General features: G+C 71.6%; 100 protein-coding genes, 2 tRNA genes and 1 riboswitch. Of the genes, 45 read left to right on the top strand and 57 right to left on the bottom strand.

The annotated features are described in order from the left end of the window. The first annotated feature begins 178 nt into the window (after positions 1 to 178). On the top strand, positions 179 to 1,321 hold the full coding sequence (locus tag ACFYO5_RS20090; protein ID WP_388710212.1) for an NlpC/P60 family protein: 1,143 nt from the start codon (positions 179 to 181) through the stop codon (positions 1,319 to 1,321). Positions 1,322 to 1,346: 25 nt separating this feature from the next. Here the strand turns inward: ACFYO5_RS20090 and ACFYO5_RS20085 are convergent, their stop codons facing one another. From ACFYO5_RS20085 to ACFYO5_RS20060, 6 genes are all read right to left on the bottom strand, one after another. Continuing rightward, a complete protein-coding gene (locus ACFYO5_RS20085) occupies positions 1,347 to 2,816 on the bottom strand; it encodes a hypothetical protein (RefSeq protein WP_388710210.1) in 1,470 nt (489 codons plus the stop codon). Between the two features lie 101 nt (positions 2,817 to 2,917). Further along, positions 2,918 to 4,171, bottom strand: coding sequence for a styrene monooxygenase/indole monooxygenase family protein (locus ACFYO5_RS20080; RefSeq protein WP_388710208.1), 1,254 nt, complete (start codon positions 4,169 to 4,171; stop codon positions 2,918 to 2,920). Between the two features lie 13 nt (positions 4,172 to 4,184). Further along, positions 4,185 to 4,832, bottom strand: a complete 648-nt coding sequence (locus ACFYO5_RS20075) for an ATP/GTP-binding protein (protein WP_388710206.1) — start codon at positions 4,830 to 4,832, stop codon at positions 4,185 to 4,187. Further along, on the bottom strand, positions 4,813 to 5,244 hold the full coding sequence (locus ACFYO5_RS20070) for a DUF742 domain-containing protein (protein ID WP_388710204.1): 432 nt from the start codon (positions 5,242 to 5,244) through the stop codon (positions 4,813 to 4,815). The genes ACFYO5_RS20075 and ACFYO5_RS20070 overlap by 20 nt, the downstream gene beginning before the upstream one ends. After that, positions 5,241 to 5,744, bottom strand: coding sequence for a roadblock/LC7 domain-containing protein (locus ACFYO5_RS20065; RefSeq protein ID WP_388710202.1), 504 nt, complete (start codon positions 5,742 to 5,744; stop codon positions 5,241 to 5,243). Before ACFYO5_RS20065 ends, ACFYO5_RS20070 begins: the two co-directional genes overlap by 4 nt. After that, positions 5,741 to 8,620: a nitrate- and nitrite sensing domain-containing protein gene (locus ACFYO5_RS20060; RefSeq protein ID WP_388710200.1), complete on the bottom strand. Its 2,880-nt coding sequence runs from the start codon at positions 8,618 to 8,620 to the stop codon at positions 5,741 to 5,743. The genes ACFYO5_RS20065 and ACFYO5_RS20060 overlap by 4 nt, the downstream gene beginning before the upstream one ends. Before the next feature lie 368 nt (positions 8,621 to 8,988). On the opposite strand from ACFYO5_RS20060, the gene ACFYO5_RS20055 reads away from it, so the two are divergent. Continuing rightward, entirely contained in the window at positions 8,989 to 9,774 is a 786-nt protein-coding gene (locus tag ACFYO5_RS20055) for a protein phosphatase 2C domain-containing protein (protein WP_388710198.1), read from the top strand. 70 nt (positions 9,775 to 9,844) lie between these two features. Here the strand turns inward: ACFYO5_RS20055 and ACFYO5_RS20050 are convergent, their stop codons facing one another. Together ACFYO5_RS20050 and lon are read right to left on the bottom strand one after the other, a co-directional pair. Beyond that, entirely contained in the window at positions 9,845 to 10,336 is a 492-nt protein-coding gene (locus ACFYO5_RS20050; RefSeq protein ID WP_388710196.1) for a MarR family winged helix-turn-helix transcriptional regulator, read from the bottom strand. 455 nt (positions 10,337 to 10,791) lie between these two features. Then, positions 10,792 to 13,215 carry an endopeptidase La gene (gene lon, locus ACFYO5_RS20045; RefSeq protein ID WP_388710194.1) on the bottom strand — a complete coding sequence of 808 codons (2,424 nt, stop codon included), beginning with the start codon at positions 13,213 to 13,215 and terminating at the stop codon, positions 10,792 to 10,794. 175 nt (positions 13,216 to 13,390) lie between these two features. On the opposite strand from lon, the gene ACFYO5_RS20040 reads away from it, so the two are divergent. Next, on the top strand, positions 13,391 to 14,047 hold the full coding sequence (locus ACFYO5_RS20040) for a GNAT family N-acetyltransferase (RefSeq protein WP_388710192.1): 657 nt from the start codon (positions 13,391 to 13,393) through the stop codon (positions 14,045 to 14,047). Here the strand turns inward: ACFYO5_RS20040 and ACFYO5_RS20035 are convergent. Next, positions 14,025 to 14,864, bottom strand: coding sequence for a rhomboid-like protein (locus ACFYO5_RS20035; protein WP_388710190.1), 840 nt, complete (start codon positions 14,862 to 14,864; stop codon positions 14,025 to 14,027). The genes ACFYO5_RS20040 and ACFYO5_RS20035 overlap by 23 nt on opposite strands. Positions 14,865 to 15,074: 210 nt before the next feature. On the opposite strand from ACFYO5_RS20035, the gene ACFYO5_RS20030 reads away from it, so the two are divergent. The 7 genes from ACFYO5_RS20030 (at position 15,075) to ACFYO5_RS20000 (ending at position 24,398) form a co-directional block, all read left to right on the top strand. Beyond that, positions 15,075 to 15,752: a spermidine synthase gene (locus tag ACFYO5_RS20030; protein WP_356567718.1), complete on the top strand. Its 678-nt coding sequence runs from the start codon at positions 15,075 to 15,077 to the stop codon at positions 15,750 to 15,752. 122 nt (positions 15,753 to 15,874) lie between these two features. Continuing rightward, the gene (locus ACFYO5_RS20025; RefSeq protein ID WP_073491368.1) at positions 15,875 to 16,615 is read left to right on the top strand and encodes a response regulator transcription factor; all 741 of its coding nucleotides are present in this window, start codon (positions 15,875 to 15,877) and stop codon (positions 16,613 to 16,615) included. Beyond that, on the top strand, positions 16,612 to 17,715 hold the full coding sequence (locus tag ACFYO5_RS20020) for an ATP-binding protein (protein ID WP_356567720.1): 1,104 nt from the start codon (positions 16,612 to 16,614) through the stop codon (positions 17,713 to 17,715). Before ACFYO5_RS20025 ends, ACFYO5_RS20020 begins: the two co-directional genes overlap by 4 nt. 301 nt (positions 17,716 to 18,016) lie before the next feature. Further along, positions 18,017 to 21,817, top strand: coding sequence for a multifunctional oxoglutarate decarboxylase/oxoglutarate dehydrogenase thiamine pyrophosphate-binding subunit/dihydrolipoyllysine-residue succinyltransferase subunit (locus tag ACFYO5_RS20015; RefSeq protein WP_388710186.1), 3,801 nt, complete (start codon positions 18,017 to 18,019; stop codon positions 21,815 to 21,817). Between the two features lie 84 nt (positions 21,818 to 21,901). After that, on the top strand, positions 21,902 to 22,081 hold the full coding sequence (locus ACFYO5_RS20010; RefSeq protein ID WP_073491365.1) for a DUF6104 family protein: 180 nt from the start codon (positions 21,902 to 21,904) through the stop codon (positions 22,079 to 22,081). A gap of 231 nt (positions 22,082 to 22,312) precedes the next feature. Beyond that, entirely contained in the window at positions 22,313 to 23,266 is a 954-nt protein-coding gene (locus ACFYO5_RS20005) for a DUF4097 domain-containing protein (RefSeq protein ID WP_388710185.1), read from the top strand. A gap of 1 nt (position 23,267) precedes the next feature. Beyond that, positions 23,268 to 24,398, top strand: a complete 1,131-nt coding sequence (locus ACFYO5_RS20000; protein WP_388710183.1) for a helix-turn-helix transcriptional regulator — start codon at positions 23,268 to 23,270, stop codon at positions 24,396 to 24,398. A gap of 134 nt (positions 24,399 to 24,532) precedes the next feature. Here the strand turns inward: ACFYO5_RS20000 and ACFYO5_RS19995 are convergent, their stop codons facing one another. The 4 genes from ACFYO5_RS19995 to ACFYO5_RS19980 form a co-directional block, all read right to left on the bottom strand. Further along, a complete protein-coding gene (locus ACFYO5_RS19995) occupies positions 24,533 to 25,114 on the bottom strand; it encodes a Clp protease N-terminal domain-containing protein (RefSeq protein WP_388710181.1) in 582 nt (193 codons plus the stop codon). Continuing rightward, entirely contained in the window at positions 25,114 to 25,323 is a 210-nt protein-coding gene (locus ACFYO5_RS19990) for a helix-turn-helix domain-containing protein (protein ID WP_356566392.1), read from the bottom strand. The genes ACFYO5_RS19995 and ACFYO5_RS19990 overlap by 1 nt, the downstream gene beginning before the upstream one ends. Before the next feature lie 177 nt (positions 25,324 to 25,500). Further along, complete coding sequence (locus tag ACFYO5_RS19985; RefSeq protein WP_388710179.1) at positions 25,501 to 26,466, bottom strand: zinc-binding dehydrogenase; 966 nt, start codon at positions 26,464 to 26,466, stop codon at positions 25,501 to 25,503. A gap of 542 nt (positions 26,467 to 27,008) precedes the next feature. Continuing rightward, complete coding sequence (locus ACFYO5_RS19980) at positions 27,009 to 28,241, bottom strand: NADP-dependent malic enzyme (protein ID WP_356566389.1); 1,233 nt, start codon at positions 28,239 to 28,241, stop codon at positions 27,009 to 27,011. Between the two features lie 608 nt (positions 28,242 to 28,849). On the opposite strand from ACFYO5_RS19980, the gene ACFYO5_RS19975 reads away from it, so the two are divergent. Genes ACFYO5_RS19975 through ACFYO5_RS19965 form a run of 3 tightly spaced genes read left to right on the top strand, consistent with a single transcriptional unit; the run spans position 28,850 to position 31,565 of the window. Beyond that, positions 28,850 to 29,818 (top strand): ABC transporter substrate-binding protein, encoded by a 969-nt coding sequence (locus ACFYO5_RS19975; RefSeq protein WP_356566387.1) that lies wholly within the window; start codon positions 28,850 to 28,852, stop codon positions 29,816 to 29,818. Positions 29,819 to 29,856: 38 nt separating this feature from the next. Then, positions 29,857 to 30,795, top strand: a complete 939-nt coding sequence (locus ACFYO5_RS19970; protein ID WP_388710176.1) for an amino acid ABC transporter permease — start codon at positions 29,857 to 29,859, stop codon at positions 30,793 to 30,795. Continuing rightward, positions 30,792 to 31,565: an amino acid ABC transporter ATP-binding protein gene (locus tag ACFYO5_RS19965; RefSeq protein WP_356566383.1), complete on the top strand. Its 774-nt coding sequence runs from the start codon at positions 30,792 to 30,794 to the stop codon at positions 31,563 to 31,565. The genes ACFYO5_RS19970 and ACFYO5_RS19965 overlap by 4 nt, the downstream gene beginning before the upstream one ends. Before the next feature lie 58 nt (positions 31,566 to 31,623). On the opposite strand, the gene ACFYO5_RS19960 is transcribed toward ACFYO5_RS19965, so the two are convergent. Further along, entirely contained in the window at positions 31,624 to 32,385 is a 762-nt protein-coding gene (locus ACFYO5_RS19960) for a class I SAM-dependent methyltransferase (RefSeq protein WP_388710173.1), read from the bottom strand. Positions 32,386 to 32,485: 100 nt separating this feature from the next. On the opposite strand from ACFYO5_RS19960, the gene ACFYO5_RS19955 reads away from it, so the two are divergent. Beyond that, the gene (locus ACFYO5_RS19955; RefSeq protein WP_388710171.1) at positions 32,486 to 33,115 is read left to right on the top strand and encodes a CGNR zinc finger domain-containing protein; all 630 of its coding nucleotides are present in this window, start codon (positions 32,486 to 32,488) and stop codon (positions 33,113 to 33,115) included. On the opposite strand, the gene sodX is transcribed toward ACFYO5_RS19955, so the two are convergent. After that, positions 33,019 to 33,453: a nickel-type superoxide dismutase maturation protease gene (sodX, locus tag ACFYO5_RS19950; RefSeq protein WP_356566378.1), complete on the bottom strand. Its 435-nt coding sequence runs from the start codon at positions 33,451 to 33,453 to the stop codon at positions 33,019 to 33,021. The two genes, ACFYO5_RS19955 and sodX, sit on opposite strands and share 97 nt — an antisense overlap. 146 nt (positions 33,454 to 33,599) lie before the next feature. On the opposite strand from sodX, the gene sodN reads away from it, so the two are divergent. The 4 genes from sodN (at position 33,600) to ACFYO5_RS19930 (ending at position 35,873) form a co-directional block, all read left to right on the top strand. Then, positions 33,600 to 33,995, top strand: coding sequence for a superoxide dismutase, Ni (gene sodN / locus ACFYO5_RS19945; RefSeq protein WP_388710169.1), 396 nt, complete (start codon positions 33,600 to 33,602; stop codon positions 33,993 to 33,995). 170 nt (positions 33,996 to 34,165) lie between these two features. Next, positions 34,166 to 34,558 (top strand): helix-turn-helix transcriptional regulator, encoded by a 393-nt coding sequence (locus ACFYO5_RS19940; RefSeq protein WP_356566374.1) that lies wholly within the window; start codon positions 34,166 to 34,168, stop codon positions 34,556 to 34,558. 10 nt (positions 34,559 to 34,568) lie between these two features. Continuing rightward, positions 34,569 to 34,997 carry a VOC family protein gene (locus ACFYO5_RS19935; RefSeq protein ID WP_388710166.1) on the top strand — a complete coding sequence of 143 codons (429 nt, stop codon included), beginning with the start codon at positions 34,569 to 34,571 and terminating at the stop codon, positions 34,995 to 34,997. A 42-nt stretch (positions 34,998 to 35,039) separates the two neighbouring features. Continuing rightward, positions 35,040 to 35,873, top strand: a complete 834-nt coding sequence (locus tag ACFYO5_RS19930; RefSeq protein ID WP_388710164.1) for a VOC family protein — start codon at positions 35,040 to 35,042, stop codon at positions 35,871 to 35,873. A 253-nt stretch (positions 35,874 to 36,126) separates the two neighbouring features. On the opposite strand, the gene ACFYO5_RS19925 is transcribed toward ACFYO5_RS19930, so the two are convergent. The 3 genes from ACFYO5_RS19925 to ACFYO5_RS19915 form a co-directional block, all read right to left on the bottom strand. After that, a complete protein-coding gene (locus ACFYO5_RS19925) occupies positions 36,127 to 36,435 on the bottom strand; it encodes a hypothetical protein (protein WP_388710162.1) in 309 nt (102 codons plus the stop codon). A gap of 144 nt (positions 36,436 to 36,579) precedes the next feature. Then, on the bottom strand, positions 36,580 to 37,704 hold the full coding sequence (locus tag ACFYO5_RS19920) for a family 2 encapsulin nanocompartment cargo protein polyprenyl transferase (RefSeq protein ID WP_388710160.1): 1,125 nt from the start codon (positions 37,702 to 37,704) through the stop codon (positions 36,580 to 36,582). A 111-nt stretch (positions 37,705 to 37,815) separates the two neighbouring features. After that, positions 37,816 to 39,222: a family 2B encapsulin nanocompartment shell protein gene (locus ACFYO5_RS19915; RefSeq protein ID WP_388710158.1), complete on the bottom strand. Its 1,407-nt coding sequence runs from the start codon at positions 39,220 to 39,222 to the stop codon at positions 37,816 to 37,818. A 174-nt stretch (positions 39,223 to 39,396) separates the two neighbouring features. On the opposite strand from ACFYO5_RS19915, the gene ACFYO5_RS19910 reads away from it, so the two are divergent. Beyond that, positions 39,397 to 40,308: a 1-aminocyclopropane-1-carboxylate deaminase/D-cysteine desulfhydrase gene (locus tag ACFYO5_RS19910; protein ID WP_388710156.1), complete on the top strand. Its 912-nt coding sequence runs from the start codon at positions 39,397 to 39,399 to the stop codon at positions 40,306 to 40,308. Positions 40,309 to 40,485: 177 nt separating this feature from the next. On the opposite strand, the gene ACFYO5_RS19905 is transcribed toward ACFYO5_RS19910, so the two are convergent. Next, on the bottom strand, positions 40,486 to 42,084 hold the full coding sequence (locus ACFYO5_RS19905) for a Na+/H+ antiporter (protein WP_388710154.1): 1,599 nt from the start codon (positions 42,082 to 42,084) through the stop codon (positions 40,486 to 40,488). Between the two features lie 60 nt (positions 42,085 to 42,144). On the opposite strand from ACFYO5_RS19905, the gene ACFYO5_RS19900 reads away from it, so the two are divergent. From ACFYO5_RS19900 to ACFYO5_RS19890, 3 genes are all read left to right on the top strand, one after another. Beyond that, positions 42,145 to 42,405, top strand: coding sequence for a UBP-type zinc finger domain-containing protein (locus ACFYO5_RS19900; protein ID WP_356566360.1), 261 nt, complete (start codon positions 42,145 to 42,147; stop codon positions 42,403 to 42,405). A 269-nt stretch (positions 42,406 to 42,674) separates the two neighbouring features. Then, on the top strand, positions 42,675 to 43,088 hold the full coding sequence (locus tag ACFYO5_RS19895; protein ID WP_019058277.1) for an anti-sigma regulatory factor: 414 nt from the start codon (positions 42,675 to 42,677) through the stop codon (positions 43,086 to 43,088). A 17-nt stretch (positions 43,089 to 43,105) separates the two neighbouring features. Continuing rightward, positions 43,106 to 44,236 (top strand): SigB/SigF/SigG family RNA polymerase sigma factor, encoded by a 1,131-nt coding sequence (locus ACFYO5_RS19890; RefSeq protein ID WP_388710151.1) that lies wholly within the window; start codon positions 43,106 to 43,108, stop codon positions 44,234 to 44,236. A gap of 32 nt (positions 44,237 to 44,268) precedes the next feature. Here ACFYO5_RS19890 and ACFYO5_RS19885 read toward each other — a convergent pair whose 3' ends face one another. After that, complete coding sequence (locus ACFYO5_RS19885; protein ID WP_388710149.1) at positions 44,269 to 44,757, bottom strand: hypothetical protein; 489 nt, start codon at positions 44,755 to 44,757, stop codon at positions 44,269 to 44,271. A 147-nt stretch (positions 44,758 to 44,904) separates the two neighbouring features. On the opposite strand from ACFYO5_RS19885, the gene ACFYO5_RS19880 reads away from it, so the two are divergent. Together ACFYO5_RS19880 and ACFYO5_RS19875 are read left to right on the top strand one after the other, a co-directional pair. Next, positions 44,905 to 45,873 (top strand): diacylglycerol kinase family protein, encoded by a 969-nt coding sequence (locus ACFYO5_RS19880; protein ID WP_086771710.1) that lies wholly within the window; start codon positions 44,905 to 44,907, stop codon positions 45,871 to 45,873. Between the two features lie 320 nt (positions 45,874 to 46,193). Then, a complete protein-coding gene (locus ACFYO5_RS19875) occupies positions 46,194 to 46,451 on the top strand; it encodes a WhiB family transcriptional regulator (RefSeq protein WP_006142322.1) in 258 nt (85 codons plus the stop codon). A gap of 172 nt (positions 46,452 to 46,623) precedes the next feature. Here ACFYO5_RS19875 and ACFYO5_RS19870 read toward each other — a convergent pair whose 3' ends face one another. Both ACFYO5_RS19870 and ACFYO5_RS19865 read right to left on the bottom strand, forming a co-directional pair. Next, positions 46,624 to 48,090 (bottom strand): PAS domain-containing sensor histidine kinase, encoded by a 1,467-nt coding sequence (locus ACFYO5_RS19870; protein WP_356566420.1) that lies wholly within the window; start codon positions 48,088 to 48,090, stop codon positions 46,624 to 46,626. A gap of 389 nt (positions 48,091 to 48,479) precedes the next feature. Next, positions 48,480 to 49,136 (bottom strand): TetR/AcrR family transcriptional regulator, encoded by a 657-nt coding sequence (locus ACFYO5_RS19865; RefSeq protein ID WP_388710146.1) that lies wholly within the window; start codon positions 49,134 to 49,136, stop codon positions 48,480 to 48,482. 86 nt (positions 49,137 to 49,222) lie between these two features. Here ACFYO5_RS19865 and ACFYO5_RS19860 point away from each other — a divergent pair, with 86 nt between their 5' ends. Then, complete coding sequence (locus tag ACFYO5_RS19860; RefSeq protein ID WP_388710144.1) at positions 49,223 to 49,975, top strand: SDR family oxidoreductase; 753 nt, start codon at positions 49,223 to 49,225, stop codon at positions 49,973 to 49,975. Between the two features lie 148 nt (positions 49,976 to 50,123). Next, positions 50,124 to 50,909 (top strand): glucosamine-6-phosphate deaminase, encoded by a 786-nt coding sequence (gene nagB, locus ACFYO5_RS19855; RefSeq protein WP_388710142.1) that lies wholly within the window; start codon positions 50,124 to 50,126, stop codon positions 50,907 to 50,909. 85 nt (positions 50,910 to 50,994) lie between these two features. Here nagB and ACFYO5_RS19850 read toward each other — a convergent pair whose 3' ends face one another. The 4 genes from ACFYO5_RS19850 to ACFYO5_RS19835 all read right to left on the bottom strand — a co-directional run bounded on the left by ACFYO5_RS19850 (position 50,995) and on the right by ACFYO5_RS19835 (position 55,869). Beyond that, positions 50,995 to 52,482: a glycoside hydrolase family 3 protein gene (locus ACFYO5_RS19850; RefSeq protein WP_388710140.1), complete on the bottom strand. Its 1,488-nt coding sequence runs from the start codon at positions 52,480 to 52,482 to the stop codon at positions 50,995 to 50,997. A gap of 7 nt (positions 52,483 to 52,489) precedes the next feature. After that, on the bottom strand, positions 52,490 to 53,356 hold the full coding sequence (locus tag ACFYO5_RS19845) for a carbohydrate ABC transporter permease (RefSeq protein WP_356566346.1): 867 nt from the start codon (positions 53,354 to 53,356) through the stop codon (positions 52,490 to 52,492). Next, positions 53,353 to 54,342 carry a carbohydrate ABC transporter permease gene (locus tag ACFYO5_RS19840; RefSeq protein ID WP_388710137.1) on the bottom strand — a complete coding sequence of 330 codons (990 nt, stop codon included), beginning with the start codon at positions 54,340 to 54,342 and terminating at the stop codon, positions 53,353 to 53,355. The genes ACFYO5_RS19845 and ACFYO5_RS19840 overlap by 4 nt, the downstream gene beginning before the upstream one ends. Before the next feature lie 243 nt (positions 54,343 to 54,585). Continuing rightward, entirely contained in the window at positions 54,586 to 55,869 is a 1,284-nt protein-coding gene (locus tag ACFYO5_RS19835; RefSeq protein ID WP_356566343.1) for an extracellular solute-binding protein, read from the bottom strand. Positions 55,870 to 56,291: 422 nt separating this feature from the next. Between ACFYO5_RS19835 and ACFYO5_RS19830 the strand changes: the two genes are divergently transcribed. The 6 genes from ACFYO5_RS19830 (at position 56,292) to ACFYO5_RS19805 (ending at position 64,443) form a co-directional block, all read left to right on the top strand. After that, positions 56,292 to 57,056 (top strand): GntR family transcriptional regulator, encoded by a 765-nt coding sequence (locus ACFYO5_RS19830; protein ID WP_356566341.1) that lies wholly within the window; start codon positions 56,292 to 56,294, stop codon positions 57,054 to 57,056. A 483-nt stretch (positions 57,057 to 57,539) separates the two neighbouring features. Beyond that, entirely contained in the window at positions 57,540 to 57,806 is a 267-nt protein-coding gene (locus ACFYO5_RS19825) for a DUF3311 domain-containing protein (protein WP_388710135.1), read from the top strand. Beyond that, on the top strand, positions 57,803 to 59,431 hold the full coding sequence (gene mctP / locus ACFYO5_RS19820) for a monocarboxylate uptake permease MctP (protein WP_356566337.1): 1,629 nt from the start codon (positions 57,803 to 57,805) through the stop codon (positions 59,429 to 59,431). Before ACFYO5_RS19825 ends, mctP begins: the two co-directional genes overlap by 4 nt. Positions 59,432 to 59,614: 183 nt before the next feature. Continuing rightward, positions 59,615 to 59,758, top strand: a riboswitch (cobalamin riboswitch). Between the two features lie 122 nt (positions 59,759 to 59,880). Then, positions 59,881 to 62,241, top strand: coding sequence for a ribonucleoside-diphosphate reductase subunit alpha (locus ACFYO5_RS19815; protein WP_388710132.1), 2,361 nt, complete (start codon positions 59,881 to 59,883; stop codon positions 62,239 to 62,241). After that, complete coding sequence (locus tag ACFYO5_RS19810; RefSeq protein WP_356566418.1) at positions 62,241 to 63,266, top strand: ribonucleotide-diphosphate reductase subunit beta; 1,026 nt, start codon at positions 62,241 to 62,243, stop codon at positions 63,264 to 63,266. The genes ACFYO5_RS19815 and ACFYO5_RS19810 overlap by 1 nt, the downstream gene beginning before the upstream one ends. A 211-nt stretch (positions 63,267 to 63,477) precedes the next feature. Continuing rightward, positions 63,478 to 64,443 carry a helix-turn-helix domain-containing protein gene (locus ACFYO5_RS19805; protein ID WP_356566333.1) on the top strand — a complete coding sequence of 322 codons (966 nt, stop codon included), beginning with the start codon at positions 63,478 to 63,480 and terminating at the stop codon, positions 64,441 to 64,443. A gap of 25 nt (positions 64,444 to 64,468) precedes the next feature. Here ACFYO5_RS19805 and ACFYO5_RS19800 read toward each other — a convergent pair whose 3' ends face one another. From ACFYO5_RS19800 to ACFYO5_RS19755, 10 genes are all read right to left on the bottom strand, one after another. Next, a complete protein-coding gene (locus ACFYO5_RS19800) occupies positions 64,469 to 65,839 on the bottom strand; it encodes a cytochrome P450 (RefSeq protein ID WP_388710129.1) in 1,371 nt (456 codons plus the stop codon). Next, complete coding sequence (gene cyc1 / locus ACFYO5_RS19795) at positions 65,836 to 66,933, bottom strand: epi-isozizaene synthase (protein ID WP_388710127.1); 1,098 nt, start codon at positions 66,931 to 66,933, stop codon at positions 65,836 to 65,838. The genes ACFYO5_RS19800 and cyc1 overlap by 4 nt, the downstream gene beginning before the upstream one ends. A gap of 274 nt (positions 66,934 to 67,207) precedes the next feature. After that, complete coding sequence (def, locus tag ACFYO5_RS19790; RefSeq protein ID WP_356566328.1) at positions 67,208 to 67,858, bottom strand: peptide deformylase; 651 nt, start codon at positions 67,856 to 67,858, stop codon at positions 67,208 to 67,210. A gap of 83 nt (positions 67,859 to 67,941) precedes the next feature. Further along, positions 67,942 to 68,922: a tetratricopeptide repeat protein gene (locus ACFYO5_RS19785; protein ID WP_388710125.1), complete on the bottom strand. Its 981-nt coding sequence runs from the start codon at positions 68,920 to 68,922 to the stop codon at positions 67,942 to 67,944. 105 nt (positions 68,923 to 69,027) lie between these two features. Continuing rightward, positions 69,028 to 70,248 carry an HD-GYP domain-containing protein gene (locus ACFYO5_RS19780; protein ID WP_388710444.1) on the bottom strand — a complete coding sequence of 407 codons (1,221 nt, stop codon included), beginning with the start codon at positions 70,246 to 70,248 and terminating at the stop codon, positions 69,028 to 69,030. A gap of 420 nt (positions 70,249 to 70,668) precedes the next feature. Beyond that, positions 70,669 to 71,988: an HD-GYP domain-containing protein gene (locus ACFYO5_RS19775; RefSeq protein WP_388710123.1), complete on the bottom strand. Its 1,320-nt coding sequence runs from the start codon at positions 71,986 to 71,988 to the stop codon at positions 70,669 to 70,671. Between the two features lie 155 nt (positions 71,989 to 72,143). Beyond that, the gene (rsrA, locus tag ACFYO5_RS19770) at positions 72,144 to 72,446 is read right to left on the bottom strand and encodes a mycothiol system anti-sigma-R factor (RefSeq protein WP_388710121.1); all 303 of its coding nucleotides are present in this window, start codon (positions 72,444 to 72,446) and stop codon (positions 72,144 to 72,146) included. Then, complete coding sequence (locus ACFYO5_RS19765) at positions 72,443 to 73,138, bottom strand: sigma-70 family RNA polymerase sigma factor (RefSeq protein WP_356566413.1); 696 nt, start codon at positions 73,136 to 73,138, stop codon at positions 72,443 to 72,445. Before ACFYO5_RS19765 ends, rsrA begins: the two co-directional genes overlap by 4 nt. A gap of 248 nt (positions 73,139 to 73,386) precedes the next feature. Next, positions 73,387 to 74,052, bottom strand: coding sequence for an alpha/beta family hydrolase (locus ACFYO5_RS19760; RefSeq protein WP_388710119.1), 666 nt, complete (start codon positions 74,050 to 74,052; stop codon positions 73,387 to 73,389). A gap of 42 nt (positions 74,053 to 74,094) precedes the next feature. Beyond that, positions 74,095 to 74,910, bottom strand: coding sequence for an SOS response-associated peptidase (locus ACFYO5_RS19755; RefSeq protein WP_388710117.1), 816 nt, complete (start codon positions 74,908 to 74,910; stop codon positions 74,095 to 74,097). Between the two features lie 349 nt (positions 74,911 to 75,259). Here ACFYO5_RS19755 and ACFYO5_RS19750 point away from each other — a divergent pair, with 349 nt between their 5' ends. The 4 genes from ACFYO5_RS19750 to ACFYO5_RS19735 all read left to right on the top strand — a co-directional run bounded on the left by ACFYO5_RS19750 (position 75,260) and on the right by ACFYO5_RS19735 (position 79,237). Then, complete coding sequence (locus tag ACFYO5_RS19750) at positions 75,260 to 75,982, top strand: M50 family metallopeptidase (RefSeq protein WP_388710115.1); 723 nt, start codon at positions 75,260 to 75,262, stop codon at positions 75,980 to 75,982. Positions 75,983 to 76,490: 508 nt separating this feature from the next. Beyond that, on the top strand, positions 76,491 to 77,816 hold the full coding sequence (aroA, locus tag ACFYO5_RS19745; RefSeq protein ID WP_388710113.1) for a 3-phosphoshikimate 1-carboxyvinyltransferase: 1,326 nt from the start codon (positions 76,491 to 76,493) through the stop codon (positions 77,814 to 77,816). Positions 77,817 to 77,827: 11 nt separating this feature from the next. Next, on the top strand, positions 77,828 to 78,838 hold the full coding sequence (gene rsgA / locus ACFYO5_RS19740) for a ribosome small subunit-dependent GTPase A (protein WP_388710111.1): 1,011 nt from the start codon (positions 77,828 to 77,830) through the stop codon (positions 78,836 to 78,838). Positions 78,839 to 78,913: 75 nt separating this feature from the next. Further along, positions 78,914 to 79,237, top strand: a complete 324-nt coding sequence (locus tag ACFYO5_RS19735; RefSeq protein ID WP_356566314.1) for a multidrug efflux SMR transporter — start codon at positions 78,914 to 78,916, stop codon at positions 79,235 to 79,237. A gap of 166 nt (positions 79,238 to 79,403) precedes the next feature. Here the strand turns inward: ACFYO5_RS19735 and ACFYO5_RS19730 are convergent, their stop codons facing one another. Then, positions 79,404 to 80,012, bottom strand: coding sequence for a TetR/AcrR family transcriptional regulator (locus ACFYO5_RS19730; protein ID WP_388710108.1), 609 nt, complete (start codon positions 80,010 to 80,012; stop codon positions 79,404 to 79,406). A 224-nt stretch (positions 80,013 to 80,236) separates the two neighbouring features. Here ACFYO5_RS19730 and hisN point away from each other — a divergent pair, with 224 nt between their 5' ends. After that, on the top strand, positions 80,237 to 81,037 hold the full coding sequence (hisN, locus tag ACFYO5_RS19725) for a histidinol-phosphatase (RefSeq protein WP_388710106.1): 801 nt from the start codon (positions 80,237 to 80,239) through the stop codon (positions 81,035 to 81,037). Between the two features lie 142 nt (positions 81,038 to 81,179). After that, the gene (locus ACFYO5_RS19720) at positions 81,180 to 81,575 is read left to right on the top strand and encodes a cyclic nucleotide-binding/CBS domain-containing protein (RefSeq protein ID WP_388710104.1); all 396 of its coding nucleotides are present in this window, start codon (positions 81,180 to 81,182) and stop codon (positions 81,573 to 81,575) included. Between the two features lie 72 nt (positions 81,576 to 81,647). On the opposite strand, the gene ACFYO5_RS19715 is transcribed toward ACFYO5_RS19720, so the two are convergent. Next, entirely contained in the window at positions 81,648 to 83,099 is a 1,452-nt protein-coding gene (locus tag ACFYO5_RS19715) for a catalase (protein ID WP_388710442.1), read from the bottom strand. Positions 83,100 to 83,244: 145 nt separating this feature from the next. Here ACFYO5_RS19715 and ACFYO5_RS19710 point away from each other — a divergent pair, with 145 nt between their 5' ends. Further along, positions 83,245 to 83,661, top strand: a complete 417-nt coding sequence (locus ACFYO5_RS19710) for a Fur family transcriptional regulator (protein WP_086771645.1) — start codon at positions 83,245 to 83,247, stop codon at positions 83,659 to 83,661. Positions 83,662 to 83,781: 120 nt separating this feature from the next. Here ACFYO5_RS19710 and ACFYO5_RS19705 read toward each other — a convergent pair. From ACFYO5_RS19705 to ACFYO5_RS19690, 4 genes are all read right to left on the bottom strand, one after another. After that, positions 83,782 to 83,855, bottom strand: a tRNA-Met gene (locus tag ACFYO5_RS19705). A gap of 292 nt (positions 83,856 to 84,147) precedes the next feature. Then, positions 84,148 to 86,019, bottom strand: coding sequence for a tetratricopeptide repeat protein (locus ACFYO5_RS19700; protein ID WP_388710101.1), 1,872 nt, complete (start codon positions 86,017 to 86,019; stop codon positions 84,148 to 84,150). 206 nt (positions 86,020 to 86,225) lie between these two features. Next, a tRNA-Met gene (locus tag ACFYO5_RS19695) sits at positions 86,226 to 86,299 on the bottom strand. Positions 86,300 to 86,340: 41 nt separating this feature from the next. Next, on the bottom strand, positions 86,341 to 89,331 hold the full coding sequence (locus ACFYO5_RS19690; protein ID WP_388710440.1) for a UPF0182 family protein: 2,991 nt from the start codon (positions 89,329 to 89,331) through the stop codon (positions 86,341 to 86,343). A 164-nt stretch (positions 89,332 to 89,495) separates the two neighbouring features. Between ACFYO5_RS19690 and ACFYO5_RS19685 the strand changes: the two genes are divergently transcribed. Continuing rightward, positions 89,496 to 90,038: a PPA1309 family protein gene (locus tag ACFYO5_RS19685; RefSeq protein ID WP_388710099.1), complete on the top strand. Its 543-nt coding sequence runs from the start codon at positions 89,496 to 89,498 to the stop codon at positions 90,036 to 90,038. A 19-nt stretch (positions 90,039 to 90,057) separates the two neighbouring features. Here ACFYO5_RS19685 and ACFYO5_RS19680 read toward each other — a convergent pair whose 3' ends face one another. The 4 genes from ACFYO5_RS19680 to ACFYO5_RS19665 all read right to left on the bottom strand — a co-directional run bounded on the left by ACFYO5_RS19680 (position 90,058) and on the right by ACFYO5_RS19665 (position 93,744). After that, entirely contained in the window at positions 90,058 to 91,152 is a 1,095-nt protein-coding gene (locus tag ACFYO5_RS19680; RefSeq protein WP_388710097.1) for a PDZ domain-containing protein, read from the bottom strand. 63 nt (positions 91,153 to 91,215) lie between these two features. Beyond that, entirely contained in the window at positions 91,216 to 91,380 is a 165-nt protein-coding gene (locus ACFYO5_RS19675; RefSeq protein ID WP_388710095.1) for a hypothetical protein, read from the bottom strand. Between the two features lie 113 nt (positions 91,381 to 91,493). Beyond that, a complete protein-coding gene (locus ACFYO5_RS19670; RefSeq protein ID WP_388710093.1) occupies positions 91,494 to 91,955 on the bottom strand; it encodes a molybdenum cofactor biosynthesis protein MoaE in 462 nt (153 codons plus the stop codon). A 679-nt stretch (positions 91,956 to 92,634) separates the two neighbouring features. Further along, positions 92,635 to 93,744: an SDR family oxidoreductase gene (locus ACFYO5_RS19665; protein WP_356566298.1), complete on the bottom strand. Its 1,110-nt coding sequence runs from the start codon at positions 93,742 to 93,744 to the stop codon at positions 92,635 to 92,637. A gap of 193 nt (positions 93,745 to 93,937) precedes the next feature. Between ACFYO5_RS19665 and ACFYO5_RS19660 the strand changes: the two genes are divergently transcribed. Together ACFYO5_RS19660 and ACFYO5_RS19655 are read left to right on the top strand one after the other, a co-directional pair. Next, positions 93,938 to 95,461: a zinc-dependent metalloprotease gene (locus ACFYO5_RS19660; protein WP_388710090.1), complete on the top strand. Its 1,524-nt coding sequence runs from the start codon at positions 93,938 to 93,940 to the stop codon at positions 95,459 to 95,461. Then, positions 95,458 to 95,979 carry an NUDIX hydrolase gene (locus ACFYO5_RS19655; protein ID WP_388710088.1) on the top strand — a complete coding sequence of 174 codons (522 nt, stop codon included), beginning with the start codon at positions 95,458 to 95,460 and terminating at the stop codon, positions 95,977 to 95,979. Before ACFYO5_RS19660 ends, ACFYO5_RS19655 begins: the two co-directional genes overlap by 4 nt. Positions 95,980 to 96,040: 61 nt before the next feature. Here ACFYO5_RS19655 and ACFYO5_RS19650 read toward each other — a convergent pair whose 3' ends face one another. From ACFYO5_RS19650 to ACFYO5_RS19635, 4 genes are all read right to left on the bottom strand, one after another. After that, positions 96,041 to 96,796 (bottom strand): AIM24 family protein, encoded by a 756-nt coding sequence (locus ACFYO5_RS19650; protein ID WP_388710086.1) that lies wholly within the window; start codon positions 96,794 to 96,796, stop codon positions 96,041 to 96,043. An 18-nt stretch (positions 96,797 to 96,814) separates the two neighbouring features. Further along, positions 96,815 to 97,495: an AIM24 family protein gene (locus tag ACFYO5_RS19645; protein WP_073499354.1), complete on the bottom strand. Its 681-nt coding sequence runs from the start codon at positions 97,493 to 97,495 to the stop codon at positions 96,815 to 96,817. Between the two features lie 11 nt (positions 97,496 to 97,506). Continuing rightward, positions 97,507 to 99,198, bottom strand: coding sequence for a TerD family protein (locus ACFYO5_RS19640; RefSeq protein ID WP_388710084.1), 1,692 nt, complete (start codon positions 99,196 to 99,198; stop codon positions 97,507 to 97,509). A gap of 135 nt (positions 99,199 to 99,333) precedes the next feature. Then, complete coding sequence (locus ACFYO5_RS19635) at positions 99,334 to 99,936, bottom strand: M48 family metallopeptidase (protein ID WP_356566288.1); 603 nt, start codon at positions 99,934 to 99,936, stop codon at positions 99,334 to 99,336. A gap of 240 nt (positions 99,937 to 100,176) precedes the next feature. On the opposite strand from ACFYO5_RS19635, the gene ACFYO5_RS19630 reads away from it, so the two are divergent. Then, positions 100,177 to 101,394 carry a TOMM precursor leader peptide-binding protein gene (locus tag ACFYO5_RS19630; RefSeq protein WP_388710082.1) on the top strand — a complete coding sequence of 406 codons (1,218 nt, stop codon included), beginning with the start codon at positions 100,177 to 100,179 and terminating at the stop codon, positions 101,392 to 101,394. After that, positions 101,387 to 102,757 (top strand): ABC1 kinase family protein, encoded by a 1,371-nt coding sequence (locus ACFYO5_RS19625; RefSeq protein WP_388710080.1) that lies wholly within the window; start codon positions 101,387 to 101,389, stop codon positions 102,755 to 102,757. Before ACFYO5_RS19630 ends, ACFYO5_RS19625 begins: the two co-directional genes overlap by 8 nt. Before the next feature lie 175 nt (positions 102,758 to 102,932). Here the strand turns inward: ACFYO5_RS19625 and ACFYO5_RS19620 are convergent, their stop codons facing one another. The 4 genes from ACFYO5_RS19620 to ACFYO5_RS19605 form a co-directional block, all read right to left on the bottom strand. Continuing rightward, on the bottom strand, positions 102,933 to 103,259 hold the full coding sequence (locus ACFYO5_RS19620; protein WP_356566282.1) for a hypothetical protein: 327 nt from the start codon (positions 103,257 to 103,259) through the stop codon (positions 102,933 to 102,935). After that, positions 103,256 to 103,624 (bottom strand): WhiB family transcriptional regulator, encoded by a 369-nt coding sequence (locus tag ACFYO5_RS19615; RefSeq protein ID WP_030038270.1) that lies wholly within the window; start codon positions 103,622 to 103,624, stop codon positions 103,256 to 103,258. Before ACFYO5_RS19615 ends, ACFYO5_RS19620 begins: the two co-directional genes overlap by 4 nt. Before the next feature lie 179 nt (positions 103,625 to 103,803). Continuing rightward, a complete protein-coding gene (locus tag ACFYO5_RS19610; RefSeq protein WP_388710077.1) occupies positions 103,804 to 104,130 on the bottom strand; it encodes a hypothetical protein in 327 nt (108 codons plus the stop codon). Positions 104,131 to 104,297: 167 nt separating this feature from the next. Next, entirely contained in the window at positions 104,298 to 106,502 is a 2,205-nt protein-coding gene (locus tag ACFYO5_RS19605) for an ATP-dependent DNA helicase UvrD2 (RefSeq protein ID WP_388710075.1), read from the bottom strand. Positions 106,503 to 106,686: 184 nt separating this feature from the next. Between ACFYO5_RS19605 and ACFYO5_RS19600 the strand changes: the two genes are divergently transcribed. Next, complete coding sequence (locus ACFYO5_RS19600) at positions 106,687 to 106,929, top strand: mycoredoxin (RefSeq protein WP_351094991.1); 243 nt, start codon at positions 106,687 to 106,689, stop codon at positions 106,927 to 106,929. Positions 106,930 to 107,021: 92 nt separating this feature from the next. Here the strand turns inward: ACFYO5_RS19600 and nudC are convergent, their stop codons facing one another. The 3 genes from nudC to ACFYO5_RS19585 all read right to left on the bottom strand — a co-directional run bounded on the left by nudC (position 107,022) and on the right by ACFYO5_RS19585 (position 113,111). Further along, positions 107,022 to 107,966 (bottom strand): NAD(+) diphosphatase, encoded by a 945-nt coding sequence (gene nudC, locus ACFYO5_RS19595; RefSeq protein WP_388710072.1) that lies wholly within the window; start codon positions 107,964 to 107,966, stop codon positions 107,022 to 107,024. Between the two features lie 155 nt (positions 107,967 to 108,121). Beyond that, positions 108,122 to 109,525, bottom strand: a complete 1,404-nt coding sequence (locus tag ACFYO5_RS19590; protein WP_388710070.1) for a dipeptidase — start codon at positions 109,523 to 109,525, stop codon at positions 108,122 to 108,124. 43 nt (positions 109,526 to 109,568) lie between these two features. After that, complete coding sequence (locus ACFYO5_RS19585) at positions 109,569 to 113,111, bottom strand: UvrD-helicase domain-containing protein (protein WP_388710068.1); 3,543 nt, start codon at positions 113,109 to 113,111, stop codon at positions 109,569 to 109,571. Positions 113,112 to 113,330 lie beyond the last annotated feature (219 nt).

The following is a 113,330-nucleotide window of genomic DNA, read 5'->3' as shown; positions in this document are numbered from 1 at the left end:
CGAAGCCGCACGCCCACCGGACCCGTCGAAGCCGCACGCCACGCCGATGGGCAGGCGGGACGACGCCGACGGGTGACTCCGTTGGGCCGAACCGCGCACCCGGCGCGCGGAGTCCGCTCGCGCCCCTGATGCTCGCCGTGCGGGGCGGAGGGGCCGCCCCAGCGGCGGAGGTGATGGTGTGTCAGGAAGGCTGCTGGGCTTGCTGGGCATGGTCTGCACGACGGCGCTGGCCGCGCAGGCGCTGCTGATCCCGGGGGTCGCCGCGGCCCTACCGGAACCGCCGGGGCCCGGCGAGCGGTCGGTGGCCGAGCTGCTGACGGATCTTCAGAAGCTGTACCGGGAGGCCGAGCAGGCCACCGAGACCTACAACGCCACCGAGGAGCGGCTCAAGGAGCGACGGGCCGAGGCCGATCGCCTCACCGCGGCCCTGGCCAGAACCCGTCTGTCCCTCCAGGAGAGCCGGGGCGCGGCCGGCCGGCTGGCCCGTCAGCAGTACCAGACCAGCACCGACGTCTCCCCCTACGTACGGCTGTTGCTGGCCCGCGACCCTCAGCACGCCCTCGACCAGGGCCATGTGATCGACCGGTTGGCGCGGGAGCGCGTGGAGACGGTGGGCCGGCTGGAGGGGACCGAACGCCGGGCCGACAGCCTGGCCCGCCGTGCCCGCGCCGCCCTCGACGAGCAGCTCACCCTCACCGAGCGCCGGAAGAAGGAACGCGACGCGGTACGCCGCCGGCTGGCCGACGTGGAGGAACTCCTCGCCTCCCTCACCGCAGAGCAGCTCACCGCCCTGGCCCGCCTCGAACGCGACGGCGTCGCCGAGGCGCAGGCGAAGATCATGACCTCGGGGACGCTGAGCGACGACCGCAACCCGTCGGAGGAGGGCGACCGCGCGGTGCGCTACGCCGTGCGCCAGCTGGGCAAGCCGTACGAGTGGGGCGCGGAGGGCCCGAGGTCCTACGACTGCTCGGGCCTGACCTCCGAGGCCTGGCGGGCCGCCGGCTCCCCCATCCCCCGCACCAGCCAGGAGCAGTGGGCCCAACTCCCCCACATCCCGCTGGCCGAACTGCGCCCCGGCGACCTGGTCGTCTACTTCCCCGAGGCCACCCACGTGGCGATCTACCTGGGCGAGGGGAGGGTGGTCCAGGCGCCGCGGCCGGGGGCGGCGGTGAAGGTGTCCCCGATCGCGGCCAACCCGGTGCTGGGCGCCGTACGCCCGGATCCGCGGGAGCGGCCCCGGTCCTCGTACGAGCCGCCCGCCCTCCCGGAGACCGCGACGGACGGTTCGGACGCGGGCAACGACCGTCCGACCGCCCTCTAGGGGCGACGGCGAGGACCTTCCCGGCTCAGGAGGCCAGGAGGGCGGCGCAGTAGGTGTCCACGCCCATCAGGGGCAGCGGCGGGGCGGGCGGCCGGACGGCGCGGACGAGCCCCGGCACCTCGCGGGACCAGCGGCGCAGCGGGAGCCAGGCCGCGACGTAGGCCTGCTCGCGGTCGGTGCCGCGGCGGCCCTTGCCGCCGACGTCGTGGCGCAACCGCCGGGCGCGGCCACGGTGCTCGACCGCGTGCTGGCTGAAGGTGTTCGCCACGGCGCGCATGTCGGCCGGGGTGAACACCTCGGGCAGACCGGGGGCGTCGTGGTACAGGCAGAGGAAGTCGAGGTCGATGAGGGCGTGCGTGACGTCCTCGGGGACCGTGACCGGGCGGTAGGAGGGGCGGACGTCGGAACCGTCCGTCTTCGGGGAACCGGTCGCCTGCCACCCCTGGTACACGCGGCCGAAGCCGGGCCAGTACGGCCAGACCGCCACGCCGTCGGTGACGGCGAGGTCGCCGCGCAGGGCACGGGCCATGGCGGCGGCGCGCTCGTGCCAGCGGGCGTCACCGGTGACCACGGCAAGCTGGACGGCGGTGCGCCCCATCGCGAGGAACTCGTTGGTCGGCAGCTCGGCGCCCGCGAAGGACACCGGCTCGTCGGGCAGCCAGCGGTAGAAACCCCGCCCGTCCTCCGTCGTCCCCCACTGCTCGTCGTGGACGCGGAGCGCCCGGTCCACCGCGTCGAGGTAGCCGTCGACGCGGCGCCGCACCGACGCGGGCACGGCGTCCGGGCGTTCGCGGGCGAGCCGGGCCAGTCCCGCCATCGGGTAGGTGATCATGCCGGTCTGAGCGGCGAGCGAGACCATGGCGGGCCGCAGCGCGAAGGTGCCGGGACGGAGGCGGCGGGGTCCCGGTGCCGGCCGGTCGGAGGGGATGAGCCGGGCGGTGACCGCGGTGCGCTGCTCGTACGCGTCGTACAGGACCCGGTCCGCCCGGCGTTCGTCCAGCGGGTCGAGGGTCAGGCCCGGTAGGTCGACGTCCGCCCGCTGGGGGCCGGTCACGGTGACGCGGAAGTGCCGGTCGCCGTCCGCCTCGACGGTGATCGTGGCGGTCCTGGCGTGCGGCGGGCAGACCGTGATCTCCAGGGCCGGCCGGTCGTCCGTGTCGGACAGGACGGCGGAGGCGGCGGTGAACTTGTGGGCGCTGCTCCACACCGGCAGGCTGCGGCCGCGGAAGTCGCGCACGCCGCGCACGTCGTCGCGGGCCTGGAGAACCTGGTCGATCAGCTCCGCGAGCCGTTCGGAGTAGGCCGGTCGGCCGGTGCGCTCGGCCATCAGCAGATAGCCCTGCATCCGCCAGGAGGTGCCCCAGCCGATCACGCCGGTCTCGTTGTGGGGCAGCACCTCCGGGCCGTTCACTCCCACGAGATCGCGCTCCGTCTCGTGGAAGGAACGTATCCCGTGGCGGCGCAGGCTGGTTAACCGGTCTCTGAGATGAGGCATCGCGCGAGTATGCCACCGGCCCCAACTGCCGTGCCAGGTACGGCGGTACGGCACCCGCCAGGCCCCGGCGACCGACTCCAGGTACGGCGGTACGGCACCCGTCAGGCCCCGGCGACCGACTCCAGGTACGCCGCCGTCTTCTCCGGCTCGTAGAAGAAGTTCTCGAAGTCCGCCGGGTTGTCGAAGCCGTTGGCGAACCGGTCGGCGACGGGCGGCAGTTGGCCGGCGGCGCCGATGAGGCCGAGGATGTGCTCCGGCGGCGGGGCCAGCATCGCGTTCGTCCACTTGGTGACGTGCTGGGCCGTGTCCCAGTCGCGGTCGAACGTCGCCCGCATCCACGCCTCGTCGAACTCCTTCTCGCCGTGGGCGAGGATCGAGTCCAGGTAGGAGGCCGCGCACTTGGACGCGGAGTTGGAGCCCTGCCCGGTGATCGGGTCGTTGGCGACGACGACGTCGGCGACGCCCAGCACCAGGCCCCCGCCGGGCAGGCGGCCGACCGGGTTGCGGACGGTCGGGGCGTAACGCCCCGCGAGCGTACCGCCGGCGTCGGTCAGTTCGACCTTGGTGGCGCGCGCGTACTCCCAGGGGAGGAACTTCTCCATCAGTTCGAGGGTCAGGGCCAGGTGCTCCGACGGGTCCTTGACGCCGTTGAAGACGTCCAGCGGGCCGCCGGGTATGCCCTCCCAGAACAGGATGTCGGCGCGGCCCGAGGTGGTGAGCGTCGGCATGATGAACATCTCGCCGACGCCGGGCACCAGGTTGCAGCGGACGGCCTCCATGTCCGGGTGCTCCGGGCGCGGGCCGAGGCCGTGCACGTAGGCCACCGCCAGCGCGCGCTGCGGCTCGCTGTACGGGGAGCGGGAGGCGTCGCGGTCGAACATCCGCACCAGCTCGCCCTTGCCCGCGGAGACGAGGACGAGGTCGTAGGCGCGGGAGAAGTAGTCGAGGTCGGAGACCGCTGCCCCGTGGATCACCAGCTGGCCGCCGCGCTGCGCGAACGTCTCCATCCAGCCGGCCATCTTCACGCGCTGGTCGACGGACTGCGCGTGGCCGTCGAGCCGTCCCACCCAGTCGATGGCGCGCTGGGTCGGGCCGGGGTCGTGCGAGCCGGGGGCCGCCACCGAGACCCCGAGGCCCTCGATCCTCGGGGCCTGCTGCTCCCAGAAGTTCAGCTGGAGGTCGCGCTCGTGCTGAAGGGCCGTGTGGAACATGCACTGCGTCGACATCACCCGGCCGGCGCGGATCTCGTCCGCGGTCCGGTTGGACATCAGGGTGACCTCGTACCCGTGCGACTGGAGGCCGAGGGCGAGCTGGAGACCGGACTGGCCGGCTCCGACGACGAGTATCTTCCGCATGCGGGGCTGTCTCCTACTCGGGGGTTTCGTCGAGCGCGTGGCCCACCAGGGCCAGGAGGGTCTCGATCACGGAGATCCGGCGACGCGCATCCATGATCATGACAGGTATGTGCTGGGGGACGGTCAGCGCCTCCCGTACGTCCTCCGGCTCGAACCGCTCGCTGTCGTCGAAGTGGTTGACGGCCACGACGTAGGGCAGCCCGCAGCTCTCAAAGTAGTCGAGCGCGGGGAAGCAGTCCTTCAGCCGGCGGGTGTCGGCGAGGACGACGGCGCCGATCGCGCCGCGCACCAGGTCGTCCCACATGAACCAGAACCGCTGCTGGCCCGGCGTGCCGAACAGGTAGAGCACCAGGTCGTCGTCGAGGGTGAGGCGGCCGTAGTCCATGGCGACCGTGGTGGTGACCTTGTCCGGGGTGCCGGTGAGGTCGTCGGTCTCCTCGCTGGCCTCGGTCATCAGCGCCTCCGTCTGGAGGGGCGTGATCTCCGAGACGGTGCCGACGAGGGTGGTCTTGCCGACGCCGAAGCCTCCGGCGACCACGATCTTCGTGGCGACGGGGGCCCGGGTGCGGTCCGTCTGCCAGGACTTCAGCTCCTCGTCCGGCTCGTCGAGGAGTGGGGAGACACCGAACGGGGTGTCGGCGTCAGAGACGACGGAGTCCACTCAGCACCCTTTCCAGCAGAGCGCGGTCGGGACGGCCCGTGCCGTGACCGGTCCCGGTGCCGTACACACGGATCTTTCCCTGGTCCGCGAGGTCGCTGAGGAGGACCCGGACCACACCGAGCGGCATCTTCAGCAGCGCGGCGATCTCGGCCACCGTGCGCATCCGGCGGCACAGTTCGACGATGGCCCGCATCTCCGGCATCACCCGGGTGGTGAGGGATCCGTTCGTCAGTTCCTTGCGCTCCTCGGGCGCCTCGAGTTCGGCCGTGGTCGCCACGAACGTCTCGACGAGGAGGACGTGACCGAAGCGGGTGCAGCCGCCCGTCAGCGAGTAGGGGCGGACGCGGGCCGGCCTGCGGTCGCCGCCCCGCACGGGGAGCTTCTGCCCGCGGTTCTTCGGCGCCGTGCTCATCGGCTGCTCCCCGTCGTCTCCGACTCCAGGGATCTGCGCAGCTCGCTGCGGAGTTCGGGGGTAAGGACGTGTCCGGCCCGGCCCACGAACAGGGCCATGTGGTACGCCACCACGTTCATGTCGCAGTCCGCGGAGCCGTGCACACCCAGCAGCGAGCCGTCGCTGATCGACATCACGAAGAGGCTGCCCGCGTCCATGGCGATCATCGTGTGCTTCACACCGCCGAACTCCATGAGCTTGGCGGCGCCGATGGTGAGGCTGCCGATACCGGACACGATGGTGGCCAGGTCGGCGGCGGAACCGCGCGGACCGGTGGGTTTCGCTTCCACGGAATGGCGCGCCGCGTCGTTGCGGCCCGGGTCCGAGGAGAGCAGGAGGAGCCCGTCGGAGGAGACGACGGCGACGGACTGGATACCTGGCACTTCCTCCACGAGGTTCGTCAACAGCCAGTGCAGGTTACGGGCCTCACTGCTCAGTCCGAAGGTACTGGGCGCGGTCAACTGCTTGCCTCCTCGACTGTGCCCCCCGTGTCTTCTGCGGCGTGTGCGTGTGCTTCCTGAGGTGACGGGACCTTGTTCTGGGCCGTCTGCTCGGCGATCTCCGCCTCCACGTCGCGGTATCCGGCCTCCGCCCCCCGGCGGAAGCCACCGAGGCGGCGGCGGAGGGCGTCGGCGTCCACGGATCCGCTCCGCTGGCGGGGGGCCGGGGTGGGGGACGTCAGTTTGGGGGTGCGCTTGGGCAGACCCTTGTCGGTGACCACGTCCTGTGAGGCGTCGGGGGTCCGGGCGTGCTCGGACTCGTCCTCACCGCCGGCGGCCCGGCGTCCGAGCGCGGGCTGGGATGCGCGGGCGGGCTCCGGATCGTGGGCGCCCTCATGGTCCCGAGCAGGCTCGGGCTCGGGATCACGGAGGGGCTCAGGCTCGCGGACGGGCTCAGGCCCGCGGACGCCCGCACGTTCGCGAGCGGGCTCGGGGGCGGCCGGTGGTTCGGCGGCGGCCGCCGTCTCCTGCTCCGCATCCGCATTCGCGTGCCTGTCCGCGTCCGTGCCGGCATCGGTGGCGGTGTCCGCGTTCGCTTCCGCTCCTGGTTCCGCGGGGATCAGGAGTTCCATCGTCGTCTCGGCCGGCGTCTCCGGTTCCGCCGCCTGTACGGCCCGCTCGGCGGCCTCGACCAGCGGGTCGGCGCCGGGCTTCGCGCGACCCGGCAGGACGTTGGAGTTGGCCTCCGCGTCCGCGCCGGGAAGGGAGAAGGTGTGCGTGCCGGAGCCCGGTGCGGACGCGGGGACCGCGGCGGCCGGCGCGGTGGCGAGCAGGGACGTCGGCAGGACGACCACGGCCGCGACCCCGCCCTGCTTCTGCTCGCGCAGCCGCACCCGCACCCCGTGCCGGTGGGCGAGCCGCGCCACGACGTACAGACCGAGACCGAGGCCCTCCTCGCCCTCCTGTTCGTACGGCGTGTCCGGGGAGAACTCGGTGAGGCGGGCGTTGAGGCGGGCCAGGCGCTCCTCGGTCATGCCGATGCCCTCGTCCTGGACGGAGAGCATGACCTCGCCGTTCTCCAGGAGCCAGCCGGAGACCTCGACGGGCAGGTCCGGCGGGGAGAACGAGGTGGCGTTCTCCATGAGTTCGGCCAGGAGGTGGCTCAGGTCGTCCGCGGCGAAGCCGGCCACGTGCCCGTGCGGCGGCAGCGCGGAGATGCGTACGCGTTCGTAGCGCTCGATCTCGCTGACGGCGGCGCGGACGACGTCCACCAGCGGGATGGGGCCGGCGTGCTGTTGGACGTGTTCGGTGCCGGCGAGGACCAGGAGGTTCTCGCTGTGCCGGCGCATGACGGTGGCGAAGTGGTCGAGCTTGAAGAGGGTGGCCAGCCGGTCGGGGTCCTGCTCGCGCTCCTCCAGGCTCTCGATCACCGCGAGTTGGCGCTCGACGAGGCCGAGGGTGCGCAGCGAGAGGTTGACGAAGGTGCCGCCGATGCTGCCTCGCAACCGCTCCAGCTGGGCGGCGGACTCGGCGAGTTCGGCACGCAGTTCCTCGCGGGCGTCCGCCATTCGCTGGCGTTGTCCGACGAGGTGCTTGCGGTCGGACTCCAGGGTGGTGACGCGCTCGTGGAGGGCGGCGGCGTGCTCGTGCAGGGCGTTGACGGAGCGGACGACCTGGGCGAACTCGTCGTTGCGTCCGGTGAACCGCAGGGGCTCCTCGGCCGCCGGGTTCTCCGCGCCGGCCAGCCGGGCGGAGCCGATGCGCAGGACGGCCAGCGGGCGGGTGAGGCTGCGGGCCATGGCGGTGGCGACACCGATGGCCAGCAGGATCAGCGCGCCCAGCAGGGCGACGCGGATCTCCAGCGCGGTGACGTCGTCGTCGCGCAGCTGGGCGAGGTCCTTGGTGCGGCGGTCGTAGAGAGCGGACTCGGTGCCGCGCATCAGCTCGACGCGGGCGGCGAGCGCGGCGTCGAGCTTCTTGGTGCTGGTGCCGAGGTCGTCGTCGCTCAGTTCCGGCTGGTCGGTGAGGGACGTCAGGTACTTCTCGGCGGTCTCGACGTCTCCGCCGGTGACCGTGGAGTCGTAGGAGTCGACGGCCTCTTCCGGTGCGCTCTCCCGGAAGGCGCCGAGGGACGCGTCGGAGCGCAGGCGGGCCTGCTGGGCGGCGGCCGTCAACGCGTCGCGCCGCCCGGTGTCGGCGGAGGAGACCTTCTCGGTCGAGGTCCGGCCGGTGACGGGGTCGTAGACGCTCTCGGTGGACGTCGGCACGTTCAGCGCGGCGAGCAGCAGCCCGCGGGTCGCGGCGGCCTGCTGGACGGCGGTGTCCAGCTCGGCGAGGGCGTACGCGCCGGAGCCCGCGCGGGGCGGCATCTGCTCGGCGAGCAGCTCGGCCAGGCCGTGCAGGGCGGTGATGGCCTCCGAGTAGGCCTGGTGGGCCTGGAGCGCGGTGCTGCGGCCGGTGAGGGCCTCCTGGCGCACGGTCGCGATGCCGTCGAGGTCCTTGCGGAGCGCGGCGGGCGTGTCGGTGTCGGCGGTCAGCTCGCGCACCTGCCGGTCCACGCGGGCGCTGCCCTCCGGGGAGGGCGCCCTGGACTTGGTCCGGCCGGCCGCGACGTAGACGGTGACCTCGTCGCGTTCGTCGGCGAGCGCCTGGGCGAGCGCCAGCGCGTCCTGGGTCTGCTCGGCCAGGGTGACCAGGTCCTGGGAGTCCTTCAACTGCCCGGAGGCGTCCAGGACGGAGGGCGCGCCCGCTGCCGCGATGGTGGCGGCGACGACCGCGACGGCGACGATCAGCCGGTTGCGTACGTGGGTCGGGCGGCCCTTGCCGACAGGGGCGCGCTCCGCGCCCCCCTCGGAGGCCGTCCTGCTGCCTGGGCGCCGAGGCCGCGTCTTCTGCACCGGTGCTCGCATTCCTGACTCGTTTACCCATGGGCCGGATGACACCCCGTCAACTGGCGTGTCCTGTCCGGTACGGTTCCCGACCCTCCCAGTGCCGGTGGGCAGGGGTCGCGCATCGCATGCCCCGCCACCCGAAGGAGTGAACATCGGAGGGGAGTTGGCGGGCAAGTTCCTCCGGCGCGTGCGACGGCCCTGCCCGGCGGGCCGGTTGGACGTGAGCGGCAGCCTTTGGCAGGATTCGCCGCCACGCCTTCCCGGAGTGCTTCATTCCCGCCCAAAACAGGCGTCTGACCTGCGCGGGTACGTCGACCCGGCGCATGTCGCCGGTCTTTCGCGGGGGGCGTGAAGGGGTCGTGCAGACTGACTGGATGCGTACGGAACTTGTGTCGGAGCCCGGTGATCACGGCCGGCCCAACGAGGACTTCGCGAGTGTCGGACTTCCCGCTTCCGGACAGGGCGGTTCGCTGGTCCTCCTGGACGGGGTGACGCCGCCCTCGGGAGGGTCGGGCTGTCTGCATTCGGTTCCCTGGTTCACGGCGCGGCTCGGCGGCGCGCTGGGCGAACTGACCGTTTCCCTCCCGGATGTCCCCCTGGCCGAGGCGCTGAGCCGGGCCCTCACGCGTACCGCCGAGGCGCACGCCGACTCCTGTGACCTTTCTCACCCCCGCACCCCGCAGGCAACCGTGGTGGTGGCCCGCTGGTCGCCGGAGACGATCGACTACCTCGTGCTGTCCGACTCGGCGCTTCTGCTGGCTTCTCCCGACGGTACGGTCACGGCCGTCCGCGACGACCGTCTCGACCGGGTGCCGCGGGCCCTGCTGGCCAGCGCGGAGATCTGCGACGCACGCGCCCGCAACAGGGAGGGCGGCTTCTTCACGGCGGCCGCCGACCCGTCGGTGGCCGCCCGCGCGGTGACCGGCTCCGTCCCGCGCGAGGGCGTGGCGGCGCTGGCCGCCCTGAGCGACGGGGTGACCCGCTGGGTGGAGACGTTCCGCCAGGGTGACTGGTCGGACCTGTTCTCCTTCGTCGCGGGGCAGGGCGCGCGGGCGGTGGTGGAGCGGGTGCGGGAGCTGGAACGGGCGGACGCCGGGCGGGTGTTCCTGGGGCGGGCCAAGACGCACGACGACGCCACGGCCGTGTACGTGGAGCTGTGAGCCTTCCGTCCGCCCCGCGGTGGGCGCCCGTTGAGCCTGCGTCGAGCCCCGTCAAGTCCCCTGAAGGGGTCTACTTGGCCATGCCCTGGTTCAACTCGTGGAGCAGCCGCGCCAGTTCGGCCACCGCGCCGCGGTCCCAGTGGGCGAGCTGGCTGACGTACCGCGCCCGGCGCGCCTCGCGGACCCGGCCGACCCTGGTACGGCCCTCCTCGGTCAGTTCGACCAGCCAGGCCCGCCCGTCGGCCGGGTCGGGGGCACGGGCGATCAGTCCCAGCTGCTCCAGGGCGCGCAGCTGGCGGGACATGGTCGCCTTGCCGACGCCGATGTAGGCGGCCAGTTCGGTGGCACGCTGGCGGCCCAGCTCCTCCAGCCGGACGAGGAGGCCGTAGGCGGCGGACTCCAGGTCGGGGTGGACCTCACGGGCCATCTCTCCCTGGTTGGCGCGGGCCCGGCGCAGCAGCACCGTCAGTTCCCGCTCCAGGGAGAGGAACTCCTGGTCCACACCGCTCGGCGACGTCTGGTACGCGCTTCCGCGTCCGTCGCCGTTTCCGTCCTCGTGCACGCCAGCACTCCCGATCCGGTTTCCCGCACTGAAGGGTTCTCGCCCGTTTCCGCCATTGCCGCAGCTCCTCAAGTATTTCGCAGGCGCGGGCCTTCGGCCGCTTCCGGCCTCCTTTCCGCGTCCCGGCCCTCCGTGCGCGGGGGCTTCCACCGCCGGTCCGGTGCGGGCGGACCGCGCCACGATCACGTTCGGGGAGCCGGAACCCCTGTCGCCGGACCGGGAAGGGCGACGGCCCGCACAGGGCGAAGCCGCCGCACGGCGAAGGCAGGCGCACCGCGAAGGCGGGCGCACCGCGAAGGCGGGCGCACCGCGAAGCCGGGCGCACCGCGAAGGCAGGGCGAAGGCGGGCGCACCGCGAAGGCCCGCACTCAGCGAGGGCCCGCACACGGCGAAGGCACAGCGAAGGCCCGGACCCCGCACGGGGGCCCAGGCCTTCCCTCAACCGGCGGCGTCCGTCACGCCGCCACCGGAACCTCCGGCGCGGCCCCGTTCGTCGCCGGGGTCAGTGCCAGCTCCAGGACCTGGCGGACATCCGTGACGGCGCGGACGTCGAGCTTGTCCAGCACCTCCGCGGGGACGTCGTCCAGGTCGGGCTCGTTGCGCTTGGGGATGACGACGGTGGTCACGCCCGCTCGGTGCGCGGCGAGCAGCTTCTGCTTCACCCCGCCGATGGGCAGGACACGACCGGTGAGGGAGACCTCGCCGGTCATCGCCACGTCGGTGCGGACGAGCCGCCCGCTCAGCAGCGACGCCAGGGCCGTCGTCATCGTGACGCCCGCGCTGGGGCCGTCCTTGGGCACCGCGCCCGCCGGGAAGTGGATGTGCACCCCCCGGTCCTTCAGGTCGGCTACCGGCAGTTCCAGTTCGGCGCCGTGGGAGCGCAGGAAGCTCAGCGCGATCTGCGCGGACTCCTTCATCACGTCGCCGAGCTGACCGGTCAGGGTCAGACCCGCGGCGCCCGTCTCCGGGTCGGCCAGGGACGCCTCGACGAAGAGGACGTCACCGCCGGCGCCGGTGACCGCGAGCCCGGTCGCGACCCCCGGAACCGCCGTGCGCCGCTCGGCCGGGTCCTGGGCGGACTCGGGCACGTGGTGCGGCCGGCCGATCAGGTCGCGCAAATCCTCCTCGCGGACGGTGAACGGCAGCTTCCGCTCGCCCAGTTCGTGCTGGGCGGCGACCTTGCGCAGCAGCCGGGCGATGGACCGCTCCAGGGTGCGTACACCGGCCTCGCGCGTGTACTCGCCGGCCAGCTTGCGCAGCGCGCTCTCGTCGAGGGTCACCTCGGCCTTGGCGAGCCCCGCCCGCTCCAGCTGGCGCGGCAGCAGGTGGTCACGGGCGATGACGACCTTCTCGTCCTCGGTGTAGCCGTCGAGGCGGACCAGCTCCATGCGGTCCAGCAGGGCCTCCGGGATCGCTTCCAGGACATTGGCGGTGGCGAGGAAGACGACGTCGCTCAGGTCCAGCTCGACCTCCAGGTAGTGGTCCCGGAAGGTGTGGTTCTGCGCCGGGTCCAGCACCTCGAGCAGGGCCGCCGCCGGGTCGCCCCGGAAGTCCGAGCCCACCTTGTCGATCTCGTCGAGCAGGACCACCGGGTTCATGGACCCGGCCTCCTTGATCGCCCGCACGATCCGGCCGGGCAGCGCGCCGACGTACGTACGGCGGTGACCGCGGATCTCGGCCTCGTCGCGCACGCCGCCGAGGGCGACGCGGACGAACTTGCGGCCCATGGCGTGGGCGACGGACTCGCCGAGGCTGGTCTTGCCGACGCCGGGCGGGCCGACGAGCGCGAGCACGGCGCCGCCGCGCCGCCCGCCGACGACGCCGAGACCCCGGTCGCTGCGGCGCTTGCGCACCGCGAGGTACTCGGTGATCCGCTCCTTCACGTCCTCCAGGCCGGCGTGCTCGGCGTCCAGGACCGCCTTGGCGCCCCGGATGTCGTAGACGTCGTCGGTCCGCTCGTTCCACGGCAGTTCGAGGACGGTGTCCAGCCAGGTGCGGATCCAGGAGCCCTCGGGGGACTGGTCGCTGGACCGCTCCAGCTTGTCGACCTCCTTGAGGGCGGCCTCACGGACCTTCTCGGGCAGGTCGGCGGCCTCGACGCGCGCGCGGTAGTCGTCGGACTCCTCGCCCTCCTGCTCGCCGTTCAGCTCGCGCAGTTCCTTGCGGACGGCCTCCAGCTGGCGGCGGAGCAGGAACTCGCGCTGCTGCTTGTCGACGCCTTCCTGGACGTCCTTGGCGATGGTCTCGGCGACGTCCTGTTCGGCGAGGTGGTCGCGCAGCTGGCGGGTGGCGGCCTTGAGCCGGGCGACCGGGTCGGCGGTCTCCAGCAGTTCCACCTTCTGCTCTGTGGTCAGGAAGGGTGAGTAGCCGGAGTTGTCGGCGAGGGCGGAGACGTCCTCGATGGCCTGGACCCGGTCGACGACCTGCCAGGCGCCGCGCTTGCGCAGCCAGGCGGTGGCGAGCGCCTTGTACTCCTTGACCAGTTCGGTGACGTGGCCGGGCAGGGGGTCGGGGACGCTCTCGTCGATCCCGGTCCCCTCGACCCACAGCGCCGCGCCGGGGCCGGTGGTGCCGGCGCCGATCTTCACGCGGCCGCGGCCGCGGATCAGGGCACCGGGGTCGCCGTCGGCCAGCCGGCCGACCTGCTCGACCGTGCCCAGCACGCCGGTGCTCGCGTACGACCCGTCGATGCGCGGCACCAGGAGGACCCGGGGCTTGCCGGGCTCGGACCGGGCGGCGGCCTGGGCGGCCTCGACCGCGGCGCGTACGTCGTTGTCGTTGAGGTCGAGCGGAACCACCATCCCGGGCAGCACGACCTCGTCGTCGAGCGGCAGCACGGGCAGGGTGAGCGGTGTGAACGCCGCGGACTCAGCAGCCATGATCTCCCCTTAGGCAGTCAAGTTGAGTTATGCCGACTCAATGCACGTGAGCCTCCGATTGTTCCCGCCCCGCCCGCCGTTCGCTGTCAGCGATCACGCCTGCCGCCGCCCAGCTGCGACCGCGTAAAGTCGTCGTAATAGCCACAGCCTGTCAGGGACCATTACGGGGGAGTTCGTGGACGGCGTCGTGAGGGCATGGGTGGACGGCTGGGTCGTGTCCCGCGGGGCGGCCCCGCCGGTACCGGAGCCCTGGGGGTTCACCGTGGACGTGGGGCACCCCGCCCACGTGTCGCGGCACGTGCTCTCGGCGGTCGGCGACGCCGTCGAGGAGCGGACCGTGCGCGAGGTCGTGGACGGTGTGCGGGGAACCGGCGTGTGGCTCAAGGTCTTCCAGAGCCCGGCGCTGGTCGGGGACTGGCTCGGGGAGGGCTGGTGGGTGGACCCCGAGCCTGGCTGGCTCATGACGGTGCCGCTGCCGACCGGGAAGGGGCACACGCGCGTGCCCGACGGCTACGGCCTGCGCCGCTGGACGCGCGGTGGCGTCACCCGCGTCCTGGTCACCGCACCCGACGGCTCCTTCGCGGCCCGCGGCCAGGTCGCGCCGACCGGGGCGACCGCCGTGGTCGACCAGATCGAGACCGCGCCCGAGCACCGGCGCCGCGGCCTGGGCGGCCTGGTCGTGCGCGTCCTCGCGGAGACCGCGGCCGCGGAGGGCGCGGAGACGGGCGTCCTGGCGGGAACCCCGCAGGGCCGGGCCCTGTACGCGTCACTGGGGTGGACCGTGACGGCGCCGCTGACCAGCGCGAGGTTCACGGGAGACGAGAGGCGCTGACCGCGCCGGACCGCTCGCGGGGGTGCGGCACCCGCTCGCGCACACCGACGCTCCCCCGGCGCCGTACCCACGGCCAGGTCGCGACGCCGACCGCCAGAGCCATCAGGTGGCCCCAGTTGCTCAAGGGATCCGTGAGGGCGAGCAGGTCGTGGAGGAGCATTCCGCCGAACACCGCGAGCACCGGCCAGCGCAACCAGGGCGTCAGCAGGCCGGCCAGGGCACCGACGCTCGCCGCGACGCCGAAGCTGATGCCGTAGTCGAGGCGGTGCAGCGAGCTGTCCGGGAGATGGCCCACGAGGACGGCCAGACCGACGGGGACCTCGGTTCCCAGGGTCGCCAGCACGTGCCCGAGGACGAAGACACCCGCCGTGCGGGCCCCGCCGACGCGCCGCTCCAGCGCGGTGAGGACCAGCAGGAAGCCGAGCACGAACGGCGACGTGATCCCGCCGGCCACCCACAGCGCGCTGGCCGCCATCACCGGCACCGGGGCGCGCAGCAGATGGGCGACGTCGGTGCTGGAGTTCTCGTGCAGGAGCTGCACGACGGCCGTGCCCGCGTGCGCGGTGACGTAGGAGGTGACGGCGAGGACGGCGGCGTAGAAGAAGGTGAAGGGGGTGCCGGTGGGCGTGGGCAGCAGGTGCCACGGGCGCGGGCGGGGCCGGTCGCGCGGCGGGCTGTGGGGCTCGGGTGCGGCCGGGCCGCCCGGGTCGGGGGCGGGGCCGCGCTGGCGGGGGACGCCGTCCAGGAGGCCGTGGGCCTCGGGCGGGGGCGAGCCGGTCGGGCCGGATGCCGCCGTACCGGTCAGCGTGCGTTCCACCGTGCGGCGCTCCTTCCGTTTCGCTCCACCCTTCGCCCCTGCGACGCCCCTGTCTGTGACCGACGCCACGCGACAGCCGATTCACAGCAACCTCTCAGACGCCGGCAGTACCGCTGGGCGTCAGCCGCGCCTACCCCGATCGCCCCCGTTCGAACTCCCCACCACCGATATTCCTCAACGAACGGTCGGGGCCGGTGCCAAAATGGTCCGATGCGCGTCTCCTACGACACCCCCGAGGTCCTGGACCGTCGTGAGGGCCCCTACGGCGAGGTGGTCCTGCGCCGGCACGGGGAGTTGCTCCAGATCATCGCCAACGGCTGCTTCCTGATGGACACCTCCGACGGCCGCTCGGAACGCCTGCTGGTGGACGCCGCGCTCGGCGCGCTGGACGGCCGCCCCGCGCCGGAGGTGCTGATCGGCGGCCTGGGCGTCGGGTTCTCGCTGGCGCACGCCGCCGCCGACCCACGCTGGGGCCGCATCACCGTCGTCGAGCGCGAACGGGCCGTCATCGACTGGCATCTCGACGGCCCGCTGGCCGCCGTTTCCCGCGCCGCGATCGCCGATCCCCGCACCGCGATCGTGGAAGCGGATCTGGTCGACTACGTCAATGAGACATCCGACACGTTCGACGCGCTGTGCCTGGACATCGACAACGGGCCCGCCTGGACCGTCACGGAGGGCAACGACAGCCTCTATTCGCGGACCGGACTCGCAAGCTGCGCAAGGGTGTTGAGGCCCGGTGGGGTACTGGCGGTATGGTCCGCCCAGCCGTCTCCCAAATTCGAGGGAACCTTGGGGAATGCCGGGTTCCAGCAGGTGCGTACCGAAGAGATCCCGGTTGCCCGAGGCGTGCCGGACGTCGTGCATCTCGCCGTCCGACCTGGATAGCAAAGCCGTGGTGACTGCCCGTACGCTGCTGCCCTGGCGCCGATGATTAAGGCGTCAACCGCAGTCATGCGCAGAACAGGGGCCACCCCACTGGTTCCGGAAAGCACACTCAGGGGCGGGCGATGGAGCAGACACACACCGCACACAACGGCACGGCGACGGCGACACCCGGTGCACAGCGCCGGGTGCTGGTGGTCGAGGACGACCCCACGATCGTCGACGCCATCGCGGCCCGCCTGCGCGCCGAGGGATTCCTCGTGCAAACGGCGGGTGACGGCCCGGCGGCCGTCGACACCGCGGAGGCCTGGCAGCCCGATCTGCTGATCCTCGACATCATGCTGCCCGGCTTCGACGGCCTGGAGGTCTGCCGTCGGGTGCAGGCCGCCCGCCCGGTGCCGGTGCTGATGCTCACCGCGCGCGACGACGAGACCGACATGCTGGTCGGACTCGGCGTGGGCGCCGACGACTACATGACCAAGCCGTTCTCGATGCGGGAACTGGCCGCGCGCGTGCACGTCCTGCTGCGCCGCGTGGAGCGCGCCGCGATCGCGGCCTCGACGCCGCGCAGCGGGATACTGCGGCTCGGCGAGCTGGAGATCGACCACGCGCAGCGCCGGGTCCGGGTGCGCTCGGACGACGTGCACCTCACGCCCACCGAGTTCGACCTGCTGGTGTGCCTGGCGAACACCCCGCGCGCGGTGCTCTCCCGTGAGCAGTTGCTGGCGGAGGTGTGGGACTGGGCGGACGCCTCCGGCACCCGCACCGTCGACAGCCACATCAAGGCGCTGCGGCGGAAGATCGGAGCCGAGCGGATCCGCACGGTGCACGGCGTGGGCTACGCGCTGGAGACCCCGACGCCATGAGCCGCGGGCCGGACGGACCGAGAAGCCCCGGAGAGCCCTGGGGCGGCGTACGCCCGTTCTCGATCAAGACCAAGCTGGGGACGCTGGTCGTCATCTCGGTGCTGATCACCACCGGCCTGATGGTGATCGCCATGCGCACCGAGACCGAGCTGCGCTTCATCACGGTCTTCTCGATGATCGCGACCCTGCTGATCACCCAGTTCGTGGCGCATTCGCTGACCTCGCCGCTGGACGAGATGAACACCGTGGCCCGGTCCATCTCGCACGGTGACTACACCCGCCGGGTCAGCGAGAACCGCCGCGACGAGCTGGGCGACCTGGCCCAGACGATCAATGTCATGGCGGACGAGCTGGAGGCGCAGGACCGGCAGCGCAAGGAGCTGGTGGCCAACGTCTCGCACGAGCTGCGCACCCCTATCGCGGGTCTGCGCGCCGTCCTGGAGAACGTCGTCGACGGCATTGCCGAGGCCGACCCCGAGACCATGCGGACGGCGCTGAAGCAGACCGAACGGCTCGGTCGGCTGGTGGAGACCCTGCTGGACCTGTCCCGCCTCGACAGCGGCGTCGTACCGCTGCGCAGGCGGCGCTTCGAGGTGTGGCCGTACCTGTCCGGTGTGCTGAAGGAGGCCAACATGGTCGCCTCCGCGCGCGCCACGATGGGCTCGGGCGGCAGCCACACGCGCACGGACGTCCATCTGCATCTGGACGTGACCCCGCCGGAGCTGACCGCGCACGCGGACCCGGAGCGCATCCACCAGGTGGTCGCGAACCTCATAGACAACGCGGTCAAACACAGCCCGCCGCACGGACGGGTGACGGTCAAGGCGCGGCGCGGGCCGCTGCCGGAGTCGCTGGAGCTGGAGGTCCTGGACGAGGGCCCCGGCATTCCGCGTTCGGAGTGGCACCGCGTCTTCGAGCGGTTCAACCGGGGAGCCGTACGCCGGCCGCACGGTCCGGGCAGCGACGGCGGCACGGGACTGGGACTGGCGATCGCCCGCTGGGCGGTCGATCTGCACGGCGGCCGGATCGGAGTGGCTGAATCCGAGCGGGGTTGCCGGATTCTTATCACTCTTCCGGGAGACCCTTCCGTCCCAAGTTGACGTAAAGTTCGAAGCGGAGCCGGAAGATCCGCGGGTGTTCGCACCGTCGGACACGTGTGATCAGGCAGCCCGCCGACCCAGGTCGGCCCAGGTCCGCACGCTGAGCGTGCGCGACCTGCGTCAACGACCCGTTTCCCCACGCAACCGCGTTTGTTTCCCGCCATTTCCACCCCCGAAACAGCGCTTTCGATGTGACTTACACGACGATGCGGCGGCCCGGCCTGACCTTCACCCGCTGGGAGGCGTAGCCTTTATTCCCGCTGTCCATCACCTTGTGAAGCGGAAGAGGGCGGTTGCCGCCGTGTCGCCACAGTCCCCCAGTAACTCGAGCATCTCGACCGACGCAGACCAAGCGGGCAAGAACCCCGCGGCCGCGTTCGGACCGAACGAGTGGCTCGTCGACGAGATCTATCAGCAGTACCTCCAGGACCCCAACTCGGTAGACCGTGCCTGGTGGGACTTCTTCGCCGACTACAAGCCGGGCGCTGCCGCGCCTTCGGCTCCGGCGGGTACTGCGGCCGCGGGGGCCGCAGCGACCACCACCACGCCCGCGGCTCCCGCCGCACCGGCGGCGCCACCTGCTCCGGCCGCTCCGGCCCAGGCCGCGCCCGCCGTCCCGGCTCCCGCACCGGCGCCGGCCGCCCCCAAGCCCGCCGCCGCGGCTCCGGCTCCCGCGAAGGCCGCGGCCCCGGCCGCGAAGCCGGCCGCCAAGGCCGAGCCCGCCGCCTCCCCCGAGGGCCCCGAGTTCGTGACGCTGCGCGGCCCGTCCGCCGCGGTCGCCAAGAACATGAACGCCTCGCTGGAGCTGCCCACGGCCACGTCCGTGCGCGCGGTCCCGGTGAAGCTGCTGTTCGACAACCGCATCGTCATCAACAACCACCTCAAGCGCGCCCGGGGCGGGAAGATCTCCTTCACGCACCTGATCGGCTTCGCGATGGTGCAGGCCATCAAGGCCATGCCGTCGATGAACTGGCACTACGCGGAGAAGGACGGGAAGCCCACCCTCGTCAAGCCGCCGCACGTCAACTTCGGCCTGGCCATCGACCTGGTGAAGGCCAACGGCGACCGCCAGCTCGTCGTCGCCGGCATCAAGAAGGCCGAGACGCTGAACTTCTTCGAGTTCTGGCAGGCCTACGAGGACATCGTCCGCCGCGCCCGCGACGGCAAGCTGACGATGGACGACTTCACCGGCGTCACGGTCTCCCTGACCAACCCCGGCGGCCTCGGCACCGTCCACTCCGTGCCGCGTCTGATGCCCGGTCAGTCGGTCATCATGGGCGTCGGCTCGATGGACTACCCGGCGGAGTTCCAGGGCACCAGCCAGGACACCCTGAACAAGCTCGGCATCTCGAAGGTCATGACGCTCACGTCGACCTACGACCACCGGGTCATCCAGGGCGCCGCGTCCGGCGAGTTCCTGCGGATCGTCGCCAACCTCCTCCTCGGCGAGCAGGGCTTCTACGACGACATCTTCGAGGCGCTGCGCATCCCCTACGAGCCGGTCCGCTGGCTCAAGGACATCGACGCCAGCCACGACGACGACGTCACCAAGGCCGCCCGCGTCTTCGAGCTGATCCACTCCTACCGGGTCCGCGGCCACGTCATGGCCGACACCGACCCGCTGGAGTACCGCCAGCGCAAGCACCCCGACCTCGACATCACCGAGCACGGGCTCACCCTGTGGGACCTGGAGCGCGAGTTCGCCGTCGGCGGCTTCGCGGGCAAGTCCCTGATGAAGCTGCGCGACATCCTCGGCGTGCTGCGCGACTCGTACTGCCGCACCACCGGCGTCGAGTTCATGCACATCCAGGACCCCAAGCAGCGCAGGTGGATCCAGGACCGCATCGAGCGCTCGCACACCAAGCCGGAGCGCGAGGAGCAGCTGCGCATCCTGCGCCGCCTGAACGCGGCCGAGGCCTTCGAGACCTTCCTCCAGACCAAGTACGTCGGCCAGAAGCGCTTCTCGCTGGAGGGCGGCGAGTCCGTCATCCCGCTGCTCGACGCGGTGCTGGACTCGGCCGCCGAGTCGCGCCTGGACGAGGTCGTCATCGGCATGGCCCACCGCGGCCGGCTGAACGTGCTGGCGAACATCGTCGGCAAGTCGTACGCGCAGATCTTCCGCGAGTTCGAGGGCAACCTCGACCCGAAGTCGATGCACGGCTCCGGCGACGTGAAGTACCACCTGGGCGCCGAGGGCACCTTCACCGGCCTCGACGGCGAGCAGATCAAGGTCTCGCTGGTCGCCAACCCCTCGCACCTGGAGGCGGTGGACCCGGTCCTGGAGGGCGTCGCGCGCGCCAAGCAGGACATCATCAACAAGGGCGGCACGGACTTCACCGTCCTGCCGGTGGCCCTGCACGGCGACGCGGCCTTCGCGGGCCAGGGCGTGGTGGCCGAGACCCTGAACATGTCGCAGCTGCGCGGCTACCGCACCGGCGGCACGGTCCACATCGTCATCAACAACCAGGTCGGCTTCACCGCCGCCCCGGAGTCCTCGCGTTCGTCCATGTACGCGACGGACGTGGCCCGCATGATCGAGGCCCCGATCTTCCACGTGAACGGCGACGACCCGGAGGCCGTGGTCCGCGTCGCGCGGCTCGCCTTCGAGTTCCGCCAGGCGTTCAACAAGGACGTGGTGATCGACCTCATCTGCTACCGCCGCCGCGGTCACAACGAGTCGGACAACCCGGCCTTCACCCAGCCGCTGATGTACGACCTGATCGACAAGAAGCGCTCGGTGCGCAAGCTCTACACCGAGTCCCTCATCGGTCGCGGCGACATCACCCTGGAAGAGGCCGAGCAGGCGCTCCAGGACTACCAGGGCCAGCTGGAGAAGGTCTTCACGGAGGTCCGCGAGGCCACCGCGCAGCCCGCCCCCGGCAGCTCCCCCGACCCGCAGGACGGCTTCCCGGTCGCGGTCGACACCGCGATCTCGGCGGAGGTCGTCAAGCGCATCGCCGAGTCCCAGGTCAACATCCCCGACCACATCACCGCCCACCCGCGCCTGCTGCCGCAGCTCCAGCGCCGGGCCGCGATGGTCGAGGACGGCACGATCGACTGGGGCATGGGCGAGACGCTGGCCGTCGGCTCCCTCCTCCTGGAGGGCGTCCCGGTCCGCCTGGCCGGCCAGGACTCCCAGCGCGGTACGTTCGGCCAGCGGCACGCCGTGATCATCGACCGGGAGACCGGCGAGGAGTTCACGCCGCTGATGTACCTCTCGGACGAGCAGGCGCGCCTGAACGTCTACAACTCGCTCCTGTCCGAGTACGCGGCGATGGGCTTCGAGTACGGCTACTCGCTGGCCCGCCCCGACGCGCTCGTGCTGTGGGAGGCGCAGTTCGGCGACTTCGTCAACGGCGCCCAGACGGTCGTGGACGAGTTCATCTCGTCGGCCGAGCAGAAGTGGGCCCAGACCTCGGGCGTCACCCTGCTCCTCCCGCACGGCTACGAGGGCCAGGGCCCGGACCACTCGTCCGCCCGCCCGGAGCGCTTCCTCCAGATGTGCGCCCAGAACAACATGACGGTCGCGATGCCGACCCTGCCGTCGAACTACTTCCACCTCCTGCGGTGGCAGGTGCACAACCCGCACCACAAGCCGCTGGTCGTCTTCACCCCGAAGTCGATGCTGCGCCTCAAGGCCGCCGCGTCGAAGGCGGAGGAGTTCACGACGGGCCAGTTCCGCCCGGTCATCGGCGACGCGTCGGTCGACCCGGCCGCCGTCAAGAAGGTCGTCTTCTGCGCCGGCAAGGTCTACTACGACCTGGAGTCCGAGCGTCAGAAGCGCGGCACCACGGACACGGCCATCATCCGCATCGAGCGCCTGTACCCGCTGCCGGGTGCCGAGCTCCAGGCGGAGATCGCCAAGTACCCGAACGCCGAGAAGTACCTGTGGACCCAGGAGGAGCCGGCCAACCAGGGTGCCTGGCCGTTCATCGCCCTGAACCTGATCGACCACCTGGACCTGGCCGTCGGCGCGGACGTGCCGCACGGCGAGCGCCTGCGCCGCATCTCGCGGCCGCACGGCTCGTCCCCGGCGGTCGGCTCGGCCAAGCGCCACCAGGCCGAGCAGGAGCAGCTGGTGCGTGAGGTGTTCGAGGCGTAGGCGTCCTCGACGATCGCGAGCGGCCGGGCCGCACCCCTTCCACGGGGTGCGGCCCGGCCGCTTGCGCCCACCTATCCTTGACCCATGTACTTCACGGACCGTGGCATCGAAGAGCTGGAGAAGAGGCGCGGCGCGGAGGAGGTCACCTTCGAGTGGCTCGCCGAGCAGCTGCGGACCTTCGTCGACCTGAACCCGGACTTCGAGGTCCCGGTGGAGCGGCTGGCGACGTGGCTCGCCCGGCTGGACGACGAGGACGACGAGTAACGAGCAGGTCCCGTAGCGAGCAGGTCCGAGCGGGTCCGAGCAGGTTCACCGACGTCACGCCGTTCGCGTGCTGGGGGGCGCCCACGAGGCGCCCCTTTTCCGTGCTCCGACGGCGGAGGGGCGGCCGGTCACCGGTCACCGGAAGGAGTGCTTGACTTTCGACGCCCGCGATATATCGTGAATCACGTAAGACGCGATATTGCGTGTCGTGTCGTCGAGGAGGTCATTTCCATGTCCGAGTGGTCCGTCGCCGAGCCGAGGAAACTCTCCTTCGACGAGCCGGTCAGCGAGCTGCACGTCCGCATCGTCGACGGGACGGTCAACGTGGTGGGCACCGACGAGGGTTCCGCCCGCCTGGAGGTCTCCCGGATCGAGGGCCCCCCTCTCGTCATCACCCACCGGGACGGAGCGCTGACGGTGGCGTACGAGGACCTGCCCTGGAAGGGCTTCCTCAAGTGGCTCGACCGCAAGGGCTGGCGGCGCAGCGCCGTGGTCTCGGTCGCCGTTCCCGCCGGCACCCGTGTGGAGGTGGGCGTGGTGAGCGCCGGAGCGGTGGTCTCCGGCATCGACGGGCGCGCCGAGGTGAAGGGCGTCTCCGGCGACACGACCCTCGTGGGCCTGGCGGGACCGGTCCGCACGGACACCGTCTCGGGAAACGTGGAGGCGCAGGCGCTCACCGGCGATCTGCGCTTCAACTCCGTCTCCGGTGACCTGACCGTGGTCGAGGCGGGTTCCTCCGTGAGGGCCGACTCCGTGAGCGGCTCCATGATCGTCGACCTCGACCCGGCGGGCCGGCCCACCGACATCAGCCTGACCAGCGTCTCGGGCGAGATCGCCATCCGCCTGCCCCATCCGGCGGACGCACAGGTGGAGGCGAACACGGCGAGCGGCTCGGTCTCCAGCGCCTTCGAGGACCTCCGGGTCAGCGGCCAGTGGGGCGCCAAGCGGATCACCGGCCGTCTCGGCACCGGCAGCGGCCGCCTCAAGGCCACGACGGTCTCCGGCTCCATCGCCCTGTTGCGCCGGCCTCCGCTGGAGGACGGGCCGTGGGAGGCGGAGACGGCACCGACCGACGGCGAGCCCGCGGGCCCGGGAGACACTTCCCCGCCCGGGAACGGTTCCGCGTCCGGGAACGGTTCCGCGTCCGGCCCGGACGACAGCACGACCGACAAGAAGGTGCTCTGACATGCCTCCCGTCTTCGCCCACGGCCGCCTCCGCCTGTATCTGCTGAAGCTCCTGGACGAGGCCCCACGCCACGGCTACGAGGTGATCCGCCTTCTGGAGGAGCGTTTCCAAGGGCTGTACGCGCCATCGGCGGGCACCGTGTACCCCCGGCTGGCCAAGCTGGAGACCGAGGGCCTGGTCACCCACACCAGCGAGGGCGGCCGCAAGGTGTACGCCATCACCGACGCGGGCCGGGCCGAGCTGGCCGACCGCAGTGGTGAACTCGCCGACCTGGAGCTGGAGATCCGCGAGTCCGTCGCCGAACTGGCGGCGGAGATCCGGGCCGATGTACGGGGAGCGGCGGGCGAACTGCGGCGCGAGATGCGGGCGGCGGCCTCCGAGGCCCGCCAGGGCACCGGGCCCAGCGGTGCCGGCACCGGCTCCGGCGCCGGGGATCACGGCGAGTACGGCGACCGGGAGTCGTGGCGGGTCGCCAAGGAGGAGATGCGGCGCGTCAAGCATGAGTGGAAGGAGCAGGCCCGCCGGGCCAAGGACGAGAGCCGCCGGGCACGCGAGGAGGCCCAGCGGGCCCGCAGCCAGGCCAAGGAGGCCCAGGAGCGGGCCGTGGCCCAGGCCCAGGAGGAGGTCCAGCGCATAGCACGACGGGTCCAGGAGCAGGTCCAGGACCACTTCGCGCGGGGCGACTGGCCGACGGGCGTCCGCGAGGGCCTGACCGAACTGGCCAAGGAGTTCGGCGAGTTCGGCAAGGACTTCGGGAAGGAGTTCGGCAAGGACTTCGGCTTCGGCCGAGGCGGCGCCGGGAGCCCGGAAGGAGCAGGGGAAGCGGAGGGTCCGAAGTCGGGTGCGGGATCTGCGGGGCCGAAGGGCCGCGCGGGTGGCACGGCCGAGAGCCCGGTCTACACCGAGACCCCCGCGGACTTCCCGGCCGATTTCGAGCCGTCCTGGGCCCATGAGGCGCCCGGCGACGACCCGGCCCGCGACCTGGACCGGCTGCTGGACCGCTTCCGCGACGACATCCGTGACGCGGCCCGCGACCACGGCGTCGACGCCGACCAGCTCCGCGAGACCCGCCGCCATCTGTCGACGGCGGCGGCCCACATCGGGGCGATCCTGCGGACGGGCAAGGGCTGAGCGGAAGCACCCGGTGCGTCCGCCACCGCCCGCACCAGGCGGTGTCAGCGGCCGCCCGCAGGCCGCCGCCCGCCCGCCGTGCGTCGGGGCCCGCTCCCCGATCCGACCCCGACCTTGACCCGCCGTCCGCGGTCTCAGCCCGCTTGAGCCTCTCCCCCGGCGTACAGGACCCGGGTCAGGGAGGTGTGGGTGACACCGTGGTCGGCGAGGACCTCGGCAGGTGGGCCGGGACGGGCGGTCAGGGCGAGCAGGATGTGCTCGTCGCCGATGTGCCGGTCACGGTGGGCCAGGGCCATGCGCAGGGACTTCTCCAGGACGTCCCTGGCGTCCCGGCCGAAACCGGGCCGGCCGAAGCCGGCACGGCCGCTCCGTCGGCCCGCGGGCCGACGGTCGCCGGACATCGCGCCGACCCCGTGCGCCTCCTCGACGCGGGAGACGATCTCGGAGACGTCGATGCCGAGATCGGCGAGGGCTTCGGCGTCCGCCCGGGAGAGCCCCGCCCGCCGACGCGCCTCCTCCAGGGCCTCACGGACCGGCTCCCGGCCCTCCACCGGGAGGCCGAGGGCGGCCAGCGCGAAGGAGCCGCGGCTCGCCTCGCGCTCCAGCAGGGCGAGCAGCAGATGCTCGGGGCCCACGGTCCCCCCGCCCGTGTTCTGGCAGCGCGCGACCGCGTCGCGCACCACCTCCCGGGCGTCCTTCGTGAACCGCTCGAACATCACTGCCTCCCGTACTTCTTGTGCACGGCCTGCCTGCTGACCCCGAGTTCCGCGGCGATCTCCTGCCACGACCACCCCTGATGGCGCGCATTGCGCACCTGCACCGCCTCCAGTTGCTCCAGCAGCCGGCGCAGAGCGGCGACGGCGCGCAGTCCGACCCGTGGATCACGGTCACCCGCGCGCTCGGCGAGATCCGTTGCTTCGGTCATGACGTCAACCTACGTTGACATCCCCGAGGTGTCAACTCTGGTTGACACCTCGGGTGCGCGAAAGGCGGGCCCGGAATCCGGACCCGCCGCCAGGGACGCGAGAAGCGCGAGGAAGCATCAGGGGTTCCTGCGGACCGTCGGAAGTTCCTGCGGACCGTCAGGGGTTCGTGAGGACCGTCAGGGGTTCGTGAGGACGATCTTTCCGAACTGGTCGCCGGATGCGAGCCGTTCGAAGCCCTCCCGGGCACGGTCCATGGGAAGCACCTCGTCGATGACGGGTCGGACGCCGGTCGCGGCGCAGAAGGCGAGCAGGTCCTCCAACTCGTCCTTGGTGCCCATCGTGGAACCGACGACCTTCAGCTCGAGGAAGAAGATGCGGGTCAGTTCGGCATGGGAGGGACGGTCGCCGCTGGTCGCGCCGGAGATGACCAGCGTGCCGCCCGGCCGCAGCGACTTCACCGAGTGGGACCAGGTGGCGGCACCGACGGTCTCGATGACGGCGTCCACGCGCTGGGGCAGCCGGGCCCCCGGTTCGACGGCCTCCACGGCCCCGAGTTCCAGAGCCCTCTTCCGCTTGGCCTCGTCCCGGCTGGTGGCGAAGACCCGCAGCCCGGCCGCTTTGCCGAGCACGATCGCGGCCGTGGCGACACCGCCTCCGGCGCCCTGCACGAGCACCGAGTCACCGGGGCGCACCCCCGCGTTGGTGAACAGCATGCGGTAGGCCGTCAGCCAGGCGGTCGGCAGACAGGCCGCCTCCTCGAAGGACAGTTCCCTCGGCTTGGGCAGGATGTTCCAGGTCGGCACGGCGACCTGCTCGGCGAAGGTGCCCTGGTAGTGCTCGGTGAGGATGGACCGGGGCTCACGGGGGCCCACCCCGTGGCCGGTCTGGCCGATGACGGAGTGCAGCACGACCTCGTTGCCATCCTCGTCGACGCCGGCGGCGTCACAGCCGAGGATCATCGGCAGCTTGTCCTCCGGGAGGCCGACGCCTCGCAGGGACCAGAGGTCGTGATGGTTCAGGGAGGCGGCCCGGACGGTGACGGTGCTCCAGCCGGGGCGGGCGTCGGGGGCCGGGCGCTCCCCCAACTCCAGTCCGGAAAGCGGCTGGTCGCGGTCGATTCGAGCGGCGTAGACGGCGAACATGTCCCCGACGATAGGGTTCCCCGGCCCCGGACGAAACCGGAGGGCACTGTGAGACATGCCCTCTTGCGCGACCGGACGACACCGGATGTCACCGGATGAGGGCGTGAGCGCAGGGCGCCGGAGCGGCCCGCGGAACCGCGCGCCCGGCCCGAGACCCCCACGGCCACCGCACAACCGCTCCTCCGGCAGGCCGGGCCACAGCCACGCACAACCACCACCCCGGCAGGCCCGGCCCGCAACCGCCGCCCCGGCTGGTTAGGCCCACAACCACCCCACGACCGTCACGCCAGCGAGCCGGACCACGGCCACCGCACAACCGCCACCCCAACCGGCCGGACCACGGCCACCCACCACCACCCCCAGCCAGCCGGACCACGGCCACCCCACCACCGCCACCCCCAGCCAGCCGGGTCCACGGCCAAGACACAACCGCCCCGCCCCCGGCGAGGCGAGGCCCATCCCTGGATACACCCGAACGGACGGGCGGGTGGGTAAAAAAGCGGCCCCGCCCGAGAACCGGGCGGGGCCGTCTCAGCCGCACGTCAGCGACGGGCGACCCCTTCGGCACGGGCAGCCGCGGCCACCGCCGCGGTGACCGCGGGAGCGACCCGCTCGTCGAACGGCGAGGGGATGACGTAGTCCGCCGCGAGATCGTCGCCCACGACGCCCGCCAGCGCCTCCGCCGCCGCGATCTTCATGCCCTCGGTGATCCTGGACGCCCGCACCTGGAGCGCGCCGGCGAAGATGCCCGGGAAGGCCAGCACGTTGTTGATCTGGTTGGGGAAGTCCGACCGCCCGGTCGCGACGACCGCCGCGTACTTGTGGGCGACCTCGGGGTGGATCTCCGGGTCGGGGTTGGCCATCGCGAACACGAAGGCGCCCTTCGCCATCGAGGCGACCGCGGCCTCCGGGACCGTACCGCCGGAGACGCCGATGAAGACGTCCGCGCCGGACAGCGCGTCCTCGAGGGAGCCGGTGAGGCCGGCCTTGTTGGTGAAGCCGGCCAGCTCCCGCTTGACGTCGGTCAGGTCCTCGCGGTCAGCGGAGACGACGCCCTTGCGGTCACTGACCGCGACGTCTCCGATGCCGGCCTCGATCAGCATCCTGGCGATGGCGACGCCGGCCGCGCCGGCGCCCGAGATGACGGCCCGCAGGTCCGCGATCGAGCGCCCGCTCAGCCGGGCCGCGTTGCGCAGCGCCGCCAGCGTCACGACCGCCGTACCGTGCTGGTCGTCGTGGAAGACGGGGATGGAGAGCCGCTCCTGGAGCCGGCGCTCGATCTCGAAGCACCGCGGCGCCGAGATGTCCTCCAGGTTCACACCGCCGAACGAGGGCGCGAGGCGCACCACGGTCTCGATGATCTCGTCCACGTCCGTGCAGGCGAGCGCGATCGGCACCGCGTCGACCCCGCCGAACTGCTTGAAGAGGATGGCCTTGCCCTCCATCACCGGGAGGGATGCCTCCGGCCCGATGTCCCCCAGGCCGAGGACGGCCGTGCCGTCGGTGACGACGGCGACGACGGACGACTTCCAGGTGTAGTCGTTCACCAGGTCCGGCTGTTCCGCGATCGCGGTGCACACCCGCGCGACGCCGGGCGTGTAGGCGAGGGACAGGTCGTCCTTGTCGCGGATCGGAACGGTGGCCTGCACGGCCATCTTTCCGCCCCGGTGCAGCGCGAACGCCGGATCGAACGAGTCGAGGGGCTCCGCACCGCCCTCCTGGCCCGTATGGTCCGCTTCGCTCTCGCTGCGAGGATTGACGATCTCCGCTGCCACTGTGTGTTACCCCTTAGGTGATCATGGATGAGGGTGGCCACTCCTGGTTGAGAAGTGGGCGGGCGCCGCGCAGGACCCAGCGGTGATACGTACGGGCACCTGCGCGTCGGGCGCGCCGCACACGCGCCCTGAGCCCCGGGTGAGGGGTGTAGAGAACCTTCTTACCGGACGGACACCATCGACGACGAGTCCATTCGGTGCAAGGTCACATGCCGCCGTTCGCAGGACTCCCCCACCTCACCTGCGCCGTCGTGCCCCCGTGAGATGACTCATGCGCCGGGCACGGAGGAGCCGTGGGCAAACCCTTGACAAATCGTGGGAGCGGACGGCATGACGGAGCGTGTTCGTCCACATGGCGAGATGGACCGCAGATCTTTCGGCCGGAAGCAGGGATTCCCGCAGATGGTCCGGCCTGGTCCGGTCGTGATGTACCGGACTGATGGGATTCGGGTGTCGCCCGTTATCCGATTTTGACATGGCTGGCCCCCTGAATGGCGTAGTCCGAATGGCAAGATGCCGTCATCACACGAGGTCGCGACACCCGAAGGTGTGTGTTCTCGTCGACCCATCGGCATCGCATCTCCATCCATCCGCCGGAGGCACTCACCATGACCGCACGCTCCATCCGCTGTACCACCGCCGCGCGCACCCGGCTCGCCGCGGTCGGAACCCTCGCGGTCACGGGCGCCCTGCTGCTCACCGCCTGCGGTGACCAGACCAAGGACAAGGACGCCGGGAGCAACGACACCGCCTCGACGAGCACGGCCCCGCTGGCCGGCAAGCTGCCCCAGGCCATCCGTGACAAGGGCGTCATCAGGGTCGGTTCCGACATCGCGTACGCGCCGGTCGAGTTCAAGGACAGCTCCGGCAAGGTCGCCGGTATCGACCCCGACATCGCGGCCGCCATGGGCGAGCAGCTCGGCGTGAAGTTCGAGTTCCAGAACGCCACGTTCGACACCCTCGTCGGTGGTCTGGCGTCCAAGCGCTACGACATCGCCATGTCGGCCATGACCGACACCAAGGACCGCCAGGAAGGCATCGACGGCGACACCGGCAAGAAGGTCGGCGCGGGCGTCGACTTCGTCGACTACTTCACGGCGGGCGTCTCCCTCTACACCAACGCCGGCGACACTCAGGGCATCAAGACCTGGGACGACCTGTGCGGCAAGACGATGGCCGTGCAGCGCAACACCTTCTCCCACGACCTCGCCAAGGACCAGGCGGCGAAGTGCAAGAAGGACGGCAAGGGAGCCCTCAAGATCGAGGACTTCGCCACCAACCCGGAGGCGGAGACCCGGATGCGGTCCAAGGGCGCCGACGTCGTCTCCGCGGACTTCCCGATCGCCGCGTACTCCGTGAAGAACGCCGGGGGCGGCAAGTACTTCGAGATCGTCGGCGACCAGGTCGAGGCCGGCCCCTACGGAATCGCCGTCGCCAAGGACAACACCGAGCTGCGTGACGCCCTCCAGGCGGCCGTCCAGGCGATCATCGACAACGGCCAGTACAAGAAGATCGTCGAGAAGTGGGGTGTCGCGGACGGCGCGATCACCGAGTCCAAGATCAACGGCGGTTCCTGAACCGCGATGGTTCGACTCGGCTCTGAAAGGCTCCATCCGTGACTGTTGACGTCAACAAGACGGACGGTCCCGACGCGACGCCCCCCGCCGGGCCGGAGGCCATCAAGGCCATTCCGGTCCGGCACCCGGGGCGATACGTTTCGGCGGTCGTCGCGCTGGCCCTGCTGGGCTCGGTCGTCTACGCCTTCGCGCAAGGCAACATCAACTGGGGCGCGATCCCCGACTACTTCTTCGACGACCGGATCCTCCACGGCGTCTGGAACACCCTGCTGCTCACCGTGCTCTCCATGGTGATCGGCATCGCCGGCGGCATCCTGCTCGCCGTGATGCGCCTGTCGAAGAACCCCGTGACCTCGTCGATCGCGTGGTTCTACATCTGGTTCTTCCGCGGCACCCCGGTCCTGGTCCAGTTGTTCGTCTGGTTCAACCTGGGCCTGGTCTTCGAGTACATCAACCTGGGTCCGATCTACAAGGACTACTGGTCCTCGTTCATGACGCCGCTGCTGACGGCGCTGCTCGGCCTGGGCCTGAACGAGGCCGCGTACATGGCCGAGATCTGCCGCGCCGGTCTGCTCTCGGTCGACGAGGGGCAGACCGAGGCGTCGCACGCGCTCGGCATGAGCCACACCAAGACGCTCCGCCGGATCGTCATCCCGCAGGCGATGCGGGTGATCGTGCCGCCGACGGGCAACGAGGTCATCAACATGCTGAAGACGACCTCGCTCGTCTCGGCCGTGCAGTTCGCCGACCTCTTCAAGGAGGCCCAGGACATCGGTCAGAACGCGGGCTCCACGGTGGAGATGTACTTCCTCGCCGCCGCCTGGTACCTGATCATGACCTCGATCCTGAGCGTCGGGCAGTACTACGTCGAGCGGTACTACGCCCGCGGCTCGAGCCGCAGCCTGCCGCCGACGCCGCTCCAGCGCGTGAAGGCCGTCGTCCTGCCCGCACGCCGCCCGAAGGGAGTCTCGGCATGACGCAGCCCTCCCAGCCCATGGTGAAGGCCGAGGGCGTCCACAAGTCCTTCGGCCCGGTGGAAGTCCTCAAGGGCATCGACCTTCAGGTGGACTCCGGCGAGGTGTTCTGCCTGATCGGGCCCTCCGGTTCGGGCAAGTCGACCTTCCTGAGGTGCATCAACCACCTGGAGAAGGTCAACGCCGGTCGGCTGTACGTCGACGGCGAACTCGTGGGCTACCGCCAGAAGGGCGACAAGCTGTACGAGCTGAAGGACAGCGAGGTGGCGCTGAAGCGCCGAGACATCGGCATGGTGTTCCAGCGGTTCAACCTCTTCCCGCACATGACCGCGGTCGAGAACGTCATGGAGGCCCCGGTCCAGGTCAAGGGCCAGAACAGGGGCCAGGCCAGGGAGCGTGCCATGCAGCTCCTGGAGCGGGTCGGCCTCGGTGACAAGGCGGGCAGCTACCCCTCGCAGCTCTCCGGCGGTCAGCAGCAGCGCGTCGCCATCGCCCGCGCCCTGGCCATGGACCCGAAGCTGATGCTGTTCGACGAGCCGACCTCGGCGCTCGACCCCGAGCTGGTCGGCGACGTCCTGGACGTCATGCGCGACCTGGCGGAGTCCGGCATGACGATGGTCGTCGTCACGCACGAGATGGGCTTCGCGCGCGAGGTCGGCGACAGCCTGGTCTTCATGGACGGCGGTGTGGTCGTCGAGTCCGGCAACCCGCGTGACGTCCTGACCGACCCGCAGCACGAGCGGACCCAGGCGTTCCTGTCCAAGGTCCTCTGACGGGACGCGGCGCACCACGGCGAGGGGCGGTACGGAGATCTCCGTACCGCCCCTCCCGTCATTTCCGTGCGAGCAGCAGCGTGTCCGAGGGGGAGCACCACACCGGCCTCGCCTCCCCGAAGCCCTTCTCGCGCAGCACGCGCGCGTGCCAGGCCGGGGACGGCATGTCGCCGTCGGCGTGGTCGCCGTAGATCTCGAAGCGGCGGGCGGTCGGACCGGCGAGGACGGGGTCCTGGGCGGCGAGCCGCCACCACTCGGCCCAGTCGAGGGCGCCGTCGGCCCTGGCCCGGTCCATGCGGGCGTGGCGCAGGGCGCGCTCGGCCGCGTTGATCCGGGGCGTGGAGTCGTCGATCATGTGGTCCGCGTTCATGAAGACACCGCCGTCGGGGACCAGCTCCGCGACCTGGCCGTAGAGGGCCGCGAGGGGCTCGCTGTGCAGCCAGTGCAGGGCGGTGGCGGTCAGGACGGCGTCGTAGGAGTCGTACGGCAGCCGGGCCGGCCAGTCGGGATCCTTGAGGTCGGCGGTCACGAGGGTGACCCGTTCGTCGCCGGCGAAGGTGCCCGCGGCGATGGTGAGGAGCGCCGGGTCGAGGTCGACGCCGGTGCTGGTGGCGCCGGGGAGGCGGGCGAGCAGCCGGGCGGTGATGGTGCCGGTGCCGCAGGCGAGGTCGAGGACGCGGGGTGTGGTGCCGACGAGCGCCTCCACCATGTCGAGCATGATCCGGAACCGTTCCTCCCGGTCGGGCATGTACCACTCCTGCTGCCGGTCCCAGCTCCGCTGCCAGGCCTGCCAGTCGGTTCCGCTGCTCGTCGTGGTCATGGGAACCCTCTCCTCCGCCGCCCGCGTAATACCCTGGAAGCACGCTCAGCCGTTACCCGACCGCATCGACGACCATAGAGCCCCTCCGTAAGGACTACAAGTGGAACTGGCCTATTACTCGGACTATGCCGTCCGCCTCGTCAACAGCGAGGAACCGGCCCGGGGCAAGGACTCGCTGACCTCGGTCGAGGCCGTCCGCGACCTGTTCGGCGGCAACTCCTCGGCGGCCCGCCGCGCCACCGAGGCGGACGTCACCCGGTTCCGTTCGGTCCGGGCCCGTCTGCGCGCGGTCTTCGAGGCGGCCGACGGCGACAACGAGACCCTCGCCGTCGACCTGCTGAACTCGCTCCTGCTGGAGTTCCCGGTCAGCCCGCAGATCTCCGGCCACGACCACCGTGACGACGACGGCCGTCCGCTGTGGCACATGCACCTCGCCGACCACCCGTCGAACGCGACCGCCGGCTATGCGGCCATCGCCGCGATGGGCCTGGCCTTCCATCTGACCGAGTACGGCGTCGACCGGCTGGGCCTGTGCGAGGCGAGCCCGTGCCGCAACGCCTACCTGGACACCTCCACGAACCGCTCCCGGCGCTACTGCTCCGACCGCTGCGCCACCCGCGCCAACGTGGCCGCCTACCGCGCCCGCAAGCGCCTGGAGGCCGACCGGTCGGCCGGCACGGGCCTGGCCGCGGAGAGCGCCCAGCGCAGCGCGGCCAGCGGCGAACGCTGATCGCGCCTCGGGGGGCGGTAGCGGAACCACACCTTCCCGAGGATCAGCTCGTCGGGCACGGTGCCGTAGTCGGTGCTGTCGCCGCCGGCGAACGCGTTGTCGCCGAGCACCCACCAGCCGCCCTCACGCCGCTCCACGGCCCGCTTGACGACCAGCAGGTCCTGCTGGAAGGGGTGGCGCAGCACGACCACGTCCCCCGGCCGCACCCTGGCCCCGTACCGCACCACCAGCTGATCGCCGTGGCGCAGTGTGGGCACCATGGACGGACCGGTCACCTCCGCCAGCCCGAACGGCGCGGTGGCGCTTCCGCGCTCGGCGTCCTGCGACGGCTCCGGCATCGCCGCCACCTCCCCTGGTCCGTTCCTCCACCAGTCTCAGTGTGACCCCGGACTTTTGTCCTAAGCCCATGGGGGCACCCGCGAAAACCGTTGCCCCAGGGAGTAATGTCCCACCTGAGAAGACGATCACGAGGAAGGAACGCTCCATGCTTTCCCGCCTGTTTGCCCCCAAGGTCACGGTCAGCGCGCACTGCGACCTGCCCTGCGGTGTGTACGACCCGGCCCAGGCCCGCATCGAGGCGGAGTCGGTGAAGGCCGTGCAGGAGAAGATGGCCGCCAACGACGACCCGCACTTCCAGGCGCGGGCCACCGTCATCAAGGAGCAGCGCGCCGAACTCGCGAAGCACCACGTCTCCGTGCTGTGGAGCGACTACTTCAAGCCGCCGCACTTCGAGAAGTACCCCCAGCTGCACCAGCTGGTCAACGACACCCTCAAGGCCCTCTCGGCCGCGAAGGCGTCGACCGACCCGAAGACCGGCCAGAAGGCGCTGGAACTCATCGCCGAGATCGACCGGATCTTCTGGGAGACGAAGAAGGCCTGACACCCGGGCCGTTCCCGACACCGGCGGTCGGTGCATCACCGCGGGACGAGGGACTTCCCGTTAGGGGCCCGGTCGGTACACGACCGGGCCCCTTCGGCATGCCCGTCCGGGTCCCCACGGTCTCGCGGGACCACCGCCCGCTCGGCGGCACACCGTGCGATCCTGGCCCTGTGACCCTTGAGGACCTGGTCCGGCTGCGGCAGGCGCGGGACCGGATGGACCGGGAGTACGCCGAGCGCCTCGACATCGCCGCGCTCGCCCACACCGCCCTGATGTCCCCCGGCCACTTCCAGCGCAGCTTTCGCGAGGCCTACGGCGAGACGCCGTACGGCTACCTCATGACCCGCCGGATCGAGCGGGCCAAGACCCTGCTGCGGCGCGGCGACCTCACGGTCACGCAGGTCTGCATGGAGGTCGGCTGCACGTCGCTCGGATCGTTCAGCGCCCGGTTCACCGAGCTGGTCGGCGAGACTCCGAGTGCCTACCGGGCTCGTTCGCACGAGGCGGGCGCGGCCGTCCCGCCGTGCGTCGCGAGGACGTACACGCGCCCCCGACGTACGTAGGGTGATCGCCATGGATCTGAAACTCCGCCAGTGCTTCCTCGCCGTCGACGACCACGACAAGGCCCTGCACTTCTACCGGGACATCCTCGGCCTGGAGGTCCGCAACGACGTCTCCTTCGAGGGGATGCGGTGGCTGACGGTCGGCTCACCGCTCCAGCCGGACGTGGAGATCGTGCTGGAGCCGCCGGGCGCGAGCCCGGACGCCTCCCCCGCCGACCGGGAAGCGATGGCCCGGCTGCTGGCCAAGGGCATGCTGCGCGGGGTCATCTTCACCACGGCCGACTGCGACGCGCTGCACGAGCGTGTGCTGGAGGCCGGCGCCGAGGTCCTCCAGGAGCCGACGGACCAGCCGTACGGCGTGCGGGACTGCGCGTTCCGGGATCCGGCGGGGAACCTGCTGAGGTTCATGGAGCGCTCGGACGGCACCGCGGGCGCCTGAGAACGAGGGCGCCCGCGCTGGTCACCGGCCTACGATCGCCGCATGAGCCCCCGCACCCGCGTCCGCTGGACGTACGCGTTCGTCGACCGGCCCGCCGAGCACTTCGAGCGGGCCCGCTGCTTCTGGGCCGCCGTCACGCAGACCACGGCGTCCCCGCCGAGGGGAGACGGGGGAGAGTTCGTCACCCTGCTGCCGGAGGGGGCCGACGCCTGCGTGAAGGTGCAGGGAGTGGGCGACGGCGTGGGCGGGGCCCATCTCGACCTCTGCGTACGGGACGTCGAGGGGTTCGTCGGGGCGGCCCTGGACGTGGGCGCGCGCACGGTCACCGCCCACGACGGGTGGGCGGTACTGCGCTCCCCCGCCGGTCAGCTGTTCTGCGCGGTGCCCTGGCACGGCGAGTCCGCCCGCCCGCCCGTGGTGGCCGGCAGCCGCCTGGACCAGGTCGCCATCGACATCCCGCCGTCCGCGTACGAGGCCGAAGTCGCCTTATGGAGCGGCCTCCTGCCCGACTGGACGTCCCGGCCGGGCTCACTGCCGGAGTTCCACGTGGTGGCGCCGCCGCCCGGACTGCCCCTGCGGATCCTGCTCCAGCGCCTCGACGACGAACAGCCCGTCTCCGCCCACCTCGACCTCGCGTGCGGCCCGGACATCGACGTGGTGCGCGCCCGGCACGAGCGGCTCGGAGCACGGTTCGTGGCCGGCCACCCCCACTGGACGGTGCTGCGCGACCCGGCGGGCGGCGTGTACTGCCTGACCGGCCGCGACGCGGAGACGGGCGGGCTGCCTCGGGATCAGGGCACCAGGGCTTCGGTGGACACGCACGCGACGTCCGTGAAGCCGTCGGGAGGCCCCACCGGCGTCGGACACCCCGAGTAGTCGTCCACGTCCAGCTCCAGGAGCGGCGCGGGTTCCTCGGTCCTGTGCCAGGTGGGCGGCTGCGACACTTCGGACGCGTCCCGCAACCACAGGGTCGTCCCGCCCCCGACGACAGCCGTCAGCGCCCATAGGGCGACGGCCCACCGCCAGCCCCTACGACGGCGCCCCGGGTCATCCGTCAGGCCCGCCCCTCCCCGTCCGGTCATGGGACCACGCTAGCCCGGCCCGGCCGGGCCGGGGTCAGGGGGCGGGATCAGGGGGCGGGGGCGGTCGGGACGGTGGGCGCGCCGGATCCGTCGGCCAGCTCCGGCGACTCGGCGCGACCGTCCTGTTCGCTGTGTCCGGGACCTTCGGTGCCGTGCTGTCCGGTGTGTTCGGTGTGTTCCGTAGGGCCGGTGTGGCCGTGTTGTTCGGTGCCGGGCTCGACGTACGCCGTGCAGTCCGGGTTGTGGCACGGGCCCGCGACCCAGCGCGGGACCCACGCACCCAGCGTCTTGTGGCGCCGGACCACCGTGTCCACGGTCTGCCCGCAACCGGGACAGACGTGCTGTTCCCTGTCCATGTCCTCAGGGTAGGCCGGTCACCGCTTCCGTGCGTAGGTGTGTGCGGGTGCGGGAGGCGGGGAGGCGGGTCCCGCACACCGTGGGGATGCGCGGGCCCGCCGGACCGGGCCCGCGCACGAGGGCGGGCCCGGTGGTGCCCCTCCTCACGTGCTGCGGCGGGTCACGAACTCCGCCAGGGACAGCAGGCCGCCCGCCGCCTCCGGATCCGGGACGGCGCGGGCCAACTCGGACATCGCCCGGGCCATGCGGTCGGCCGCCTGTTCCTGAGCCCATTCCCGGCCACCGGCCCGCTCCACCGCCAGTGTCATGCGCTCCAGGTCGTCCCCCTGCTGGTGGGGGAGGGCGTACAGCTCGGCCAGTTCCGTGGCGGCCGGGGTGCCGGAGCCCAGCGCGGCGACCACCGGCAGGGACTTCTTGCGGGCGACCAGGTCGGCACCGGCGGGCTTTCCGGTGTGCCGGGGGTCCCCCCATATGCCGATCACGTCGTCGATCAGCTGGAAGGCGAGCCCGGCCTCACGGCCGAACGCGTCCAGCGCCCGGACGTCGTCCGCCGCCGCCCCCGCGTACAGCCCGCCGAGGGCGCAGGCGCAGCCGAGCAGCGCGCCGGTCTTGGCCTCGGCCATGATGAGGACCTCGTCGAGGGTGACCTCGGCCGGGCCCCGTTTCTCCATGGCGGTGTCCGAGTGCTGGCCGGCGCACAGCTCGACGACGCAGTCCGCGAGCCGGGCCGCGGCGGCCGAGGACGCCGGATGCGGGTCCGCGGCGAGCATCCCGAGGGCGAGCGCCTGGAGCGCGTCCCCGGCGAGGATGGCGTCGGCGTCGCCGAACACCGTCCAGGCCGTCGGGCGGTGCCGACGGGTGGTGTCCCGGTCCATCACGTCGTCGTGCAACAGCGTGAAGTTGTGGATCAGTTCGACCGCGGCGGCCGCCGGGAGCGCCGCTGCCCGGGCCGCCGGGCCGCCGAGCGCCGAGGCGGCGGCGAGCACCAGCGCGGGCCGGATCGCCTTGCCCGCGTTGCCCGCGGCCGGTGTGCCGTCCGCGTGCTCCCAGCCGAAGTGGTAGAGCGAGATCCGCCGCAGCGAACCGGGGAGCGAGTCGAGTGCCGCGCGGAGCGCGGGGTCGACGGATCCCCGGGTCTCCTCCAGGATCGCCGCCGCCTCGTGCCCGTCGAGCGGCCCCGGACCGCCGTCGGTCTGACTCGGGATGGCCCTTCCCCTCTCCCGCGCCTCGCCGGGGTACGGCCTGGTCGGCGTCACGTACTCGGTCATCGAACCCCCTCGCCGGGTCCGCGCCCGGCGGCGGCTGCGCCGCCCTGGGGCGCGGACCGCCCGGGCGCCCCCGCCCGGACGGGCGGGGACACGGCGTCCCCACGGGCGAGGTCACCGCCAGCGGCCGATCTCGACGTTCTCCAGGACACCGAGCGCGTCCGGTACCAGCACCGCCGCCGAGTAGTAGGCCGTGACCAGGTACTTGATGATGGCTTGTTCGTTGATGCCCATGAAGCGCACGGACAGGCTCGGCTCGATCTCGTCCGGGATGCCGGACTGGCGCAGGCCGATGACGCCCTGGTCCTCCTGGCCGAGACGCATCGCGATGATCGAGCTGGTACGGGCCTCGGTCACCGGGATCTTGTTGCACGGGTAGATCGGAACCCCCCGCCAGGTGGGGATCCGGTTGCCGGCGACGTCGATCGTCTCGGGGACCAGCCCCCGCCTGTTGAGTTCGCGGCCGATCGCGGCGATCGCGCGCGGGTGGGCGAGGAGCATCTTGGTGCCGCGCCGGCGGCTGAGCAGCTCGTCCAGGTCGTCCGGGCCGGGGACGCCGTCGTGCGGCTGGATCCGCTGCTCGTACTCGCAGTTGTGGAGCAGGCCGAACTCTCGGTTGTTGACCAGCTCGTGCTCCTGGCGCTCCTTCAGCGCCTCGACGGTCAGCCGCAACTGCTGCTCGGTCTGGTTCATCGGCTGGTTGTACAGGTCGGCCACGCGCGAGTGGATGCGCAGGACGGTCTGGGCGATGCTCAGTTCGTACTCGCGCGGCCGGGCGTCGTAGTCCACGAAGGTGTGCGGGATGTCCGGCTCGCCCGCGTGGCCCGCGGCCAGGTCGACGGCCTTCTCGCCGTAGCGGTTGGTCGACTGGGCCGGGATCGAGCGCAGGCCCCGCAGGTGCTCGGTCAGTGAGCCGGCCCGCTCGGCGACCTGCTCGAAGTCCTGGCGGGACAGGACCAGCACGGTGCAGGCGGTGTCCGCGCGGGCGGTGTACTCCCAGATGGCGTCCGGGTCGAGCAGGGCCTGGTCGCCGAAGTAGGCGCCGTCGGCCAGGACTCCGAGCACCTGGTCGTCGCCGTAGGGGCCGGTGCCGACCTTCTCGACCCTGCCGTGCGCGAGGAGGTAGACCTCGTCGGCCTGGCTGCCGAAGGAGGCGACGACCTCGCCCGGCGCGTACTCCTGCTGACGGCAGCGGGAGGCCAGCTCCGAGAGCACCTCCTCGTCCTCGTACGACCGCAGTGCGGGCAGTTCGCCCAGCTCGGCTGGGATGACCTCGACGCGGTCGCCGGTCTTGACGAAGGTGACCCGGCCGTCGCCGACGGCGTACGTCAGACGCCGGTTCACTCGGTACGTGCCGCCCTGGACGTCGATCCAGGGCAGATTCCGCAGCAGCCAGCGGGAGCTGATCTCCTGCATCTGCGGTACGGACTTGGTGGTGGTGGCCAGGTTCCGCGCGGCCGCGGTGCCAAGGCTCTGCTGCGGCTTGCCCTGCTCAGCGCGGACTTCTTCGCCTACCGACATAGAGAATTGCCCTCCCAGTGATGCACCGGCGCCGTGCTGCGCCGCCGCACTGTTCTCGCGGACAAGCCTTCCATCACTCAGTGTGTTCGTGCCATTACCCGAAAGAGCGGGAATGGATCAACGCCCGCATGGGCACCGCGAGTTTTCGCACGAACGGTGTTCGACAATGACGGGGTGACTGCGCCCGTTCCGTTCGACTCCGCCGCCCTGCGGCCGAGGCTGCCCTCGCCCCTGGAGGAGGTGGCCGACGAGCGGTTCACGCGGCACGGCGTACGGCTGCTGCTCAAGCGGGACGACCTGATCCATCCGCAGCTGATCGGCAACAAGTGGCGCAAGCTCGTGCCGAATCTGGAGGCGGCGGCCGGGCGGCCGGTCCTGACGTTCGGGGGCGCGTACTCCAACCATCTGCGGGCCACGGCCGCCGCGGGCCGTCTGCTGGGGCTCACCACGGTCGGGGTGGTGCGCGGCGACGAGCTGGCGGACCGCCCGCTCAACCCCTCCTTGGCCCGCTGCGCGGCCGACGGGATGCGGCTGCACTTCGTCGACCGGGCAACCTACCGCCGCAAGACCGAACCCGGCACCCTCGCGGCGGTCCTGCGCGCGGCGGACGCCGAGGACGCCTACGTCGTGCCCGAGGGCGGCAGCAACGCGGCGGCCGTCCGCGGCTGCCGGGCGCTGGGCGAGGAGCTGCGCGACCACGCCGACGTCGTGGCCCTCGCCTGTGGCACCGGCGGCACCCTCGCGGGCCTCGCGGCCGGCCTGGGAGCAGGCCGCGGGGTGCTCGGCATACCGGTCCTCAAGGGCGGCTTCCTCGGCGACGGGATACGGGCCCTGCAGTCGGAGGCCTTCGGCGGCCCGGCGGGCGACTGGCGGCTCGACGAGCGCTTCCACTTCGGCGGGTACGCCCGCACCACGCCCGCGCTCGACGCCTTCGCCGAGGACTTCGAGCAACGGCACGGCCTGCCGGTCGAGCGTCTCTATGTCGCCAAGTCGCTGTATGCGCTCGTCGTCCTCGTCGGGGAGGGCGCGTTCCCGCCCGGGACGCGGCTCGCCGCGGTGGTGACGGGGGCGCCGTTCGTCTCCTGAGCCGGCCGTCGCCAGGTGCTGCGGAGCGGCCGCGAAGGTGCCGCGGGGTCCTGTCGTCGCCTTCCGTCGTCCGCCCGCAGGGCCACCCGCCACCCCGCCGCTCGGCCGCTCGGCCGCCCCGCGGCGAGTCCTCGGGGACGAGCGTCGTCCCGGCGGGCGTGAGTGCGACGACAGGTCCTAGCCGGCCTCCCGGTAGGCCGCGGCCTCCTCCAGGTCCAGTCTGCGCAGCAGCGTCCGCAGCATCTCGTCGTCGATGTGGCGGCCGTCGCGCAGGCGCACGAAGACCTCGCGCTCGGCACTGATCACCTCGCGGGACAGGCGGCGGTAGGTGTCGTCCACGGTTTCGCCGGTGACCGGGTTGACCTGGCCGAGGCGTTCCCAGACGGCGTTGCGGCGGCGTTCGAGGACGTTGCGCAGGCGGTCGGCGAGGGGCGCCGGCAGGGTGTTGCGCTCGTCGGACAGCATTTCCTCCAGCCGCTGCTCGGCGATCCGGGAGGCCTGTGCCTGCGCGTTGGCCTCGGCGAGGGTCGCGGCCTGCGGGGCGGGGGCGGGGAACTTCAGCAGGCGGATCAGCGGGGGAAGGGTCAGTCCCTGTACGACCAGGGTGCCGATGACCGTGGTGAAGGTCAGGAAGAGGATCAGGTTGCGGTGCGGGAAGGGCCCCTCGCCGTGGTCCACGGTGACGGGGATGGAGAAGGCGATGGCGAGCGAGACGACACCGCGCATGCCGGCCCAGCCGATGACGATGGGCCCGCGCCAGGTCGGGTTCTCCTCGCGCGCGCGGATGCGTGCCGACAGCAGCCGGGGCAGGAAGGTCGCCGGATACACCCACAGGAAGCGGACCGCGACGACCACGAGGAAGAGGGCGACGGCGTACCAGGCGGCGTCCAGACCCTCGTAGTCGCCGAGACCCCTGAGGACGATCTGGAGCTGCAGGCCGATGAGGGCGAAGACCGCCGACTCCAGGACGAAGGCGACCATCTTCCACACGGCCTCCTCCTGGAGCCGGGTGGCGAAGTCGACCTCCCACGCGCGGTGGCCGAGGTACAGGGCGACGACGACCACGGCGATGACCCCGGAGGCGTGGAACTGTTCGGCGGACGCGTAGGCGGCGAACGGGATGAGGAGGGAGAGCGTGTTCTGCAGGAGCGGCTCCTTCAGGTGGGTGCGCAGCCAGTGCAGCGGCGCCATCAGGATCAGGCCGACGGCGGTGCCGCCGACCGCCGCCACCAGGAACTCCTCGATCCCGCCGGCCCAGGACGCGCCCTCTCCGACGACGACCGCGAGGGCCACCTTGTAGGCGGTGATCGCGGTGGCGTCGTTCAGCAGCGACTCGCCCTGGAGGATCGTGGTCACCTTCGACGGCAGACCCACCTTGCGCGCCACCGCCGTCGCCGCCACGGCGTCGGGCGGCGCCACCACCGCGCCCAGCACCAGCGCCGCGGTCAGCGGCAGTCCGGGGACGATGAGATAGGCGGCCCAGCCGACGGCGAGCGTGGCGAAGAGGACGTATCCGACCGACAGCAGCGCCACGGGCCGCAACTGGGCCCTCAGGTCGAGATAGGAGCTGTCGGTGGCCGAGGTGTACAGCAGCGGGGGCAGCAGGAGCGGCAGGACGACCTCGGGGTCGAGGGTGTAGTCCGGGACCCCGGGTACGTACGACACGGCCAGGCCGACGGCGACCAGCAGCAGCGGTGCCGGTACCGCTGTGCGCCGTGCCCCCGCCGCGATCGCCGCACTGCCCGCCACCAGCAGCAGCAGTGGCATCACGTCCATGTCTCGCCCGCCCTCGTCTTTCCGCGCGGTCGTCCGTACGACCGTCGTAATCTGGCAATCATGAAACAGTGCACGCACGCCGACGCGCTGCCGCACCCCGAACCCGTCCCGCTCGGCGAGACGTGTGCGGAGTGCCTGCGGGACGGCACCCACCCGGTGCAACTACGGCTGTGTCTGACGTGCGGCCACGTGGGCTGCTGCGACTCGTCGCCCGGCCGGCACGCCACGGACCACCATGAGAACTCGGGCCATCCGATCATGCGGACCTTCGAACCCGGTGAGAACTGGCGCTGGTGCTTCGTCGACCACGTTCTCGTGTGAGCCGCTCCGAGGACGGTCCGTCCGTCGACCGGGTACGGTTCGAGCATCTGACGCCTGGGTACGTCAACCCGGCGCGCCCTCTTCCCTTTTGGGCCGGCAGACCCCTAGACACGGAGCGTGTTCACAGCTTTACTGTGAGTGACGACAGGGGGTTGGGGTCCCGGGGACAGGACGGATGACGGCGCGGTAGCGTCACCGCTGCACCACACACGCGTTACCCGGGGGGCGACCCTCGGCCCCGAGAAGCTTGTACCACCTTGGAGGTGAGGGTGTCCCAGATCGCAGGCGAGCCCGCGACCCAGGACTTCGTGGAAGTCCGGCTGCCGGCTGCGGGTGCCTACCTGTCGGTGCTGCGGACGGCCACGGCCGGCCTCGCGGCCCGTTTGGACTTCACCCTGGACGAGATCGAGGACCTGCGCATCGCGGTGGACGAGGCCTGCGCGATCCTGCTCCAGCAGGCCGTGCCCGGTTCGGTGCTCAGTTGCGTCTTCCGCCTGGTCGACGACTCACTGGAGGTCACCGTCTCGGCACCGACCACGGACGGGCACGCGCCCGCGCGCGACACCTTCGCCTGGACCGTGCTGTCCGCCCTCGCGGGCAAGGTCTCCTCCGCGGTGGACGAGGACAAAACCGTTTCGATCAGCCTCTACAAACAACGCGGCGCGGGACCCGGGCCGGCGTGAGGACGGGGGACGGGCCGGTGCGGGACGAAGAGCGCGGCAGACGGGAACTGCGGGCCGAGGTCGCCGGGACGGCGGTCTCTCCGGGCGGTTCCCGACGCATGGCGGACGGCATCGACGGCATTCCCGAGCAGGCCCGGCCGCATCCGGAGGACGAGCCGGTCTCCCCGGAGACCGGCTTGCCGGAGAGTACCGAGCAGGAGTCGCCTCGGGAGAGGCGGATCGGGGGTACCCCCGGCCGGGCCGAGGAAGAGGCTCGACAGAGGGCGACGGGCGGGACGATGAGCGAGCACGAGCGAGACGACGAACACGGCGTGCCGGGCACGCGGCACGAGCCCCAGCAGCCCGCGGTCCAGCAGTCCGCGCCCCGGCAGCCGGTGCCGCAGACTCGCGGACCCCAGGACCGCAGCGGGGCACGCGCGAAGTTCGTCGAACTGCGGGCACTGGCGGAGGGCAGCCCGGAGTACGCGGAGCTGCGCAACCAGCTGGTCCGCATGCACCTGCCGCTCGTCGAGCACCTCGCGCGCCGCTTCCGCAACCGCGGAGAGCCGCTGGACGACCTGACCCAGGTCGCCACCATCGGCCTGATCAAGTCGGTCGACCGCTTCGACCCGGACCGCGGCGTGGAGTTCTCGACGTACGCGACACCGACGGTCGTCGGTGAGATCAAGCGGCACTTCCGTGACAAGGGCTGGGCGGTGCGGGTGCCGCGCAGACTCCAGGAGCTGCGCCTGTCGCTCACGACCGCCACGGCCGAGCTGTCCCAGTTGCACGGCCGCTCGCCGACCGTCCACGAGCTGGCCGAGAGGCTGGCCATCTCGGAGGAGGAGGTCCTGGAGGGCCTGGAGTCGGCCAACGCCTACTCCACGCTGTCCCTGGACGTCCCCGACACCGACGACGAGTCCCCGGCGGTCGCCGACACCCTCGGCGCCGAGGACGAGGCGCTGGAGGGCGTCGAGTACCGCGAGTCGCTCAAGCCGCTCCTGGAGGACCTCCCGCCGCGTGAGAAGCGGATTCTGCTGCTGCGTTTCTTCGGCAACATGACGCAGTCGCAGATCGCTCAGGAGGTCGGCATCTCCCAGATGCACGTCTCCCGTCTGCTGGCACGCACGCTGGCCCAGCTGCGGGAGAAGCTGCTCGTCGAGGAGTGACCCTCCTGCGGCTCCCGCACCCGGAGCCGCGGTTACTTCTCCGCGCCGCTGTCGGCGTTGCCGGGCCCGCGGATCCCGAGGGCCCGGGTCGTCTCGCCGTTGACGATCAGGACCAGCGCGGCGACGGCGACGGCCGCGAGCGCGATGCCCGCCGGGATCGCCATGCTGTCGGCCTGGAGCAGGTTGTAGGCGACGGGCAGCGCCATGATCTGGGTGATGACGGCAGGTCCGCGGCTCCAGCTCCGGCGGCCCAGCAGTCCGCGGGCGGCGAGCAGGGGCAACAGCGCGAGGACCATCAGCGTCACCCCGCCGGTGACGGCCTGCCCGCGGTCGTCGGGGTCGCCGGTGATGCCGAGGACGAGGATCCAGAGCCCGCCGACGACGAGCGCCAGCCCCTCCGCGGCGACGAGCGCCGCGGCGTACGTCAGGCGGCGCGGGCGCGGGCCCGCGGGTTCGGTGCCTGCCGCGTCGCCGGCGTTCTCCGTGCTTTTCGGGGTGACGGGGTTCCGCTCGCTGCTCACCCCAGCAGGGTAGCCGCCGCTCCCGTGCCCACCCCTGTCCCCCCGCGGCCCACCCGTCCCGCCGTGTCACGGCTCACCCCGAGGGGTCCGGGCCGATCCCCGTTCGGCCTTGTGCCCCGGTACCACCCAGTAGGTACGCTGCCATCCATGCGTGCACTTCTCGTGGTCAATCCGGCAGCAACCACTACCAGTGCACGGACGCGCGACGTTCTCATCCACGCGCTCGCCAGTGAGATGAAGCTGGAGGCGGTCACCACCGAGTACCGCGGGCACGCGCGGGATCTGGGACGGCAGGCCGCGCAGAGCGAGGACATAGACATGGTCGTCGCCCTCGGTGGCGACGGCACCATCAACGAGGTGGTGAACGGGCTGCTGCACGCCGGCCCCGATCCCGAGAACCTGCCCGGCATCGCCGTGGTTCCCGGTGGCTCCACCAATGTCTTCGCCCGCGCCCTGGGCCTGCCCAACGACCCCGTCGAGGCGACCGGCGCCCTGTTGGACGCCCTGCGCGAGGGCCGGGAGCGCACCGTCGGCCTGGGGCTGACGTCGGGAACGCCGGGCACGGAGGACGAGGCGGTGCCGGCGCGCTGGTTCACCTTCAACGCCGGGCTCGGGTTCGACGCCGGGGTGGTCGGCCGGGTCGAACAGCAGCGTGAGCGCGGCAGGAGATCCACCCACGCGCTCTACGTCCGCCAGGCCGTGCGCCAGCTCCTCGGCGAGCCGCAGCGCCGGCACGGTTCGATCACCCTGGAGCGGCCGGGCGCGGACCCGGTGACCGATTTGGTGCTGTCCATCGTCTGCAACACCGCTCCGTGGACCTATCTGGGCAATCGCCCGGTGTACGCCTCACCTAAGGCCTCGTTCGATACCGGGCTCGACGTCCTCGGTCTGAGCCGTCTGTCCACGGCCTCGGTTGTCCGGTATGGGACCCAGTTGCTCACTTCGTCCCCCGAGCGGGGACCCCATGGCAAGCACGCCGTGTCCTTGCACGATCTGGACCAGTTCACCTTGCATTCGAAGGTCCCACTACCCCTCCAGATGGACGGTGACCACCTAGGGCTGCGTACCAGCGTGACGTTCACAGGCGTACGCCGTGCACTGCGTGTGATTGTGTGAGCAGAAAGGGCTGAACTCCTTTCACTCGAACGTTTAGACCAGGGTCCACCCCATGGAAGTACGGCTGTGACCTAGTCGACACCGAGGAATCAAAAAAAACTTTCCGGAAGGGGTTGTATCCGTCGCCGAGGTTTGCGAGTCTCTACATGGCGATCGGGACGGCCCGCAGGACCAGCCTCCACTGATCACCAGAACCCCTCACCAATCCACAGGACCACGCCAGGCAACCTGGCTGGTGGCCCTTCACTTGTTGAGGGATTCGTGAAAGCGTTCACATTCACAAGCAACCTTGCATGTCATACCAAGGAGAGGTAGCAGCCATGGACTGGCGTCACAACGCCGTTTGCCGCGAGGAAGACCCCGAGCTCTTCTTCCCCATCGGCAACACCGGTCCTGCGCTGCTGCAGATCGAGGAAGCCAAGGCCGTCTGCCGTCGCTGTCCCGTTATGGACCAGTGTCTGCAGTGGGCGCTCGAGTCCGGCCAGGACTCCGGCGTCTGGGGTGGCCTCAGCGAGGACGAGCGCCGCGCGATGAAGCGCCGCGCCGCCCGCAACCGGGCCCGTCAGGCCTCCGCCTGACAACACCCGCCCCGCGAGCCTGAGCTTGGCGGCGCGTACAGCGCGTACGCATCTCCCGCCCCCGAGCCGCAGCGCGCAGTACCCCCGATGCCCAGCACACCACGCTGGCAACGAGCATTCGAGCCCCGGACCCCTGAACGGTCCGGGGCTTCTTGCTGTCCCCGGGCCGCCGTCACTTCTGCGCCCGCACCGGGATGTCCAGGATCACCTGCGTGCCCCGCTCCGGCGCCGGAACCATGTCGAAGGATCCCCCCAACTCCCCCTCCACCAGCGTCCGTACGATCTGGAGGCCGAGGTTGCCCGAGGTGTGCGGGTCGAAGCCCGCGGGCAGGCCGACGCCGTCGTCCTGGACGGTGACCAGCAGTCGGGCCTCCTTGGTGGTGCCGCCGCGGACCGCCGAGACCTCGACCGTGCCGGTCTCGCCCTCGCGGAAGCCGTGTTCCAGGGCGTTCTGGAGGATCTCGGTGAGCACCATGGACAGCGGGGTGGCGACCTCCGCGTCCAGGATGCCGAAGCGTCCGGTGCGCCGGCCGGCGACCTTGCCCGGCGAGATCTCCGCGACCATCGCCAGGACCCGGTCGGCGATCTCGTCGAACTCGACGCGCTCGTCCAGGTTCTGGGACAGCGTCTCGTGGACGATGGCGATGGAGCCGACCCGCCGGACCGCCTCCTCGAGGGCCTCCCTGCCCCGCTCGGACTCGATCCGGCGGGCCTGGAGCCGCAACAGGGCGGCCACGGTCTGGAGGTTGTTCTTCACCCGGTGGTGGATCTCCCGGATGGTCGCGTCCTTGGTGATCAACTCACGTTCGCGGCGCCGTAGTTCGGTGACGTCCCGGAGCAGGACGAGCGAACCGATGCGGGTCCCCTTGGGCTTGAGCGGGATGGCGCGGAACTGGATGACGCCGTCGTGCGCCTCGACCTCGAACTCGCGGGGTGCCCAGCCGCTGGCGACCTTGGCGAGCGCCTCGTCCACCGGACCCCGGGTCGGCGCGAGTTCGGCGGTGGTCAGGCCCAGGTTCTGGCCGACCAGGTCGGAGGCGAGGCCCATGCGGTGGTAGGCGGACAGGGCGTTCGGGGAGGCGTACTGGACGACGCCGTCGGCGTCGAGTCGGATCAGGCCGTCCCCGACACGCGGGGCCGCGTCCATGTCCATCTGCTGGTCGGGGAAGGGGAAGGAACCGGCCGCGATCATCTGCGCGAGGTCGGAGGCGCTCTGCAGGTAGGTCAGCTCCAGGCGGCTCGGGGTCCGCACGGTGAGGAGATTGGTGTTGCGGGCGATCACGCCGAGGACCCTGCCCTCGCGCCGGACGGGGATCGACTCGACCCGCACGGGGACCTCCTCGCGCCACTCCGGGTCGCCCTCGCGCACGATCCGGCCCTCGTCGAGGGCGGCGTCCAGCAGGGGGCGGCGGCCGCGCGGGACGAGGTGGCCGATCATGTCGTCCTGGTAGGAGGTGGGGCCGGTGTTGGGGCGCATCTGGGCGACGGAGACATAGCGGGTGCCGTCGCGTGTGGGGACCCACAGGACCAGGTCGGCGAAGGAGAGGTCGGAGAGCAGCTGCCACTCCGAGACCAGCAGGTGCAGCCACTCGAGGTCGGAGTCGCCGAGTGCGGTGTGCTGGCGTACGAGTTCGTTCATGGAGGGCACGTCTGCGAGCGTACCTGGGGGTATGTGCGGGGCCTAAATGCCGTCGGCGGCGACCGCCCCGGAAGACACCCGCGGGCCGCGGCGCCTGGGAGGGACCCTCAGCCCTCCCGGCACCGCAGCCCGGAGCAATATCGGCCGCGGGGTGTGCGGTCCCGTCGGCCGAGGGTGAGGATCCGGGGCAGTCAGGGCAGAGAGCACCGGGTCCTCGGTCCGCCTTCCTGTGCGGGGAAGGCGGAAGTGCGCGGTTCTCCTCGCGGAGTACTCCTGACGCATTGTGGACTAGACCACTCGGTGTGTCCATGCGGGGGAGCTTGTTCGTTGTTGTGACCGTGGTACGAGCCGGCCGGACTGTTCGGACGCCCTAGCATCCACAACGCAGCCTAGCTTGTGTGGGTTCCTGTGCGGGGCCAGATGGACAGGGCAATTTCCGCGACCGCCTCCAGCTCCTCCCGGCTCGCGCCGTCGCGCGCCTGTTGCGACATTCCCTGGAAGACCGCGCCGACCACGCGGGCGAGTGCGCCGGCATCGGTGTCCGGGGGCAGCTCGCGGGCCGCGACGTCTCCCGCGATGCGGCGCTCGATGGCGGCGAGGTTGGCGTTGCGCCGCCGGCGCAGGGCGTCCTCCACGTCCGGGGTGGTGCAGTTGGTGGCGGCGTGGATCACCAGGCAGCCGTACGGATGGTCCGGGTCGGTGAACTCGGCGGCGGCCTCGCGCAGCAGCCGCTCGACGGCGGCACGAGCGGTCGGCTCCTCCTCCAGGGCATGCTGCGGGAAGGCGCCGTACTTGCTGCCGTAGACGGTCACGACCTCGTCGAACAGCGACCGCTTGTCGCCGAAGGCCGCGTAGAGACTGGGGGCGCCGATGCCCATGATCCGGGTGAGGTCGGAGACGGAGGTCGCCTCGTAGCCGTGTTCCCAGAACGCCATGACCGCCTTCTCCAACGCGGTCGCGCGGTCGAAGGAGCGGGGGCGGCCACGGGGGCGGAGCTCGCTGCGTGCCGGTCGGGGGCGGGCGTCCTCGTTCACCATGGAGTGCATTTTATAGCGGGCGCTAGAAAATCGTCCGCGGGCTGTTGTACGGTTTTTCTGTAGCGACCGCTAGAAAAAGGGGAGGGAGCTTCGCCATGGGCGTGCTCACGGGCAGGACGGCACTCGTCACAGGGGCCGGCAGGGGAATCGGGCGGGCGATCGCCGAGCGGCTGGCCCGCGACGGGGCGCGGGTCGCGGTGCACTACGGCACCGGTGAGGCCGCGGCCGAGGAGACGGTGGCGGCGATCGAGTCGGCCGGCGGCACCGCGTTCCCCGTCGGCGTCGAGTTGGGCACACCGGGGGACGCGGAGCGGCTGTGGGCGGAGTTCGACCGCCACGCGGACGGTCTGGACATCCTGGTGAACAACGCCGGGATCGGCACGTCACCACCGTTCGAGGAGATCGACGAGGCGGAGTTCGACCGGCTCTTCGCGGTGAACGTGAAGGCGCCGCACTTCGTCACCCGGCTCGGGGCGCGCCGACTGCGGGACGGCGGCCGGGTGGTGAACATATCGTCCGGGCTCGCCCGGCGTGCCGCGATGCCCGAGATCATGGCCTACGCGATGACGAAGGCGGCGCTCGACGTCTTCACCCGGGACCTGTCGAAGGTGCTCGGCCCTCGGGGGATCACGGTGAACTCCGTGGCGCCGGGCATCGTCGACACGGACGTCAACGCGGCGTGGCTGCGGGCGAGCGACGAGGCCTGGCAGCGGGCGGCCGGGTACTCGGCGCTCGGCCGGGTCGGCATGCCGGCGGACATCGCGGACGCGGTCGCCTTCCTGGCCTCGGAGGACGGGCGCTGGGTGACGGGGCACTGGATGGACGTGACGGGGGGTTCACTGACGTAGCGGTGAGGGGAGGGGGACGGAACCGGGAATTCCGGGACGGGACAGGCGGCTTCGCCGGGCCGATTCTGTTAGATTGGCCCTGACGGATTGGTCTAAACCACATAGCCCTTCCGGGCCCCCGAGCCCCTCTTCAGAACGGCAGGCCAGCGTGGAAGTTGTCATCGTTCCGGACGCCAGGTCGGGCGGCGAACTCATCGCCGAGGCCATCGCCCAGCTCCTGCGGCGCAAGGGCGACGCCCTGCTCGGCGTGGCCACCGGTTCCACCCCGCTGCCGGTCTACCAGGCGTTGACGGCCCAGGTGCGCTCCGGTGCCGTGGACACCTCCCGGGCGCGGATCGCCCAGCTCGACGAGTACGTGGGCCTGCCCGCGGAGCACCCCGAGTCCTACCGCTCGGTGCTGCGCCGGGAGGTGCTGGAGCCGCTCGGCATCGGCATGGACGCCTTCCTGGGGCCGGACGGCACGGCCGAGGACGTCCAGGCCGCCTGCGAGGCCTACGACCGGGCGCTGGCCGCGGCCGGCGGCGTGGACCTCCAGTTGCTCGGGATCGGGACCGACGGGCACATCGGGTTCAACGAACCGTGCTCCTCACTGGCCTCCCGCACACGCATCAAGACACTCACCGAGCAGACCCGGATCGACAACGCGCGGTTCTTCGACGGCGACATCGAGCAGGTCCCGCACCACGTCATCACGCAGGGCATCGGCACCATCCTGGAGGCGCGGCATCTGGTGCTGCTCGCCACCGGTGAGGGCAAGGCGGACGCCGTCGCCGCGACCGTCGAAGGTCCGGTGGCGGCCGTCTGCCCCGCCTCGGCGCTCCAGCTGCACCCGCACGCGACGGTCGTCGTCGACGAGGGGGCCGCGTCCAAGCTGAAGCTCGCCGACTACTTCCGGCAGACCTACGCCGCCAAGCCGGAGTGGCAGGGCATCTGAGGGGCGTCCCGCAGCGCCGGTCCACGACGTCACAGGCGCCGGTCCCCCTCGCGGGGAGCCGGCGCCTGTCCTGTCGCAGGGGTCGCTACCTGCCCGCGATGGCCTCCGCCGCCGCTCGTCCGCAGACCCGGGCCGCGCCGTGGGTGGCGAGGTGGAGGGCGCCGCGGGGCGGGGCCTGGGGGACGCCCATCTCCACGACGAGTGTGTCGGGGCGGGCGGCGAGGAGAATGTCCAGGGCCGCCGTCATCCAGGGGTGGCGGTGCTCGTCGCGGACCACGGCGACGATCCGCCGCTCCCCCGCCGCGATCAGTGCCGCGTGCCCCGCGTCCTCACCGGCGAAGCTGCCCGTCTCGGTGCCGGGCAGGAACCGGGCGAGTTCCGCGGCCACTCCCCAGGGTGTCTCGTCGCCGACGGCGATGTTGGCGACCGGGGTGAGGGCGGCGACGTAGGGGGCGTCGGTGAGCGGGGGGCAGGGGGCTGCGGCGGTGCGGCGCAGCGCGCGGCGGGCCGCGACGAGGCCGATGTCGGGGTGCGCGCCGCCCCGGTCGGCGGACGTGGCGGCCGAGGCCGTCCAGCGAGCCAGGGCGCGGACCCGCCGCGCGGCGTCGGCGAGGCGTTCTTCCGGGAGGTCGCCGGTGCGGACGGCGGCGACGAGGGCGTCACGCAGCCGCCGTACCGTCTCGTCGTCGGCGAGGCCGCCGCCCACGCAGATGGCGTCGGCGCCGGCCGCGATGGCGAGGACGCTGCCGCGCTCGATGCCGTAGGTGCCGGCGATCGCCCGCATCTCCATGCCGTCGGTGACGATCAGGCCGTCGTAGCCGAGTTCGCCGCGCAGCAGGTCGGTGAGGATGCGGTGGGACAGGGTCGCCGGATGGTCCGGGTCCAGGACCGGTACCAGGATGTGCGCGCTCATCACGGCCCGGCTGCCGGCCGCGATGGCCGCGCGGAACGGGGCCAGTTCGCGTTCGGCCAGCACCGCGGGGTCCACGTCGATGCGGGGCAGGGCGAGGTGGGAGTCGACGGCCGTGTCGCCGTGGCCGGGGAAGTGCTTGGTGCAGGCCGCGACGCCGGCCGCCTGGAGGCCGGTGACGTAGGCCGCGGTGTGCCGGGCGACCAGGTCGGGGTCGGCGCCGAAGGACCGGACGCCGATCACCGGGTTGTCCGGGTTGGAGTTCACGTCGGCCGAGGGGGCCCAGTTGAAGTCGACCCCGCAGGCCGCGAGCCGGCGGCCCAGCTCGAAGGCGACCTGCCTGGTGAGGTCCGTGTCGTCCACCGCGCCGAGGGCGTGGTTGCCGGGGAAGCTGGAGCCGGTCCGCACCTCCAGCCGGGTGACGTCGCCGCCCTCCTCGTCGATCGCGACGAGCACGTCGTCGCGTTCGGCGCGCAGCTGCGCGGTCAGGGAGGCGAGTTGTTCGGGGGAGGCGATGTTGCGGCCGAACAGGCCGACCGAGGCGAGGCCTTCGCCGAGCCGGCGCAGCAGCCAGTCGGGGGCGCTGGTGCCGGCGAAGCCGGGCTGAAGGACGGTCAGGGCGTCACGCGTCAGAGTGTCGGTGCCGGTGGCGAGTGTCGTCATCGGGGCGTTATCCCTTCACGGCGCCCGCGGTGAGACCCGCGGCCATCTTGCGCTGGACGAGCAGGAACAGCACGACGATCGGGACGGCCAGCATGGTGGCGCCGGCCATCATCGGGGCGTACTCGGTGCCGTGCTTGGTGGTGAAGTTGCCGAGCCAGACGGTCGCGGTCTGGTTCTTCTGGCTGAGCAGCATCAGGGCGTAGAGGTACTCGTTCCAGGCCTGGATGAAGCCGTAGACCGAGGTGGCGACCATGCCGGGGGCGAGCAGCGGGAAGACGACGCGCATGAAGGCGCCGGTGCGGGAGCAGCCGTCGACCATCGCGGCCTCCTCCAGCTCCTTCGGGATGTTGACGATGAAGCCGCGCAGCGTCCACACCGTGAAGGGCAGGATGAAAGTCAGGTAGGTGATGATCAGGCCGGTCAGCCGGTCGTACTGGCCCAGGTCGTTCAGGAGCAGGAAGACCGGGATGATCATGGCGACCAGCGGGACCATCTGGACCGCGAGGATGCCGACGATCACGATCTTGCGGCCGCGGAAGGCGAACCGGGAGATGGCGAGCGCGGCCAGCATGCCGACGACCACGCCGATCAGGACGACGGCGAGCGAGACGACGAGGCTGCGGGCGACCGGACCCCAGAAGTCGGCGATGTCCATGGCGCGGCCGAAGTTGGAGAAGGTCAGCGCGGTGGGGAGCAGGCTCGGATCCGGGTCGATGGCGTCCTTGGCCGGCTTGAACGCGGTGTTGAGCATCCAGTAGACGGGGAAGCCGACGACGACGAAGACGAGGAGGCCGACAAGGTTCCAGCCCAGCTTGGACCTCCGACGGCCCGGGCCGCCGCCGGAGCCGCTCCCCGCCGTGGCGATGGCGCTCATTCGACCTCTCCGATCTTCAGCATCTGGCGCATGTACACGGCGACCACACCGAGCAGCAGCAGCACGGTGATCAGGGCGATCGCCGAACCCTGGCCGTAGTCGTTGACGACGAAGGCGCGGTCGTAGGAGTACGTCGTCAGCAGCTGGAACTCGGCCTCCGGATGGCCGTTGCGCATCACGAAGACCTGCGGGAAGACGCCCATGTCCCAGATGACCGACAGGGTCGTGAGCATCACGATGATCGGCTTGAGGATGGGCAGGGTGACGTACCGGAAGACGCCCCAGGCGCCGGCGCCGTCGAGTCGGGCGGCCTCCTCCAGTTCCTTGGGAACCTGGGTGAGACCGGCGCTGAGGGTGATCACGACGAACGGGACGGCTCCCCAGATCACCAGCAGCATGATGACCGCCAGGCCCTGCGGTCCGCTCGCGAACCAGTTGTGGCCGATCAGGTCGACGCCGGGCAGCCTGCTCAGGACGGCGTTGAGGATGCCGTAGTCGGCGTCGAACAGCCACTTGAAGACCGTGGTGGCCACGATGATCGGCATGCCCCAGCTGGCCACCAGCGCGATGTTGATGAGCGTCTTCACCCAGCCGGAGACCCGCTGGAGCAGCAGCGCGATCAGCATGCCGAAGACCATGGTGGCGATGACGCAGCCGGCCGCGAAGACGATCGTGCGCACGACGACCGCCCAGAACTCGCCGTCGCCCAGCACCTTGGTGAAGTTGTCGAGCCCGACCGACTCGGCCGGCTGGAAGCCCCACAGCTGGGACTGCCCGAACTTCTGGAAGGAGAGGGTGACCAGGCGGACGAGCGGATAGCCCATCACCAGCACGAGGATCAGCAGGCAGGGGGCGAGCAGCAGCCAGGGGGTGCCGGCACCGGCGGAGGCCGCCTTGGCGCGGGGCCGCCGTGGCGCGGACGGTGGTGGCGGTGCCGGCCGCGGCGGCGGCACCTTGGCAGGGGTGGTCGTGTCTGCGGCACTCATCGCGCGCTCCTCAGCGGTCCCTCAGGTCGTACGGAGGCCGGGCCCCGTGGCGGTACGCGGGCCCCGGCCCCGTAGGGGTACGGCGGCCGGGCCCGTAGGTCCTGGGCGGGGAAGTCCCGTGGGCCGTGCCCGCGGTGAACGGCCGTACGGGTACGGCGGCCGGCCCCTCTGACTCCTGCGTGGTGCGAGCCCCGCAGGTCGTACGGGTGGCGGGGCTCCGCCGTCGCGGAGCCCCGCCTCGCGTCACTTGGTGTTGATGACCTTGTCGATCGCGGCGTCCGCCTCCTTGGCGGCCTCCTCGACGGTCTTCTTGCCGGTGCCGATGCTCTGGAGCATGGTCTGAAGGACCTGGGCCTTCTCGACCTGGCCCCAGCCGGGCGCCATGGGGACGAACCAGTTGGACTCCGCCGCGGTGGCCGGCACGACCGTCTTGGGGTCGTTCTTCAGGGTCGCGAGGTCGGTCTTGTTGTTGGGCAGGTTGCCCTTGCCCATCAGGCCCTTCTGGCCGGCGGGACCGGTGAAGGCGTTGATCCACTCGGCGGCGAGTTCCTGCGCGTCGGACTTGACCGGGACGGCCAGGTCGGAGCCGCCCAGGAAGACGGGGAGGTTCTTGCCGGACGGGCCGGGCATCACGAAGTTCTCGAGCTTGCCCTTGAGCTTGCCGCTCTTGTCGTTCTCGGGGGCCTCGGCGGTCGCGCCCTCCCAGGCCGCGCCGAAGATCATGCCGGACTTGCCCTGGCCGTAGACGATGTAGCGGTCGGACTCGTCCTTGGTCTTGTCCCCGTGCATGTACTTGTCGACGACGTTCTTGAACTCGCCGAGGCCCTTGACGGACTCGGGCGAGGAGAGGTTGGCCTTCCACTGGCCGCCCTCCTCCTTCGCGATGGAGCCGCCGGCGTCGTAGACGAAGGACATGGCCGCGTACCAGTCGCGGGTGGGCTGGTACCAGGAGCTGAACTTGTCGCCCTCCTTCTTCTGGACCTTGTCCAGGGCGGCGGTCAGCTCCGCGTACGTCTTGGGGGCCGCCTTGACCCCGGCGGAGGCGAAGAGGTCCTTGCGCCAGTTGCCGACGCGGCCACCCGCGTAGTACGGCACGCCGTAGGTCTTGTCCTCGTACGTCACCGAGGCCTTGAGGCCGTCCAGCCAGGCGGAGGAGTTGTCGAACTTGGCGGTGTCCAGGGGAGCGAAGGCGCCCTTGACCATGTAGCCGAGCATCTCGGTGTTGCCCATCTCGACGACGTCGGGGGCCTTGTCGGTGGCGAGGACCGCGTCGAGCTTGGTGTTCTTGTCGGGCCAGCCGTAGTACTCGTGGGTGATCTTGACGCCGGGGTGCTTCTTCTGCACCGCCGCGTCCGCGGCCTTCACCAACTCGGGCCAGTTGTTCTGCGCGTCGACGGTCAGCCAGACCGTCAGCTCCTTGGCGTCGGTGCCCTTGTCCGAGCCCCCGTTGTCCTTGTCGTCCCCGCACGCCGCGATGGAGACCATCATGCCCGCGATACCGATCGCGGCTATCAGCTTGCGCTTCACGCCAACCCTCCTCAGGGATGCCACAAACCCCCCTGCCTCCCCGCCGCGGTCGAGCGTGAACGCGTACCGTCCGTGGGGCCAGGACCTGGACCAATGGTGTAGACCAGTACCGGGAGCTTGGCTCAGACCAATAGGGCTGTCAAGGGTGTTCAACGGGGGTTGAGTCGTCCGTTACGGGACCGCGATATGCAGGGACTTTTCAATTCGAGGGCGGCGGATCGACCCTCGCCGACGCGGTGAACCAGCCATCTCCGCGTGGCGCGCTGGACTAGACCAACAGAGGTCCCAGAGGTATACAGAGGAGATCACGGAGCGCGCGAGGTCACCGCACGGGGAACCCCGCCCACGAACCCGTGCCACGATGTGAGCCGCGGCCGACGGAACGTAGGCCGGTTCGGCACCCGGAGCCGGGAAGGCAGGCCATGAGCACCGACGTCAGCAGTGCGGAGAACGAGGGTGGGGCGACCGTCCGTACCGCGCGCGTGCCCAAGTACTACCGCCTGAAGAAGCATCTCCTCGACATGACGGAGACGCAGTCGCCCGGCACCCCGGTGCCGCCCGAGCGCACGCTGGCGGCCGAGTTCGACACCTCGCGCACCACCGTGCGCCAGGCGCTCCAGGAACTGGTCGTCGAGGGCCGGCTGGAGCGCATCCAGGGCAAGGGCACCTTCGTCGCCAAGCCGAAGGTCTCCCAGGCGCTGCAACTCACCTCCTACACCGAGGACATGCGCGCCCAGGGCCTCGAACCCACCTCGCAGCTGCTGGACATCGGCTACGTCACGGCCGACGACCGCCTCGCCGGGCTGCTCGACATCACCGCGGGCGGCCGCGTGCTGCGCATCGAGCGACTGCGCATGGCCAACGGCGAGCCGATGGCCATAGAGACCACCCACCTGTCGGCCAAGCGCTTCCCGGCCCTGCGCAGGTCGCTGGTGAAGTACACGTCCCTGTACACCGCGCTCGCCGAGGTCTACGACGTCCACCTCGCGGAGGCCGAGGAGACCATCGAGACCTCCCTGGCCACCCCGCGCGAGGCGGGTCTGCTCGGCACGGACGTCGGCCTGCCGATGCTGATGCTGTCCCGCCACTCCGTGGACAAGGACGGCCGGCCGGTGGAGTGGGTGCGGTCGGTGTACCGCGGCGACCGCTACAAGTTCGTGGCCCGGCTCAAGCGGCCCATGGACTAGACCCACAGCACGACGGACCGGCCGGGGCCCGGGGGGGCGCCCCTCAGACAACACAGCGTGGCCCGGCTCAAGCCGCCCGTGGGCACGACGGACCGCCTGGGGGTCCGCAGGGCGCCCCCCAGGACAACTCCGCATGGCCCGACTCAAGCCGCCCGCGGAGCAGACGCAGAGCACGACGGACCAGCCGAAGGCCCGGGGGGGCGCCCCCGGGACAACTCCGCATGGCCCGACTCAAGCCGCCCGTGGACCAGACCCACAGCACGACGGACCAGCCGAGGCTCCGTGGGGGCGCCCCCCGGGTCAACTCCGCGTGGCCCGGCTCAAGCCGCCCGCCGATCAGATACGGCACAGTCGGAGCGGCCTGCCGGAGTCCTCCCGTGGAGTGGCGAGACCGATATGCGGACGAGGTCTTCCGCTTGCCTTTATCCGTCACCTACATTTCGTGCGCGTTGCACATGATCTGCGAGGGGACGGAGCCGCCCGATGTCAGAAGCCCCAGAAGTGACCAGAATGCCGGTGGTGACGCCTCTGCGCGTCGTCATCGGCCTCTGCCTGTTCGCGCCCTTCGTGGCGATGCTGTGGGTGGGTTCGTACGCCAAGATCGACCCCACCTTCATCGGCATCCCCTTCTTCTACTGGTACCAGATGCTGTGGGTGCTGCTCTCCACCGTGCTCACCGTGACCGCGTACAAGCTGTGGCAGCTCGACCAGCGCGGCCGCGATAACCAGGGCGGGGGTGCCGCGAAGTGAACGACGGCGTGAACGGCGTCGCACTCGCCGTCTTCATCTTCTTCTTCCTGGCCGTCACGGTCATGGGCTTCCTGGCCGCGCGCTGGCGCAGGGCCGACGACGAGCACAGCCTCGACGAATGGGGCCTGGGCGGCCGGTCGTTCGGCACCTGGGTCACCTGGTTCCTGCTCGGCGGCGACCTGTACACCGCCTACACCTTCGTGGCGGTCCCGGCGGCGATCTACGCGGCCGGCGCGGCGGGCTTCTTCGCGGTGCCGTACACGATCCTCGTCTACCCGCTGATCTTCACGTTCCTGCCGCGCCTGTGGTCGGTGTCGCACAAGCACGGCTATGTGACGACCTCCGACTTCGTGCGCGGCCGGTTCGGCTCCAAGGGCCTGTCCCTGGCCGTGGCGGTCACCGGCATCCTGGCCACCATGCCGTACATCGCGCTCCAGCTCGTCGGCATCCAGGCCGTGCTGGACGTGATGGGCGTGGGCGGCGGCGAGGACACCAACTGGTTCGTCAAGGACCTGCCGTTGCTGATCGCCTTCGGCGTGCTGGCGGCGTACACCTACTCCTCGGGGCTGCGGGCGCCCGCGCTGATCGCCTTCGTGAAGGACACGCTGATCTACATCGTCATCGCGGTGGCGATCATCTACATCCCGATCAAGCTGGGCGGGTTCGACGACATCTTCGCCAAGGCGGGCGACGCCTTCGCGCAGACCAACCCGGCGACCGGCAAGCCGCGCGGCGCGCTGGCGCCGGCCGAGGCGGGTCAGTGGACGTACGCCACCCTGGCGTTGGGCTCCGCGCTGGCGCTGTTCATGTACCCGCACTCGATCACCGCGACGCTGTCCTCGCGCAGCCGTGACGTGATCCGCCGCAACACCACGATCCTGCCCCTGTACTCCCTCATGCTCGGTCTGCTCGCCCTGCTGGGCTTCATGGCGATCGCGGCCGGGGTGAAGGTCTCCAACGGACAGCTGGCGATCCCGCAGTTGTTCGAGGACATGTTCCCGGACTGGTTCGCGGGCGTGGCGTTCGCGGCGATCGGCATCGGCGCGCTGGTGCCGGCCGCGATCATGTCCATCGCGGCGGCGAACCTCTTCACCCGCAACATCTACAAGGACTTCATCAAGCCGGACGCCACGCCCAAGGAGGAGACCCGCGTCTCCAAGCTGGTGTCGCTCCTGGTGAAGGTGGGCGCGCTGGTCTTCGTCCTCACCATGGACAAGACGGTGGCCATCAACTTCCAGCTGCTCGGTGGCATCTGGATCCTCCAGACCTTCCCGGCCCTGGTCGGCGGCCTGTTCACCCGCTGGTTCCACCGCTGGGCGCTGCTGGCCGGCTGGGCGGTCGGCATGGTCTACGGCACCTTCGCGGCGTACGGCGTGGCCTCCCCGACGCAGAAGCACTTCGGCGGCTCGTCGAAGGAGATCCCCGGCATCGGCGAGATCGGGTACATCGGCCTCACCGCGTTCCTGCTGAACGTGGTGGTGACCGTGGTCCTGACGTTCGCCCTGAAGGCGCTGAAGGCCCCGGAGGGCGTCGACCAGACGTCCCCGTCGGACTACACGGCGGACGCCGGCGACCCGGGCGTCCAGGTGGAGCTGCCTCCGGCGACGGCGGGGGCGGGGCACTAGCGAGGGGACCGTTCCCCGCGCGTTTCCGGCAGCGGGCCGTCGAGGGCAGGTCACCTCGGCGGCCCGCCGCCGTACGCGCTCCCGGCGCCGCCGGTGCCGGGACGACTGGGCTCCGTGCCCTGCGGGTTGACGCTGTGAAGCCAGCCCGACACAACATCTGGGGGTCGCGCGGCAGCCCGACACAAGATGTATGCTCATGCTCGCTGTCGTCGCAGGGGAATCCGGTGCGAATCCGGAACTGTCCCGCAACGGTGTACTTGCGTGCGTTCCTGTCCATTCGCGCACGCATGGTCAGTCCGAGCACCTGCCGGCAGCGCACCCGGTCCGTCCGGCTCGGGTGCCCTGACGTCCGGGCCTCGCGGAATGGGCCGGTGGACGCGACGCGCCCCGCGTTCGTGTGCTGCCCGCTGCCCTGTGCGAGGCCCCCGCCGAGCGAGGGAGAGCCCCACGTGACCATCGCGCCAGCCGAACCGGTTTCAGCAGCCCTGGAGACCGACGGTCCCGGAGCCGCGCTGCTTCGGACGCTGACCGAGCTGACCGCCGACCTCCCGGACGCCGACCCCGGCCGGGTCGCCGCCGCGGCCCTGCGGGGCCGGTCCGCGCGGGCGGACGAGTCGGAGCTGCGCGAGCTGGCCACGGAGGCGGCCGCCGGTCTGATCTCCGAGGACCCCGCCTACTCCCGGCTGGCCGCCCGGCTGCTGACGCTCGGCATCCGCGCGGAGGCCGCCTCCCAGGGCGTCACCTCCTTCACCGAGTCCGTCGCCGTCGGCCACCGCGAGGGCCTGATCGCCGACCGCACGGCCGCGTTCGTGCGGCTGCACGCGGCCCGGCTCGACGCGCTGGTCGACCAGGGCGCCGACGACCGCTTCGGCTACTTCGGCCTGCGCACCCTGCACAGCCGGTACCTGCTGCGCCACCCGATCACCCGCAAGGTCGTCGAGACGCCCCAGCTGTTCCTGCTGCGAGTGGCGAGCGGCCTGGCCGAGGACGACACGACGAGGTCCGTCGACGAGGTCGCCGCGCTCTACACGCTGATGAGCCGCCTGGACTACCTCCCGTCCTCCCCCACTCTGTTCAACTCCGGCACCCGGCACCCGCAGATGTCGTCCTGCTACCTCCTCGACTCCCCGCTGGACGAGCTGGACTCCATCTACGACCGCTACCACCAGGTCGCCCGCCTCTCCAAGCACGCCGGCGGCATCGGTCTGTCGTACAGCCGGATCCGCTCGCGCGGGTCGCTCATCCGGGGAACGAACGGGCACTCCAACGGCATCGTGCCGTTCCTGAAGACGCTGGACGCCTCGGTCGCCGCCGTGAACCAGGGCGGCCGGCGCAAGGGCGCGGCCGCGGTCTACCTGGAGACCTGGCACTCCGACATCGAGGAGTTCCTGGAGCTGCGGGACAACACCGGCGAGGACGCCCGCCGTACGCACAACCTCAACCTGGCGCACTGGGTGCCGGACGAGTTCATGCGCCGGGTCGACGCCGACGGTCGGTGGTCCCTGTTCTCCCCGGCCGACGTGCCCGAGCTGGTCGACCTGTGGGGCGACGCGTTCGACGCGGCCTACCGCGCGGCGGAGGCCCAGGGGCTCGCGAAGAAGACCATCCCCGCCCGCGACCTGTACGGCCGCATGATGCGCACCCTCGCCCAGACCGGCAACGGCTGGATGACCTTCAAGGACGCGGCCAACCGCACCGCCAACCAGACGGCCGAGCCGGGCCACGTGGTGCACTCCTCGAACCTCTGCACGGAGATCCTCGAGGTCACCGACGACGGCGAGACGGCGGTCTGCAACCTCGGCTCGGTCAACCTGGGCGCCTTCGTCGACACGGCCGCCGGGGACATCGACTGGGAGCGGCTGGACGCCACCGTCCGCACCGCCGTGACCTTCCTGGACCGCGTGGTCGACATCAACTTCTACCCGACCGAGCAGGCGGGCCGCTCCAACGCCAAGTGGCGCCCGGTGGGGCTCGGCGCGATGGGCCTGCAGGACGTCTTCTTCAAGCTGCGGCTGCCCTTCGACTCCGCCGAGGCCAAGGCACTCTCCACGCGGATCGCCGAGCGCGTCATGCTCGCCGCCTACGAGGCGTCCGCCGACCTCGCCGAGCGCAACGGCCCGCTCCCCGCCTGGGAGAAGACCCGTACGGCCCGGGGCGTCCTGCACCCCGACCACTACGGCGTCGAGCCGACCTGGCCGGAGCGCTGGGCGGCCCTGCGCTCCCGGATCGCCGCCGTCGGCCTGCGCAACTCGCTGCTCCTGGCCATCGCGCCGACCGCCACCATCGCGTCCATCGCCGGTGTGTACGAGTGCATCGAGCCGCAGGTCTCCAACCTGTTCAAGCGCGAGACGCTGTCCGGCGAGTTCCTCCAGGTCAACTCCTATCTGGTGGGGGAACTCAAGGCGCTCGGCGTCTGGGACGCCCGCACCCGCGAGGCCCTGCGCGAGGCGAACGGCTCGGTCCAGGGGTTCACCTGGATCCCCGAGGACGTACGGGCGCTGTACCGCACGGCGTGGGAGATCCCGCAGCGCGGCCTGATCGACATGGCCGCCGCCCGCACCCCGTACCTGGACCAGGCGCAGTCCCTGAACCTGTTCCTGGAGACGCCGACCATCGGCAAGCTCTCCTCGATGTACGCCTACGCCTGGAAGTCGGGCCTGAAGACGACGTACTACCTGCGCTCGCGCCCGGCGACCCGCATCGCCCGCGCCGCGCGGGCGCAGACCCCGATCCCTGTGCAGGCGGTCCCCGACGAGGACGCCGTCGCCTGCTCCCTTGAGAACCCCGAGTCCTGCGAGGCCTGCCAGTGATGACCACCGCACCCGAGAAGAAGACGAAGAACCTGCTCGACCCGGGCTTCGAGCTGACCCTGCGGCCCATGCGCTATCCGGACTTCTACGAGCGCTACCGGGACGCGATCAAGAACACCTGGACCGTCGAGGAGGTCGACCTCCACTCGGACGTCACCGACCTCGCGAAGCTGACGCCCGCGGAGCAGCACCTGATCGGCCGGTTGGTCGCGTTCTTCGCGACGGGCGACTCGATCGTCTCCAACAACCTGGTGCTGACGCTGTACAAGCACATCAACTCCCCCGAGGCGCGGCTCTACCTCTCGCGCCAGCTGTTCGAGGAGGCCGTGCACGTCCAGTTCTATCTGACGCTCCTGGACACCTACCTGCCCGACCCGGCGGACCGCGCGGCGGCCTTCGACGCCGTGGAGAACATCCCGTCCATCCGTGAGAAGGCCGAGTTCTGCTTCAAGTGGATCAACGAGGTCGAGAAGCTGGACCGGCTGGAGACGAGGGCCGACCGCCGCCGTTTCCTGCTCAACCTCATCTGCTTCGCCGCGTGCATCGAGGGCCTGTTCTTCTACGGCGCCTTCGCCTACGTCTACTGGTTCCGCAGCCGGGGTCTGCTGCACGGCCTCGCCACCGGCACCAACTGGGTGTTCCGTGACGAGACCATGCACATGTCCTTCGCGTTCGAGGTCGTCGACACCGTCCGCAAGGAGGAGCCGGAGCTGTTCGACGACCGGCTCCAGGAGGAGGTCACCGACATGCTGCGGGAGGCCGTCGAGGCCGAGCTGCAGTTCGCGCGCGACCTGTGCGGGGACGGTCTGCCGGGCATGAACACCGACTCGATGCGCCAGTACCTCGAGTGCGTCGCCGACCAGCGGCTGAGCCGCCTCGGCTTCGCCCCGGTGTACGGCTCGGAGAACCCGTTCTCCTTCATGGAGCTGCAGGGCGTTCAGGAGCTGACCAACTTCTTCGAACGGCGGCCGTCGGCGTACCAGGTCGCGGTGGAGGGGACCGTGGACCTGGACGAGGACTTCTGAGTCCGCGCCGCGCGCAGTTGGCGGTCGATCCGGCGTTCGTGGGCCAGTCCCACGAGCGCCGGACCCGCGAGGACGAGGAAGAGGACGAGGACTCCGAGGAGTTCGGTGACTGTGTTCATGAGGTAAGCATCGTGCGACCACGACGCTCCTGACAGTGGCAGTACTGCCGCACACCTTCAAATTCCTGCCATCGCCGGGGCACACTGTCGGCATGCTGAAGAACGTGGTCGCGATCCTCCTCGACGGTGTGCACCCCTTCGAACTCGGTGTGGTCTGCGAGGTGTTCGGCATCGACCGCAGCGACGACGGGCTGCCGGTCTACGACTTCGCCGTCGCCTCGGCCGAGGGGCCGACCCTGTCCACCCCGCACGCGGGCTTCACCGTGAGCACGTCGTACGGGCTCGAACGGCTGGAGAGCGCCGACCTGATCACCGTACCGGCCGGTGACACGTACGCGGCGCGGGAGTTCCCGCCCGAACTGCTGGACGCGCTGCGCCGGGCCGTGGACCGCGGGACCCGGGTGCTGAGCGTGTGCTCCGGGGCCTTCGTGCTGGCCGCGGCAGGGCTCCTGGACGGGCGGCGCTGCGCGGTGCACTGGCGGCACGCGCAGCAGCTGGCCCGCGAGTACCCGCGCACGACCGTCGAGCCCGACGTGCTCTACGTCGACGAGGACCCGGTGATCACCTCGGCCGGTACGGCCGCCGGCATCGACGCCTGTCTGCACCTCGTGCGCAAGGAACAGGGACCCGAGGTCGCCAACGGCATCGCCCGGCGGATGATCGTGCCGCCGCACCGGGACGGCGGCCAGGCCCAGTACATCGAGCGGCCGCTGCCGCGCTCCTCCTGCGACACCGTGGGCGAGGTCCTCGCGTGGATGGAGCAGCACCTCGACCAGGAGGTCACCGTCGAGCAGCTCGCCGCCCGCGCCCACATGTCACCGCGCACCTTCGCCCGCCGCTTCCAGCAGGAGACCGGCACGACGCCCTACCGCTGGATCCTGCGCCAGCGGGTGCTGCTCGCGCAGCACCTGCTGGAGGCGTCCGACGAGACGGTGGACGCGATCGCCTGGCGGACCGGATTCGGCACGGCGGGGGCGCTGCGGCACCAGTTCGTACGGGCGCTGGGCACCACCCCGAACGCCTACCGGCGTACGTTCCGGGGCCCGGAGGCCGCCTGAACGCACGCCGGCGGCGGGGCTTCCCTCACCGGGGGACGGGCTTCAGCCGCAGCCGTTGGGGACGCAGCGTGATGCCCACCCGGGTCGCGTCGGCCGAGTCGGGGACCTGCTCGAAGCGGAACCCGTCCGCGAGGACCGCCGTGACCAGGGTGAGCAGGGCCATCGAGAAGTGGTCGCTCGGGCACTTGCGGTTGCCCACGCTGAACGGCCGCATCGCGTACTTGGGGATGTCCTTCGACCGCTCCGGGCGCCAGCGGTCGGGGTCGAACTCGAGGTGCCGTTCGTAGGACCGCGGGTCGCGCTGGATCGCGTACGGGCTGTACACGATGTCGGCTCCGGCCGGAATGCGATAGCCACCGAGTTCCGTGTCGGCGACCGCTCGCCGCGTCAATATCCATACGGCGGGACGCAAACGCATGGCTTCGATGACGACGTTGTTCGTGTGCGTGAGCCGGCGAACGTCGTCGAATGCGACGGGGCGCCCTCCGGTCACCTCCCGGACCTCGGCGCACACCTTGTCCGACTGTTCCGGGTGGTCCGCGAGAACCAACAGCAGGGACATGATCGTGGAGGCGATGGTTTCGCTGCCGGGGGTGAGAATCGCGACGACCTGGTCGTGGATCTCCTGTTCCCCGATCGGGTCGCCATTGTCGTCCTTCGCTTCGAGCAATGCCGTCAGCAAATCGTCCGGCTTTTGACCGGATGCCCGGCGTTCGGCGACGATCTCGTCGACCAGGAGATGCAAATCGGCCAGGGCCCGGTTGAATTCGCGGTTGGCCGGGAGCGGCAGCCTGTAGAGCGGGCCGAGGGGCACCACCATCCGGTGGTACATACCTTGGAAGACGCTGGCGAGGGCGACGCACAGCCGCTCGGCCCGTTCGTCCATGAACTGCCCGCGCAGCAGGCAGCGGGCGGCCACCCGCACCGCGATCCGGAACGACTCGGAGGTGCAGTCGATCGTCTCGCCGCCCTTCCACCGCTCGGCGAGCGCGCGTGTCTCCTCCTCCATGATCGGGCCGTAGGCGGGGATGGCGTCGAGGCGGAACGCGGGCTGGATGATGCGCCGCTGACGGCGGTGGAGCGGGCCGTTGGCGGTGGCCACGCCCTCCTTGCCCAGCAGGCCTTCCAGGGACTCCCACAGGGGTCCGGCGATGATGTAGTCGGGGCTGAGGGCCAGCGCCCCGGTGAGGGCCGGCGTGGTGACGGCGTACACCGTCTTCGGTCCGAGCCTGAGGCGGACGATGTCCCCGTGGTCGCGCAGCTGGCTCATGAAGGCCAGCGGGTCACGTGCGAGCTTCCAGCCGTGGCCGAGAAGCGGAACCCCGCCACCGGCCAGGGGCGGCTCCCGCAGTTCCGGTGCGTCGGGCGTCACGGGTTTCACGGACTCGACGGTCATGCGTCACCTGCCGCTTCGTTGTTGACGTACGGGGGCGTGGACCGGTCGTCCCAGCTGTCGACCATGTAGCGGCCGGACTCGTGGTGGAACCAGTAGACGGAACTGAACCAGTTGCGCATGTTGGCGAGGCAGGCCCGTACGGCGGTGCCCAGTTCCTTTCCGTGGATCGTCCCGTCGGCGAGCCGGTCGGCCAGCAGGAGGACGTCCTTCTCGGCGACCAGGAATTCGGATATGCATTCCTCGACGCGCCGCCTGACGTCGTCGACCGCCTCTTCGAGGGTCAGACCCTCGTGGGTGATGAGACTGATCCCGAGATTGTGCACCTCGTCACCCGCTATTTCCTTAGGGAGCGAGCAGAGGTCGTTGTACCAGGCGGCGAATTCCTGACTCAGCAGAGCCGCACGCCGATAGGCCGGGTGTTTCCGTACCGTGTCCGGGAGTTCGCAGCCGGCACTCGGTTCCAGCAGATCCGTCCATATCCAGTGCGCGAAGGTGAGCCGGCGCAGGGCCAGATACTCCTCGACGGCCGGGATGTGCCCTTCCACCCGGTTGTGGAATTCCCGGTCGTACGCCTCGATCACGGTGTGGAAGTGGCGGGCGAACCGCGCGTTCCAGGTGTCGGGGAGGAAGGAGAACAGCCGGCCCGCGCTGTCCGCGAGTCCGGCCACCAGCGGATCCTCGTGCCGCAGATAGCTCTCCGGGGAGTCGAGGGCGGCGTGCAGCCGGAACCTCAACTCCCGCCAGGCGGCGGCGCGGCCGTGCACGACGTCACGGTCGTGCCGGTCGTCCCAGACGAAGAACCACGCGCTGTAGTCGGCGATGGCCTGCATTACCTCGTCGGGTGCGCCGAGGTAGTAGCCCGCCATCAGGTCGGTGTAGCACAGGCCGTCGGCATATTCCGCCACCTTGTCGGCCGCCATGAGCCGCTTTTCCAGCAGCCACGAGCGCGTGTTCTCCTGCAACCGGGGCCAATACGGATGAAGTTGCCGGGGAAACGCCGCCTCGATGATCGGGAGAGAGAGCGATGGAGGGACCGGGACCGCGGTCACGGTCCCCGCGGTCCGGTATGTGGTGCTGTATGGGAAAGCTGGCACGAACAACCCCTCTCAGCCGCCAGTTGGCGCGCGCCCCTCCCGCCGTGCCGGGCGTGCGCCGTTGCGTATCCCCGCACTTCCCATTCAGCACTACAACTGACCGTTCTGGGAACGGATTTGCTTCATTCACTACCCCAACACGCCGAGATCCCCCCTTGTGTGACTGGTTATGGATCAGCGGATGTGCATAAGCGATCGAACGTGCGTCGGACACACGAACGACGCCTGGCCGGTAGTCATCGCGGCCAGGCGTCGTGCGAGGGGGTGAGGCGGCTCAGTCGTTGGCGACCACGGGGTATCGCGGCTCGTTCTCGGCCATCTGCCGCAGCGCGTCCTTGCGTTCGCGCTTGGAGAGACGGTCGATGTAGAGGTGCCCGTACAGGTGATCCGTCTCGTGCTGCAAACACCGAGCGAAGTAACCGGTGCCGCGCACCTTGATCGGGTTGCCCTTCTCGTCCTGGCCGGTCACCTCGGCGTAGTCCGGCCGGGCCAGCGGCGCGTACGCGGTGGGCACCGACAGACAGCCCTCGTTGCTGTCGTCCAGCCGGCGCCTGTCCGCGGGCAGTTCGACCAGCCGGGGATTGCAGACCACACCGGTGTGGCGGGCTCCCTCGTCGTCGGGGCAGTCGTAGACGAACACCTTGAGGTCGACGCCGATCTGGTTGGCGGCCAGGCCCACGCCCTCGGCGGTGTGCTGCGAGGCGAACATGTCCGCGACCAGCTGCCGCAGCTCCTCGCCGAACTCCGTGACGTCCCTGCACTCCTTGTGCAGCACCGGGTTCCCGACGACGGTGATGGGGCGCGAGGTCCCGGCCCGACGCCAGGCCTGCTCGCGCTCCTCCGCCTCCTCGGTGTCGATGACGAAGCCCTCGTCGTCCACGGGGAGCACGCCCGTGTGCTGCTGATCGGTGTCCTGCTGCGCCATGACCGACGTATGCCTTCCTGCAACCTGGGAACTGCGACCTGGAGAAACCTACGAGTACAGCCTAAAGGGAGCCGGCCCCGGTCTCAGCAGACCTCTTCCAGGTCCCGCCAGTCCCGGGAGTCCGGACTGTCCGCGACCCACCCGTCCAGCAGCCCCCTCACCAGCGAAGCCGGCGCGGCCACCCCGCACTCCCGCTCGGGTACCCACAGCTGCCCGTCGGTCCGGTGACCGAGCGGCCCGGGGTGTCCCGGCTCACTGTGGTCGTGCGGGTCGAGGTGCTCGCCGTCGCCCTCGTCGGACGGCATCCGCGACTCCGAGCACAGCCGGCACAGCAGCCGTACGGAGGAGGACCAGTCCTCGGCGGCGAAGCCCGCGTCGGCGGCCAGTTGCTCCAGGGCGTCGCGGTCCGCCTCCGTGGCCGCCTCCAGCAGGACCACCCAGGTCGGCACCGGCGAGGGCGCCCACAGCTCGATCTCGTCGAAGACGGGGTAGGAGTGCCCGACCGAGGTGGTGCGCTCGCCGTGCGGCACTCCGTCGTGCAGGACGACCTCGCCCCAGCGCCGCCCGGACGACGGCAGCGGGATCGACAGCACCTCGGTGCGCGCGGGGTCCAGCCGCCGCCCCCACACCACCTCGGCCTCCCCCTCGGGCGACAGCCGTACGGCGGCGCTGCCCAGGTCCATCCCCAGGGGCTCGCCGACGGTGGTGGCACCGCCCGGGACGTGCAGCCCGTAGGCCTGCCAGGAGCGCCGGGCCAGCGGCCAGTCCTGGAGGGCGGTGGCGGCGATGCCGACGTTCCACCAGTCGGGGGCGCCGGTCTCCCGGTCGAGCAGGGCGACCGCGCGGAGGCCGGCCGCGCGGGCCTGCTCCCAGTCGTGCCGGTACTTGTGCAGCAGGGCGAGGTTGAACCAGGACTCCGAGAGCCAGGGTTCGAGGTCGGCGGCGCGGGTCAGCAGCGCGCCCGCGTCCTCGTACCGGCCGTCGCCGATCAGCGTGAACGCGCGATCGGTGGCCTGCCGCCAGGAGGCGGAGGGCCGGTGCCGTCCCTTGCCGAAGATCCTCACGATTCCCGCCTGCCAGTTCCGTTCTGTGGGCTGGCCAGTGCCCCCGGACACTCTCTCCCTCGCATCCAACCACGTGTGGCTGGACGCCCGCTCATTACCCATGGGTTACCCAGTCGCCGGCAGGGTGAGACCGTCCCGCGACAGGACCCTGGCCAGGGCTTCCACCACTTCGGGGGCGTACTCGCCGCCCGTGCCCAGCCGCAGTTCCTCCAGCGCCGTGAGCGGCCCGCCGGGCCCCGCGTCGCGCACTTTCTCGTCGTAGGCGTTGACCACGCGCACGATCCGCGCGGCCGTCGGCTGCTCCGGGTAGGGGTCCGCCTGGCGCTCCACGACGGCGGCGACCCGCGCGCTCGCCCCGGTCTGGCGCACGACGGCCCCGCCCAGCAGCGCGATGCGCCGCTGCTCGGCCGGCGGCAGTCCGGCCGTGGCCCCGGCCGGGACCGGGTCGACGAGGCTGAGCTGTCCGATGTCGTGCATCAGGGCCGCGTACTCCAGCACGGTCAGTTCCGGTTCCGTGAGGCCCAGCTCCCGGCCGACCGCCTGACCGAGCGCGGCGACCCGGCGGGCGTGCCCGGCCGGGGTGTATCCGGCGATCTCGGTGGCGCGGGCCAGGGAGGCGATGGTCTGCCGGTAGGTGGCGCGGACGGCGGCGTACCGGCGCAGGGAGAGCTGGGTGAGCAGCAGGGGCACCGAGAACACCGGCAGCGCCCACAGGCCGACGACGGCCACCGCCAACGCCATGACCGCGCCGGTCGCGCACACCGCCGAACCGATCCCCGGCAGGGACCGCAGCTCGTCGCGGAGCAGGGGGGCGAACGGCCAGCCGGTGCGGGAGTGCGCGAGCGCGGCGGCCACGACGGTCTCGCACAGGGCGGTGAGGGCGAGCAGCGCGAGCAGCAACAGCGCGTAGGCGGTGCCGCTCCAGCGGTCGAACGCCCCCTGGTTGTACAGGGGCTGGAAGCAGACGGCGGCGAATCCGACCGCCAGGACGCGCCGGACCAGATGGTCCAGGACGGACCCGTCCCCCCGGGCGAGATGCGGCACGCTGCCCAGCAGCGAGGCGACCGCCACGACGGAGACGACCTGGGCGACCCCGTGCTGCGTGGCATGCCCGGCATGCTCCCCGAGCAGCGCGTACGACAGCGAGGCCGCGGCGCCGAGCGGGGCGGCCTCCCGCGGTCCGGGCCCGCTCCACCGGGAGGCCTCGCCGACGGCCACGAGCACCCCGAAGGCGAGCGCGACGGGCCGCTCCTCCAGCCCCGAACGGAAGACGGCGAGCAGCGAGACGAGGACGAGGAGCCCGGCACAGGCGTGCAGGACGCGCAGGGGTCCGCGGGCCCGCGCCGCACTGCGGCGGGACGCGCTGCGGCGGAACGCGCTGCTGCGGGTTTCCCCCCGGCCGGTCACGGGTGTGCGGGCCTTCCACCGGTGGGCTGGGGTCACGGTTCTGGCGGCGTCGCTCCGGCGGCCGCTCACCGCCGGCCGCCCTGGCGCCGTCGGGCAGCTTCGCGAGGGGGTCCGGAGACGCCCGCCGCCGGCAGCGGGGGCACGCCCGGCCCGCGCTCCGCCGACGGGACCGCGACGGCCGCCGGGCGCCCCGGGCCGCTCACCGACGGGCTCCCGGCCGTTCGGGTACCGGATCCGGTGAGGGGGCCGACGTCTGCACCGGCAGGCCGGGCTCGTCGGCGGTGACGACCGGGTGCCGGCCCTCCCGGTCGATCACGCGGGTCCGGCGCCCCGGGCCGCTCACCGACGGGCTCCCGGCCGTTCGGGTACCGGATCCGGTGAGGGGGCCGACGTCTGCACCGGCAGACCGGGCTCGTCCGCGGTGACGACCGGGTGCCAGCCCTCCCGGTCGATCACGCGGGTCAGCGCGGTGACCATGCGGGGGTCGAAGTGGGCTCCCGCGCATCGCCGGAGTTCCTCCAGGGCCGCCCGCACGGGGCGGGCCCGGCTGTAGGACCGGGTCGACGTCATCGCGTCGAAGGCGTCGGCGACCGCCACCACCCTCGCGGGTTCCGGGATCTGGCTGCCGACCAGCCCGTAGGGATAGCCGCTGCCGTCCAGCCGCTCATGGTGATGGAGGATCGCCGACCTGGCCTCGCCGAGGAAGGAGATGCCCCGGGTTATCTCGTGCCCGTACTCGGGGTGCAGTTCGATCACGCGCCGTTCCTCGGCCGTCAGCGGGCCGTCCTTGCGGAGCAGCCGGGTGGGCACGCCCAGCTTGCCGACGTCGTGCAGGATCCCGGCGAAGCGGATGACCTCCACCCGGCCCTCGTCCATGCCCAGTTCGCGGGCGATCATCATCGAGGCCTGCCCGACGCGTTCGCCGTGGCCGCGCGTGTAGCCGTCCTTGATGTCGACGGCCTGCACCAGCGCGCGGATCGTCGCCTGATGCGCGGCGCGCTCCCGGTGGTACTGGGCGAACACCCACCAGGACACGGCCATCGGGAACAGCACGAGCAGCGCGGCGACCGGCCCGTAGGGGCTGTGCCACAGGACGGCCATCATCAGCCCGGCCAGCCCGTGCACCCCTACGGGCGCCAGGGAGCGCAGGAACAGCCGGTGCCGGGCGCGCCGCGGCGGCAGCCCCTCGGCCGGCGCGACCGTCCCGCCGTCCAGGACGGCGAGCACCAGGCAGAGGACGAGGACGGCTGCCGCGGCCGGCAGGATCAGGGCGGGGCTGTCGGACGCCCTGACGGCGTCCCGGCCGCCCAGCGCCTCGTGCGTGCGGGACGCGGCCCATACGCCGATCACCAGTCGGGCCGCCCGCCACCCGCGCCGCAGCGCGACGGGGCGCCGGCCCACCGGAGACAGCAGCGCGCCGGGCAGCGGCACCAGCGCGGCGGCCGACGCCGGCAACAGAAAAGCCCCGGCCAACAGGACGGGGTAGAGGGTGCCGGCGAACCGGCGGCGGGCGACGCGCTCACCGCACGCGTACAGCGCGGCGAGCAGCAGGACGGGCCACCAGGACGTGCGGTCGGTCCGCAGCGGGATCAGGCAGCACAGTGCGCCGACGGCGGCGCAGGCGACGTAGAGGCGCGTCCGTGCCGGAAGGCCGTCCATGTCATCCCTCCCCCCGCCCACTCCTGGTCCAGGTTTCGGAGCCTAGGGTGGCGGGGGGTGGCGGCATGGGCGTATCACCCGCGGATTAGCACATTCGGGTGACAACGGTCCGGCCTACAACGGTCCGGCCTCGGTCGGCCGAGGTCCAAGCCGAGTCAGGACTCCTGCCGGGTGACCGACACGTCGTGTTCGGGCACGGCCTGGCCGGAGCGGATCAGCTCGATCCGGCCCATGACCTTGGAGCGCAGGTCGATCGGCACGTCGTCATGGCCGCAGCAGCGCTTGACCAGCTTCTTGACGGCCTCTTCCAGCCCGTACTTCTCCAGGCACGGCGAGCACTCCCTGAAGTGCTGCTTGAACTTGTCGCGGTCGACGTCCGGCATCTCACTGTCGAGGAACTCGTAGAGATGGTCGAGGACCTCACCGCAGTCCGTCTCGTGCGGCTCTCCACAGCTCATGACCCAGAGCCTTTCGCTTCGTTCGACTCTCCGGCGCCGGCCGGGACCAGCCCGCGCTCACGGGCGTAGTCCTCGAGCATGCCGCGCAGCTGACGGCGGCCCCGGTGCAGCCGGGACATCACCGTACCGATGGGTGTCCCCATGATGTCCGCGATCTCCTTGTACGCAAAGCCCTCTACGTCAGCGAGATAGACGGCGATGCGGAACTCCTCGGGGATCGCCTGGAGCGCCGACTTCACGTCCGAGTCGGGCAGATGGTCCAGCGCCTGCGACTCGGCGGAGCGCAGACCTGTGGACATGTGCGACTCGGCGCGCGCCAACTGCCAGTCCTCGATCTCCTCGGCCGCGCTGCGCTGGGGTTCGCGCTGCTTCTTGCGGTAGGAGTTGATGAAGGTGTTGGTCAGGATCCGGTACAGCCAGGCCTTGAGGTTGGTGCCCTCGCGGAACTGGTGGAAGGACGCGTACGCCTTGGCGTACGTCTCCTGCACCAGGTCCTCGGCGTCCGCCGGATTGCGCGTCATGCGCAGGGCGGCCGAATACATCTGGTCGAGGAACTCGAGCGCGTCCCGCTCGAAGCGCGCGCTGCGCTCCGTGCCGGACTCCGTGCGCGCCCCCACGTCCGTGCCCTGGCCCTCGGGCAGCTCCGCCTGGCCGTTGTCGGTCCCTGCGTCGGTACCGGTGACCGGACCCACCTCCTCAAGATCGCGGGCAGGACCGAGACCGGTCCCACTCGAATCGGAGGATAGACGACTACCCGTCCCACCCGCCGCTCGAATAGGAGCGGTCTTGGCCGCGTGCAGCACCGTCCAGTCCAGGTCGGTGCGGCTGGGGCAGATGGTCGAACCCATGCGCCGGACTTCCTCTCCCACGACATCGGTGCTGCGTGTTCAGCACTTCTGTCCGGCTCAACAGCCCTGCGCCCCACAACATTCCCCGCCGTTCACGCGAGTGACACGGCCCACTGGACCACCGCCGCGGTGATCGTCTCCAGGGCTTCGTCCTGGGTGACCGGGGCCCGCTTGGGCACGGCGAACCCGTGATCGCCGTAGGGCACCCCGACGAGTTCGTACGTCCCCTCGGGGAACTCCTCGGGTCTGCCGAAGGGGTCGTTGCCCCCCTGGACGACCAGGGCGGGCACCCCGGCGCCCAGCAGCTCGGCGGCCCGTGACTTCTCCGGTCTGCCGGGCGGGTGCAGCGGGAAGCCGAGCGCGAGCACGGCGTGGGCGCCCAGTTCCGTCGCGGTGCGGCAGGCCACGCGTGCGCCCGCGCTGCGCCCTCCGGAGATCACCGGCACACCGGGCGCGGCGACGGCCGGCCAGATGCCGCGCCAGCCGACGTCGAGCGTCTTCGGCGCGGGCGCCACCCTCTTCCCGGCGACCCGCCAGGGCTGCTCCACGAGGGCGACGGCGACGCCGTGCCCGGGGAGCGCGTCGGCGAGCGCGCGCAGGTCCCGTGCCTCGATGCCGCCGCCGGCGCCGTGGCCCACGGCGAGGACCAGCCTCGGTCGCCCGGCGCGGTGCCAGGTGATGCGGGCGGGCCCGGCGTCGGTGTCGATGGTCTCGATGGTCTGGGTCGTCACGTCGGTCACGTCGGTCACGTCCGTCACGAGTCACATGCCCGGCGAGTCACCCGCCCGGCGTCGGTCACGTCAGAAGAGTGTGCCCTCCTCGGGCCCCTCCAGCTCCTTCAGCAGCTCCGGGCCGTTGTTGCGCACGTTGCTCACGGTCGTCGACACCGGGTAGGCGCGCATCAGGCCGGGCGGTGGCGGGGCGAGCAGGGAGCGCAGCTCCTCGACGTCCGTGCGGGACGGGTCCAGCCAGGCGTCCCAGCGGTCGGGGGTGAGCATCAGGGGCATCCGGGGGTGGATGTCGGCCAGTGTCCGCGGGCCCTCGGCGGGGGACACGGCCAGCGGGCCCGTCTCGGCGTCGGTGGTGACCACCGAGCAGGTCGCCCACCAGGCCCCCGGATGGTCGTCCGGCAGCGTGCGGTCGCGCCAGAACTCGTACAGCCCGGCCATCGCGAGGACTGAGCCGTCGGCCGGGAGCACGAAGTAGGGCTGCTTGCGGGGCCGCTTCTTCCTGCCCTCGACCTCCAGGTCGCGCTCCTGTTGTCCGGTGACCCACTCGTAATAGCCGTCGGCGGGGATCACGCAGCGGCGGGTGGCGAAGGCCCGGCGGAACGACGGCTTCTCGTGGACGGTCTCCGCACGCGCGTTGATCATCCGGGCGGCGCCCTCGGGGGTCTTCGACCAGGACGGGACCAGACCCCACCTGAGGGTGCGCAGCTGACGAACCGGACGCGGATCCGGCACGTCCTTCAAAGGACGGTCCAGGACCACGTGGACCTCCTTGGTGGGGGCCACGTTGTAGTCGGGCTCGAGGCTCTCCCCGGGCTCCCACTTCTCGATGCCGAAGACCTCCGCCAGCTCCTCGGGCCCGCGACTCGCCGCATACCGTCCGCACATCTCGAACCACCCCTCCGACCTGCGGAAAACGCTGGATCGTCAACCGATCGTCAACCCACGCCCCCACCACCTTACGGAAGGCGGCCCGCACCCCCGGCGGTCGGCGCGGTGCGCTGGTGCCCCCCGACTCCGCCGGGACGGATCGCCGCCGGGTGTGATCACAGGTGCCTCACGGCCGGCACACAGTCGGCGGCGTGGAGCGAGTGCGCCGGTCCACTCCGCGGCTTCACCGCCGTGACCAGCGCGTTTCCTCGGGAACGAACGGCGGTCCTACGGCGTCTCCGATACCGTCCGCGCACACGTGCCACACTGCCAGATTCCTTAGGACAAGAGGGAGCCACCGGAAACCATGGACAGCACCGCCGCCACCGCGCTGCCCGACCTCTGGGACCGGCTCGTCGGCACCCAGACCGACCCCGACCTGTGGGTGGTGGTCGCCACCATGGCCGCCGCGCTCGCCGTGGTCGTCCCGCACACTCTCTGGCGGCTCTCCCGCAACGCCATCACCATCGCCCACGAGGGCGGCCACGGGCTGGTCGCCCTGCTGACCGGCCGCCGACTGACCGGCATACGGCTGCACTCCGACACCAGCGGCCTGACCCTCAGCCGGGGCAAACCGCACGGCCTCGGCATGATCCTGACCGCGGCCGCCGGCTACACCGCTCCCCCGCTGCTCGGTCTGGGCGGTGCCGCGCTGCTCGGCGCGGGACGCATCACGCTGCTGCTGTGGCTGGCGACGGCGCTGCTGGTCGCGATGCTGGTGATGATCCGCAACGCCTACGGGGTGCTGACCGTGGTCCTCACGGGCGGCGTGTTCCTGCTGGTGTCCTGGCTGGCCGGTCCCCAGGTGCAGGCGGCGTTCGCGTACGCGGTGGTGTGGTTCCTGCTTCTCGGCGGGGTACGTCCGGCCTTCGAACTCCAGGCGAAGCGGTCCCGCGGCGGCGCGGGGGAATCGGACGCGGACCAGCTGTCCCGCCTCACCCACGTACCGGCGGGTCTGTGGCTGTTCCTGTTCCACGCGGTCAGCCTGTGCGCCCTGCTGGGCGGCGGGCGCTGGATGCTCGGGCTCTGAGGCCCCCTCGGGGAGGCACCCGGGGGGTACGAGGAGTGCGCGGGGGCTGGGAGCGGGCCGCGGGAACCGGCACGGGCGGCACAGCCGGTGGGGCCGCGGGAGCCGGCACGGGGCGGCACAGCCGGCGCGGGCCGCAGGAGCCGGCACGGGGCGGCACAGCCGGCGCGGGCCGCAGGAGGGGCGCACGCCCGCGAAATCCGGTGGGGGCCGCACGAGGGGCGTGGATCAGCGAAGTCCGGTGGGCGCCGCAGGAGGGGCGTGGGTCAGCGTGTGAAGCGGGCGGCCGAGGCCCGCGGAGGCGTAGTCGTGCGAGGGCGTGGCCGACCCGCGGGGGCGTGGACGTCGTCGCGGCCGGGTGGCTGGCATCCGTGCCCTCGGCGAGGGCACGGCCGGAGGGGCGTGGAGGGCGCGGGAGGGGCGCGGGCCGCCGGAGCCCGACGCCCGTTCGCTCCCCGGCCGGCCCCTCCTCCGGACCACCTGGGCGATGCCCTGCTTATACAGTGGGGCCATGGCCCCGAACCCCACCCACACCGCCCTTTGGCCCGCCCCGCACGCGAGCGAGGCCGTCGACGCGACGGTCCACGTGCCGGGGTCCAAGTCGGTCACCAACCGCGCTCTCGTCCTGGCCGCCCTGGCCTCCGAGCCCGGCTGGCTGCGTCGTCCCCTCCGCTCCCGCGACACCCTGCTCATGGTGGCGGCCCTGCGCGAGATGGGCGTGGGCATCGAGGAGGGCGTGGGACCGGACGGGACCGGCGAGGCCTGGCGCGTGTTCCCCACCGGTCTCCGCGGCCCGGCCAACGTGGACGTCGGCAACGCGGGCACGGTGATGCGCTTCCTGCCGCCGGTCGCCGCGCTCGCCGACGGCCCGGTCCGCTTCGACGGCGACCCGCGCTCGTACGAGCGTCCCCTGACCGCCGTGATCGACGCCCTGCGCGTGCTCGGCGCCCGCATCGACGACGACGGCCGGGGCTCACTGCCGCTCACGGTGCACGGCGGCGGCGCGCTGGACGGCGGCCCGGTCGAGGTCGACGCCTCGTCCTCGTCGCAGTTCGTGAGCGCCCTGCTGCTGTCGGGTCCGCGCTTCAACCAGGGCGTGGAGGTTCGGCACACCGGCGCCAGGCTGCCTTCCCTGCCGCACATCCGGATGACGGTGGACATGCTGCGCGCCGTCGGCGCCCAGGTCGACACCCCGGAGGCGGGCGGTGAGCCGAACGTCTGGCGGGTCACGCCGGGCGCGCTGCTCGGCCGGGACCTGACCGTCGAACCGGACCTGTCCAACGCGCAGCCCTTCCTGGCGGCGGCGCTGGTCACCGGTGGCCGGGTCGTCGTCCCGGACTGGCCGACCCGGACGACCCAGCCGGGAGACCGGCTGCGGGAGATCTTCACCGAGATGGGCGGTTCCTGCGAACTGACCGACTACGGCCTGGCGTTCACCGGATCGGGCACGATTCACGGCATCGACGTCGACCTGAGCGACGTCGGCGAGCTGACCCCGGGCATCGCGGCGGTCGCCGCCCTCGCCGACTCCCCCTCCACCCTTCGGGGCGTGTCGCACCTGCGGCTGCACGAGACGGACCGTCTGGCCGCGCTCACCAAGGAGATCAACGAGCTGGGCGGCGACGTCACCGAGACCGCCGACGGCCTCCACATCCGCCCGCGCCGGCTGCACGGCGGGATCTTCCACACCTACGACGACCACCGCATGGCCACGGCCGGCGCGATCATCGGTCTGGCCGTGGCGGGCGTACAGATCGAGAACGTGGCGACGACGGCGAAGACCCTGCCGGACTTCCCCGAGCTGTGGACCGGGATGCTCGGGGCGTCCGGGGTATAGGGACTTTCGCCATGCGCCGCTACGGCAAGCACACCGACGAGGACGACATCCGCAGCCGCCCGAACCGCAAGGGCAACCGGCCTCGTACGCACATCCGGCCCAAGCACGAGGACGCGGCCGAGGGCATGGTCCTCACCGTCGACCGGGGCCGTCTCACCTGCCTCGTCGAGGACCGCATCGTGATGGCGATGAAGGCCCGCGAACTGGGCCGCAAGGCCGCGGTGGTCGGTGACCGGGTCGCCCTGGTCGGTGACCTGTCCGGTCAGAAGGACACCCTCGCGCGCATCGTCCGCATCGCGGCACGCACCTCGGTGCTGCGCCGCACCGCGGACGACGACGACCCGTACGAGCGCGTGGTGGTGGCCAACGCCGACCAGCTCGCGATCGTGACCGCCCTCGCCGACCCCGAGCCGCGCCCGCGGCTGATCGACCGCTGCCTGGTCGCGGCGTTCGACGGCGGTCTGACCCCGCTGCTGGTCATGACGAAGTCGGACCTGGCGTCCCCGGACAAGCTGCTGGAGCTGTACGGCCACCTCGACATCCCGTACGTCGTCACCAACCGCGAGGAACTGGCCGGCGGCGACGCGGCGGACCTGGTGCGCGAGCAGTTGGCCGGGCGGACCACGGCGTTCGTCGGCCACTCGGGCGTCGGCAAGACCACGCTGGTGAACACGCTGGTCCCCGAGGAACGGCGCCGGGTGACGGGCCATGTCAACGCGGTGACGGGCCGCGGCCGCCACACCACCACCTCGGCTCTCGCCCTGCCCCTGAACGGCACGGACGACTGGGTCATCGACACCCCTGGCCTGCGTTCCTTCGGGCTGGCCCACATCGACCCGTCCCGGGTGATCCTCGCCTTCCCCGACCTGGTGCCCGGCACGGAGGGCTGCCCGCGGGCGTGCAGCCACGACGAGCCGGACTGTGCGCTGGACGCGTGGGTGGCCGAGGGGCACGCGGACCCGGCGCGGCTGTACTCGCTGCGCCGTCTGCTGTCCACGAGGGAGCGCACGGAAGGCGACTGATCCCCGCGTGTTTGTGGGTGCCAGGGTTCGGTAAGTGCATAATCGCACCGAGCCGCTTACACGGGAGGACAGCACATGGCGTGGCTGCTGGTCATCGTCGCGGGAATGCTCGAGACCGGCTTCGCCGTCTGCCTGAAGCTGTCCCACGGTTTCACCAGGCTCTGGCCGACGATCGCCTTCTGCGCGTTCGCCCTCGGCAGTTTCGGCCTGCTGACCCTGGCCCTCAGGAAACTCGACGTGGGTCCCGCCTACGCGGTCTGGACCGGCATCGGCGCGGCCGGCACCGCGATCTACGGAATGATCTTCCTGGGGGACCTGGTCTCCGTCCTGAAGATCGTCTCGATCAGCCTGGTGATCATCGGAGTGATCGGCCTCCAGCTGTCGGGCTCGGCGCACTAGCCTCCGGCCGGCCTCGCCCGGCCGGAGGCCCGGCACTCGTCCTCTCCGGAAGACGGGAACGGACGCCGGGGGACGCGAACGAGCGCCGGGGGCGCGGGAACGGGCGACAGCGCCGGGGGAACCAGCGACGCGCCGCGGGAACGGGCGGCAGCGCCGCGAACGCCCCTCACACCAGGCCCTGCCGGTAGAGGGCCCCCCGCACCAACTCCGCCACGGCACCCCCGCCGCCCTCGCCCGGCGGCGCCGCCACACAGGACAACGCCAGCCGCACCACCACCTCGCAGATCAGCCCGACCTCACCGCCGCCCCCACCCGCGCCTCCCAGCACGGCCACGGCCCGATCCCGCACCGCCCGCACCAGCTCCCCCGGCGAGGGCAACGCCCCGTCCGCCCGCCGCTGCGCCGGCACGGCGGAGGACGACGCCACCGCGGCCAAGCTCAACGAGGGCAGCCTCGCCCCCCAGCACCCGGTGAGCAGGGCCCGTACCACCGCGTTCCCCCGTGCTGCGGAAACCGTCCACTCCGCGACCGCCACCAGCCGCTCCCGCGCGTCGCCCTGCACCCCCAACGCCCTCTCGGCCCCGGCGAGATAGCCGTCGGCCTCCCGCCGCACGAGCGCGCGGGCCAGCCCCTCCTTGCTGCCGAACTCGTTGTAGAGGGTCTGCCGCGACACCCCGGCCGTCGCGGCGACGTCCACCATGCGCACGGCGGCCCACGGCCGACGCGCGACCGCCGCGTAGGCGGCGTCCAGTAGGGATTCCCGCGCAGGCATCATCGCCTCCCTGGGACGAGCGGCTCTGCGCCCAGGTTTGACGCGCCCGTACGCACTGTCAAGGGTTCGCGAGGGCGGCATCGCCACCGGACACCGCCTCCATCGCCACCGCACGCGGCCTCCACCACCCCCGCACGCCGGCCCGCACCCCACCCGGCCACCCTTCGGCGGGCGCCCGCCGGGCCCCCTGTGGCCCCACCCCCACCACGGCGGATACGGTTCGTCCCATGCCGGACTACCACGACGACCTCCGCCTCGCGCACGTCCTCGCGGACGCCGCCGACGCCGCGACCATGGCCCGCTTCAAGGCTCTCGACCTCAAGGTCGAGACGAAACCGGACATGACCCCGGTGAGCGAGGCGGACAAGGCCGCCGAGGAGCTGATCCGGGGCCAGCTCCAGCGGGCCCGCCCGCGCGACGCGATCCTGGGCGAGGAGTACGGCATCGAGGGAACCGGACCCCGGCGCTGGGTGATCGACCCGATCGACGGCACCAAGAACTACGTCCGCGGCGTCCCCGTCTGGGCCACCCTGATCTCGCTGATGGAGGCCGCCGAGGGGGGCTACCAGCCCGTCGTCGGTGTCGTGTCCGCGCCGGCCCTGGGCCGCCGCTGGTGGGCCGCCAAGGGGCACGGCGCCTTCACCGGACGCAGCCTGACCTCGGCCGCCCGGATGCACGTCTCCCGGGTGTCGACGCTCTCGGACGCCTCCTTCGCCTACTCCTCGCTGACCGGCTGGGAGGAGCAGGGCAGGCTGAACGGCTTCCTGGATCTGACCCGTGAGGTCTGGCGCACGCGCGCGTACGGCGATTTCTGGCCGTACATGATGGTCGCCGAGGGCTCGGTCGACCTGTGCGCGGAACCCGAACTGTCCCTGTGGGACATGGCGGCCACGGCGATCGTGGTGACGGAGGCCGGCGGCACCTTCACCGGCCTGGACGGCCGTCCGGGCCCGCACAGCGGCAACGCGGCCGCGTCGAACGGTCTGCTCCACGAGGAGCTGCTGGGCTATCTCAACGAGCGCAACTGATCGACACAGATGAGCGCGTGCGCCCTCAATTGGACGCGCGCGCCCCCTTGTTGACCCGTGCTTTACCTGCCACGCTGACACCACCCCCACTTGTGCATTTGTGAATCCGCGCACCGGCGGATTCTTAGGAGGTGCTCAGCCCATGCTCGTCCGCGACGCCATGAGCACGGTGGTGCTCACCATCGGCCCCGCGCACACCCTTCGGCAGGCCGCCGCCCTGATGTCCGCACGCCGCGTCGGCGCGGCCCTGGTACACGACCCGGACGCCGGCGGAATCGGCATCCTGACCGAGCGGGACATCCTCAACTCCGTCGCCCTCGGCCAGAGCCCGGACACGGAACGCACCCATGCCCACACCACCAACGACGTCGTCTTCGCCGCCCCCACCTGGACCCTGGAGGAGGCGGCCGCGGCGATGGCACACGGCGGCTTCCGGCATCTCGTCGTCCTGGAGCGCGAGGAGGCCGTCGGCATCGTCTCCGTCCGCGACATCATCCGCTGCTGGGCACCCGTACGGCAGCCCGCTCCGGCCCGGTGAGCACGGACGGGCCGGACTCCCCGAGGGGAATCCGGCCCGTCCGCCCACGACAAGCGGTCCAGTGCTGGAGTCTCAGCCGCGCAGGGCCTGGACCGCGGCCTCCAGCCGCTTGCCGTAGTCTCCGTCGGCCCGACGGAAGTTGTCGATCGCCCGCTCCACGATGTCGTCGCGCGAGACCTTGGCGAGGAAGCCCGCCAGGTTGGCGATCAGGCGCTCCTTCTCCGGCTCCGACATCAGCCGGTAGAGGTTGCCCGCCTGCACGAAGTCGTCGTCCTCGGCATGGACGGGCGCCGGGTGGTTCCCCGTCCCGCCGGTCACCGCGGTCGCGGACCACAGCGGACGGTCGGTCTGGAACGGTCCGCCGAAGCTGTTCGGCTCGTAGTTCTTCGCTCCGCCGTGGCGGCCGTCGTACAGGAGGCCGTCCCGCGCGTGGGTGCGCGCCACGGTGGCGTGCGGGCGGTTCACCGGCAGGTGGTCGGCGTTGACGCCGACGCGGTAGCGGTGCGCGTCGCCGTAGGCGAAGAGGCGGCCCTGGAGCATCTTGTCCGGCGAGGGGCCGATGCCCGGCACGAAGTGCGCCGGGGAGAAGACCGACTGCTCGACCTCGGCGAAGATGTTCTCCGGGTTGCGGTTCAGCTCCAGCCTGCCGAACTCGATCACCGGGTAGTCGGCGTGCGGCCACACCTTGGTCAGGTCGAACGGGTTGAAGCGGTACGTCGCCGCGTCGGCCACCGGCATGATCTGCACGCCGACCGTCCAGGTCGGGTACTCCCCGCGCTCGATCGCCTCACGCAGGTCCCGCTGATGGGAGTCGGGGTCCGCACCGGCGAGCCGGGCGGCCTCGGCCTGGGTGAGGGTCTTGATGCCCTGGTCGGTCTTGAAGTGGTACTTGACCCAGAAGGCCTCGCCGGCCTCGTTGTTCCACTGGTAGGTGTGGGAGCCGAAGCCGTCCATGTGGCGGTAGCTCGCCGGAATGCCGCGGTCGCCGAACAGCCAGGTCACCTGGTGGGTGCTCTCGGGGCTGAGTCCCCAGAAGTCCCAGACGTTGTCCGCCTCCTGCGAGCCCGTGTACGGGTCCCGCTTCTGGGTGTGGATGAAGTCGGGGAACTTGATGGCGTCCTTGATGAAGAACACCGGGGTGTTGTTGCCGACGAGGTCGTAGTTGCCCTGCTCGGTGTAGAACTTCAGGGCGAATCCGCGCGGGTCGCGGACGGCGTCCGCGGCACCGAGGTTGCCCGCCACGGTCGAGAACCGCAGGAACGTCTCCGTCTGCTTGCCGACCGTCGAGAGGAACGCCGCCCGGGTGTACGGGGTGACGTCGGCGGTCACCGTGAAGGTGCCGTAGGCGCCGGCGCCGCGGGCGTGCACGACGCGCTCCGGGATGCGCTCGCGGTTGAAGTGCGCCAGCTTCTCCAGGAGCAGCTGGTCCTGGACGAGCACGGGACCGCCCACGCCCGCGGTCTCGCTGTTCTGGTTGTCGGCCACCGGCGCGCCGGCCTCCGTCGTAAGCGGCCCCTGCGTCACGTGCGTCTCCTGCGTCATTCCCGACCGTTCCTGTCACTTGGCTAAATCCAGTCCCGATCCTACAATAGACATTGTCTAAGTCAAGGAAAGCTCCAAAGTCACACCTGTTCGGGACTCGGGTCCCCCTGCTGTTAGGCTGGTGCTCATGAGCGACCTACTGGAACGGCTGCGCGGCCGCGGATGGCGGATGACCGCGCAGAGGCGCGTCGTGGCCGAGGTCCTCGACGGCGAACACGTCCACCTGACGGCCGACGAGGTCCACGCACGGGCCGTCGCCAAGCTGCCCGAGATCTCCCGGGCGACCGTCTACAACACGCTCGGTGAGCTGGTCTCCCTCGGCGAGGTGCTCGAGGTCGCCACCGACAAGCGCGCCAAGCGGTACGACCCCAACGCGCACCGGCCGCACCATCACCTGGTGTGCGCGCAGTGCGGCGCGATCCGCGACGTCCACCCGAGCGGCAACCCGCTGGCCGACCTTCCCGACACGGAGCGCTTCGGCTTCACCGTCTCGGGCGTCGAGGTGACGTACCGCGGCGTCTGCCCGAACTGCGCGGCGGCGTAGCCCACGCGACACCGAAGCCCCGGCATCCTCCTGGACGCCGGGGCTTCGCGCTGCCTGCCACACGGCTCGGAAACGAGTCGAGGGCCGGAACCCTTGCGGATTCCGGCCCTCGACCTTCAGTAGCGGGGACAGGATTTGAACCTGCGACCTCTGGGTTATGAGCCCAGCGAGCTACCGAGCTGCTCCACCCCGCGCCGTTGAATGCAACGTTACGTCACGGGGACGGGAAGAAGCAAATCCATTACCGCTCCCCGTTGTCGCAGGTCAGACCCACCCAGCCCGTCAGGCGTTCGAGGACGGGACCCTGAGGGCCGACAGCAGGGGGCTGGAACGGCAGCCACGAGGGCCAGAGGAAAGGGGCGGGGCCGAAGCCCATACCGGCACCGGCGTCAACCCTCGACCGGGGTGAATCCCGTACCGGCACCGGCGTCACCCCTGGACCGGGGTGAAGGCCACCCCGGCGCCACGCACGGCCGCCGGCCGGGCTCAGGCCGACAGCTCCTCCCGCAGGGCATCCCGCAACCGGGCGGCCCGCTCCGCCACCTCCGCCGGCCCGAGCGACACCGCCCGGTCCGCCCACCGCTGCCCCTCCGCCAGCTCCCCCCGACGCGCGTAGACGAGGGCAAGGCGCAACGCCGCCCGCCCGTGCCCGGCGTCGGCCGCCCGCGTCCACCACACGGCGGCCTCGGGCTCGCTGCCCTCCCGCGCGAGCAGCAGCCCCAGATTGAAGGCTCCGTTGCGCGAGCCGGCTTCCGCGGCCGTCCGGTACCACCGCGCCGCCTGCACCACGTCTCCGCGCGCGGCGGCCAGCATCCCGACCCGCACCTGCGCCCGCCGGTGCCCCTGGGTCGCCGCCCGCTCGTACCACTCCTCGCACTCGGTCTTCTCATGCACGGTCTCGCCCAGCTCGTGCGCCGGCTGGGGCGGCCGACGGGCGTCGAGCACGGACGCCAGCCGGTACGCCGCCTCCGCGCTGCCCCCGCCCGCCGCGCACCGAAGATGCACTTCGGCGGCCTGCTCGTCGCCCTCCCGCAGCCGGGCGATGCCGACCTGGAGTGCCGCCTCGGTGTGCCCGGCCGCCGCCGCGCGCTCGTACCAGCGCAGCGCGACCGCGTCCTCGCCGCGGCCGGCGAACAGGATTCCCAGGTTGAAGGCGGCGTCCACGCTGCCCGCCTCCGCGGCCTTGGAGAACCACGGCTCGGCCCCGGCCGCGTCCCCGCCCTGGAGCAGCAGGACCGCCAGCGCGTTGGCGGCCTCGCGGTGTCCGGCGTACGCGGCGCGCCGGTACCACTGCTCGGCCTGCGCGGTACGGCCCTGCTCGGCGCAGAGCAGGGCGAGGTTGTAGGCGCCGTTGTCGTCCCCGGCGTCCATGGCCGCCCGGTACCAGCGCTCGGCGGTCTGGGTCTGGTTGCGTTCGGCGTACAGGGCGCCCAGCGCGTTGGCCGCGTTGCCGTCGCCGTCCTGGGCGGCGCGCAGCCACCACACGGCGGCGTTCTCCGTGTCGCCGGCGTCACGCAGCAGGAATCCGAGGGCGCAGGCGGCCCGGGGCTCGCCGTCCTTGGCGGACGTCAGGTACCACCGCCCGGCCTCCTTCAGCTCGCCGCGCCGCTCGAGGATGGCCCCGAGGTGCAGTGCGGCCCGCCGGTGGCCGCGCGCGGCGGCCTGCCGGTACCACTGTTCGGCCTCCGCGGGCACCGCGGCACCCTTGCCGATGGCGTTCCCGCGCCCGTCGGGGACGTGCGGCTCCCTCCGGTCGAGCGCCCGCGCCAGCCGGTACGCCGCCTCCCGGTGCCCTCGTTCGGCGGCGGCCCGCATCCACCGCTCGGCGCCCGGGTGGTCTCCCCGGTGCTCCAGCAGGTCGGCGAGGGCGTAGGCGCCCAGGACGTGACCCTGCTCGGCGGCCTGGCGCAGCCAGTACTCGGCGGCCGGTTCGTCGCCGCGTTCGCGGTGGTGGCGGCCCAGCGCGTGCGCCGCGGGCGCAGAGCCGGCGACGGCGGCGACCCGCCACCACCCGGCGGCCTCGTCGGGGTAGCCGCGCTGGTGGAGGAGGACGCCCAGGTTGTTGGCGGCGGCACGGTCGCCCGCCGTGGTGGCGGCACGCAAGTGGGGTTCGGCTCCGTCGAGATCGCCGCGGCGCAGCAGCAGGGCCCCGAGGACGCTCATCGCCTCGACGTCGCCGGCCTCGGCCGCGAGCCGTCGGCGCGCTTCCTCGACGGCCTCTCCCGTCTCGTCCCGGCTCTCGTCCCGACCGATGTCCGAAGCCTCCTCAGAGGTTTCGTCCGGGGTCGCTTCCACACCGGAAGGCTGCACAAATCGCCCTGTCTCGAACAGAGTTGCCTTGTCCCCCATAACGTCCATCGTCGCACCACCTGCAACCGGGGTACACCTGGTATACCGCAGCCCATAAGGTCACTTCAGCGTTTTGTCGACATGCCCACAGAGAGACAAGTCAAACACAGATGCCACCAACTCCCCACGGCGGCACGGCGGTTCCGCTCCGAGGACATGTGTTCGCACACCACGAAGGCCCGGATCCTTTTCAGGATCCGGGCCTTCGCCTGGAGTAGCGGGGACAGGATTTGAACCTGCGACCTCTGGGTTATGAGCCCAGCGAGCTACCGAGCTGCTCCACCCCGCGTCGTGTTCCACAACCGTACCACGACGCGGGGTGGTTCTTGATCAGCCGCTGGGACTGCCGCTCGCGCTCGGCTCGGGACTGGCTCCCGCCCCGGGCTTGGCACTCGCTCCGGACCCCGGCTTGGCACTCGCGCTCGGCGAGCTGCTGGGGCTCGGACTGCTCCCGCCCTTCCTGTCCGCCGCGGCCTGCGCGTCCTCGGCCCGCTTCAGCGCGGCCTCGAGATCCGCCTGCGCCTTGGCGTACGCCTCCCAGTCGGGCTTCTTGAGGGCCTCCTGGCCCGCGGTGAAGGCCTTCTGGGCGTCCTGGAGGGCCTCCTGGACCGTCGCGTCACCGGTGGCCGGTGGCGGGGTGGTGCCCCCGTCGTCCGCGGGTGGCTTCGGTGCGGCGCCCTCCGTGCCGAAGACCTTGTTGAGGGCCTCGTCGAGGGAGTCCTCGAAGGCGGTGACGCCTCCGTAGGACACCAACACCTTGCGCAGCAGCGGGTACTTCAGTCCGCCACCGCGGACGTAGACCGGCTCCACGTAGAGCAGTCCTCCGTCGAGCGGCACCGTCAGCAGGTTGCCGTACTCGACCTCCGAGTCGCCGCCCTTCAGCAGCCTGATGGACTCGGCGATGTCCTGTTCGGAGTTGAACTGGCTCTGCACCTGTTTGGGTCCGTCGACCGTCGTGCTGGTCGGCAGCTTCAGGACTCTGATCTTGCCGTAGTCGGAGGTGCCGGCCTCGGAGTCGACCGACATGAACGCGCTGAGGTTGTCCCGGCCGTTGGGCGTGAAGGTCGTCGTCAGCGAGAACGCCTGGGCCTTCTGGTCGGGCATCTTCATGCTCAGGTAGTACGGCGGCACCGCGTCGTTCGACTGGTTGGTCGGGTCGTTCGGCACCTGCCAGACCTCGCTGCCGCTGAGGAACGTCGTCGCGTCCTTCACGTGGTAGCGGGTGAGCAGCTCGCGCTGGACCTTGAACAGGTCCTGGGGGTAGCGGAGATGGGCCATCAGGTCGCCGGAGATCTCCGACTTCTTCTCCACCGTGCCGGGGAAGGCCTTCATCCAGGTCTTCAGGACCGGGTCCTTGGTGTCCCACTGGAAGAGCTTGACCTCGCCGGTGTACGCGTCGACGGTCGCCTTCACCGAGTTGCGGATGTAGTTGACCTGGTTCTGCTGGGCGACCACCGCGCGGTTGTTGTTGGTGGCGGTCAGCGAGTCGGCCGTCGTGTCACCGAGGGTCGTACGCGAGGCGTACGGGTAGCCGTTGGTGGTCGTGTACGCGTCGACGATCCACTGGACCCGGTCGCCCACGACCGCCGGATAGGCGTCGCCGTCGATGGTCAGCCAGGGGGCGACCGCCTCGACCCGCTCCTTGGGGGTGCGGTTGTAGAGGATCCTCGAACCCTCGCCGATCGCACCGGAGTACATGATCTGCGGTTCTCCGAACGCCACCGCGTACGCGGCCCGGTTGACCGGGTTGGAGAGGTTGACCCCGCTCCTGCCCGTGTAACTGGTCGTCTTCTCGCCCTGGTCGTCGGAGTAGTCGATCTCCTTCTGGGGACCGCCGACGATCGAGTACGTGGTCGTCTTCTCGCCGTAGTAGATGCGCTGCTCGTACTTGCCGAGCACGCCCTCCGACGGCAGGTTGGACTCGGTGAAGGCCGGGCGGCCGTCGGTGTCGGCGGTGGTGCCCTTGGCGGCGACCACGCCGTAGCCGTGGGTGTAGCGGAAGTGGTTGTTGATCCAGTTCTGCTTGTCCACGCCCGCGAGGTTCAGCTCGCGCAGACCGATGACCGTGTCCTGGTCCTGGCCGTTCACGTGGTAGCGGTCCACGTCCAGGTTGGTCGGGAAGGCGTAGTACTTGCGGATCTGCTGGAGCTGCTGGAAGGTCGGCGACACGATGTTCGGGTCCAGGACGCGGATGCTGGCCGCGCCGGCCACGTCGTCGCGCAGCGTCGTCTTGTCCTCGGTCTTGCTCGTCCCCGAGTAGTCGGTGACCTGGGCGCCCTCGATGCCGTACGCCTCACGCGTCGCCTTGAGGTTCTTCTCGACGTACGGCGCTTCCTTGGCCTGCTCGTTCGGCTGGACCTGGAACTTCTGGACGATCGCCGGGTACAGGCCGCCGATCAGGATCGCGGACAGCACCATCAGGCCGAAGCCGATGACGGGCAGCTGCCAGGTGCGCCGCCACAGCGTGGCGAAGAACAGCAGGGCGCAGATGACCGCGATGCAGAACAGGATCGTCTTGGCCGGCAGGTAGGCGTTGGCGTCGACGTAGCGCAGGCCGGTCCAGTTGTCGGTGGCCTTGAAGTCACTGGACTTCACCGCCAGGCCGTACCGGTCGAGCCAGTACGCGACCGCCTTCAGGGCGACGAAGACGCCCAGCAGCACCGACAGATGCCCGGTGGCCGCCGCCGTGGCGCGCGCACCGGGGCTGGTGACGCGGAGCCCGCCGTAGAGGTAGTGGGTGAGCGCGGCGGCGATCAGCGAGAGGATCGTGGCGGCGAAGCCGAAGCCGAGCAGGAACCGGTACCAGGGCAGGTCGAAGGCGTAGAAGGACACGTCGAGGTGGAACTGCGGGTCCTTCTGTCCGAAGGACACGCCGTTGACCCACATCAGCCAGGTCCGCCACTGCCCGGAGGCGGAGGCGCCGGCGATCAGTCCGACGAGGGCGGTGATCGCGAGCAGCAGCCACTTCTTGTACGGGGCGATGCCCATGCGGTACCGGTCGAGGCTCTGCTGCTCCATCGACATGGCGCTGAGCGGCGGCCGCAGGCGGTGGGCCAGCCAGATGTTCAGCCCGACCGCGAGGGCCATCAGCAGACCGAAGACGAAGAAGAGTCCGATCTTGGTCGACAGGGTGGTCGTGAAGACGGAGGAGTAGTTCACCGACCGGTACCAGAGCCAGTCCGTCCAGAACCCGGCGAACATGGTGAACGCCATGGCCAGGACGGCAAGCACGCCCAGTGTCATGAGCAGAGTGCGGACACGCCGGGAGGGGCGGCCCACTCTGATCCGTGGCCCGGTCGGGCCTCCGCCGCGGTCCGGCATCTGGAAAGCCAAGGTTCGCACCCCGAGGTTCGCTGTTGATCCGTCAGGCCCGCGTCTTCGTGGACCCTCCGTGGCCCCCCGTGATCGTGGGCCCACACCTATGCAACTTACTCACCGCTTACTCGGTTCCCGATTCCGGCCCTGAACGAGGCAGGATTGTGACCATGTCCAACACTCCCATGGCGGCGAGCCCGCTCACCCGGGCCGTACTCGAGATCGACGAGTACGCCTCCGGCCTCGGCTGGGACCAGCCCGCCCGCCTTTTCGCCCTCGTAGACACCGCACGGCTGCGGACCCAGGAACCCGCGCTCGCCGCCCAGCTCGGTCTGCAGGACGCGCCCGAGACCACCGGTCTCACCCCGATCGAGCAGGACGAGGTGCCGACGGACAAGCCGCTCGACGAGTTCCTCGCGACGATCGCCTGGCCGGACGCGGTGGTCGGCTGCGCGCTGACCGTGGAACGTCTGATGCTGCCTCCGTCCGCCGAGGCGCAGGTCCCGCAGGGGCTGAGCGAGGGAAAGCTGACGCGGTGGGTGGCCGAGCACCCCGACCGCCAGGAGGTCCGGATGACGGTGGCGGTCCTGCGGGACGGCGCCCGTGACTCGGCCCTGCGGCTGCGCGAGAAGGACTCCCCGACGGAGGTCCTCACGGGTTCGGAGCTGGTTCCGGGCCTCGCGGAGGCGCTGTCGGCGACGTTCGAGGAGTAGCCCCGCGTCGCCGCACGGTCTAGCCGGCCGTGCACTTCGGCAGGTCGGCGGTGTCGCCGCTGCGGATGTCCTTCAGCGCGCCCAGAGCGTCGTCGATGGTGTCGACCTTGACGAGCGTGAGGCCGCCGGGGGTGTCCTCGGCGGCGGACGCGCAGTTGTCGGCGGGCGTCAGGAAGTACTGGGCGCCCTTGTCGCGGGCGCCGACGGTCTTCATCTCGATGCCGCCGATCGGGCCGACCTTGCCGTCGTCGTCGATGGTGCCGGTGCCGGCGACGAACTTCCCGCCGGTCAGGCTGCCCGGGGTGAGCTTGTCGTAGATGCCGAGCGCGAACATCAGGCCGGCGCTCGGGCCGCCGACGTCGGCGAGCTTGATGTCGATGGTGAACGGGAACGTGTGGTCGGTGCCGGCGGAGATCCCGACGATGGCCCGCTTCTCGCCGGTGTCGTCGGAGGCCGCGGTTCTGATCGTGACCTTCTGCGTCCTGGTCGCCGTCCTGTTCTCCTTCTCGGCGGCGGCCTGGTCCTTCGCGGGCACGATGGTGAAGACGACGTCCTCGCCGGGCTTGTGCTTCGTCACCAGCTTCGCGACGTCGGAGGGGTCCTTCACCGTCGTGCCGTCCACGCTCTGGATGACGTCTCCGGCGTGCAGCCGGCCCTCGGCGGGCGATCCCTTCACGACGGTGGAGACGATCACCCAGGACCGCACCGGGACGTCCAGCTCCTTCAGCGCGGCGACCTTGGCGCTCTCCTGGGACTGGCTGAACTCCTCGGCGTTCTCCTGGGTGGACTGCTCCTCGGTCTTGCCGTCCGGGTAGAGCGTGTCGTGCGGGACGACCTTGTTGTCGTGCGCGAGCCATCCGTAGACGGCCTCGACGAGGTTCATCCGGTAGTCGGCGCTGGTGACCCGCACGGTCGTCATGTTGAGGTGGCCGTCGGTCGGGTAGGTCTTGCGCCCGGCGATCTGGAGCACCGGCTCGCCGCCGTGCTCCCCGAGGGTGTTCACCGTCGGCCCCGGGGACATCTCCGCGTACGGCACGGGGATGAGCACTCCCGCGCAGAGGAGCGCGATCAGCATCAGGGTGGAGGCGAGCATCGTCGCGGTGCGGCGTGGCATGACTCGACAGTACGGGACGGTCCTGTCAGCGCACCGTCAGGGCCACCGCCCGGGTCACGGGCCTCAGGTGCCCGAGTGGGACCTCTCCATGGCCGCGCGGAACCGGGCGTAGCCGTCCAGCTCGGGGCCGTCGCCCCGGGCCTTGCGGGTGCGGTTGGCCCAACTCCCCCACAGACCGGCGCCGACAGCGGCGACCAGCGGAATCAGCAACCAGGCGAGCGCCCCCATGCCGACCTCCAACCCCACGTGCGACCGCGACTGACTGATCAGCAGATTAACCATCCGCAGTGACAACGCTCAGGCCAGGGGTGCGGTTACGCAACCGGACGGGTGGCGGGGGGTCAGCAGGCCCCGACCCATTCCTCGGTGCCGTCGGAGAACCTCTGGTGCTTCCAGATCGGCACCTCGTGCTTGAGGTCGTCGATCAGCTTGCGGCAGGCCTCGAAGGCCTCCCCCCGGTGCGGACAGGACACGGCGACGACGACGGCGAGGTCGCCGACCCTCAGGTCCCCCACCCGGTGCACGGCCGCGAGCGCCCGCACCGGGTACTCGGCGACGACCTTCTCCGCGATCCGCCGCATCTCCGCCTCGGCACTGGGATGACTGGAGTATCCGAGGGTGTCCACGTCGGCACCGCCGTCGTGGTTGCGCACGGTCCCCACGAACAGGGCGGTCCCGCCGGCCGCGTCGTCTCCCACGGCCCGGAAGACCTCGTCCAGCGACAGCGCGCTGTCCCGGATCGCGATCAGCTTGACGGGATCCTGCGCGGCCCGCTCACCGGGATGATCTTCACTGGGTGCCATACCCCCATCGTGCCGCACCCCGACGACAACGGGGAATAGCGGAATCACCCGGCACACGCGCGTGCGCGCTTGGAGCCTCCTACAGAGGTGGCAGCCCGCCCGCGGACCTCCCCTCCGGAGAATGCGAGGACGAGGGCCGTCCAGGAGCCTGACGGGGGGGTCTGGGGCGGCAGTCCGCGGGGACGTGATGGGCGGGAGGTCCGACCGGCGGCCCTCAGGGACGGAGAGGGCGACCTGAAGGGCGGGCGGTCCGGGGTCCGGTGCGGACCGTCTTGCACGCGGGCCGCCAGGGCAGGGCGGGGTGGTCCGGGGCCCGGTGCCGACCGTCTTGCCCGCGGGCCGCCGGGCACAGCGAGCGATCCCGGACGCGGTGCCGACCGTCTTGCCCAGGCCGCCGGGGCACAACGGGCGGTCCGGGGCCCGGTCCGGACCGTCTTGGTCCGGGCCCCGGGACACGGCTAGCGATCCCAGGCCCGGTGCCGACCGTCTTGCCCGGGCCGCCGGGGCACAACGGGCGGTCCGGGGCCCGGTCCGGACCGTCTCGGTCCGGGCCCCGGGACACGGCTAGCGATCCCAGGCCCGGTGCCGACCGTCTTGCCCGGGCCGCCGGGCGCGGCCCCGGGGACGGCGGGGGGCGGCGGCGGGCGACCCCAGGCGGGCCACCCACCGCCGCCACCGGTCAGCGCCGCCGCGCCTTGCGCGCCCGCCGCACCACCGCGGCAGCTCCCAGCAGAGCCACCGTCGCCCCCGCGGCCCCCGCGGCTGTCGCGTCCTTCCGCCCGAGCCGCCGCCCGACCACGGTGTGCCGTCCGGCCACTTCCTCCAGCAACTCCGCGAGCACTTCCTCATTGGTCCACCGCGGCCGCCATCCGGCGTCGTGCAGCCGGCTCCCGCTCACCACCCACGGGTACATCGTGTACGCCAGGTCGCCCGCCGGGGACGGCGTGAGCCCGATCCGGTGCAGCCGGGCCGCCGCGCCGAGCGCGACCGCCGACGGCAGCTCCATCCGCCGGATCCCGCTCAGCTCCTCGACCTCCTCCTGCTCCAGCCAGCCGTCGCAGCCGACGGCGAGTTCGCCGTCGACCTTCTCCAGGACGGCGTACTCCAGTGCCCCGCACAGATCCTCGACGTGGCAGAACTGCCAGACCGGCCGCGACCCGGCGACGACCAGCAGCCGGGGCGACTCGAAGTACCGGGTCAGCGCCGTGTCCGTGCCGCCCACCAGCACGGCCGGCCGCACCACGGTGACGTTGAGCCCCGGATGCGCGCGTGGGGCGCGCCGCGCGAGGCGTTCGATCTCCAGGAGGTCCCCGACGCCGGTGGCCTCCGCCGTGGCCTTCAGCTCCGCGTCCTCCGACAGCGGCAGCTCGTTGTCCGGCAGCGCCCCGTAGACCATCGCGGACGTGCACAGGACCACGCGGTGCACCCCGGCGGCCGCGGCGGCGGTCAGCACGGTCTGGGTCCCGCGCACGTTGTAGGCCGTTCGGGCGGCGGCTTCGCTCCCCAGGTCGAGATCGAGCGCCAGATGGACGACGACGTCCGCGCCGCGCAACTTCTCGGCGATCGCCGGGTCGCGGACGTCGAGGATGTGCCACTGCGCCGCGTCGCACTCGCCCCGCCGCTCGTCGATGGCGATGACCTGCTTGATTGCGTCGGACGCGGCGAGCCGCTCGGTCAGCAGCGCGCCCACCCCGGTGGCGGCGCCGGTGACGGCGACGACGGGGCCGCGCGGCACGCCCGGACTCGAGGGGTTTCGCGCTGCGCGAACCTGCGGATCTGGGGAACTCACCAGGTGTCTCCAGCGGTTGTTTTCCATACGGGCGTGAGTGACGCGTTCGTACCAGGTGGCATCCATCCTGCCGCAGGCCGCGAGTCGGCGGAGCACCGAGGCCCGATCGAGCCCGGGTGTCTACGCTGGGTGGTGTTGCAGGGCAGCCGCGCCGCCGGACCAGAGCCGGTGGCCTTACCAGCCGAGGAACCCCGTGAGTGACACCCCATTCGGATTCGGCCTTCCGCCGGAGGAGCCGGACGACGGCGACGAGGGCAAGAAGAAGGACCCGCAGGGCGGCGGTGGTCAGGGACCGGCCAACCCGTTCGGCTTCGGCGGGCTGCCCGGCGCCGGCGGCTTCGGCGGCCCCGGGGCGGACAATCCGCTCGCCGCCGTGTTCGGCTCGCTGAACCCCACCGACCTGGGCGCCGCGTTCCAGCAGCTGGGCCAGATGCTCTCCTACGAGGGCGGCCCGGTGAACTGGGACATGGCCAAGCAGATCGCCCGCCAGACGGTCTCCCAGGGCACCTCCGACGGCGTCAAGGACACGAGCGTCGGCCCGGCCGAGCGGACCGGCGTGCAGGAGGCCGTCCGCCTGGCCGACCTGTGGCTGGACGACGCCACCTCCCTGCCGTCCGGCGCCGGTACCGCCGTGGCCTGGTCGCGCGCGGAGTGGGTCGAGGCGACCCTGCCCGCGTGGAAGGAGCTGGTCGACCCGGTCGCCGAGCGTGTCGGGGCGGCCATGGGCGATGTCCTGCCGGAGGAGATGCAGGCCATGGCCGGCCCGCTGATCGGCATGATGCGCTCGATGGGCGGCGCCATGTTCGGCTCCCAGATCGGGCAGGCCGTCGGCGTGCTCGCGGGCGAGGTCGTCGGCTCGACCGACATCGGCCTGCCGCTCGGTCCGGCCGGCAAGGCCGCGCTGCTGCCGCTGAACATCGAGTCGTTCGGCAAGGACCTGGGCGTGCCGAAGGAGGAGGTGCGGCTCTACCTCGCCCTGCGTGAGGCCGCCCACCAGCGCCTCTTCGCGCACGTGCCGTGGCTGCGCTCGCACCTGTTCGGCGCGGTCGACGGCTACGCGCGCGGGATCAAGGTGGACACGGCCAAGCTGGAGGACGTGGTCGGTCAGTTCGATCCGCAGAACCCGGAGCAGCTCCAGGACGCCCTTCAGCAGGGCATGTTCCAGCCGGAGGACACCCCGGAGCAGAAGGCCGCCCTGGCCCGTCTGGAGACGGCTCTGGCGCTGGTGGAAGGCTGGGTCGACGCGGTGGTCCACGCGGCCGCCAAGCCGCGCCTGTCGTCCGCGGACGCCCTGCGCGAGACCCTGCGCCGGCGTCGCGCCACGGGCGGTCCCGCGGAGCAGACGTTCGCGACGCTGATCGGTCTGGAGCTGCGCCCGCGCCGCCTGCGGGACGCGTCCCGGCTGTGGGCCTCGCTGACGGACGCGCGCGGTGTCGACGGCCGCGACGCGCTGTGGGCCCATCCGGACATGCTGCCGACCGCCGCCGACCTGGACGACCCGGACGGCTTCGTGCACCGCGAGCAGATGGACTTCTCCGAGTGGGAGACGATGCTCGGCGAGGCGGCCAGCGGCGGCACGGACGCCGGTTCCGGTTCCGCTTCGGGCCCGGGTTCGGTTTCGGATTCCGGTTCCGGCTCGGATCCCGGTTCGGGCGAGAAGCCGGACCTGCGGAAGGGCGACGGCACCGACGACGGCAAGGGCGACAGGACCGAGTGAGCCTGCACGACGACGCGGTTCTCGTACTGAAGGCCTACGAGGACCAGGACGAGCTGCGCCAGGACTACCTCGGCCATCTGGCGGCGCACCCGGACGGCATGTGGAAGGCCTGCGCGGCCGGGCATCTCACGGCGAGCGCCCTGGTGATCGACCCCGAGCGGGGGCGGGTGCTGCTGACCCTGCACAGGAAGCTGCGGATGTGGCTCCAGATGGGCGGCCACTGCGAGCCGCAGGACGCCTCCCTTGCGGCAGCCGCCCTGCGCGAGGCCACCGAGGAGTCCGGCGTCCCGGGCCTGACGCTGCTGCCGGGCGGCCCGGTCCGGCTGGACCGGCATCCGATCCCGGCCCCGTGCCACTGGCACCTCGACGTCCAGTACGCGGCCGTGGCACCGCCGGGCTCCACCGAGGCCATCAGCGACGAGTCGCTCGACCTGCGCTGGTTCCCCTACGACAAGGTCGTGGAGGTGGCGGACGAGTCGGTCGTCCGCCTGCTGGAGGCGACACGGGCACGCCTGTGAGGCGGAACGCGTAAGGGGCGACCCGCCAGGCGGTCGCCCCTTACGTCTGCTCGCCGGACGGTCAGCTCCAGGCGTTGCCCTGGTTCTGTGCCCGCGCCCCCTGCTGGCCCATGCCGTACTGGGCGGCGAGGCCGGAGCCGATCTGGGCGTTCTGCGGCGGCAGCAGTTCACTCGGCTGGACCAGCGCGAAGCCGCTGCCCATGAAGCTCAGCTCCCAGCCCTCACCCGTGCTGCCCCGTCGCCGCCACACCCCGGAGGAATGCGTCTGCGCCTGCATCTGCACCCGCAGCCCGGTGGACCAGGCGACGATGGCGTCGGCGTCGCAGTTGACGTACTTGTCGGGCGTGACCTGGAGCATCAGCGGCGCGCCCGAGGTCATCAGCGCGACCCGGCCGCGTCCGGTGATGTTGAGCTGGTACTTCCCGGAGCCGGAGATGCCGTAGAGGCTGTCGACGGCGATGACCTCGTGATGCAGCGCGGAGTCCATGGCGAGGACGTAGCTGCTGTCGACGGTCAGTCCGTCCTGGTCGACCTCGACCACATGGATGTGCTGGGCGAGGTTGGCGAGGTAGACGATGCCCTGACCGTGGCAGCGCATCAGGTCCAGGCCCTCGCCGGTCCGCGCACGCGCGCGGGACTGGCTGTTGCTCTGGAACTCGGCGTCGAACTCCACGAGTCCCTGGTAGGCGACCATCGTCCCCTTGCGGGCGAGGATGTCGTCGTGGCCCTCCAGGGCGACGCGGAGCATCTGCTTGTTCTGGAGGCTCCAGCGTTCCTGGCTCTGCTGGTCGTTGAAGGCGAAAAGCGGGCTCTGCATGGTGACTCTGGCTCCCCCTCAGCCCCGGACCCGAAGGCGGTCGGTGCTGTCCTCGCTGGGCTGGACGACGACGATGCCCTCACCGGAGAAGGCCATCTGGTAGGCCTCGCCGCTGCCCCGGCCGAGCAGCGACTGCGCCTTGAAGCTGCGCTTGCCCTTGACCTTGAGGTTCGGGGACCAGGCGACGAGCGCGTCCGGGTCGACGTAGGTCTCGTTCTCCCCGCCGCCGCAGTCGACGACGATCGGCTTGCCCCGGGAGGTCAGCGCGACCCATCCCTGCCCGGAGATCTTGGTGTTCCACAGACCCTGTCCGGCGAACTTCGCCAGCCCCTTGACCCGCTCGACACCCCAGGTGAGGTGGGCGTCGAAGGCGAGCAGGTTGGTGGCGTTCACGGAGATGCCGTCGCCGTTGAGGTTGATCACGACGACGTTCGCGCCGTAGTCGGCGAGGTAGAGCAGGCCGTCGCCGGAGCACTTCATCAGGGGCGCGCCCTCGCCGGTCATCCAGTCGCGCGCGATCTGGCGCACGGCCGGCGGGTTGGGTTCGTACTGGATGAAGCCCTCGTAGGCGACCATCGAGCCCACGCGCGCGAGGAGGTCGCTTCCGGTCTGGAGGGCCACCTTCAGCATGTGGTTGCCGTGGTTCTCCATGCGGGCGGTGACGGGTGCGGGGGCATAGCCCGCGAGCGGCTGGTTCATGACGGGCTCCCTCAGACCTCGTACGGCTGGACGACGATGAAGTTGCCGGGAGCGGCCCGGAACTGGAGGTTCACGCTCTCTCCCGTGTCGCCCGGATAGGCGTTGCGGCGCATGCGCACCTGGCTGGAGACGACGACCTGGGCCGCGGCCGACCATGCGACGACGGCGTTGCAGTCGGCGAAGGTCGTCGGTGTGACCGGCAGGACGACGGGCGTGCCGTGCGTCTTCACGACGATCGTGCCGGTGCCCGTGAACTGCATGGTGAAGAGGGCGCCGCCGGGGATGCCGTGGCCCTCGATGCGGCGGACCTCGTACTGCAGGCTCTCGTCGAAGGCGAGGACGTTCTCCGCGGAGACGCAGATGCCGTCGCCCTGCAACTCGATGGGGTGCAGCATCGTGGAGTCCTCGGCGAGGAACACCTGTCCCTGGCCGGTGCAGCGCATCAGCTGCATCTCCTGGCCGGTCGCGTTGCCGACGATCCGCCCGGCGAAACCGGCGCCCTTGTAGCTGAAGTCGACCTTGCCCTGGTAGAGCACCATGCTGCCCTGGCGGGCCAGCACCGGCTGGCCGCCGACGCCGAGGTCGACGCGGATCAGCTTCCGGTTCTGCTGCGTCCAGCGCTGCCCGGTGGGCGTCTCCTTGAACTGCTGGAGGGCCGCGGTCACACCGACGCCTCCCTGGGGCGCACCTTGCGGCACGCCGTAGGCCTGCTGGCCCGGCACCTGGCCGAACGCCGGCTGCTGACCGTAGCCGGGCGGCGGGGTCGGCTGCCCGTAGCCGGGCGGCGGCGTGGGAGCCTGCGGCGCCGGGGGCTGGCCGTAGCCGGGGGGCGGCGGGGCGGTCGGCGCGCCGGGCCCGCCGTACGGCTGCTGCTGCGGCGGCTGACCGTACGGCTGCTGCTGGCCGGGCTGGCCGTACGGCGTGGGCGCCGGGGGCGGCGGCGGGACCTGGACCCCGCCGGGCGGGGTCAGGGGCGCGATGATCGTCGGCGCGGCGTGCACCGGCGGCCGGGGCGCGGCCGGAGGCGGGCCGGCCGGCGGGGCGAAGCCCTGTGCCGCGGGCTGCTGCTGCGGGACGGGCGCCGGGGCGGACGGGGCGCCGAAAGCGGGCGGTGCGAAGCCGGGAGCGGCACCGGACTGCGGCTGAGGTGCGGGGGCGGCGGCGGGCGCCTCTTCCTCGGCGACCTCGCCGCCGAAGTTCTTCAGCAGCGCGTCCAGACCGCCGTCGAAGCCCTGTCCGACGGCCGCGAAGCGCCACACGTCCTTGAAGTAGAAGTCGCCCAGCATCACGGCGCGCTCGGTGGAGAACTCCGAGCCGCCGAAGGAGTAGCGGGCCACCTCCTCGCCGCCCGCGACGATCCGCAGGTAGCCGGGGGCGATCTGCGACATCTGGCCCGCGCCGTCGAGGGTCGCGGTGAAGGACAGCCTCCGGATCTGCGGGGGAATGCGGTCCAGAGTGACGCGGAAGGACTCCGTGTCGCCCGCCTGGGCGCCCAGGAGCTGGACGGACTCCTCGGGGGTCTTCGGCTGGTTGAAGAAGACGAAGTACCGGTCGTCCGAGAGCCGCTCCTCGGCGTCGAGACCGAAGCAGCTGATGTCGAAGGTCAGGCCGGGGCCGGAGATCTGCACACCTACGTACAGATCCGTGCCCGCGGTGAGGTCACTGATCCTGGCCTTGTGGCCGCGTTGGAAGTCCCTGGACATGCGTAACGACCGTCCCCCATCCCGATTGCGAATGCGTCGCGTCAGGCTAACGGCAAATCCGGACACCGGACGATGTCGGTACAGACCCGGTACACAACCCGCGCGGGACACCGCCGCACGTCCCGCGCGCGGGGCTCACTCCGCGTGCGTGCCTGGCAGGTGGGGCAGGCGCTCGGCCGCCACCACCCCCTCCAGGTAGCCACGGGCCCGCTCGGTGCGCGGGTACGCCTCCAGCAGCCGCCAGAAATCGGGGCCGTGGCCGGGCACCAGCAGATGTGCCAGTTCGTGCAGGAGCACGTAGTCGACGACGTACTCCGGCATGCCCTTGAGTCGGTGCGACAGGCGGATGCTGCCCTCGGCGGGGGTGCACGAGCCCCAGCGGGTGTTCTGGTTGGTCACCCAGCGGACCGTGGTGGGGCGGGCCCGGCCGCCGAAGTACTCGGCCGACAGCCGCTCGGCGCGTTCGGTCAGTTCGGCGTCGCCGGGGACGCGTCGGCGGCTCTCCTGCGCGGCGAGTTTGTCGAGCATGACGCTCACCCAGCGTTGCTCCTCGGCCTCGGACATCCGGGCAGGAATGAGCACGACGGTGCGATCGCCCTCGCGGTACGCGGAGACGGTCCGGCGTCTGCGGGCGCTCCTGCGGACCTCGATCGCGCTCGCCCGTGAGCCGCTCGGCGGCTGGCTCGTCGTGTTGTGCTGTGGCGTCGTCGCGGCGCGGTGCGGTGGGTCGGCGGGCACGCCCCGACGTTACCCGTTGCGCACGGGAGAAGTCCCGACTCCGGGACGGTTCGGTTTCGATCCCTCACCCTGAGTCTGCCTCGTACGACGGATTTGTACGATGAATGCCGTTCCCTGTGGACAACTTTCGGCGCCCCTTCGGCCCGGCCGGGCATGCTGGCACTCGTCGGCGGAGCGAGGTCGCCCCATGGCCCAGCTCCGCCGGCGTACGGGGAGATTCCAGCCTGACGGGGGCCTTCGATGCATCCGATGGTGAAGCCCGCGCTGCGGCGCGGCTGGCGTGACCTGAACACCGTGCAGTTCGGGCTCGCCCCGGCGCACGCACTGACGCTCGGCCCGGTGGACACCGCGACGGGCAGTTTCCTGGACCTGCTGGACGGCACCCGCGGGCTCCCTCTCCTGCGCGAGGAGGGCCACCGGATGGACCTGCCGGACGGGTACGTGGATCAGTTGGTGCGGCGGCTGGGGCGGGCCGGGCTGCTCGACGACGCCCGCGGGGGCGGCGCGGACGGGGCCGCGCTGCGGGAGAAGAAGGACGTCATGGACCGGCTGCGCCCGGACCTCGCGTCGCTGTCGCTGACCACGTCGGAACCGGGTGAGGCCATCGAGCACCTGGCCGCCCGACGCCGGTTGCGGGTGCAGGTACGGGGTGCGGGCCGGGTGGGTGCCGTGCTCGCCTCGCTGCTCTCGGGCGCCGGGGTCGGCGAGGTGGACGTCCGCGACGGCGGGGTGGTGGAGCCGGGTGACGTCGCTCCGGGCGGACTGCCGGCCGAGGCGATCGGCGAGCGGCGGGACGAGTCGGCCCGCCGTGCGGTGCGCCGGGCCGCACCGGACCGGGCGCCCCGCCGGAGCGGCGGCTCACCGAGGGAAACGGACGTACCCGGTTTCTCCCTCGTGGTTCTCGCCCCACGGGACGACGTGTCCGTGCACGCCCCGGCTCCGTCCGAGGCCGAGCCCCTGATCGACTCGGGCACACCGCATCTGTACGCGGGGGTGGTGGAGGCGACCGGGGTGGTGGGCCCGCTCGTCCTGCCCGGTGAGACGGCCTGCGCGGGGTGCCTGCACCAGGCACGTACCGACCGGGATCCGGCGTGGCCCCGGCTGGTCGCGCAGTGGCACTCGGGGACGCGGCGTGCCGTCCGCGCCTGCGACCTGACGCTGGCCACCACGGTCGCGGGGCTGGCGGCGGCCCATGCCCTCGCCTTTCTCGACGGCGCCCTCCCGTCCAGTGCGGGCGCCCGCTGGGAGGTCTCCGTACCGGCCCTCCAGTGGCATGCGCGACCGGTGTGGGCGCACCCCGCGTGCCCGTGCGGGACGGCGGAGAAAGGTAATGAGGAACACACCTCCTCCGATGACGCGGAGTCGCGCGCGACAATGACGGAGCAACCGCATTCGAAGGAGTTACGCCGTACGGCAGACGCGGCGCGGCTTTCTGGGACCTGGAGGGCGCATGTCTGATCTTCCCCGGAAGGCGGTCACCCGGACCGCCAAGCTCGCGGCGCTCCCGCTCGGCATCGCGGGCCGGGCCACCTGGGGCCTGGGCAAGAGAATCGTGGGCGAGTCCGCGGAGATCGTCGGCCGTGAGCTGCAGCAGCGCACCGCGGAGCAACTGTTCAAGGTCCTCGGCGAGTTGAAGGGCGGCGCGATGAAGTTCGGGCAGGCCCTGTCCGTCTTCGAGTCCGCCCTGCCGGAGGACGTGGCCGGCCCCTATCGCGCGGCCCTCACCAAGCTCCAGGAGGCCGCGCCGCCCATGCCGACCCGCACGATGCACTCCGTGCTCGCGGAGCGGCTCGGCGAGGACTGGCCCGACCTGTTCCTCGAGTTCGACGACAAGCCGGCCGCGGCCGCCTCGATCGGCCAGGTCCACCGGGCGGTGTGGCACGACGGGCGGGAGGTCGCGGTCAAGGTCCAGTACCCCGGCGCGGGCGAGGCCCTGCTGTCGGACCTGAACCAACTGAGCCGCTTCGCCCGGTTGTTGGGCCCTCTCATCCCCGGCATGGACGTCAAACCGCTGATCACCGAACTCCGGGACCGCGTCTCGGAGGAGCTGGACTACGGACTGGAGGCGCAGGCCCAGCAGGCCCATGCGGAGGAGTTCGCCGGCGACCCCGATGTCGTGGTCCCGGCGGTGGTCCACCAGTGCGACCAGGTCCTGGTCACCGAGTGGATCGACGGCGTACCCCTGTCCGAGGTGATCTCCGGCGGGACCCCCGAGCAGCGCGACCGCGCCGGCCAGCTGCTGTCGCGCTTCCTCTTCTCCGGCCCGGCCCGGACCGGTCTTCTGCACGCCGACCCGCACCCCGGGAACTTCCGTCTCGTGCCCGGCGGTCCGGACGGCGAGGACGACTGGCGCCTGGGCGTCCTGGACTTCGGCACCGTCGACCGGCTTCCCGGCGGTCTGCCCGAGCCGATCGGCAACTCGCTGCGCATGACCCTCGACGGCGAGGCGAACGCGGTCTACGAGTTGCTGCGCGAGGAGGGCTTCGTGAAGGAGTCCATCGAGCTGGAGCCCGACGCCGTCCTCGACTACCTTCTGCCGATCATCGAACCGGCGCTGGTCGACGAGTTCACGTTCACCCGGGGATGGATGCGCAGCCAGGCGGCCCGGCTCGCCGACCCGCGCTCCCCCGCCCACCAACTGGGCAGGCGGCTCAACCTTCCTCCGGCCTACCTGCTCATACACCGGGTGACCCTCAGCACGATCGGCGTGCTCTGCCAGCTCGGTGCGACGGTGCGGCTGCGGGAGGAACTGGAGGAGTGGCTCCCCGGATTCGTCCTCGACGAGGAGTCGGAGGGCAAGGAGGCCGTCGCGGAGGCGTGACGGGCAGCCGGGGATCGAGGGGCTGATCGGCTGGCCGAGTCGGCCGCTCCCCGGCGGATCACCTGGGCCTCCTCGCCACAACGCGCCGCGGGGGCCGGTCCGTTCGGACGGACCGGCCCCCGTGGGGAGAGCTTGGCCTCCCCTGACGGGAGGCCACCGCTTCAGGTGGAAGGGATCACTGCATCACGGCCATGGCGAGCGCCCGGCGGGCACGCAGCGAGGCGCGCTCGGCCCGACGCTGCATCCGGCGGGCGGTCACCACGCGCACGGCCCGGCGTTCCTGCTCGGCCTGGTGCAGCCGGTCGTGCATATGCGCACGAGCCAGGGCTTCTGGGATGAGTTGCATCTCGCGGGTCCTGTTCTGACGCGAGTCGTTCGCGCCGGTGGTGGCGATGTCTTGGATCGCGGAGCCGGTGGGCTCGCTGGTGGACGGCTTCATCGGGGCCTGCTTCTTGGGGTCGTGCGTGACGGGACGGTCGATCGTTCCTGCGATGGTGTTCATGCTGTGACCGGGTTCTTGCGCGGGCGGCCACGCGGCCGCTTCCGGGCGACGACGACGCCCTGGACGAACAGCTCGCCACCCCAGACCCCCCAGGGCTCACGCCGCTCCTTGGCACCGGCGAGGCACGCCTCGACCAGCGGGCAGGTGCGGCACAGGGACTTGGCGTACTCCACGTCCGCAGGGGACTCGGCGAAGAAGACCTCCGGGTCGTAGGAGCGGCAGGGGACGGGTACGCCGAGGTTCTCGATGGCGTCGTCGAGCGCGGTGAGCGCCGTGAGCGGGGTCAAGGTGGAGTCCTCCGTGAGGCCGGGCGGGGGGATCGTTTCGGAAGGCGGTACGGACGGGGCGTGCGCTTCGAGTTGCACGGTTGGTTTTCCTCGTCTGGTCGTTCCGGCCCTGTTGGGCCGGTTGGCGGCTTGGTACCGGGTTCTTTTCTTGTCCCGAGGCCCCTTTTCGCTCTGCCGTCCCCGGTCGGGGACAAACAGAAGGGCCGCGGATCCCGGGTGGGGTTCCGCGGCCCTGAAGGCGCCGGCCTGATCGAAGATCAGGCTGGATCACTCCAGGGTTCTGGCCCACGGAAGGCCCACATCAGGTGGTGCTGCGTCGTCTGCTTCCGGGCTCCGGCACCGGTCGCCGTAAAGGCATAGGCCTTCGCCTGTGCCGCTACTGCCGCTTCCAGTGCCTTGGTCGGTCGCTCGCTGCGGTCGCGGACAAGGAGGCCCGCGGGGGCAACGGAGGAGGACGCCAGCCGGCCGGCACGGATGCCGGACAGACCGGTGCCCAGGTTCGAGGCGTCGAGAATGCACGTGGAGACGTTCGAGCGATCGGTCAGTTTGGCGGTGCTGACGGAGTTGGTGTTGATGGTGATCACTGGAATCGCCTCCTCTCGGCGTCTCGGGGGACCGGAAACGAACCCGGTCCGACGGATATGCAAGTACAGCACGGAACCGGGGCCTCCGAGAAGGCCTCTGTTCTCGTGCCTAAGAACCTATGGGGATTCCTGCGGCATGCGCAAACTATTTTTCCGACGAGTTTGGATCAGTCGTCCTCGTCCTCGGCCGCCAGGTCCTGGCCTGCGCAGATGGCCAGGACGTCGGTTCCGTAGCGGTTGAGCTTGCGCGTGCCGACGCCCGGGATCCGCGCGAGTTCGCCCGGTTCCTCGGGGGCGGTCTCCGCGATCGCGATCAGGGTCTTGTCCGTGAAGACGCAGAACGCGGGCTGCCCGGCCCGCCGTGCCTGGACCGCGCGCCAGGACCGCAGCCGCTCATAGAGTCCCTCGTCCATGTCGGAGGGACAGTCCTCGCAGCGCATCAGCTTCATCTCGCCGCCGTCGGTCAAGGTGCGCCCGCAGATCCGGCAGCGGGCCGGCGTGCGCTGGGTCCGGCGCGGCACGGCCACCACGCCTGCCGCCACGCTGCGAAAACCACGCTCGACGCCCCCGGCGCCGACACTGGCGCCGCGTCCGGCCGCCCCGGCCGTACCGGGGCGCAGTCCTTCGAGGAACCGGCTGGGACGGCGGTTCGGGCGGCCGCCGGGCGACCGGCAGAGCGACCAGGAGAGGTGCAGGCGTTCGCGGGCCCGGGTGACGCCGACGTAGAGCAGACGGCGCTCCTCCTCGATCTGCTCGTCGGTGCGCGCGTAGGTGATCGGCATCATGCCCTCGGCCACGCCGACCAGGAAGACGACGTCCCACTCCAGGCCCTTGGCCGAGTGCAGGGAGGCGAGGGTGACGCCCTGGACCGTCGGGGCGTGCTGGGCGCCCGCGCGCTCGTCGAGTTCGGCGACCAGGTCGGCGAGGGTCGCACTCGCGCTGGCGGCGGTGAAGTCCTGCGCCAGGTTCACCAGCGCCGCCAGCGACTCCCAGCGCTCCCGGACGGCACCGGAACCGGCCGGCGGCTGGGGTGTCCAGTTCTCGCCGGACAGGACCGCGCGCACCTGGGAGGGCAGGTCGACGACGTCGTCGAGGAGGGTGTCGTTCCCGCCGAAGCGGGCGGCGGCACGGAGGGCGTTGATCGCCTTGCGCACCTCGGGGCGGTCGAAGAAGCGCTCGGCGCCGCGCAGCTGGTACGGGATGCCGGCGTCGGCGAGGGCCTGCTCGTAGGTCTCGGACTGGGCGTTGGTGCGGAACAGGACGGCGATCTCGGCAGGCTGGACGCCGGCGCCGAGCAGTTCACGGATGCGGCGGGCCGCGCCCTCCGCCTCGGCGGGCTCGTCGGGGTACTCGGTGTACACCGGCTCGGGGCCCGGTGCGCGCTGGGAGATCAGTTCCAGGCGGTGGTCGGCGGCCCGGCCGCGCGCCTGCGCCAGCAGACCGTTGGCGAGGTGGACCACCTGGGGGGTGGAGCGGTAGTCGCGGACCAGTTTCACGACGGTGGCCCCGGGGTGGCGGGCACGGAAGTCGAGGAGGTGGTCGGGGGTGGCTCCGGTGAAGGAGTAGATCGTCTGGCTGGCGTCACCGACCACGCACAGGGTGTCCCGGTCGCCGAGCCACAGCTCGAGCAGGCGCTGCTGGAGGGGGCTGACGTCCTGGTACTCGTCGACCACGAAGTGCTGGTACTGGGCGCGGACCTGCTCGGCGATGTCCTGCCGGTCCTGGAGGACGGCGACGGTCAGCAGCAGCACGTCCTCGAAGTCGATGACCCCGCGCTCGCGCTTGAGGTCCTCGTAGGCCGCGTACAGCTGGGCGATCTCGGCGGGCGCGCGAGGGGCCTCGCGGCCGATCCTGGCGGCGGCCGCCGGGTAGTCGGCGGGCACGGTCTGGGTGACCTTGCACCACTCGATCTCCGCGGTGGTGTCCCGCAGCTCGCCCCGGTCGAGGCGGATACGACAGGCCGCTGCCGCGTCGGCGACGAGTTGCACCTTTCGGTCGACGAGTCGGGGCAGGGAGCCACCGATGGCTTTCGGCCAGAAATACTGGAGCTGGCGCAGCGCGGCCGAGTGGAAGGTGCGGGCCTGGACGCCCTGGGCGCCGAGCTGGCGCAGCCGGCCGCGCATCTCTCCGGCGGCGCGGTTGGTGAACGTGACGGCGAGGACGCTGGAGGGTTGCAGGATGCCGGCGCGCACGCCGTAGGCGATGCGGTGGGTGATCGCCCGCGTCTTGCCGGTACCGGCTCCGGCCAGCACGCACACCGGTCCGTGCAGGGCGGTGGCCACCTCGCGCTGCTCGGGGTCGAGCCCTTCGAGCACCGCGTCGGCCGAGTCCGGTACCTGCGGGAAGAGAGTGGAGTGCGTTGCTGCTGTCACACAGCCATGCTGCCAGGTCGCCGGAGACGAGTGAGCCGGTTGTCCACAGGCGGGTACCGGTAGTCGTACTAATGCGGCAGGCGTCACGCCGGTGCGGTGCCGGTCACGGGAATGGCGGTGCCTCCGCGTGCGTTCCCCTTCCGCGACCCCACATCCCCCGAGTTGCCGAAGGAGCGCGAGAGACATGCCGGGCACTGTGACGATGTACAGCACCACGTGGTGCGGCTACTGCCGCAGGCTGAAGAGCCAGATGGACCGCGAGGGCATCACGTACGACGAGATCAACATCGAGCAGGACCCGGAGTCCGCGGCGTTCGTGGAGAAGGCGAATGGCGGAAACCAGACGGTGCCGACCGTGCTGTTCCCGGACGGCTCCACGCTGACGAACCCCTCGCTGGCTCAGGTCAAGCAGAAGATCGGCGCGTAACCCGCCGAAGCGCAACCGGCGGACGAGTCGGCAGTACGACGAAGAGGGCGGTCCCTGGGTCTCAGGGGCCGCCCTCCGTCATGTCGGGGATCTCACGTGAAGCTGCGGATCGGCAGCGGCTTGCCGTACCAGAGTTCGATGAGGCGGGCCGCGATGGAGATGCCGTAGGGGGGCAGGACCTCGCCGGACTCGAAGGCCGCGCCGAGTTCGTCGCGGGAGAACCAGCGCGCCTCGTGGATCTCGTCGCCGTCGACCTCGATGACGGTCGAGGTGGCGCGGGCCATGAAGCCGAGCATGAGGCTGGACGGGAAGGGCCAGGGCTGACTGGCGACGTACTCGACCTGGCCGACCGTGATGCCCGCCTCCTCGAAGACCTCCCGGCGCACCGCCTGCTCGATGGACTCGCCGGGCTCGACGAACCCGGCCAGCGTCGAGAAGCGGCCCTCCGGCCAGTGCACCTGGCGGCCGAGCAGGACGCGGTCCTCCGCGTCCGTGACCGCCATGATCACCGCGGGGTCGGTGCGCGGATAGTGCTCGGCGCCGCAGGCGGGGCAGCGGCGGATGTGGCCGGCGGCGGCGATGACCGTGCGCTCGCCGCAGCGTGAGCAGAAGCGATGGGTGCGCTGCCAGTTCTCCAGGCCGACCGCGTGCACCATCAGGCCCGTGTCGCGGGGGGACAGCAGCGAACCGGCCTCGCGCAGGCCCGCGGGGCGGGCGGACTGGTCTATGCGACCGGGCAGCGCGTCCTTCTGGAGGGCGAAGTAGCTGACGCCGTCGTCGTCGGTGCCCAGGAAGTAGCGGTGGGCCTCGGTGAGGGGGGCCTCGAAGGAGGGCGTCATGACGAGTTCGGTCCGGCCGTCCGACGTCTCGTCGATGAGGACCTGGCCGCCGGAGACGACGAAGCAGCGAGTGGTGGGGTGGCTCCACGCCGCGGCCAGCCAGGCCTCGTCGAGCCGGTGGTGGGCCGCGCGGTCGATGCCGCTCGGGGCGGTGAGCGAGATGGGTCGGTCGGCGTTCTGGTCGGTCCAGGTGGTCACGGGTGCTTCCAACTCCCCCGGTGGAACGGTTGTTTCGGCGGGCGGTTCAGCGGGACGTGCGGCAGGGGGCGAGCTGGTCCGGTGCGGTGTCGCCGTGCGGGGCGGCCTTTCCAGTGTGCCCCGCGCGCGGTGCCGCTCCGGACCGAGCGGGGTCGTCAGGGCGCATGGCGCCAGGTCTCGGCGAGGTCGCCCCAGAGGTACGCGGTGGTCTCGACGCCCTTGAGGAGGAGGTCCAGCTCCACCTTCTCGTTCGGCGCGTGCCAGCCGTCGGAGGGGACGGAGATGCCCAGGAAGAGCACCGGGGCGTCGAGTACTTCCTGGAGGTCGGCGGCGGGGCCCGAGCCGCCCTCGCGGGTGAAACGGACAGGTCCTTCGAAGGCGCGGCCCATGGCGCGCACGACGGATCGCAGCGCCGGGTGGTCGAGCGGGGTGAGGCACGGGCGCGTGGCGGGACTGAACGTGATCTCGTGGCGGACGCCGGCGGGCACCTGCTCCTCGGTCCATGCGCGGACCGCCTTCTCCACATGGTCGGGGTCCTGCCCGGCGACCAGCCGGAAGGACAGCTTCACGAAGGCGGAGGACGGGACGATCGTCTTGCTGCCCGGGCCCTGGTAGCCGCCGCCGATGCCGTTGACCTCGGCGGTGGGGCGGGCCCAGATGCGCTCCAGGGTGGTGTGCCCGGCCTCGCCGTGGGCGGCGTGCGACTTGGCGGCGCGCAGCCAGCGGTCCTCGTCGAAGGGCAGCTCGGCGAAGAGTTCGCGCTCGCGGTCGGTGAGTTCGACGATGCCGTCGTAGAAGCCGGGGACCGTCACGCGTGCGTGCTCGTCGTGCAGGGCGGCGACGAGGCGGGCGGCGGCGGTGGCCGGGTTGGGCACGGCGCCGCCGAAGGAGCCGGAGTGGATGTCCTGGTCGGGGCCGTACAGCCGGATCTCGCACTCGGCGAGCCCGCGCATGCCGGTGCACACCGTCGGGGTGTCCTCGGACCACATGCCGGTGTCGGAGACGATCACGGCGTCGGCGGCGAGCCGCTGGGCGCGCTCCTCGACGAGAGCGCGGAAGTTCGGGGAGCCGGACTCCTCCTCGCCCTCGATCAGCAGCTTGAGGTTGACGGCCGGGGCGGCCCGGCCGGTCGCGGCGAGGTGGGCGCGCACGCCCAGGGTGTGGAAGAAGACCTGGCCCTTGTCGTCGGCGGCCCCGCGCGCGTAGAGACGGTTTCCGCGGACGACCGGCTCGAAGGGGTCGCTGTCCCAGCCGTCCTCGCGGGCGGCGGGCTGCACGTCGTGGTGGCCGTAGACCAGGACGGTGGGTGCCCGCGGGTCGCCGGAGGGCCACTCGGCGAAGACGGCGGGCGCGCCGGGTGTCTGCCAGACCTCGGCGGTGGGGAAGCCGGTCTCCTCGAGCTCGGCGGCGAGCCAGTCGGCGCTGCGGCGTACAGCGGGCGCGTGGTCGGGCAGGGCCGAGACCGACGGGATGCGCAGCCACTCGGCGAGGTCGTCGAGGAACGCCGCACGGTGGCGCTCGATGTACGTGCGGACGGCGCTGTCCGGGGTCTGGCTCATGGTCACGAGCCTATCCGGCCGCACCGGCATCCTGGCCGGGCGCTCAGGCACGGTCCATTTGCGCGGCCGGTCCGCCGATGCCGTCCCGCAGGTCCTCCTCCGGCGTCAACAGGCGCTCCAGCGCGGTGCGGTCCGGCAGATCCCGGGGCCGTACGACCTCGCCGGTGCGCACGTACACGAACGCCGCTGTGACCGATTCCACGGGCACACCCTGCTGCTCGGCCCAGGCGAGCCGGTACACGGCGAGCTGGAGCGGGTCGCCGTCACGTCCCCGGCCGGTCTTCCAGTCGATGATCTCGTACCTCGCGCCGTCCTCGTCGCCCTCCTCGTAGACGGCGTCGATACGGCCTCGGACGACGCGGCCGGCGAGGGTGAGCTGGACGGGGACCTCGACGCGGTAGGGGGTGCGGCGGGCGTACTCGGTGCGTTCGAAGGCCTCCTTGAGCGCCTCCAGGTCGCGTTCGTCGGCGATCTCCGCGTCCTCGCCGGGCAGTTCCTCCGGCTCCAGGAAGGGCAGGGTCAGCTCCTCGAAGCGGGCCTCCACCCACGCGTGGAACCGCGTGCCCCGGCGCGCGGCCGGCTGGGGCGGGCTCGGCATGGGGCGCGCGAGTTCCTGGGCGAGTCCGTCCGGGTCGGCGGCCAGGCGCAGCAGCTGCGACGCGGTCAGCGTCACCGGCAAGGGTACGTCCGTGACGCTCTGCCGGGCGCGGATCAGCTCTCCGGTGAGCGCGTCCAGGTCACGGTCCCAGGAGGCGACCGTACGGGCCTCCTCGGGGCTGAGGCGGGCTTGGCGCGGTTCGGGGGGCGGCGCCTGGTGCGGGACGGCGGGGCGGGCGCTGGTCCGCTCGGCCGGATGGGCCGGGGGCACGGCGCGGGGGTGGCCGGCTGTCGCCTCGTCGAAGGGGTCGGATTCACCGTACGGGTCGGAGTCGCCGTACGGGTCGGAGTCGCCGTACGGGTCGTCGCCGTACGGGTCCGGTTCGCCGAACGGATCCGGCTCGTCCTCGTCCGGCGGTGGGGGCCAGTCGGGGTCGTGGTGCGTCTCGGGGTCGGGCGCGGCCGTGGGTGCGCCGGACCCGGCGGCGGCGAGGTTCTCCAGGTGGGTGAGGACGGTCGCGGCGGCGGCGCGGCGGCGGGCCAGCGCGGCGTCGTCCAGGGGCAGCGGCCAGATGTGGTCGGCGGACGTCTGGTGGAGGACGGGGTTCTCCTCCCCCTCCTCGGGCTCGTCGGCCCAGGCCTCGATCTCTCCGTACCCGGCCGCGCAGTGGTCGTACAGGGCCTGGAGGAAGGCGGAGGGGCCGCGGGGCTTCTTCTGGGTGGGGCCCCACCAGTGGCCCGAGCCGAGGAGCAGGGAACGGGGGCGGGTGAAGGTGACGTAGCCGAGGCGCAGTTCCTCGGTGTGCTGGTGGTCCTTCATGGCCTCGTGGAAGGCCTTCATGCCCCGGGAGTCCCAGGCCTCGACGTCGGGCAGCGTGTCGGCGTCTCCGCGCAGTCCGTGCGGCAGCACCTTGGCCTGGGCGGTCCACTTCTCGCGGCCCTGGCCGCTGGGGAAGGTGCCGGTGACCAGTCCGGGGACGGCGACCACGTCCCACTCCAGGCCCTTGGACCGGTGCGCGGTGAGGACCTTGACGGTGTTCTCCCCGCCGGGCAGGGCGTTGTCGAGACCCTTTTCGTACTGGGCGGCGGTGCGCAGGAAGCCGAGGAAGGCGAGCAGGCTCGCCTCGCTCTCGGCGGCGGCGAAGGAAGCGGCGACGTCGAGGAAGTTCGACAGGGTCTCGCGGCGGCGGGCGGCCAGGGCGTGCGGGGACGCCGACAGTTCGACCTCCAGTCCGGTGACGGCGAGGACGCGGTGCAGGACGTCCATCAGCGGGTCGGCCAGGGAGCGGCGCAGGTCGCGCAGTTCCGCCGCGAGCCGGGCGAAGCGCACGCGCGCGTCCGAGGAGAAGGGCAGCCCGTCGTCGTCGCCGGCGCCCTGCATGGGTGTCTCGAGGAAGGTGTCGAGCGCGTCCGCGAGCGATATCACCTCGGAGGGGTCGACCCCCTCGACGGCCTCGGCGAGCCGCCGGTCCGGGTCGTCGCCGTCACCCCCGCGCGTGCGCGACACGAGCAGCCTCGCGCGCCGCCCCAGGAGGGCGAGGTCGCGGGGGCCGATGCGCCAGCGCGGGCCGGTGAGCAGGCGGACCAGGGAGGCGTTCGCACCGGGGTCCTGGAGCACCTCGCAGACCGCGACGAGATCGGCGACCTCGGGCAGGTGCAGCAGACCCGAGAGGCCCACCACCTCGACGGGCACGTCCCGGGCCACCAGGGCGCCCTGGATCTCGGCGAAGTCGGTGGCCGTACGGCACAGGACGGCGATCTCGCCGGGGGCCTTGCCCGTGTTCACCAGGTGGGCGACGGAGTCGGCGATCCAGTCGATCTCCTGCGCGTGGGTGGTCAGGAGTGCGCAACGGACCATCCCGTCGCGCTCGGCGCCGGGGGCAGGGCGCAGCGCCTCCACGCCCGCGTGCATGGCGCGCAGTGGTTCGGCCAGGCCGTTGGCGAGGTCGAGGAGGCGGCCGCCGCTGCGGCGGTTCTCGCTGAGCGCCTGTCGGGTCGCGGGACGGCCGTCGGAGAGCGCGAAGTGCTCGGGGAAGTCGTCGAGGTTGGCGACCGAGGCACCGCGCCAGCCGTAGATGGCCTGGCAGGGGTCGCCGACGGCGGTGACGGGATGCCCCGTCCCGCCGCCGAAGAGGCCGGCCAGGAGGGTGCGCTGGGCCACGGAGGTGTCCTGGTACTCGTCCAGGAGCACCACCCGGAACTCGTCGCGCAGGACGCGGCCCACCTCGGGGATCCGGGCGAGCTGGGCGGAGAGGGCGATCTGGTCGCCGAAGTCGAGCAGATCGCGCTCGCGCTTGGCGGTCCGGTAGCGCAGCACCAGCTCGGCGAGTTCGCGCCGGGCGGTGGCCGTCTCGGGCACCTTGCGCAGATCGGCATTGCTGAGTTTGGCGCCCTCCAGGGTGCGCAGCAGATCGGCGTCCCACGCGCGCAGGTCCTCGGGGCGGACGAGGTGCTCGGCCAACTCGGCGTCGAGAGCGAGCAGGTCGCTGACGAGGTCGGCGAAGGACCGGGTGAGCGCCGGGTAGAGGCCGGGTGCCTCGCGCAGCACCCGCGCGGCGAGTTGGTAGCGGGTGGCGTCGGCCAGCAGCCTGGACGTCGGCTCCAGGCCGATGCGAAGGCCGTGGTCGGTCAGCAGACGGCCCGCGAACGAGTGGTACGTCGAGATCACGGGCTCGCCCGGCGGGTTGTCCGGGTCGATGACGTCGGGGTCGGTGACGCCGGCCCTCACCAGGGCCTTGCGGACCCGTTCGGCGAGTTCACCGGCGGCCTTGTTGGTGAAGGTCAGGCCGAGGACCTGCTCGGGGGCGACCTGGCCGGTGCCGACCAGCCACAGCACGCGCGCGGCCATCACCGTCGTCTTGCCCGACCCGGCTCCGGCCACGATCACCTGCGGGGCGGGCGGCGCGGTGATGCAGGCCGTCTGCTCCGGAGTGAACGGGATCCCGAGAAGCTCCTTGAGCTGCTCGGGATCGGTGATACGGGCGGGCATGGGGAGAGGCTAGCGGCGGCCACTGACAGTCGATGACAAATCGCCTGGCGCAGCGCAGGACGCGCAGGTCAGCACATGTGGTGCGGTCCGTCACACCGGACCGCACACGCCACACGGCGGCAGCGCCGACTCACCCCACGCACTCACAGCCCGGCGGTCGCACCGGCGCCCGTACACGGCCCGGCGCGTCTCACAGGCCCGGTCACCGCCCTGCGGTCG

Source organism: Streptomyces sp. NPDC006259, from assembly GCF_042870975.1.
GTDB lineage: Bacteria > Actinomycetota > Actinomycetes > Streptomycetales > Streptomycetaceae > Streptomyces.
Note: the sequence above shows the minus strand (reverse complement) of the source record. Positions and strands in the feature narration are given on the sequence as shown.

Excerpts from the sequence above, each read along its gene's own strand:
- ACFYO5_RS20085 (WP_388710210.1), bottom strand. The coding sequence starts at position 2,816 with ATGCCTCATCTCAGAGACCGGTTAACCAGCCTGCGCCGCCACGGGATA.
- ACFYO5_RS20080 (WP_388710208.1), bottom strand. The coding sequence starts at position 4,171 with ATGCGGAAGATACTCGTCGTCGGAGCCGGCCAGTCCGGTCTCCAGCTC.
- ACFYO5_RS20070 (WP_388710204.1), bottom strand. The coding sequence starts at position 5,244 with ATGAGCACGGCGCCGAAGAACCGCGGGCAGAAGCTCCCCGTGCGGGGC.
- ACFYO5_RS20055 (WP_388710198.1), top strand. The coding sequence starts at position 8,989 with ATGCGTACGGAACTTGTGTCGGAGCCCGGTGATCACGGCCGGCCCAAC.
- lon (WP_388710194.1), bottom strand. The coding sequence starts at position 13,215 with ATGGCTGCTGAGTCCGCGGCGTTCACACCGCTCACCCTGCCCGTGCTG.
- ACFYO5_RS20030 (WP_356567718.1), top strand. The coding sequence starts at position 15,075 with ATGCGCGTCTCCTACGACACCCCCGAGGTCCTGGACCGTCGTGAGGGC.
- ACFYO5_RS20025 (WP_073491368.1), top strand. The coding sequence starts at position 15,875 with ATGGAGCAGACACACACCGCACACAACGGCACGGCGACGGCGACACCC.
- ACFYO5_RS20020 (WP_356567720.1), top strand. The coding sequence starts at position 16,612 with ATGAGCCGCGGGCCGGACGGACCGAGAAGCCCCGGAGAGCCCTGGGGC.
- ACFYO5_RS20010 (WP_073491365.1), top strand. The coding sequence starts at position 21,902 with ATGTACTTCACGGACCGTGGCATCGAAGAGCTGGAGAAGAGGCGCGGC.
- ACFYO5_RS20005 (WP_388710185.1), top strand. The coding sequence starts at position 22,313 with ATGTCCGAGTGGTCCGTCGCCGAGCCGAGGAAACTCTCCTTCGACGAG.
- ACFYO5_RS20000 (WP_388710183.1), top strand. The coding sequence starts at position 23,268 with ATGCCTCCCGTCTTCGCCCACGGCCGCCTCCGCCTGTATCTGCTGAAG.
- ACFYO5_RS19995 (WP_388710181.1), bottom strand. The coding sequence starts at position 25,114 with ATGTTCGAGCGGTTCACGAAGGACGCCCGGGAGGTGGTGCGCGACGCG.
- ACFYO5_RS19990 (WP_356566392.1), bottom strand. The coding sequence starts at position 25,323 with ATGACCGAAGCAACGGATCTCGCCGAGCGCGCGGGTGACCGTGATCCA.
- ACFYO5_RS19985 (WP_388710179.1), bottom strand. The coding sequence starts at position 26,466 with ATGTTCGCCGTCTACGCCGCTCGAATCGACCGCGACCAGCCGCTTTCC.
- ACFYO5_RS19975 (WP_356566387.1), top strand. The coding sequence starts at position 28,850 with ATGACCGCACGCTCCATCCGCTGTACCACCGCCGCGCGCACCCGGCTC.
- ACFYO5_RS19965 (WP_356566383.1), top strand. The coding sequence starts at position 30,792 with ATGACGCAGCCCTCCCAGCCCATGGTGAAGGCCGAGGGCGTCCACAAG.
- ACFYO5_RS19960 (WP_388710173.1), bottom strand. The coding sequence starts at position 32,385 with ATGACCACGACGAGCAGCGGAACCGACTGGCAGGCCTGGCAGCGGAGC.
- sodX (WP_356566378.1), bottom strand. The coding sequence starts at position 33,453 with ATGCCGGAGCCGTCGCAGGACGCCGAGCGCGGAAGCGCCACCGCGCCG.
- sodN (WP_388710169.1), top strand. The coding sequence starts at position 33,600 with ATGCTTTCCCGCCTGTTTGCCCCCAAGGTCACGGTCAGCGCGCACTGC.
- ACFYO5_RS19935 (WP_388710166.1), top strand. The coding sequence starts at position 34,569 with ATGGATCTGAAACTCCGCCAGTGCTTCCTCGCCGTCGACGACCACGAC.
- ACFYO5_RS19930 (WP_388710164.1), top strand. The coding sequence starts at position 35,040 with ATGAGCCCCCGCACCCGCGTCCGCTGGACGTACGCGTTCGTCGACCGG.
- ACFYO5_RS19925 (WP_388710162.1), bottom strand. The coding sequence starts at position 36,435 with ATGGACAGGGAACAGCACGTCTGTCCCGGTTGCGGGCAGACCGTGGAC.
- ACFYO5_RS19920 (WP_388710160.1), bottom strand. The coding sequence starts at position 37,704 with ATGACCGAGTACGTGACGCCGACCAGGCCGTACCCCGGCGAGGCGCGG.
- ACFYO5_RS19915 (WP_388710158.1), bottom strand. The coding sequence starts at position 39,222 with ATGTCGGTAGGCGAAGAAGTCCGCGCTGAGCAGGGCAAGCCGCAGCAG.
- ACFYO5_RS19905 (WP_388710154.1), bottom strand. The coding sequence starts at position 42,084 with ATGGACGTGATGCCACTGCTGCTGCTGGTGGCGGGCAGTGCGGCGATC.
- ACFYO5_RS19900 (WP_356566360.1), top strand. The coding sequence starts at position 42,145 with ATGAAACAGTGCACGCACGCCGACGCGCTGCCGCACCCCGAACCCGTC.
- ACFYO5_RS19880 (WP_086771710.1), top strand. The coding sequence starts at position 44,905 with ATGCGTGCACTTCTCGTGGTCAATCCGGCAGCAACCACTACCAGTGCA.
- ACFYO5_RS19875 (WP_006142322.1), top strand. The coding sequence starts at position 46,194 with ATGGACTGGCGTCACAACGCCGTTTGCCGCGAGGAAGACCCCGAGCTC.
- ACFYO5_RS19870 (WP_356566420.1), bottom strand. The coding sequence starts at position 48,090 with ATGAACGAACTCGTACGCCAGCACACCGCACTCGGCGACTCCGACCTC.
- ACFYO5_RS19865 (WP_388710146.1), bottom strand. The coding sequence starts at position 49,136 with ATGCACTCCATGGTGAACGAGGACGCCCGCCCCCGACCGGCACGCAGC.
- ACFYO5_RS19860 (WP_388710144.1), top strand. The coding sequence starts at position 49,223 with ATGGGCGTGCTCACGGGCAGGACGGCACTCGTCACAGGGGCCGGCAGG.
- ACFYO5_RS19850 (WP_388710140.1), bottom strand. The coding sequence starts at position 52,482 with ATGACGACACTCGCCACCGGCACCGACACTCTGACGCGTGACGCCCTG.
- ACFYO5_RS19845 (WP_356566346.1), bottom strand. The coding sequence starts at position 53,356 with ATGAGCGCCATCGCCACGGCGGGGAGCGGCTCCGGCGGCGGCCCGGGC.
- ACFYO5_RS19840 (WP_388710137.1), bottom strand. The coding sequence starts at position 54,342 with ATGAGTGCCGCAGACACGACCACCCCTGCCAAGGTGCCGCCGCCGCGG.
- ACFYO5_RS19830 (WP_356566341.1), top strand. The coding sequence starts at position 56,292 with ATGAGCACCGACGTCAGCAGTGCGGAGAACGAGGGTGGGGCGACCGTC.
- ACFYO5_RS19825 (WP_388710135.1), top strand. The coding sequence starts at position 57,540 with ATGTCAGAAGCCCCAGAAGTGACCAGAATGCCGGTGGTGACGCCTCTG.
- ACFYO5_RS19810 (WP_356566418.1), top strand. The coding sequence starts at position 62,241 with ATGACCACCGCACCCGAGAAGAAGACGAAGAACCTGCTCGACCCGGGC.
- ACFYO5_RS19805 (WP_356566333.1), top strand. The coding sequence starts at position 63,478 with ATGCTGAAGAACGTGGTCGCGATCCTCCTCGACGGTGTGCACCCCTTC.
- ACFYO5_RS19800 (WP_388710129.1), bottom strand. The coding sequence starts at position 65,839 with ATGACCGTCGAGTCCGTGAAACCCGTGACGCCCGACGCACCGGAACTG.
- def (WP_356566328.1), bottom strand. The coding sequence starts at position 67,858 with ATGGCGCAGCAGGACACCGATCAGCAGCACACGGGCGTGCTCCCCGTG.
- ACFYO5_RS19775 (WP_388710123.1), bottom strand. The coding sequence starts at position 71,988 with ATGGACGGCCTTCCGGCACGGACGCGCCTCTACGTCGCCTGCGCCGCC.
- rsrA (WP_388710121.1), bottom strand. The coding sequence starts at position 72,446 with ATGAGCTGTGGAGAGCCGCACGAGACGGACTGCGGTGAGGTCCTCGAC.
- ACFYO5_RS19755 (WP_388710117.1), bottom strand. The coding sequence starts at position 74,910 with ATGTGCGGACGGTATGCGGCGAGTCGCGGGCCCGAGGAGCTGGCGGAG.
- ACFYO5_RS19750 (WP_388710115.1), top strand. The coding sequence starts at position 75,260 with ATGGACAGCACCGCCGCCACCGCGCTGCCCGACCTCTGGGACCGGCTC.
- aroA (WP_388710113.1), top strand. The coding sequence starts at position 76,491 with ATGGCCCCGAACCCCACCCACACCGCCCTTTGGCCCGCCCCGCACGCG.
- rsgA (WP_388710111.1), top strand. The coding sequence starts at position 77,828 with ATGCGCCGCTACGGCAAGCACACCGACGAGGACGACATCCGCAGCCGC.
- ACFYO5_RS19735 (WP_356566314.1), top strand. The coding sequence starts at position 78,914 with ATGGCGTGGCTGCTGGTCATCGTCGCGGGAATGCTCGAGACCGGCTTC.
- ACFYO5_RS19730 (WP_388710108.1), bottom strand. The coding sequence starts at position 80,012 with ATGATGCCTGCGCGGGAATCCCTACTGGACGCCGCCTACGCGGCGGTC.
- hisN (WP_388710106.1), top strand. The coding sequence starts at position 80,237 with ATGCCGGACTACCACGACGACCTCCGCCTCGCGCACGTCCTCGCGGAC.
- ACFYO5_RS19720 (WP_388710104.1), top strand. The coding sequence starts at position 81,180 with ATGCTCGTCCGCGACGCCATGAGCACGGTGGTGCTCACCATCGGCCCC.
- ACFYO5_RS19710 (WP_086771645.1), top strand. The coding sequence starts at position 83,245 with ATGAGCGACCTACTGGAACGGCTGCGCGGCCGCGGATGGCGGATGACC.
- ACFYO5_RS19700 (WP_388710101.1), bottom strand. The coding sequence starts at position 86,019 with ATGGACGTTATGGGGGACAAGGCAACTCTGTTCGAGACAGGGCGATTT.
- ACFYO5_RS19690 (WP_388710440.1), bottom strand. The coding sequence starts at position 89,331 with ATGCCGGACCGCGGCGGAGGCCCGACCGGGCCACGGATCAGAGTGGGC.
- ACFYO5_RS19685 (WP_388710099.1), top strand. The coding sequence starts at position 89,496 with ATGTCCAACACTCCCATGGCGGCGAGCCCGCTCACCCGGGCCGTACTC.
- ACFYO5_RS19680 (WP_388710097.1), bottom strand. The coding sequence starts at position 91,152 with ATGCCACGCCGCACCGCGACGATGCTCGCCTCCACCCTGATGCTGATC.
- ACFYO5_RS19675 (WP_388710095.1), bottom strand. The coding sequence starts at position 91,380 with ATGGGGGCGCTCGCCTGGTTGCTGATTCCGCTGGTCGCCGCTGTCGGC.
- ACFYO5_RS19670 (WP_388710093.1), bottom strand. The coding sequence starts at position 91,955 with ATGGCACCCAGTGAAGATCATCCCGGTGAGCGGGCCGCGCAGGATCCC.
- ACFYO5_RS19650 (WP_388710086.1), bottom strand. The coding sequence starts at position 96,796 with ATGCAGAGCCCGCTTTTCGCCTTCAACGACCAGCAGAGCCAGGAACGC.
- ACFYO5_RS19645 (WP_073499354.1), bottom strand. The coding sequence starts at position 97,495 with ATGAACCAGCCGCTCGCGGGCTATGCCCCCGCACCCGTCACCGCCCGC.
- ACFYO5_RS19640 (WP_388710084.1), bottom strand. The coding sequence starts at position 99,198 with ATGTCCAGGGACTTCCAACGCGGCCACAAGGCCAGGATCAGTGACCTC.
- ACFYO5_RS19630 (WP_388710082.1), top strand. The coding sequence starts at position 100,177 with ATGCATCCGATGGTGAAGCCCGCGCTGCGGCGCGGCTGGCGTGACCTG.
- ACFYO5_RS19625 (WP_388710080.1), top strand. The coding sequence starts at position 101,387 with ATGTCTGATCTTCCCCGGAAGGCGGTCACCCGGACCGCCAAGCTCGCG.
- ACFYO5_RS19620 (WP_356566282.1), bottom strand. The coding sequence starts at position 103,259 with ATGAACACCATCGCAGGAACGATCGACCGTCCCGTCACGCACGACCCC.
- ACFYO5_RS19600 (WP_351094991.1), top strand. The coding sequence starts at position 106,687 with ATGCCGGGCACTGTGACGATGTACAGCACCACGTGGTGCGGCTACTGC.
- ACFYO5_RS19590 (WP_388710070.1), bottom strand. The coding sequence starts at position 109,525 with ATGAGCCAGACCCCGGACAGCGCCGTCCGCACGTACATCGAGCGCCAC.
- ACFYO5_RS19585 (WP_388710068.1), bottom strand. The coding sequence starts at position 113,111 with ATGCCCGCCCGTATCACCGATCCCGAGCAGCTCAAGGAGCTTCTCGGG.